Source organism: Anaerosporomusa subterranea (genome assembly GCF_001611555.1).
In the GTDB taxonomy this organism is placed as follows: domain Bacteria; phylum Bacillota; class Negativicutes; order Sporomusales; family Acetonemataceae; genus Anaerosporomusa; species Anaerosporomusa subterranea.
The window spans coordinates 1-115343 of record NZ_LSGP01000028.1; the positions used below are offsets into that span (position 1 = coordinate 1).

Annotated in this window: 100 protein-coding genes, 3 pseudogenes, 1 riboswitch and 1 other annotated feature (1 of these 105 running past the window's edge); of the genes and pseudogenes, 89 read left to right on the plus strand and 14 right to left on the minus strand. The window is 46.9% G+C overall.

Features of this window, described 5'->3' with window-relative positions:
* Positions 1-1203 precede the first annotated feature (1203 nt).
* From AXX12_RS18020 to AXX12_RS18055, 8 genes are all read left to right on the plus strand, one after another.
* Entirely contained in the window at positions 1204-2496 is a 1293-nt protein-coding gene (locus AXX12_RS18020) for a dicarboxylate/amino acid:cation symporter (protein ID WP_066245750.1), read from the plus strand.
* A gap of 296 nt (positions 2497-2792) precedes the next feature.
* A complete protein-coding gene (locus tag AXX12_RS18025; RefSeq protein WP_066245752.1) occupies positions 2793-3665 on the plus strand; it encodes a response regulator in 873 nt (290 codons plus the stop codon).
* A 22-nt stretch (positions 3666-3687) separates the two neighbouring features.
* Positions 3688-4983 (plus strand): sensor histidine kinase, encoded by a 1296-nt coding sequence (locus AXX12_RS18030; protein WP_066245753.1) that lies wholly within the window; start codon positions 3688-3690, stop codon positions 4981-4983.
* Between the two features lie 200 nt (positions 4984-5183).
* Complete coding sequence (locus tag AXX12_RS18035) at positions 5184-6476, plus strand: dicarboxylate/amino acid:cation symporter (protein WP_066245754.1); 1293 nt, start codon at positions 5184-5186, stop codon at positions 6474-6476.
* A 342-nt stretch (positions 6477-6818) separates the two neighbouring features.
* Positions 6819-8159, plus strand: a complete 1341-nt coding sequence (locus AXX12_RS18040) for an MFS transporter (protein ID WP_066245755.1) — start codon at positions 6819-6821, stop codon at positions 8157-8159.
* 20 nt (positions 8160-8179) lie between these two features.
* Positions 8180-8956 carry an XdhC family protein gene (locus tag AXX12_RS18045; RefSeq protein WP_066245757.1) on the plus strand — a complete coding sequence of 259 codons (777 nt, stop codon included), beginning with the start codon at positions 8180-8182 and terminating at the stop codon, positions 8954-8956.
* Positions 8940-9260: an XdhC family protein gene (locus AXX12_RS18050; RefSeq protein ID WP_082816979.1), complete on the plus strand. Its 321-nt coding sequence runs from the start codon at positions 8940-8942 to the stop codon at positions 9258-9260. Before AXX12_RS18045 ends, AXX12_RS18050 begins: the two co-directional genes overlap by 17 nt.
* Before the next feature lie 49 nt (positions 9261-9309).
* Positions 9310-9945, plus strand: a complete 636-nt coding sequence (locus AXX12_RS18055) for an NUDIX hydrolase (RefSeq protein ID WP_082816980.1) — start codon at positions 9310-9312, stop codon at positions 9943-9945.
* A 248-nt stretch (positions 9946-10193) separates the two neighbouring features.
* On the opposite strand, the gene AXX12_RS18060 is transcribed toward AXX12_RS18055, so the two are convergent.
* Positions 10194-10460 (minus strand): hypothetical protein, encoded by a 267-nt coding sequence (locus AXX12_RS18060; protein ID WP_066245760.1) that lies wholly within the window; start codon positions 10458-10460, stop codon positions 10194-10196.
* A gap of 247 nt (positions 10461-10707) precedes the next feature.
* Between AXX12_RS18060 and AXX12_RS18065 the strand changes: the two genes are divergently transcribed.
* The 4 genes from AXX12_RS18065 to AXX12_RS18080 all read left to right on the plus strand — a co-directional run bounded on the left by AXX12_RS18065 (position 10708) and on the right by AXX12_RS18080 (position 14460).
* The gene (locus AXX12_RS18065; RefSeq protein WP_066245763.1) at positions 10708-11784 is read left to right on the plus strand and encodes a glycosyl hydrolase family 18 protein; all 1077 of its coding nucleotides are present in this window, start codon (positions 10708-10710) and stop codon (positions 11782-11784) included.
* A gap of 266 nt (positions 11785-12050) precedes the next feature.
* Positions 12051-12644 carry a type 1 glutamine amidotransferase domain-containing protein gene (locus tag AXX12_RS18070; protein ID WP_082816981.1) on the plus strand — a complete coding sequence of 198 codons (594 nt, stop codon included), beginning with the start codon at positions 12051-12053 and terminating at the stop codon, positions 12642-12644.
* A gap of 21 nt (positions 12645-12665) precedes the next feature.
* Positions 12666-12905, plus strand: coding sequence for a copper ion binding protein (locus AXX12_RS18075; protein WP_066245765.1), 240 nt, complete (start codon positions 12666-12668; stop codon positions 12903-12905).
* Between the two features lie 148 nt (positions 12906-13053).
* Positions 13054-14460, plus strand: a complete 1407-nt coding sequence (locus tag AXX12_RS18080; protein WP_066245768.1) for an LCP family protein — start codon at positions 13054-13056, stop codon at positions 14458-14460.
* Positions 14461-14626: 166 nt separating this feature from the next.
* Here the strand turns inward: AXX12_RS18080 and AXX12_RS18085 are convergent, their stop codons facing one another.
* Together AXX12_RS18085 and AXX12_RS18090 are read right to left on the minus strand one after the other, a co-directional pair.
* Positions 14627-15301, minus strand: a complete 675-nt coding sequence (locus AXX12_RS18085; RefSeq protein WP_066245770.1) for a Crp/Fnr family transcriptional regulator — start codon at positions 15299-15301, stop codon at positions 14627-14629.
* Between the two features lie 17 nt (positions 15302-15318).
* On the minus strand, positions 15319-17442 hold the full coding sequence (locus tag AXX12_RS18090) for a cell division FtsA domain-containing protein (RefSeq protein WP_066245772.1): 2124 nt from the start codon (positions 17440-17442) through the stop codon (positions 15319-15321).
* A 213-nt stretch (positions 17443-17655) separates the two neighbouring features.
* Between AXX12_RS18090 and AXX12_RS18095 the strand changes: the two genes are divergently transcribed.
* From AXX12_RS18095 to AXX12_RS18200, 23 genes are all read left to right on the plus strand, one after another.
* Positions 17656-17868, plus strand: a complete 213-nt coding sequence (locus AXX12_RS18095) for a hypothetical protein (RefSeq protein ID WP_066245774.1) — start codon at positions 17656-17658, stop codon at positions 17866-17868.
* A 172-nt stretch (positions 17869-18040) separates the two neighbouring features.
* Complete coding sequence (locus AXX12_RS18100) at positions 18041-18886, plus strand: DegV family protein (RefSeq protein WP_066245775.1); 846 nt, start codon at positions 18041-18043, stop codon at positions 18884-18886.
* A 162-nt stretch (positions 18887-19048) separates the two neighbouring features.
* Positions 19049-20659: a DAK2 domain-containing protein gene (locus AXX12_RS18105; protein ID WP_231881952.1), complete on the plus strand. Its 1611-nt coding sequence runs from the start codon at positions 19049-19051 to the stop codon at positions 20657-20659.
* A gap of 25 nt (positions 20660-20684) precedes the next feature.
* The gene (locus AXX12_RS18110) at positions 20685-21338 is read left to right on the plus strand and encodes a cyclodeaminase/cyclohydrolase family protein (RefSeq protein WP_066245778.1); all 654 of its coding nucleotides are present in this window, start codon (positions 20685-20687) and stop codon (positions 21336-21338) included.
* Positions 21339-21362: 24 nt separating this feature from the next.
* The gene (locus AXX12_RS18115) at positions 21363-21857 is read left to right on the plus strand and encodes a hypothetical protein (protein WP_066245780.1); all 495 of its coding nucleotides are present in this window, start codon (positions 21363-21365) and stop codon (positions 21855-21857) included.
* A gap of 26 nt (positions 21858-21883) precedes the next feature.
* Positions 21884-23257, plus strand: a complete 1374-nt coding sequence (locus AXX12_RS18120; RefSeq protein ID WP_066245782.1) for a nicotinate phosphoribosyltransferase — start codon at positions 21884-21886, stop codon at positions 23255-23257.
* Between the two features lie 369 nt (positions 23258-23626).
* Positions 23627-25288: a dihydroxy-acid dehydratase gene (gene ilvD / locus AXX12_RS18125; RefSeq protein WP_066245783.1), complete on the plus strand. Its 1662-nt coding sequence runs from the start codon at positions 23627-23629 to the stop codon at positions 25286-25288.
* Positions 25289-25583: 295 nt separating this feature from the next.
* Positions 25584-25817 (plus strand) — a binding site (T-box leader).
* A 189-nt stretch (positions 25818-26006) separates the two neighbouring features.
* Positions 26007-27554 (plus strand): 2-isopropylmalate synthase, encoded by a 1548-nt coding sequence (locus AXX12_RS18130; RefSeq protein WP_066245784.1) that lies wholly within the window; start codon positions 26007-26009, stop codon positions 27552-27554.
* Positions 27555-28817 carry a 3-isopropylmalate dehydratase large subunit gene (gene leuC / locus AXX12_RS18135; protein ID WP_066245786.1) on the plus strand — a complete coding sequence of 421 codons (1263 nt, stop codon included), beginning with the start codon at positions 27555-27557 and terminating at the stop codon, positions 28815-28817.
* Positions 28814-29299, plus strand: a complete 486-nt coding sequence (gene leuD, locus AXX12_RS18140; protein ID WP_066245787.1) for a 3-isopropylmalate dehydratase small subunit — start codon at positions 28814-28816, stop codon at positions 29297-29299. The genes leuC and leuD overlap by 4 nt, the downstream gene beginning before the upstream one ends.
* A complete protein-coding gene (gene leuB / locus AXX12_RS18145) occupies positions 29299-30366 on the plus strand; it encodes a 3-isopropylmalate dehydrogenase (protein WP_066245789.1) in 1068 nt (355 codons plus the stop codon). Before leuD ends, leuB begins: the two co-directional genes overlap by 1 nt.
* A gap of 269 nt (positions 30367-30635) precedes the next feature.
* Complete coding sequence (locus AXX12_RS19510; protein ID WP_156478717.1) at positions 30636-30785, plus strand: hypothetical protein; 150 nt, start codon at positions 30636-30638, stop codon at positions 30783-30785.
* 248 nt (positions 30786-31033) lie between these two features.
* Complete coding sequence (locus AXX12_RS18150; protein ID WP_066245791.1) at positions 31034-32365, plus strand: DNA recombination protein RmuC; 1332 nt, start codon at positions 31034-31036, stop codon at positions 32363-32365.
* A 33-nt stretch (positions 32366-32398) separates the two neighbouring features.
* A complete protein-coding gene (locus AXX12_RS18155) occupies positions 32399-33577 on the plus strand; it encodes a hypothetical protein (RefSeq protein ID WP_156478718.1) in 1179 nt (392 codons plus the stop codon).
* Between the two features lie 234 nt (positions 33578-33811).
* Positions 33812-35509, plus strand: a complete 1698-nt coding sequence (locus AXX12_RS18160; RefSeq protein ID WP_231881953.1) for a DUF885 family protein — start codon at positions 33812-33814, stop codon at positions 35507-35509.
* Positions 35510-36090: 581 nt separating this feature from the next.
* Complete coding sequence (locus tag AXX12_RS18165; RefSeq protein WP_066245796.1) at positions 36091-36918, plus strand: IclR family transcriptional regulator; 828 nt, start codon at positions 36091-36093, stop codon at positions 36916-36918.
* Between the two features lie 308 nt (positions 36919-37226).
* Entirely contained in the window at positions 37227-40751 is a 3525-nt protein-coding gene (nifJ, locus tag AXX12_RS18170) for a pyruvate:ferredoxin (flavodoxin) oxidoreductase (RefSeq protein ID WP_066245798.1), read from the plus strand.
* A gap of 53 nt (positions 40752-40804) precedes the next feature.
* On the plus strand, positions 40805-42205 hold the full coding sequence (locus tag AXX12_RS18175; protein WP_066245800.1) for an FAD-binding oxidoreductase: 1401 nt from the start codon (positions 40805-40807) through the stop codon (positions 42203-42205).
* Between the two features lie 42 nt (positions 42206-42247).
* Positions 42248-43570, plus strand: coding sequence for an MFS transporter (locus AXX12_RS18180; protein ID WP_066245804.1), 1323 nt, complete (start codon positions 42248-42250; stop codon positions 43568-43570).
* Between the two features lie 168 nt (positions 43571-43738).
* Positions 43739-45193 carry a 4-hydroxyphenylacetate 3-hydroxylase family protein gene (locus AXX12_RS18185; RefSeq protein ID WP_066245806.1) on the plus strand — a complete coding sequence of 485 codons (1455 nt, stop codon included), beginning with the start codon at positions 43739-43741 and terminating at the stop codon, positions 45191-45193.
* 113 nt (positions 45194-45306) lie between these two features.
* A complete protein-coding gene (locus AXX12_RS18190; protein ID WP_066245808.1) occupies positions 45307-46446 on the plus strand; it encodes an acyl-CoA dehydrogenase in 1140 nt (379 codons plus the stop codon).
* A gap of 41 nt (positions 46447-46487) precedes the next feature.
* Positions 46488-47273, plus strand: a complete 786-nt coding sequence (locus AXX12_RS18195) for an electron transfer flavoprotein subunit beta/FixA family protein (RefSeq protein WP_066245810.1) — start codon at positions 46488-46490, stop codon at positions 47271-47273.
* A 14-nt stretch (positions 47274-47287) separates the two neighbouring features.
* Positions 47288-48490 carry an electron transfer flavoprotein subunit alpha gene (locus AXX12_RS18200; protein WP_066245812.1) on the plus strand — a complete coding sequence of 401 codons (1203 nt, stop codon included), beginning with the start codon at positions 47288-47290 and terminating at the stop codon, positions 48488-48490.
* Positions 48491-48568: 78 nt separating this feature from the next.
* On the opposite strand, the gene AXX12_RS18205 is transcribed toward AXX12_RS18200, so the two are convergent.
* Both AXX12_RS18205 and AXX12_RS18210 read right to left on the minus strand, forming a co-directional pair.
* Positions 48569-49681 carry an aminopeptidase gene (locus AXX12_RS18205; protein WP_066245814.1) on the minus strand — a complete coding sequence of 371 codons (1113 nt, stop codon included), beginning with the start codon at positions 49679-49681 and terminating at the stop codon, positions 48569-48571.
* A gap of 190 nt (positions 49682-49871) precedes the next feature.
* Positions 49872-52049 carry a Tex family protein gene (locus tag AXX12_RS18210; protein WP_066245817.1) on the minus strand — a complete coding sequence of 726 codons (2178 nt, stop codon included), beginning with the start codon at positions 52047-52049 and terminating at the stop codon, positions 49872-49874.
* A gap of 229 nt (positions 52050-52278) precedes the next feature.
* Between AXX12_RS18210 and AXX12_RS18215 the strand changes: the two genes are divergently transcribed.
* The gene (locus tag AXX12_RS18215; protein ID WP_066245819.1) at positions 52279-53610 is read left to right on the plus strand and encodes an MATE family efflux transporter; all 1332 of its coding nucleotides are present in this window, start codon (positions 52279-52281) and stop codon (positions 53608-53610) included.
* Positions 53611-53811: 201 nt separating this feature from the next.
* Here the strand turns inward: AXX12_RS18215 and AXX12_RS18220 are convergent, their stop codons facing one another.
* Positions 53812-54681 (minus strand): DMT family transporter, encoded by an 870-nt coding sequence (locus tag AXX12_RS18220; protein WP_066245821.1) that lies wholly within the window; start codon positions 54679-54681, stop codon positions 53812-53814.
* Between the two features lie 127 nt (positions 54682-54808).
* The gene (locus AXX12_RS18225) at positions 54809-55822 is read right to left on the minus strand and encodes an HD-GYP domain-containing protein (RefSeq protein ID WP_066245823.1); all 1014 of its coding nucleotides are present in this window, start codon (positions 55820-55822) and stop codon (positions 54809-54811) included.
* A 165-nt stretch (positions 55823-55987) separates the two neighbouring features.
* Between AXX12_RS18225 and AXX12_RS18230 the strand changes: the two genes are divergently transcribed.
* From AXX12_RS18230 to AXX12_RS18960, 14 genes and pseudogenes are all read left to right on the plus strand, one after another.
* Positions 55988-56185, plus strand: coding sequence for a DUF1657 domain-containing protein (locus AXX12_RS18230; protein ID WP_066245825.1), 198 nt, complete (start codon positions 55988-55990; stop codon positions 56183-56185).
* 30 nt (positions 56186-56215) lie between these two features.
* Complete coding sequence (locus AXX12_RS18235; RefSeq protein ID WP_231881958.1) at positions 56216-56533, plus strand: spore coat protein; 318 nt, start codon at positions 56216-56218, stop codon at positions 56531-56533.
* 333 nt (positions 56534-56866) lie between these two features.
* Positions 56867-57292 carry a transcriptional regulator PerR gene (perR, locus tag AXX12_RS18240; RefSeq protein WP_066245831.1) on the plus strand — a complete coding sequence of 142 codons (426 nt, stop codon included), beginning with the start codon at positions 56867-56869 and terminating at the stop codon, positions 57290-57292.
* A 521-nt stretch (positions 57293-57813) separates the two neighbouring features.
* Positions 57814-58461: a deoxyribose-phosphate aldolase gene (gene deoC, locus AXX12_RS18250; RefSeq protein ID WP_066245835.1), complete on the plus strand. Its 648-nt coding sequence runs from the start codon at positions 57814-57816 to the stop codon at positions 58459-58461.
* Positions 58462-58533: 72 nt separating this feature from the next.
* Positions 58534-59394, plus strand: a complete 861-nt coding sequence (locus AXX12_RS18255; RefSeq protein WP_066245837.1) for a peptidase MA family metallohydrolase — start codon at positions 58534-58536, stop codon at positions 59392-59394.
* 101 nt (positions 59395-59495) lie between these two features.
* On the plus strand, positions 59496-60731 hold the full coding sequence (locus AXX12_RS18260; RefSeq protein ID WP_269448418.1) for a hydrogenase small subunit: 1236 nt from the start codon (positions 59496-59498) through the stop codon (positions 60729-60731).
* Entirely contained in the window at positions 60731-62107 is a 1377-nt protein-coding gene (locus AXX12_RS18265) for a nickel-dependent hydrogenase large subunit (RefSeq protein WP_066245841.1), read from the plus strand. The genes AXX12_RS18260 and AXX12_RS18265 overlap by 1 nt, the downstream gene beginning before the upstream one ends.
* Positions 62108-62202: 95 nt before the next feature.
* On the plus strand, positions 62203-62985 hold the full coding sequence (locus AXX12_RS18270) for an MBL fold metallo-hydrolase (RefSeq protein ID WP_066245843.1): 783 nt from the start codon (positions 62203-62205) through the stop codon (positions 62983-62985).
* 14 nt (positions 62986-62999) lie between these two features.
* Complete coding sequence (locus AXX12_RS18275; protein ID WP_066245845.1) at positions 63000-64109, plus strand: S1C family serine protease; 1110 nt, start codon at positions 63000-63002, stop codon at positions 64107-64109.
* Positions 64109-64588, plus strand: coding sequence for a 23S rRNA (pseudouridine(1915)-N(3))-methyltransferase RlmH (gene rlmH, locus AXX12_RS18280; protein ID WP_066245846.1), 480 nt, complete (start codon positions 64109-64111; stop codon positions 64586-64588). The genes AXX12_RS18275 and rlmH overlap by 1 nt, the downstream gene beginning before the upstream one ends.
* Positions 64589-64840: 252 nt before the next feature.
* Complete coding sequence (locus AXX12_RS18285) at positions 64841-65362, plus strand: GNAT family N-acetyltransferase (RefSeq protein WP_197470786.1); 522 nt, start codon at positions 64841-64843, stop codon at positions 65360-65362.
* A 532-nt stretch (positions 65363-65894) separates the two neighbouring features.
* Positions 65895-67385: a PstS family phosphate ABC transporter substrate-binding protein gene (locus AXX12_RS18290; RefSeq protein WP_066245848.1), complete on the plus strand. Its 1491-nt coding sequence runs from the start codon at positions 65895-65897 to the stop codon at positions 67383-67385.
* Between the two features lie 332 nt (positions 67386-67717).
* Positions 67718-67843, plus strand: coding sequence for a transposase (locus AXX12_RS19930; RefSeq protein ID WP_231881959.1), 126 nt, complete (start codon positions 67718-67720; stop codon positions 67841-67843).
* A 259-nt stretch (positions 67844-68102) separates the two neighbouring features.
* Positions 68103-68293: pseudogene (locus tag AXX12_RS18960) on the plus strand (IS3 family transposase); the annotation flags it as partial.
* 182 nt (positions 68294-68475) lie between these two features.
* Here the strand turns inward: AXX12_RS18960 and AXX12_RS18295 are convergent.
* Positions 68476-68859: a RidA family protein gene (locus AXX12_RS18295; RefSeq protein WP_066245850.1), complete on the minus strand. Its 384-nt coding sequence runs from the start codon at positions 68857-68859 to the stop codon at positions 68476-68478.
* 105 nt (positions 68860-68964) lie between these two features.
* Here AXX12_RS18295 and AXX12_RS18300 point away from each other — a divergent pair, with 105 nt between their 5' ends.
* The 4 genes and pseudogenes from AXX12_RS18300 to AXX12_RS18315 all read left to right on the plus strand — a co-directional run bounded on the left by AXX12_RS18300 (position 68965) and on the right by AXX12_RS18315 (position 72307).
* Positions 68965-69303 carry a winged helix-turn-helix transcriptional regulator gene (locus tag AXX12_RS18300; protein ID WP_066245852.1) on the plus strand — a complete coding sequence of 113 codons (339 nt, stop codon included), beginning with the start codon at positions 68965-68967 and terminating at the stop codon, positions 69301-69303.
* Between the two features lie 679 nt (positions 69304-69982).
* Positions 69983-70834: a polysaccharide deacetylase family protein gene (locus AXX12_RS18310; protein ID WP_066245854.1), complete on the plus strand. Its 852-nt coding sequence runs from the start codon at positions 69983-69985 to the stop codon at positions 70832-70834.
* 137 nt (positions 70835-70971) lie between these two features.
* Positions 70972-71154 (plus strand): annotated as a pseudogene (locus AXX12_RS20260) (PH domain-containing protein); the annotation flags it as partial.
* Between the two features lie 481 nt (positions 71155-71635).
* Positions 71636-72307 (plus strand): HAD family hydrolase, encoded by a 672-nt coding sequence (locus AXX12_RS18315; protein WP_066245856.1) that lies wholly within the window; start codon positions 71636-71638, stop codon positions 72305-72307.
* 455 nt (positions 72308-72762) lie between these two features.
* Here AXX12_RS18315 and AXX12_RS18320 read toward each other — a convergent pair whose 3' ends face one another.
* Positions 72763-73401 (minus strand): N-acetylmuramoyl-L-alanine amidase family protein, encoded by a 639-nt coding sequence (locus AXX12_RS18320; protein WP_066245858.1) that lies wholly within the window; start codon positions 73399-73401, stop codon positions 72763-72765.
* A 732-nt stretch (positions 73402-74133) separates the two neighbouring features.
* Here AXX12_RS18320 and AXX12_RS18325 point away from each other — a divergent pair.
* The 11 genes from AXX12_RS18325 to AXX12_RS18375 all read left to right on the plus strand — a co-directional run bounded on the left by AXX12_RS18325 (position 74134) and on the right by AXX12_RS18375 (position 84876).
* Positions 74134-74802 (plus strand): GntR family transcriptional regulator, encoded by a 669-nt coding sequence (locus tag AXX12_RS18325; protein WP_066245859.1) that lies wholly within the window; start codon positions 74134-74136, stop codon positions 74800-74802.
* A gap of 107 nt (positions 74803-74909) precedes the next feature.
* On the plus strand, positions 74910-75950 hold the full coding sequence (locus AXX12_RS18330) for a zinc-binding dehydrogenase (RefSeq protein WP_197470787.1): 1041 nt from the start codon (positions 74910-74912) through the stop codon (positions 75948-75950).
* Between the two features lie 20 nt (positions 75951-75970).
* Positions 75971-76816: a transketolase gene (locus AXX12_RS18335; RefSeq protein ID WP_066245863.1), complete on the plus strand. Its 846-nt coding sequence runs from the start codon at positions 75971-75973 to the stop codon at positions 76814-76816.
* Complete coding sequence (locus tag AXX12_RS18340; protein WP_066245865.1) at positions 76813-77757, plus strand: transketolase family protein; 945 nt, start codon at positions 76813-76815, stop codon at positions 77755-77757. Before AXX12_RS18335 ends, AXX12_RS18340 begins: the two co-directional genes overlap by 4 nt.
* A complete protein-coding gene (gene garR, locus AXX12_RS18345; RefSeq protein WP_066245867.1) occupies positions 77754-78641 on the plus strand; it encodes a 2-hydroxy-3-oxopropionate reductase in 888 nt (295 codons plus the stop codon). The genes AXX12_RS18340 and garR overlap by 4 nt, the downstream gene beginning before the upstream one ends.
* A gap of 236 nt (positions 78642-78877) precedes the next feature.
* Positions 78878-79909, plus strand: coding sequence for a TRAP transporter substrate-binding protein (locus AXX12_RS18350; RefSeq protein WP_066245869.1), 1032 nt, complete (start codon positions 78878-78880; stop codon positions 79907-79909).
* A 140-nt stretch (positions 79910-80049) separates the two neighbouring features.
* Complete coding sequence (locus tag AXX12_RS18355) at positions 80050-80610, plus strand: TRAP transporter small permease (RefSeq protein WP_066245871.1); 561 nt, start codon at positions 80050-80052, stop codon at positions 80608-80610.
* A 2-nt stretch (positions 80611-80612) separates the two neighbouring features.
* Positions 80613-81896, plus strand: a complete 1284-nt coding sequence (locus AXX12_RS18360; protein WP_066245969.1) for a TRAP transporter large permease — start codon at positions 80613-80615, stop codon at positions 81894-81896.
* 299 nt (positions 81897-82195) lie between these two features.
* Positions 82196-84013 carry a thiamine pyrophosphate-dependent enzyme gene (locus AXX12_RS18365; protein WP_066245872.1) on the plus strand — a complete coding sequence of 606 codons (1818 nt, stop codon included), beginning with the start codon at positions 82196-82198 and terminating at the stop codon, positions 84011-84013.
* Entirely contained in the window at positions 84010-84606 is a 597-nt protein-coding gene (locus AXX12_RS18370) for an indolepyruvate oxidoreductase subunit beta (protein WP_066245874.1), read from the plus strand. The genes AXX12_RS18365 and AXX12_RS18370 overlap by 4 nt, the downstream gene beginning before the upstream one ends.
* 36 nt (positions 84607-84642) lie before the next feature.
* Entirely contained in the window at positions 84643-84876 is a 234-nt protein-coding gene (locus tag AXX12_RS18375; protein WP_066245877.1) for an FAD-binding oxidoreductase, read from the plus strand.
* A 222-nt stretch (positions 84877-85098) separates the two neighbouring features.
* Here the strand turns inward: AXX12_RS18375 and AXX12_RS19515 are convergent, their stop codons facing one another.
* The gene (locus AXX12_RS19515) at positions 85099-85305 is read right to left on the minus strand and encodes a hypothetical protein (protein ID WP_156478720.1); all 207 of its coding nucleotides are present in this window, start codon (positions 85303-85305) and stop codon (positions 85099-85101) included.
* Between the two features lie 193 nt (positions 85306-85498).
* Here AXX12_RS19515 and AXX12_RS18380 point away from each other — a divergent pair, with 193 nt between their 5' ends.
* Positions 85499-86623: a radical SAM protein gene (locus AXX12_RS18380; RefSeq protein WP_066245879.1), complete on the plus strand. Its 1125-nt coding sequence runs from the start codon at positions 85499-85501 to the stop codon at positions 86621-86623.
* Positions 86624-87431: 808 nt separating this feature from the next.
* Here the strand turns inward: AXX12_RS18380 and AXX12_RS18385 are convergent.
* Together AXX12_RS18385 and AXX12_RS18390 are read right to left on the minus strand one after the other, a co-directional pair.
* Positions 87432-88142: a flavodoxin family protein gene (locus AXX12_RS18385; RefSeq protein ID WP_066245883.1), complete on the minus strand. Its 711-nt coding sequence runs from the start codon at positions 88140-88142 to the stop codon at positions 87432-87434.
* A 107-nt stretch (positions 88143-88249) separates the two neighbouring features.
* Complete coding sequence (locus AXX12_RS18390) at positions 88250-88834, minus strand: helix-turn-helix domain-containing protein (RefSeq protein ID WP_066245885.1); 585 nt, start codon at positions 88832-88834, stop codon at positions 88250-88252.
* Positions 88835-89102: 268 nt separating this feature from the next.
* Positions 89103-89202: riboswitch (purine riboswitch) on the plus strand.
* Between the two features lie 174 nt (positions 89203-89376).
* Here AXX12_RS18390 and AXX12_RS18395 point away from each other — a divergent pair.
* From AXX12_RS18395 to AXX12_RS18405, 3 genes are all read left to right on the plus strand, one after another.
* Complete coding sequence (locus AXX12_RS18395; RefSeq protein WP_066245887.1) at positions 89377-90456, plus strand: guanine permease; 1080 nt, start codon at positions 89377-89379, stop codon at positions 90454-90456.
* Between the two features lie 11 nt (positions 90457-90467).
* Entirely contained in the window at positions 90468-91016 is a 549-nt protein-coding gene (locus tag AXX12_RS18400) for a phosphoribosyltransferase family protein (protein ID WP_066245889.1), read from the plus strand.
* A gap of 772 nt (positions 91017-91788) precedes the next feature.
* Entirely contained in the window at positions 91789-92550 is a 762-nt protein-coding gene (locus AXX12_RS18405) for a GNAT family N-acetyltransferase (RefSeq protein WP_066245891.1), read from the plus strand.
* 337 nt (positions 92551-92887) lie between these two features.
* Here AXX12_RS18405 and AXX12_RS18410 read toward each other — a convergent pair whose 3' ends face one another.
* Positions 92888-93838, minus strand: coding sequence for a LysR family transcriptional regulator (locus AXX12_RS18410; RefSeq protein ID WP_066245893.1), 951 nt, complete (start codon positions 93836-93838; stop codon positions 92888-92890).
* Between the two features lie 130 nt (positions 93839-93968).
* Between AXX12_RS18410 and cuyB the strand changes: the two genes are divergently transcribed.
* The 16 genes and pseudogenes from cuyB (at position 93969) to AXX12_RS18490 (ending at position 110520) form a co-directional block, all read left to right on the plus strand.
* Positions 93969-94673: a cysteate racemase gene (cuyB, locus tag AXX12_RS18415; RefSeq protein ID WP_066245895.1), complete on the plus strand. Its 705-nt coding sequence runs from the start codon at positions 93969-93971 to the stop codon at positions 94671-94673.
* A gap of 95 nt (positions 94674-94768) precedes the next feature.
* Positions 94769-94960: pseudogene (locus tag AXX12_RS18970) on the plus strand (DapH/DapD/GlmU-related protein); the annotation flags it as partial.
* A 213-nt stretch (positions 94961-95173) separates the two neighbouring features.
* Entirely contained in the window at positions 95174-95677 is a 504-nt protein-coding gene (locus AXX12_RS18420; RefSeq protein ID WP_082816989.1) for a GNAT family N-acetyltransferase, read from the plus strand.
* A gap of 184 nt (positions 95678-95861) precedes the next feature.
* Complete coding sequence (locus AXX12_RS18425) at positions 95862-96713, plus strand: helix-turn-helix domain-containing protein (RefSeq protein ID WP_066245897.1); 852 nt, start codon at positions 95862-95864, stop codon at positions 96711-96713.
* A 554-nt stretch (positions 96714-97267) separates the two neighbouring features.
* Positions 97268-98290: a TRAP transporter substrate-binding protein gene (locus AXX12_RS18430; RefSeq protein WP_082816990.1), complete on the plus strand. Its 1023-nt coding sequence runs from the start codon at positions 97268-97270 to the stop codon at positions 98288-98290.
* A 27-nt stretch (positions 98291-98317) separates the two neighbouring features.
* Entirely contained in the window at positions 98318-99325 is a 1008-nt protein-coding gene (gene dctP, locus AXX12_RS18435) for a TRAP transporter substrate-binding protein DctP (RefSeq protein ID WP_066245899.1), read from the plus strand.
* A 37-nt stretch (positions 99326-99362) separates the two neighbouring features.
* Entirely contained in the window at positions 99363-100859 is a 1497-nt protein-coding gene (locus AXX12_RS18440; protein WP_066245901.1) for a sensor histidine kinase, read from the plus strand.
* 4 nt (positions 100860-100863) lie between these two features.
* The gene (locus AXX12_RS18445) at positions 100864-101649 is read left to right on the plus strand and encodes a response regulator transcription factor (RefSeq protein ID WP_066245903.1); all 786 of its coding nucleotides are present in this window, start codon (positions 100864-100866) and stop codon (positions 101647-101649) included.
* Between the two features lie 239 nt (positions 101650-101888).
* Positions 101889-102902, plus strand: coding sequence for a DctP family TRAP transporter solute-binding subunit (locus AXX12_RS18450; RefSeq protein ID WP_066245905.1), 1014 nt, complete (start codon positions 101889-101891; stop codon positions 102900-102902).
* 155 nt (positions 102903-103057) lie between these two features.
* The gene (locus AXX12_RS18455; protein ID WP_066245907.1) at positions 103058-103573 is read left to right on the plus strand and encodes a TRAP transporter small permease; all 516 of its coding nucleotides are present in this window, start codon (positions 103058-103060) and stop codon (positions 103571-103573) included.
* A 21-nt stretch (positions 103574-103594) separates the two neighbouring features.
* Complete coding sequence (locus AXX12_RS18460; RefSeq protein WP_066245909.1) at positions 103595-104878, plus strand: TRAP transporter large permease; 1284 nt, start codon at positions 103595-103597, stop codon at positions 104876-104878.
* 51 nt (positions 104879-104929) lie between these two features.
* Positions 104930-106693 (plus strand): thiamine pyrophosphate-binding protein, encoded by a 1764-nt coding sequence (locus AXX12_RS18465; RefSeq protein WP_066245912.1) that lies wholly within the window; start codon positions 104930-104932, stop codon positions 106691-106693.
* A gap of 237 nt (positions 106694-106930) precedes the next feature.
* Positions 106931-107770, plus strand: a complete 840-nt coding sequence (locus tag AXX12_RS18470; protein ID WP_066245915.1) for a MetQ/NlpA family ABC transporter substrate-binding protein — start codon at positions 106931-106933, stop codon at positions 107768-107770.
* 270 nt (positions 107771-108040) lie between these two features.
* Positions 108041-109045, plus strand: a complete 1005-nt coding sequence (locus AXX12_RS18480; protein ID WP_066245973.1) for a methionine ABC transporter ATP-binding protein — start codon at positions 108041-108043, stop codon at positions 109043-109045.
* Positions 109045-109716, plus strand: coding sequence for a methionine ABC transporter permease (locus AXX12_RS18485; RefSeq protein ID WP_066245921.1), 672 nt, complete (start codon positions 109045-109047; stop codon positions 109714-109716). The genes AXX12_RS18480 and AXX12_RS18485 overlap by 1 nt, the downstream gene beginning before the upstream one ends.
* A gap of 15 nt (positions 109717-109731) precedes the next feature.
* Positions 109732-110520, plus strand: coding sequence for a DUF169 domain-containing protein (locus AXX12_RS18490; protein WP_197470789.1), 789 nt, complete (start codon positions 109732-109734; stop codon positions 110518-110520).
* 207 nt (positions 110521-110727) lie between these two features.
* Here AXX12_RS18490 and pdxR read toward each other — a convergent pair whose 3' ends face one another.
* Entirely contained in the window at positions 110728-112239 is a 1512-nt protein-coding gene (gene pdxR, locus AXX12_RS18495; RefSeq protein WP_066245924.1) for a MocR-like pyridoxine biosynthesis transcription factor PdxR, read from the minus strand.
* A gap of 143 nt (positions 112240-112382) precedes the next feature.
* On the opposite strand from pdxR, the gene AXX12_RS18500 reads away from it, so the two are divergent.
* The 4 genes from AXX12_RS18500 to AXX12_RS18515 form a co-directional block, all read left to right on the plus strand.
* Positions 112383-113072, plus strand: coding sequence for an AzlC family ABC transporter permease (locus AXX12_RS18500; RefSeq protein ID WP_066245925.1), 690 nt, complete (start codon positions 112383-112385; stop codon positions 113070-113072).
* Positions 113059-113385, plus strand: a complete 327-nt coding sequence (locus AXX12_RS18505; RefSeq protein ID WP_231881954.1) for an AzlD domain-containing protein — start codon at positions 113059-113061, stop codon at positions 113383-113385. The genes AXX12_RS18500 and AXX12_RS18505 overlap by 14 nt, the downstream gene beginning before the upstream one ends.
* Before the next feature lie 635 nt (positions 113386-114020).
* Positions 114021-114848 (plus strand): epoxyqueuosine reductase, encoded by an 828-nt coding sequence (locus AXX12_RS18510; RefSeq protein ID WP_066245927.1) that lies wholly within the window; start codon positions 114021-114023, stop codon positions 114846-114848.
* Between the two features lie 94 nt (positions 114849-114942).
* Positions 114943-115343, plus strand: partial view of a trans-sulfuration enzyme family protein gene (locus AXX12_RS18515; protein ID WP_066245929.1) — the 5' end (the start) only. It continues 721 nt past the right edge of the window; the window shows 401 of its 1122 coding nt (coding positions 1-401); its start codon is at positions 114943-114945; the stop codon falls past the right edge of the window.

The window sequence follows — 115343 nt, forward strand, 5'->3', positions numbered from 1 at the left end:
GGATAGGTAGTCGCAGGTTTAGCAAAAGGACTCACTAAAAAGGGAGTCCTTTTTGTTTTTCTACTTTCTTTTACCACTTAGTTAATTATGGTGGCAGTAGGTTCGTCAGTAGTCCGAACACAGGAGTTCCGAAGGTGCAACCAGTGATTATCGCATTGAAGAGCAGAGGCTTCTTTTTAGAACGCGCCCTTATACGCTGAAAGTACTTGGCTGGTGACGGCCTGGGAGGATAAGTAGTTGCCGGTTACAAAATGACCTACTGATAAAGTAGGTCATTTTACTTTTCGCGTTTCTTTAGAGATAAGCTGAATACGGTGGCAGTAGGCTTTAGCAGCACCCGAACGCGTCGAAGGTGCAATCAGTATTAAGCTAATTGTAGAGCAAGGCTTCTTTTTAGAACGGGTTCCGAAGGTGCAACCAATATTCAGCTATTTGTAGAGCTAAGGCTTCTTTTTAGAACGCGCACACATACGCCGAAAGTATCGAAGGTGCAATCAGCAAGAAGCATATTGTAGAGCAAGAGCTTCTTTTTAGAACGTTTGGCTGGTGACGGCCTGGGAGGATAGGTAGTCGCAGGTTTGTAAAAAAGCACTCGCTGGAAAGCGAGTGCTTTTTGTTTTCTACTTTCTTTACCACTCAGCTCATCATGGTGGCGGTAGGTTCGTCAGCAGTCCGAAAACAGGTGAGCCGAAGCCTTGGGTGGCTATTTGTGGTGGCGGCCCTAGCCAGGCACTAGTCCCGCTTCGACGGTACACCTTAACCTCCGCTAAGGCTAATGCCTGGCCCGGGCCAAGTTTAATCACGCGGGAGTTAAGGATTGCGAATTAAAGGATTCATTTCAGAACAGAGTTCCGAAGGCTTAATCAGTGATTATCGCATTGAAGAGCAGAGGTTTCTTTTTAGAACGGCTAAGGTGCAATCAGTGAAAGATGCAACATATCAAAGGTGTTATGGGGCGAGACAATGGGTTGAAAAAAATAGTATAAATAGCAGATTATCGACAAAAAATATATTTCAGCAATAGTATTCTGTATACAATCGCGCTGAATGCTCTCAGCCAAGTGATTTTATGCTATAATTATTACTCAAATGTATTATTTTTTTATCCGTAACATTTTATGTAAAATTATCAAAGGGTGTGGTAGATAGAGGATTATCTAAGAGTTAACAACACAATTCAAACAAATACTATTGGAGGTTTATATGAAGCAATATCAAAAGCTGTTGTTAGGATTTGTTCTCGGTATCGTTGTCGGTCTAATCGGTTATTATACTTTTCCGGAAAAATCCTATCCGTTCATGAAAACGTTTACTGACTTCTGTACCCTAACGGGTGCAGTATTCCTCCGGATGATCTTTATGGTTGTTGTTCCTTTGCTAGTTTCAGCGTTAATTCTTGGTGTTTTTGAATTGGGCAAAGGGCGTAACTTAGGTAAAGTTGCTACCAAGTCGTTAATGTATACTGTGGTGTTAAGTTTGATTGCCGTTATGCTCGCCGTAACGATGACTAACATCATGCAACCTGGGGTTGGCGTGCAGTTCGACAGAGATGAACTTGCTAAGAACACAGGTGTTCTTACGATTAACAAAAATATGCAGGCAGCGCAAAGCAAACCTTGGACCCAATATATTACCGACCTGATTCCGCAGAACCCCGTTGACTCTGCAGCCAGAGCCTTTGGCGGTGAAATTATTGCTGTCATGGTGTTCGCGTTAATGTTTGGCTACGCGCTCAGCATGGTCGTTAAAGATGAAGACAATGCGTTCATCCAGATGCTGCAAACCGTCTTTGACGCTTCGCTAAAGATCATCGATTGGGCCATGAAACTTGCTCCATATGGCATCTTTGCCATAGTATTCAACACGACCTACCGGATGGGTGCTGGATTCCTAACGAACGTTGCCTACTTCGCCGGAGTTGTCGTACTCAGCCTGCTGATCCAGCAATTTGTTGTTTATGCCTTCTTCCTAAAGGCTTTTGCGAAAACGAACCCGTGGGAATTCTTCAAAAGCTGTAAAGAAGCGTATGTGTACGCATTTTCAACTGCCTCCTCCAATGCTACCCTGCCGATTGCGCTGGAAGTCGCCGAGAAGACACTTAAAGTGCCTCCCAAGATTGCTCGTTTCGTCTTGACTTGCGGCGCTTCCGCCAACCAAAATGGTTCAGGGCTATATGAAGGGACAGTTTTATTGTTCCTGGCTCAGGTTTTCGGAGTCAGCCTCTCCATAGAGCAACAAGTGGTTGTCGTCTTGACGGCAGTGTTGGGCGGTATCGGAACGGCTGGCGTTCCTGGCGGCACGTTGCCAATCATTGCGATCCTGTGCGTAAATGTTGGTGTGCCTGTTGAAGGATTGGGCTTGATCCTCGGCGTCGACCGCTTCCTGGATATGTGTAGAACTGCCCTAAACGTTTCTGGTGATTTGGTTATCGCTAAGCTCGTTAGCGCAAGTGTAGGTGATATCGAGGAAAGTGCTGACGCTAAAAGTATTGCCTAGTAAGCCGAAGAAGACGGTTAGGCATAGCCGTCAGAATTAGCCACGCGGATTTGCGAATACAAAAAGGCACTCAAAAGGAGTGCCTTTTTGTATTTTTGTGAAGATCAATATACCATAAAACAAGATAAGGCAATTGTAGGCTGAAAATAAATATATAGATTAAAATCGCTGTTATTTTAGGCGGTTCTTTCTTTTAGTGACACTTAATGGAAGGAAGATGGCAAGCATTTATCGAATTGTTAAAATAATTATAATAAGTTCTAAAATTGAGTATTTTATATGAACTGGAGGCAACTATGGAACTACGTCTTGCTATTGTGGACGATGATATCAGCATCCGGAAAATGCTCAGGCGGATCATCGAAGATACAGGACTGGGGATAGTCGTAACAGAATGCAGTGATGGGATACTTGCGGAAGAAGTTCTCAGAGTCAGTCTCCCTGATATTGCTCTGATTGATATGCTTCTGCCCGGACAAGACGGTGTTGAACTGATCACACGGTTGTCTACGGAAAGGCTTAATATTTCTTATATTATGATATCACAGGTAAATAGCGAGCCCATGATTACCAGAGCATACGAAAGCGGTATCGAATTTTTCATCCATAAGCCAATCAATGTCTTGGAGGTCAGGTCTGTAATTAACAAGATTAAAGAAAGCCGCAAACTACGTCAGTTCATGTCATATGTCCATCAGACTACATCGCAGTTTACCGGGCAAAATCCGTCAGCTAAAGTTGATGGTGAAAATAAACACAAATCGGCAATCTATCGGACGTTTTCTGATTTGGGAATTATTGGTGAGGCAGGCGTTAAGGATATCTATGCGCTTATTGAATTAATCTGTGCGAACCAGCGCCAGGATAATGAATCTACCTATCAATTAAATGAATTATATGGCCAGTTATCACAAAAACTGAATCAGGATGCAAAGGCTATCGAGCAGCGTATTCGCCGAACGATCACAAAAGCAATGCAAAACCTAGTCAATCTGGGTGTAGAAGATTATTATAATGAGAAATTCCAGAATTATAGTTCGTCCTTATTTGATTTCAAGGAAGTGCGACAGGAAATCAGCTTTGTCAATGGCAAGAGTAACTACCACGGCAAAATCAATGTGAAAAAATTCATTCAAGGCATTATCTTTATTGCCGGTCAGGCTGGATAATTAGTAGTTGAGGGATAACGTAATGAAAAGCTTTCGCATAAATGTAGAGCAGCATAAACTGATCATCCATATAGTCATGCTTGTTACTCTTGCCAGCATGGTGTTCATTACCCCCTTCGATAACCAATTTCGGTTTACTCTGGGTGTCACAGTGTTATCTATGTTGCTGTTCTCTTTTCCCCAGCTTCCTGCATTTCGGGTCGTCTTCATTAGCGGTGTAAGTATTGTGCTTTTCCGAGTAGCTGTTTCCTTTTTTCTTGGACAAAATAGTCTAGAAATCGTATTTATAGGACATATTCCCGCTTTGGCATACTATATAACCTTCGGAACTTTATTTGAGCTATTTGATATTCATAACTTGATTGATAAGTTCACCGTTGCTACCTTGTTACTTAGTGCAACCGATGCTCTGAGTAATATTGTCGAGTTGTTATTTCGGCCTGCATTGCAGGCTGTTGACTATGAACTGGCACTTGCTAGTGTTATTTTTATTGCGATGGCACGATCCGTTATTGCCATATATGGATATGTGCTGCTTAAGAAGTACCATTCGTTTGTGTTGGTACAAGAACAGTTAAGACGCTATACAGAACTGATATTAATGATCGCAAAGCTAAAAGCTGAGCTTTTTTATTTAAAGAAATCATCTCAGGATATTGAAAGTGTAATGGAACGCAGCTATTGGTTATATAATCATTTGAAACAGCGAGAGTGGGATGAAGAATCCTTGGCTCTGAATGCGGGTAAGGCGCTCGAAATTGCACGAGATATTCATGAAGTGAAAAAAGATTATACTCGGGTAATTAGCGGCATTGAAAATGTGTTAAAGCCTACCAGTCTGGATCGATATATGAATTTTTCTGAAGTGTTTTATATCATTGAACAAAATGTTTTGCGCTATATTGAGGCTTCTGGAAAGAATATTACGATAACCTTTCACTATACTGAAGATTTCCTAACCGACCGGTACTATACGATCGTATCATTGCTCGATAATTTAATTATGAATGCCATCGAAGCGTCCGGGCAGTCTGGGAACATTGGCGTCAAACAAACACGTAATGCAGACGAGTATATATTCCAAGTAGAAGATGACGGAATCGGTATTAATGCCGACGAATTATTATTCGTTTTTAAGCCTGGCTACTCAACCAAATTTTCGCTGGAAACCGGGAAAATGTCGACCGGGTTGGGCCTTGCCCATGTGAAAAACCTAACTGAAGATCTTGGCGGGACGGTTAGTGTTTCTTCAGTAACGGGAGGGGGAGCGAAGTTTATTGTAATCATTCCTCGAGCGAAGCTGATATTGCAAGATTGATATCCAGACAGGATTTGTAAATAGTCAGACTGTTCAGAGATTAGAAGTGAGAGTTTCTAATCTTTTTTGTTGTTTCCAGTAGTGTATCAGTTATTGTGATAATGTAGATATAGTATAGTGATGTATAAGGGGGGGATTAGCCGACATACGCTGGGCTTTCAGAGCGAAAGCTGACAAATCAAAACGTAGGGGGATTAGTCGTGAAGCAATATCAAAAACTCTTATTAGGTTTTGTACTTGGCGTTGTTATTGGTCTAATTGGCTATTATACTTTCCCGGAAAAAGCCTATCCCTTCATGAAGACATTCACCGACTTCTGTACGCTAACTGGCGCCATATTCCTTAGAATGATCTTCATGGTTGTTGTGCCCTTGTTAGTTTCCGCATTAATTCTCGGTGTATTTGAGTTGGGCAAAGGCCGTAACCTAGGCAAAGTTGCTACCAAGTCGTTAACGTATACTGTTGTCTTGAGTTTGATTGCCGTTATGCTCGCCGTAACGATGACTAACATCATGCAGCCTGGGGTTGGCGTGCAGTTCGACAGAGCCGAACTTGCTAAGAACACAGGCGTTTTGACGATTAACAAAAATATGCAGGCTGCGCAAAGCAAACCATGGACCCAATATATTACCGATCTGATTCCGCAGAACCCCGTTGACTCTGCAGCCAGAGCTTTTGGCGGTGAAATTATTGCTGTAATGGTGTTCGCTTTAATGTTTGGCTATGCGCTCAGTATAGTCGTTAAAGACGAAAACAATGCGCTCATCCAGATGTTTCAAACTGTCTTTGATGGTTCGCTAAAGATCATCGAGTGGGCCATGAAGCTTGCTCCATATGGCATCTTTGCCATAGTGTTCAACACGACCTACCGGATGGGCGCCGGCTTCCTGACGAACGTTGCCTACTTTGCCGGTATTGTCGTACTCAGCCTGCTGATCCAGCAGTTTGTAGTTTATGCCTTCTTCTTAAAGGTTTTTGCGAAAACAAACCCATGGGAGTTCTTCAAATCTTGTAAAGAAGCATATGTGTATGCTTTTTCAACGGCTTCCTCTAATGCTACTCTGCCGATCGCGCTGGACGTTGCTGAGAACACACTAAAACTGCCCAAAAAAATCGCTCGTTTCGTCTTGACTTGCGGCGCTTCTGCCAACCAAAACGGCTCAGGTCTGTATGAAGGCGTAGTGTTGTTGTTCCTGGCTCAGGTGTTCGGAGTCAGCCTCTCCATTGAGCAACAAGTAGTGGTGGTCTTGACGGCAGTATTGGGCGGTATCGGAACGGCTGGCGTTCCTGGTGGCACGTTGCCAATCATTGCGATCCTGTGCGTAAATGTCGGCGTGCCAGTCGAAGGCCTGGGACTGATCCTTGGTGTTGACCGCTTCCTGGATATGTGCAGAACTACCCTGAACGTTTCTGGCGACTTGGTTATTGCTAAGCTTGTTAGTGCGAGTGTGGATGACGAAACTGTTGCTAAAACCCCAGATATTTCCTGCTAGCAACTGTATATTACCAAGTATTGGCCGCCGGACCTATGGTTCGGCGGTTCCCTTATGAAGCCGCGATTATAAATAAAAGTGACGGGGTTTGCCAGTGCTATTAATAATAAAACTAATATTGAAGGTGAAATAAATACAAAGAAAGGAATCCGGGGCTTTGGCCTCGGACTTTTTAACTTGACAGGCCGGGACGACTATACGAAAATAGGGATAACGCTAGTTGATCTTGTGATATACTAATAAAAAATGTGAGCGACAAGTCGGCGTTTTAGATGGTTTCCATCTGAAACGCTGTTCTGTTTACCGTAATTCCTGTCAGGCAATAAAAGGGGGCTGCAATTAATGTCTAGCATAGCAAATCGCTTAAGTAATTTGCCGATGGGGAAATTCCACTGGCGATTGCTGATTATTACCATGTTAGGATGGACATTTGACTCCATGGATACCGGCATAGTCGCCTTTGTCTTGGCGGAAATGATTGGCTCATGGAATCTGACCACGGCGCAAATTGGCTATATCAGCAGTATCGGCTTGGTAGGTATGGCTAGTGGCGCCTTCTTAGCCGGAACGATGGCTGACTATTTTGGGCGAAAAAAGCTATTTGCAGGCACCTTATTGATTTACAGTATTGCTACCGGGCTATGCGGCATCGCTTGGAATTATGAATCGTTGCTAGTCTTTCGTTTTTTGGTCGGTTTCGGTGTCGGTGGGCAACTGCCGGTTGCCGTGACGCTTGTCAGTGAATATTCGCCAGCTAAGCACAGAGGCAAGATGATTGTGATTCTTGAAAGCGCTTGGGCGCTTGGTTGGCTGGCAGCATCAGTTATTGCTTATCTCGTTATTCCGAAATATGGATGGCAGATAGCCTTTTTCATCGGTGCTGCGCCGGCGCTCATGATCTTCTATCTGTGGCGCCTAGTACCTGAGTCAGCATTGTATCTGGTGAACAAAGGAAAATATGACGAAGCCCATGCGCTGGTGGCGAAAATTGAACAGGAGTTAGGTATCCCCGTGGGACCTGCGCCGACAGCTGCTGAGAGAAGCTTGAAGACGCAGAGCATTTCCTTCATCGAATTATGGTCGGCCCCCTATATTAAGCGTACTATCTGTCTGTGGATTCTCTGGTTTGGCATGGTTTACTCCTACTACGGTATCTTTACCTGGTTGCCTTCTTTACTGGTAAAGAGCGGACACGATTTAATTAGGTCGTTTGAATTTCTATTGTACATGACACTAGCTCAGATCCCGGGTTATTTTGTCGCTGCTTATTTGGTGGATAGACTTGGGCGTAAACCAACTTTATCTGGGTTTTTAGCCGCTTGCGCCGGTTGCGCTTATATGTTTGGCAATGCTGCGACTAGCTCTGACATTCTTTTGTGGGGTTGCTTGTTGTCTTTCTTTAATCTTGGCGCCTGGGGACTATTATATACGTATACTCCAGAGATGTATCCTACTCATGCTCGGGGCACCGGGGTCGGATCAGCAGCTGCATTTGGTCGGGTCGGCGGCATCTTGGCGCCAATCGTGGTTGGCGCGTTATTTACTGGGCCAGATAAATTCGCTACGATTTTTGCTATGTTCACCGCTGTTTTATTAATTATCGCGTTGAATGTGATGGTTCTGGGAGAAGAGACGATGAACCGTTCATTAGAGGAAATCAACCAAGAGACTGCGAACAAGTAATTCTGAGGGCGGTGAGCTAGTTGGATGTATTTTCCGAGCTTCTATTTGATGCACAAGCCGCACGCACTGTGTATATAGTAACATTAACGAAGTCTCCGCCGTCTTTTCAACAGTATCTCGGACAGCGGCTTTTGTTCTATCTGGAGGGCGAATCTAAAGGCTGCATCATCAGCGAATCTTTTACCACAGAGATATTGCAAGAGTTGGCGGGAAAGAGTTGGGAATATCCTAGCTTATTTCGCTTAGATGGCAAACCGGAATTCGAGCTCTTTTGGGATAAACTAATTCAGCAACGGCAAGCGATTATCTTTGGCGGTGGCCATATCAGTCAGCCGCTTGTCGACATCTTATCATTGATCGGTTATACTGTGACTGTTGTTGATGACCGCCCCGACTTCGCCAACTCGGCGAGATTTCCTAAAGCGGCTAGTGTTTTTTGCGGATCATTTGAAAAGGCGTTTTCTGATATCGAAATAGGTAAAGCTGCTGCCGTTATTATCGTAACTCGTGGGCATAAGCATGATTTAGCCTGTTTGCGGCATGCGCTCAATAGCCGCGGATTTTATATCGGCATGATTGGTAGTCGGCGAAAGATTAGTCTTATTTTTGAGACACTGCGCGAAGAGGGAGTATCTGATGCAGCCATTCGCAGCGTTCGGGCACCCATCGGGCTTGATCTACATGGCCAGACTCCTGCCGAGATTGCTTTGAGCATTGCGGCAGAAATCCTGGCAGTGGAAAAGGGTGGAACTGGATTGCCCTTATCGACGATGTGGAGGAGTGAGCGAGTTGACTGAAGCTCTTCTTCTGCATATCCATAGCCGCCAGTTGGCAGGGAAGGCCACGGCGTTAGCAACAATAATCAGTACTAAAGGGTCAACACCGTGCAAAGCAGGTGCAAAGATGCTGGTTTTCCCTGATGGCGGTACGTATGGTACCATCGGTGGTGGCTGCGCGGAGGCCGAAGTGAAAATGAAAGCATTGTCAGTGTTAGATGATGGAGTTGCTTGCACGATTTCTGTGTGGCTGCTTGATGATGATGCAGCCCAGAATGGCATGGTTTGCGGCGGTACTATGAATGTATTTATTCAAGTCGTTTAATAGCGGCTGTCGCTAAATGCTGTAGTTCCCATTCGATAAGGAGTAAGTTATGGATATCGAGAGATTATATCAAAAGCTGCAACAGCGACAGCTTGAACAGCCAATCATTGATAACGCGGGAGAGTTTCTGGAGTCTGCGGTGATTCTCCCATTAGTCGAGGAGAATGGCAAACTATCTGTACTGTTTGAGGTACGGGCGCAGAGCCTTAAACGCCAACCAGGGGAAATCTGTTTTCCCGGCGGCCGGATTGAACCGAGAGAGACGTCTATGGCGGCGGCAATTCGCGAGACTGCCGAGGAATTAACACTGCCAAAGGAATGTATCAGAGTGCTCGGACCCTTGCCGATTGTGGCCAGTCCCATCGGTGTTATGCTTTTCCCCTATGTGGGCGTGTTGTCTAGCTCGTGCACGATCCGTCCTAGTAAGCAAGAGGTGGAGGAGTGCTTTACTGTGCCGCTTTCTTATTTACTGCAGACTAAACCAGTAATTGGTAAGATGGAGCTGGCTACCCGACCACTAGCCGATATTCCACCAGGTTTTATGCCTGACGGATACTCACCGGATTGGAAGCGTAGACACACATACCCGATTTGGTTTTACCGTTATGAAAATCGCGTGATTTGGGGTTTGACTGGACGGGTGCTGGCTACGTTTCTTGATGTTTGCCGATTGGTTTGCAGATAAGAAAAACCGTTTGCGGCGTCTTTGGGGAATATGGGATACCGCTCCACGGAGGGCGCGGAGGATACACGCAGGCCACGGAAGGTAACATTATTTGCCAGATTTGCTGGCCTAAAAAACGGTAATCCTCCGTGCGAGCCCTCCGTGAACTCCGTGTCCTCCGTGGAAAACGTAGCCTCGTTCTCTGCGCGAACTTGTAATTTCTATACGTTTAAAAGAGTAAAGGCCCTCGTGATGAGGGCCTTTAGCGTTTAGTTTGGCAGTAAGCGCCATGCATTGCCATGCACAGCTTGGTTATATAATTCAGTAATGGTTTCGAAGACGGTTGATCGCTTAATGGATCGCTTTTTGGTTAAAAGTGAAAACTTAAACCAACGTCCTTCTTGTGAAAGCTGATATAGCACATTGTTAATTTCGAGCTGAATAATCCGGTTAGGCGACTTGCTGAGTGCATCCTCCAGCGACTTAACTGCAGGACCGTTCAATGGGGCGGAGTGCGTCAAAATTGTTTTGTCCATGTATTCACGCTCCCGTTGTTTTAATATTCAGTTCTTATTCCTAGTATAGCACAAATCAAAATTAAACGCTTTCGGGACAAACCGTCAAAAACTGAGGTTTTTCTACTCAGGATGCTTAATACTAATGGATGCATCAGGTTGCGCAAATATTCGAATTTTAGAATAGTGGCATTATTTGCTAGTAGAATTAAGGATGCCCGTAACGCTCATACTATTTCCGAATGAAACTTTGGAAAGGGATGATGCTATGCGTTACTCAAGAATAATTACAGCAACCGTTTTAGTTTCGTTGCTTGCGGCCGGATTAGTATGGGGGGGAGGCTGTGGCAAGAAGGCTGCACCCAAGCCACTGCCGGGACAGCAGCAAGGAACACAGGCGCCGACGCAATATCCTCGCTTGATTATCGGTTATTATGAGAACCCCTGGCCAGGTACTCCGGATAAAACAGGCTCATTTCCTAGTATGAAAACCTATGCGAAGCATATGACCGCAGTTGCGCCATTTTGGTACCGGGCAAAAAGTGACGGCATGCTGGAGACAAAGGAAAGCCAACTGGTTCACGATACCGCAAAACAGCTTGGGTTAAAGATTTATCCGCTGATAACCAACAAGACTGGTGCGACAGATGAAGTGCTGGGAAATCCGACTGTGCGGACAAAGGTAATTGACAACATCGTTAAAATGGTGCAAGAAAAACAATATGACGGAGTAAATATCGATTTTGAGCTGTTAAAGCCAGCGCATAAGGATAACTTAAACGCTTTTATGGCTGAATTGTATCCTAAGCTAAAACAAATCAATAAAACGGTAATTATCTCCATCTTCCCTAAAGTCGATGTGCATGAAGACGTTTCCGGTGCCTATGACTATCCCCAGTTAGCCAAGAATGCCGATTATTTACAAATTATGACCTACGATAAACACTGGGCGACATCTGAGCCAGGTGCGATTGCGCCAGTTGACTGGTATGAAAAAAATATTCAGTACGCCATTGAAAAATCAGGCGGTCCCCATAAAGTGATTATCGGTGTCAGTGCTTATGGCTATGATTGGCCAAAAGAAGGAGCCGGTGAGACCATCACCTATGTCAATGCGATTGTTCTTGCAGAAAAGCATGGCGCAAAAGTCCAGTATGATGAGGCCTCCCAAGCGCCACATTTTTCCTACAACGGACATGAGGTTTGGTTCGAAAACGATCGCAGTACAGCAGCTAAGCTCGCTATTATCGCCAAGTATAACCCTGCAGGAATTGCAATCTGGCGTTTAGGTCAGGAACAGCCTGAGGCTTGGAACGAGATAGCCAGCAAATTCCCCAAAAAATAGGCCGGGCTCTTCAACGGGCCAATCTGCGACGAACCACGGATGGTTCTAGTGTCGATCATGCCATGGATGGCTTAATGATCGACCGTTGTTAGCCCCGAAAATCCATTGCTTGCGTACCCGTATCGTACGCGGCGCGGCTGGATTTTCGGGGCTGCCTAGTGATGCCGTTATGCTGTGTTACGTCCGGTATATTCTAGTCTCGTAGGCAACAACATCTCGACCTTTCTGAACACCCTACAGAGCTTAATAATTCAGAGGCCGAACTTATGAGAAGATCTTTATATGGCAGGTTTTTTTTGCTAATGTGCGAATATATTGCTCAAAGGGATAATATGAAAGCGAAGGTGAGCGGATTGGCAAAGGTACTGCTGTTTATCGAAAACAACTTTGAAGACATGGAGGCGATGTATCCCTATTATCGTCTGCTTGAGGCGGGGTTTACCGTCGATGTGGCTGGGCCGCAGCAGGAAATAGTATATAAAGGCAAATATGGTTATCCCCTAGCCGCTACGGTAGCGGCAGAGGCGGTAACCCTGTCAGACTACGTTGCGTTGATCATTCCTGGCGGACAGGCGCCTGATAAAATGCGGATGAATGAGGCGATGGTTGACTTGGTGCGGCAGGCAGACAAGCAGGGTTTGGTTATTGGCGCCATCTGTCATGGGCCGCAACTGCTGATCGAGGCCGATATTGTTCGCGGTCGGAATGTCACCTGCTATCGTTCGGTTTTGACTGATATCTTGAATGCCGGCGGCATTTACCACGATCTTGAGGTGATTATGGATGATAACCTAGTAACCTCAAGAACGCCAATTGATCTGCCCGCGTTTATGCAGCAGATACTTAAGCAGCTAATATAGACTATAACGGAGGATTCGACGATGTGCAAAACATGCGGTTGCCATGGGACGCACCTGGAGAAGATAGTACTTAAAGTCCAAGGAATGAGCTGTGCTCACTGCAAGAATGCGGTTGAAAAGGCAGTACGCGGCTTGCCAGGGGTCATGTCAGGTGAAGTAAAGCTAACGGCCAAAATCCTAACTGTCGAGTTTGATTCTACGAAAACAAGGTTAAACGATATTACAGACGCAATTGAGGATGCCGGGTTCTCGGTGGTCTAGATTCTTATGACGGAGATAGTTCGTTGTCAGCATCCTGTCATTGACTAATAAGTCAATCGTTTGCTATACTGATACCAGCCCCCACGCTGTTTAAGGGGGCTTGTTTTTTAGAAATAATGGCTTACGATAGAGAGGATGATCAAGTCTAATGACGCGTACGGAACAAATGAAGCAGAGAAGAGTTCAAGAACGCAAATGGCTGAAATTTGCAATTGTCGCTTTTGGCTTACTGATTGCGGCTACTGCGATTTCATACTATTGGTTCAGTGAATCCTCCATGCCAACTCCCAAACGGAATAAACGAGCAAATACCGGCCAATTTGGAGCTCTTCCTGACATGGGGAAGGTAAATATCCTCGTATTGGGGGTCGATCATCGAAAAGAGGACATTGGCCGCTCTGACACGTTGTTTTTAATTACGTTAGATACCAAGACGAAGGAAACTGCGTTATTATCGATTCCACGAGATACCCGTGTTAAGATACCAGGCTATGGTTTTGACAAAGTTAATCACGCTTACGCTTTAGGCGGGCATCAACTAACCCAAAAGGCAGTCGAGGAACTTCTGGGGACGCCAATAGACTATTATGTCGAAGTTGACTTCTTGGGCTTCAATAAGATTGTTGACGCAGTCGGCGGTGTCGACATTGCCGTAGAAAAGCGAATGTATTACGAGGACCCGTATGATGATTTGATCATCGACTTACAGCCGGGAATGCAGCATATGGGTGGTGATACTGCCATCAAATATGTGCGTTACCGTGATGAAGAAGGCGATATTGGGCGAATTGATCGTCAACAGCATTTTATTCGCGCAATGATGGATGAGGTGACTAGCCCTGCTATTCTTGTCAAATTGCCTGCTATCATCAGCGAAGTGAAAAATGCCATTCGCACAGACTTATCAGTAACAGAACTGATTGGTATGGGTAAGGCGCTTAAAGATGCTAAAGGACAGGGGCTAAAAACCGATATGGCGCCAGGAACACCAATTGATATCGCTGGTATCAGCTATCTTGCCCCAGATATTGTTGCGCTCCGGGAGCATATGGCGAAAGTGCTCGGGATCAAACCTGATGCGCAATATACCTCATCAGCAAATCGATTGGCGGCCGAGTACCAAAATTCTCTACCAGATGAAACGGTGCTATCAGATAAACCTGTATCAACAAAGTCTAGTTTGGCAAAACCCGGCCAACCTAAGTCTGCAACTACGCCGGTAAAACCGGTTGTTCCCCAGAAACCAGCCAGTCAGGTAAGGCCAGCTGAACCTCAGTCTGGCTTGATCCGGGTGGATATTATTAACGCCAGTGGTAATGCATCTGCAGGTGAAAAAATGGCATCACAGCTTAAACAACAAGGATTTTCCGTAACAGAGGTAAGTACTTCGGGCAATGTGAATCGCAATACCATTGTCATCGCCCGTTCTGCCCAAGAATCTATTCTCAACCGGCTGACAGGTTTGCCCTTTAATTATGCACTTCAAGTATCGCCGCAGGCGGGGAGTGCGAATCAGGTGACAGTTGTCGTCGGCAAAGACTATATCGGGCGTTGATAAAGGCCCATCTACGTTGTTGGCCCCGCAAACCCATTGCTAGCGTACCCGTATAGTACGCGTCGCTGTTGGGTTCGCGGGGCCGCCTAGTATCTGGACCTTTCTGAACGCCCTAGGTTTGTTGTTTGAGAGAATAAGAAGAGCCACCCATACTAGGTGGCTCACTTTATTCTGACAGAGACTGCAGCTTTTCTGGCTCGAGGATGATGATCCGGCGACCGTCAAAGTCGATCAAGCGGTCGCGTTTGAGGGAACTGAGGCTGCGAGTGACAGACTCGCGGGTGGTTCCTACCAGGTTGGCTAGCTCTTGACGAGGCATGTCAAGGAGAATGGCGATATGGCCTTTTTCGTTGCGCTGGCCATGATCGCGAGCTAGGCTGACTAGAGTCTCAGCAGTACGTGACATGACGTCATTTAAGGCGAGGTCCTTAATTTTTCTTTGCGCATAGATCAGACGTTGACTGAGAGCTTTAATGAGCTGTAAAGCGAGTTGGCTATTGGTGAGGATTAGCTTTTCCAAATCGCTGTTTTTTATCATGCCAACGCGTGAGTTTTCAGCAGCTACGGCGGTTGCTGGATAGGGAAAGGCTGTGAACAGTAATACTTCGGCGAAGACATCTCCTGGCTGCATAATTTTGATCGTATGCTCGCGTCCGTCGTCAGAGCCTTTGACGATTTTCACTTTGCCACTGATAACAAAGTGAAAGCCTTCGCCAGGGTCTCCCTCTTGGAAGATAAAGGAGCCTTTGCCGTAAGAACGCTCAACGCTATAACGATGAATCTGCCTAAGCTGGTCTTCAGACATTCCGGCGAATAACGGAATCTGATTGAGATACTCCATTTTACCTCCTACTTCTGTTACTTGACGGTTACTTCAATTTGATCACCGTTTTTTACCGGTGCTAAGTATTCGACCGTCCGGCCATTCAATAGTACATTAACTTGACTGCCTAGTGGTAATGAGCGAGGGTCAAAGTCTGCAGCCAATAGTACATCGCTGACAGTGGGCGGTGTCTGGGAAACCGTGTATGTTATATTACCGCCAATCGGCGCTAGTGCATCTGGTGAGATCGGCTGGTTATCACATAGCAGCGATTGACGTCTTGCGGGCAGACGGCAGGGAGTACCGTTGAATTGAACAACTAGTGTTTCTTCCCTGAAAGAATCTAAGCCGAGAACTTCGGTAATGGTGGGCGGCGTAGCATCCTGTATGAGAATGACAGCATTCGCCTCGATCAATGTGTCCGGTCGCGCGGGCTTGCCATTGACGCTTAGATTAGGCATGACTGAAAACTCACGCTCAGTGCCGTTAATTACATAATTGAAGATTGTTGGTTTGGCGGTTATTTCGCAGGTATTGATGACTTCGTCCGCCGTCTTTGGTAAACAGCAGCAGACTTCATCCCGATCATTGAGTTGCGTTTCCATGGTAGCGGCTTGGCCATTGACAGTTATAACCGGTTGAATTATCGTCAGCATCGTGTTGATAGTTACTGTGAAGGAATCCGGTACGTCGACTACATCTGCTACGCACATGCGCGGTGAAGCGCCGCTTTTGCCCTTGGCCACAGTAATCGAGGCCTTATCGACTAGCGAGTCAGTCAGTTTGGCAGGTTCTCCATTGATGGTGATCTGTCCAGGCTGGCCCGACTGTCCTGGGAAAAAGCGGGTTTCGCTATTAACGCGAATCGTCAGGCCCATGCCCGGTCTGCCATGTAGACTGCGCGCGTCAATGCCGGCGCCGAGTATTGCGTCAGCGACAGTCAATTCACTTAAATTGAATAACCGTACCGGGTTGTCGTTAACCCAGACGCTAATGAAATGCAAGGTGTTGCTTGCTGCAATTTTTAAAATGCCAAGCGGCGTGACTCCGTCAGGTTCGGAGAGAACTGCTGGGATACTGTTAAAGCCATCCACTGTTTCCGGCTTGCGGATGGCGACCCTTGCAAGCGGCAGCTCTAATGATTGTGCTACGGCTTGTGGCAGTAACGGTGTTAATGAGCCGCCGCCCACCAGCAGAACCGCTTGCGGGGCTACGCCGTTAAGGGTAAGAATCTGGGCGGCAATATCACGGGCCAACTCTGCAATGTTGGTCTGTATTCGCTCTAAAATTTCGGCTGCGGGGACTTTATGAACAATACCCAGGACATCGGTAAAGGTGATTCTTTTATGTTTTAGTAGCTGGCGTTTGACTGTCTCCGCCACATTAAAGTCGAGGAGATACTGGTGCGAGATCGCCTCAGTAATCTCATCGCCGGCTGATGGAACCATACCATAGGCGATGACAGAGCCGTCACGGGTAATGGCCACATCTGACGTTCCTGCGCCGACATCAACCAGAGCCAAATTCAGGTGACGCATAGTAGTCGGTATCAATACGTTAATGGCGGCAATTGGCTCAAGTGTTAAGGTGGTCAACTCTAAGCCGGCGGCAGTCAAGGCTGACTGCATGGAGTCGATAACCTGACGAGGCAGAAATGTAGCGATAAGCTCAATAACAGCGGTTTTGCCGCGTTGCCCAACTAGGCTGATTAGTTTTGTTCCATCTAATGTAAAACCGGTGACACTGTAGCCTACGCAATAATAGGCAGCTGGGTCAGGCAGTTCTGATGACGCGGCAAGTTGCCGCTGTGCGCATTGTAAAGCGGCTAATTCGAGCGTTCGCTCATCTTGGACGGATAACGCGCCACGGTGTGATGTATCAAGGTCAGCCTGTGCGCGTAAGGTGCAAAGTGAGCGTCCGGCCGCTGCGACAGCCGTCTCGTGAAGCGGACCGCAGCTTTTCTCCAGCTTGGCTTTTATTTGTGTAATTAATTGTGCAACTTCCGGTACATCGTGGATTTGTCCGTCAAGCATAGAACGGGTATGGTGCTCCATACGTTCGGTCGCAATAATATCCAATCCATTCGGTCCAGGACAGCCGATCAGACCGACTACACTGCGCGTTCCGATGTCGAGGGCGAATAACAGCTGTTTTTCCATGAAGGAACTCTCCTATTTAATCGTCAGTCTTCAACGATAATATGGGTATTTGTCGATTCTATTGAGTATTTCTCGTTATTTAGCGAAAATCCTTTTTACAAAATCTTTACCAGTTTGTTGATCTGGCAGGAATATTCAGGCGATTGCGCGAATAAACTATTATCAGGACTTAGAACCTGGTACTAATGACAAGTATAAATGGGGGATTTAGTGATGAATCATTCTGTTTGGTGTGAACATCTTGACAAACGATCAAAATTCACCATTGTTGACTATCGGTGTTCAGATGGTGTAACCCTGTTGAAAATCCAGTCTTGGTATTGTCCTGAATGTGGTGTTCACGGCGCGGCAACTCAGATCATTGAACGTCCCCAGGATTCTGCCGCGGACCAGGCCGATACGCAGCAAATAGCTCAAGTTATGTAACCGTCACCGCCGTGTAAACGGCGGTTTTTCTTAAACTTCCAGAAAGTATAAGTGGAGAGAAGAAACGGGCTTCGCTATATAAGTCTCATAGGTAACGACGGTTTTTCTTACCTAGTATATTTCCGAGTAAAATTTTGGTACAATACTGATAGAAGAGACAAGGAGGAACGACATGCCTAAGGTTCATATCGTGATTGACAGCACCGCTAATGTACCGCAAACGATGCTGGAGGAACATAAAAATCTGCATGTTGTGCCGCTTGCGGTGATGCTGGGGCATCGCCAATGGCGGGAAGACCAGATTGATAATACGGACTTATTTTCCCTTATTCGCGAAACCGGTGAATTCCCGAAAACATCGCAGCCAGCCCCGGGTGAATTTATTCGGATATTTGAGCCGATCATCGGGGCAGGCGACGATATTGTTGTCATTACGCTGTCGAGCGGTTTGAGCGGCACTGTCCAGAGCGCACAAACGGCAGCGCAAAGCATTGACCCGAAGCGAATTAGGGTAGTTGATTCAGGTACAACAGCGATCGGCATGGTTAGAATGGCGCAACAGGCGCTTTTAATGGCAGCGGCTGGTAAATCGGCAGTTGATATCGCCAACCGAATGGAGCGTGTGAGTCAAGCAACCCACACGCTTTTTGTGCCTGCCACACTAGAATATTTGCATAAAGGCGGCCGTATTGGCGGCGCAGCGGCACTTTTAGGCACGATCCTGCAAATTCGCCCGGTGCTTTATCTCAACAGCGGCAAGGTGGCAGTACTTGACAAGGTACGGACCTGGACCAAGGCTATTAACCGCATAGTGGAAGAAGTGAAGCAGCATAATAATCCCGAGTATATAGGAATCGTTCATCTCGACGCGCCGGAAGAAGCGGAGAAGCTTCAACTGAAACTTCAGGAAGTTTATCCGGCTGATCTGATTAGCGTGAGCACAGGCGGAGCGGTTCTTTCGTCACATTTGGGGCCAGGGTTAGTCGGGGTCATCCTTCAGGACTCTACGGGCGCTTAGAAGGGCTCATCTGCGTTGTTACTCCTGCGGTTACTTGCTTGCGTACCCGTATTGTACGCGGCGCGGCGTAATCCTCGTCGTGCCTAGCATCTGAACCCTTCTAAGCGCCCTTAAGTCGGGCGTTGGGGGACGGGACCCATCTGTGCTGAGTGATAGAGGGGGATGTTTGTGCAACCATCAGTTGAAATGATAACTGGCGGCGATTTTCGCCGGATGATTAATGGGGCTTATCGCACGTTTTTACGTGAATATGAGGCAATTAATTGCCTGAATGTTTTTCCTGTGCCGGACGGAGATACTGGCACAAATATGATGCTAACTCTGGGCGCAGTCACACGGGTATTGGCGCAAGCGCCAGAATCTGACATCGGCGCTCTATCAAAGCGAGCAGCTGATGGTGCGATCATGGGCGCCAGAGGGAACTCCGGCGTAATACTTTCACAGATTTTCCGCGGCATAGCTCGTGGCTTGCAGGGTAAAAATGAGGCGACGTCATCGGAATTGGGCAAAGCGTTTCAATACGGTATTCTTTACGCATACCGCGCGGTCGCCCGTCCGGTCGAGGGAACAATTCTGACTGTTGCAAAAGGCATAGCCAAGGGTGCAAGGCGTACTGTGCGGGAAAATCTGCCGTTTCCCGAGATATTGTCAGCAGCGATTGAAGCCGGTAAAGAAGAATTAGCGCGCACGCCTGAGCTCTTGCCAATCCTTAAATCTGCTGGTGTGGTCGATGCAGGCGGTCAGGGACTGATTGCTTTCCTTAGCGGCTGTCTTGACGGAATAAACGGCATTGATTCTGCGCCAGAGGCAAATTTCTCGCAGACGCTTAAAACCACCTCACAGGAAAAGGTCGAAATTTCTCATCCCTATTGTACCGAATTTATTGTAGATCCCTGTAGCCAGACAACCCAGGCAGCAAAGACGGTGCTAGAGCCGCTTGGCGAATCACTGGTTCTGGCAGGCGGCGATGGTTTATTGAAGGTACACATTCATACCGCCCGCCCGGGTACAGTTCTCGAGTCTGCTATTACCTGGGGGACATTACATGATATCAAGATCGATAACATGGCAGATCAACATGAACATCGCTTAGTGCATTCAAATGACGGAATATTGGCTAAAACCGCAGTGATTAGTGTAGCTGCTGGCGATGGCCAGGCTGAGATCATGCACCGATTGGGGGCTGTTGGCATCGTGTCTGGTGGCGATACGATGAATCCGGCGGTCGAGGATTTTTTAGCGGCGGTTCATGCTGGCAAGGCCGAGCATTATATTATTTTGCCAAACAATAAGAATGTGGTGCTAGCTGCGTCCCAAACGCAAAAATTGATTGGAGACAGTGTAACTGTTCTGCCATCAGTGAATATGCCGCAAGCTATTGCAGCGTTGACCGCGTTTGATCCCGATAAGTCGTACGATGCCAATATTGCTGCCATGACGCAACGTATGAATAGTGTGAAGGCGGCAAGCCTGACAATTGCCGTGCGCGATAGCCAGGCAGATGGCCGTTCGGTGAGCGCTGGACGTTTTATTGGACTGTTGGAAGGTAAAATTGTTACCGATGCTGAAGATATTGATACTGCTCTATCAGCTTTGATCTCAGAGGTGATCACTCCTCAAACTGAGGTTGTCAGTCTCTACTATGGTTCAGGCGTTAGTTCCGGCGAAGCGGAGCGATTACAGGCGCTTTTGGCACAGCGGTTTAGTAATGTACAGATCGAACTATATAATGGCGGGCAGCCATACTATCATTTAATTATATCTGCTGAATAAGCAAGAGAGTGGGAAAGGGGATTTTATGCTTACAGAACTGTCAATTTTAGAATTCGCCGATCGCTTATCCTCGGAGCAGCCTGCTCCCGGCGGCGGTAGCGCGGCAGCTCTTAATGGGTTAACAGGAGTTTGCTTGCTGGAGATGGTCATCAACCTTTCTCTGGGGCGCGACGAGTTGGCGCAACACAGCGAGCTTTTGACGGCAAAGCAAAGAGAGTTGGCTCGGCTCCATCATGAACTGCAAATTCTCATTGACCGTGATGCTCAGGCTTTCAGCGGCGTTATGACCGCTTATAAGTTGCCCAAAGCAACAGAAGACGAGAAACAGCAACGTAAGGACGCTGTGCAGAAAGCGTTTAAACAGGCAGCGGAGATCCCGCTCGAGGTAGCCAGGGCTTGTCTGGAAGCTTTGGAAATTGCAAAAGCTCTTTGTGGCAAAGTCAACCCACACGCGGTCAGTGATTTAGCGGTAGGCTCGCTATCAGCTCATGCTGCAGCGATTGGAGCGCTTCTGAATACGGCGATTAATCTGCCATTTATTACTGATAAAGATTTGGCCAACGCACTAGATGGACAAGTATACCTATTACGCTCTTCAGCCGATGAACAACTCGAGGCGATCCGCACCAACATCTATGCCAATCCCATTTTTGCGGCGCTAAGGCCCACATGCTGTTGATGAATACGCGCGGGAGGTATTTCTATGAAACGGTTTATTCTGGGGCTTACATTACTGCTATTATTGCTGGGGGCTCCCAGCGGTGAGGCTGCGGAGATACTGTTCACTGTAAATGCGAACGATAACTCGAACCAGATATTGAAATTCGCCGGTTATGAGTTTCGTTTTCAACATATGGACCATCGGACCTATCTATACAAAGATAAAAACGTCAACAATGGTTTTCAGTGGACAGCCTCGGTTATAACCTGCTGGCTGAAGAAAGAAGCTGATCCTGACACGAGATATGACTTGTGGCAGCAATTCCTTTTTGGCGGACCGATTACTTCCGTAGAGCCAGGGCAAGTGTACACCAAATATACTGATGGTCGGAACGTCCAGATGCTGATTGAAAAGGTAGCCTACTATACTGGTTACCGGGCAACGGCCACTGTTACTGGTAATGGACCAGCGACTGGAACGGGTTGGACTGAAGAAACTCTGCCTAAATATATCACTATCCGAATCATCGTGAATTGAGCGACGGCTTTGCGGGAGGAATCATAATGAGTGTATTTAATGGACAGCGGCTAAATAAAGCGGTATTTAAAATTGATGCCGTGAGGATGAGGGCCGGTTGGTATACTGACGCATACTTTTCCAATATCGCGCAGATTCTGGAGACGTTGTCTCGCGAGAAATATACATTTGCTGGTGAAAGTGATCTCTGTGACATAGACTGTTCTCATATCAAAAATGGCGATATCATTGTTGAAATGCAGTTTTTTACCCGTCGTCGGCCAGTTACGCTGGTTGCTGGGGTAGATGAGGCGCTGGCGCTGCTAGAGGAATGCACCGGCTATTTTCAGGAAGATGGACAATTTGTCAACACGTTTCATCAACTTGAAATTGAGGCTGTTCATGACGGAACTTTTGCTGCATATGCCGGTAATCCGCTGGCTGTTCAACCAGTGCTAAAGGTGCGAGGACGTTACCGTGATTTTGCCCGTTTGGAGACGCCGATCCTTGGTGTCTTGACTGAGGCATCGCGAGTGGCGACTAATGTATACAACGTTCTTGTTGCTGCTAATGGCAAGAATGTGTTATTCTTTCCGGCCCGGTTCGCCCACTATAAATTACAAGCACTGCATGGCTACGCTTATTCGATTGCAGTCCAGGCGTACAACCACACCTTTGGCAAGACGTCAAGCCCTTCTGTCTCCACTGATGATCAAGGTGAATGGTGGGGTGGTAAAGGCGGCGGCACGATCGCCCATGCATCGATCGCTAGCTTTCTCGGCGATACGGCTGAGACAATGATGCAATTTGCCCGCATCATGCCTGTTGATATTCCCCGTATCGTCTTGGTTGACTTCCACAATGACTGTGTCGGCGATACCCTTAAAGTGATGCAGAAAATGTTTGCCGAATTCTGGCGTCTCCAGACATCCGGGCAAATCGAAGAAGCAAATAAGTACCGTCTTTACGGTGTGCGTACTGATACCTCAGGCAATATGAAGGATGCGTCTATTGTTCCGCTAGGTGATGAGAAACTGGATATGGGCGTCAATCCGCGTTTAGTCTGGAACATGCGAAATGCGATTGATTCCGCCTATGTGCATTGGGATGTGCCTGTTGACACAATCGAGGCGGCTCGTACCTGGTGCAAGGATATCAAGATTGTTGTCACCGGAGGATTCGACGTTGAAAAAATCAGACGTTTTGAACGGCATGGGGTGCCTGTCGATATCTATGGAGTGGGTTCTTCGCTGCTGGAGAACTCGGACAAAACAAGCAATGACTTTACGGCAGATATTGTTCGCGTCAATTTGGCTGGCGACAACTGGCGCGGCGAAGCTGGCAGTCGGCAATGGCACGGTATTGCCAAGGTTGGACGGGGCGTTGGCCACAATCCTAACCTGAAGCCTTTAGTTCGTTGATATAGGACACTCGTGAGGGACAACTGTGTTTGGCAAGAAAATGCTTGTTGACAAAACTGTTGGTTATCTGGGATAATGGATAAAAAGTTATAGACTGCAAGCAATGAACGGGACGGACGCGTAGCAATATCGCCACAGAGAGCCGGCACAAAGCTGAGAACCGGCGCGAGGGCTTATGCGTTAAATCACCCGTGAGCTTCTTCTGCGAAGCTAAGGCGTGAGTAGAAGACGCAACCAGGCGTTATCTGGAACCGGACATCGGTAGTGAGGACAAATCAGGGTGGTACCGCGGTTTTTCCGCCCCTGGCAGTTGCAGCAATGCGTGTAACTGTCAGGGGCGCTTATAGTTTAAGAGGGAGGGATTTTTCTATGATTAGCGATGAGGTAAAAAAAGGATCTACACGGGCTGCGCACAGATCTCTGTTTTATGCGATGGGATATTCCCCCGAGGATTTGACTAAACCGTTGATTGGCATAGTCAATGCGCAAAACGAGATTATTCCAGGTCACATGCACCTTGATCAAGTTGCTGAAGCCGTAAAGTATGGTGTCTACGCTGCCGGTGGAACGCCAGCAGAGTTTCCTGCTATCGGTATCTGCGACGGCATCGCCATGGGGCATGAAGGGATGAAATATCCCCTGCCTAGTCGCGAGTTAATTGCTGATAGTATTGAAGCCATGGCCGTAGGCCATAAATTTGATGGTCTGGTGCTCATACCGAACTGTGACAAGATTGTTCCTGGCATGTTGATGGCAGCGGCACGGCTAAACATTCCCGCCATTGTGATGAGTGGCGGTCCGATGATGGCTGGACGCTATCAAGGTCAAGACATCAGTGTCAGTACCATGTTTGAGGCAGCAGGAAAATTTGAATCTGGTCAGATTAGCGGCGAAGAACTGCATGACATGGAGCTATCCGCCTGCCCAGGCTGCGGCTCCTGCGCCGGTATGTTTACTGCGAATACGATGAATTGCATGTCAGAGGTGTTGGGAATGGCTCTTCCGGGTAACGGAACTGTTCCCGCTGTTAATTTTGGCGCTCGCCGCATGCTGGCAAAACAAGCTGGCAAGCGGATTGTTGAGATGGTGAAGGCAGATGTCAAACCCCGCGACATTCTTACTCACAAAGCGTTTGAAAACGCAATCACTGTAGATATGGGCATCGGCGGTTCTACCAATACAGTGCTCCACCTGCCTGCCATCGCCTATGAGGCTGGCGTGGAGCTACCGCTTGACCTGTTTAACGAAATTGCTCAGAAGACCCCCTATATCACGAAGCTGAGTCCGGGCGGAACGCACCATATTCAGGACTTATTCGAGGCTGGCGGTATGCAGGTGGTGATGAAAGAGCTTAGCGCCAAAAATCTGATCCATACTGACATTCCTACGGTTACTGGCAAGACTGTTGGCGAGAACTTCGCAAAAACAAAGAATAGCCGACCTGACGTTGTGCACAGTGTTAACAATCCGTACCGACCGACGGGCGGCCTCGCTATCCTGCGCGGCAACCTCGCTCCAGATGGAGCAGTGGTTAAAGAAAGTGCGGTCGATGAAGCTATGCTTAAACACACTGGCCCGGCTCGCGTCTTCGATTCTGAAGATGAAGGCATAGCCGCCATTGTTGACAAGAAAATCAACAAAGGCGATGTGGTTATCATCCGCTATGAAGGGCCGAAGGGCGGTCCCGGTATGCGTGAAATGCTTAACCCTACATCGGTTATTGTTGGCATGGGTCTAGATAAAGATGTGGCTCTGTTGACTGACGGACGTTTCTCAGGCGCATCGCGTGGCGCAGCGATTGGCCACATCTCGCCTGAGTCGGCAGAGGGCGGTCCGCTTGCCCTGGTAGAAGAAGGGGACATCATTGAGATTGATATCCCAGCCCGCAAACTCAATGTGCGACTGACTGATGAAGAACTGGCATCACGCAGAGCAAAGTGGGTAAGACCGGCGCCTAGGGTGACGACAGGCTATTTGGCGCGCTATGCCAAGCTGGTCACTTCAGCCAGCACCGGCGCAGTTTTGAAATAATTGGTTAACGTGCCCCCATAGCCCTTTAAGTCGCATCGGCGGCTTTTAACTTAACTAAAAGTTTACATTATCTTGATCTAAAACGAAAAAATAACGAAAACTTTACAAAAAAGAACCTGAAATCTATTGACAAAGAACCTGTGTGCTGGGATAATGTATTCAAACCCGAAATTCACTAATCCCCCTATTCTCTCCTCCTTCCCCATATGGCAAGCGGTATTGCGGGGCGAACGCGCCTTGGCAGGAAGATGCGTTCGCCCTGTAATCTGCGAGCAATTAACTGTAACCTAATATTATTAGAGTGATGAACAGGAAAAAGCGTAAGGATTTCCGCTCAGAGAGCCGGTGGTTGCTGCGAACCGGTGCGGGCCCTGTAGCGAACTCACCTGGGAACTGTTTGTGTGAATGTTTGTATGCCTTAAAGTGTATACAGTCCACATAATACAAACCGTCGCCGGTCGTTACCCGGAAGCCGCTTGGCGCAATGAGGCCCAAGTAGGGTGGTACCGCGGATAATCCCGCCCCTATTGATGTTATTAAGCATCAGTAGGGGCGTTTTTTATTTAGAGGCTTCCAGAAAACGTCCATCTGCGTTGTTACTCCTGCGGTTACTTGTTTGCGTACCCGTGTTGTACGCGGCGCGGCGTAATCCTCGTCGTGCCTAGCATCTGAACATTTTCTGACAGCCTCTGACTAAGTATGAAAGGATGGGATGGTCATGACGCAAACGATTAAAATTTTTGACACTACACTGCGTGACGGTGAACAAACCCCTGGCGTCAGTCTGAATGCTAACGAAAAAGTGGAGATCGCGTTGGCGCTTGCCAGACTGAAAGTAGATATCATCGAAGCCGGCTTCCCTATCGCCTCGCCTGGTGACTTCGCCGCAGTCAGCCGCATTGCTGCCGAAGTCAAGGGCCCAGTGATTGCCGCTCTCGCCAGAGCAGAAAAAACGGACATTGAAACAGCCGCCAAGGCCATCGCAGCCGCAGAGAGACCCCGGATTCATACCTTTATTGCCACTAGCGACATTCATCTGGAATATAAATTGCGGATGAGCCGGCAACAAGTGCTGGAGGCGGCGCGTGACGCTGTCCGTTACGCTAAGTCTTTCGTTAATGATGTCGAATTTTCTGCTGAAGACGCCACCCGCTCAGACTGGGATTATCTCTGCCAGGTGTACGGGGCGGCGATCGCGGCAGGCGCCACAGTCATCAATATCCCCGATACTGTCGGTTTTATCATGCCAGATGAATACGGTGCTCTCATTCGCTATATTCGCGAGAATACCCCCGGCGCAGACAAAGTGGATATCAGTGTTCATTGTCATAATGACCTCGGCATGGCAATCGCGAATTCCCTGGCTGCAATAAAGCATGGCGCTACCCAGGTGGAATGTACTGTCAACGGACTGGGCGAGCGCGCTGGCAACGCGGCGGTGGAAGAACTAGCCTTGGCACTCCACACCCGTAGAGACTATTACAAGATTGGCACTAACATTGACCTAAAACAAATCTACCGGACTTCGCGGCTGGTCAGTTCGCTGGCTGGGGTCATCATCCAGCCGAACAAAGCGGTTGTCGGTGATAATGCATTCGCTCACGAATCTGGCATCCATCAGCATGGGGTCATGAACAACGCTTTGACCTATGAGATTATCAACCCGGAGACTGTCGGCATACCTGTCAACCAGATCGTACTCGGCAAGCACTCTGGAAGGCATGCGTTTGAAGAACGGCTGCGGCATTTAGGTCACAATTTAGATAAAGAAACAGTCAGCAGTTTGTTCCGGCAGTTTAAGGAACTGGCTGATCGCAAAAAGGCCGTCTATGACCGCGATATTGAGGCACTAGTTATGGTCAAAGAACCGACCAAGCAGGAAGGGTGGTTCCAGCTAGCCTACCATCATGTAGTCAGTGGCAATCAGACTTTGGCCACCGCATCGGTACGATTAAAAACGAAAGAAGGCATGCTCGAGTGCGCAGCTTGCGGTGATGGACCGGTGGACGCGGTGTTCAAGGCAGTCGAACAAGCGGTTGGCTTTCCTGTCGTGTTGCAGGATTACCAACTGAAGGCTGTCACTGCAGGGCAAGATGCATTAGGCGAGGCCACTGTCCGCATTGAACAAGATAATAAATCGTTTAGTGGACGCGGACTAAGCACAGACGTTATTGAGGCCAGCGCGCGGGCCTATGTAAATGCGATCAATAAAATGCTGGAAACTTGCGGCATGCCGGAAATCAGAGCGGCAGCAGGAGGAATATAAATGGGAATGACACAAACAGAGAAGATCCTGGCCAAACATGCGGGTATGGAATCGGTTCGACCAGGTCAACTGATCCGCTGCAAAATTGATTTGGCGCTGGCAAACGACATAACGGCGCCACCGGCGATTATCGAATTTGAGAAAATTGGCAGACCGGTTTTTGACAAAGCAAAGATAGCACTGGTGCCAGACCACTTTACTCCCAATAAAGATATCAAATCGGCGCAAATGGCTAAAAACATGAAGGAATTTGCCCGCAAGCATGACATTATTCATTATTTTGAAGTGGGTAGAATGGGTATCGAGCATGTGTTACTGCCCGAAGTGGGCTTAGTTGCCCCTGGCGAGCTGATCATTGGCGCCGATTCACATACCTGCACCTACGGTGCGCTCGGCGCTTTTGCGACCGGGGTCGGTTCAACCGATTTGGGTGCAGCCATGGCGACAGGCGATACCTGGTTCAAGGTACCGGAAAGCATCCAAGTCATTCTGAAGAACAAGCCCCGCCATTGGGTATCTGGCAAAGATGTGATCCTGTATTTAATCGGTAAAATTGGTGTAGAAGGCGCCCGCTACCAAGCGTTAGAGTTTTGCGGCGAGGGAGTTGCCGCCCTTAGCATGGCAGATCGTTTCACCATCGCCAATATGGCGATTGAAGCTGGCGGCAAAAATGGCATATTCCCAGTGGATGAGACGGCGCTAGCTTATTTGGCTGGTCGTGTGAGCCGACCGTATCAAGTAATAACTGCTGATGCGGATGCAGTCTACGCTTCGACCATCGAAATTGATTTGGCAGAGTTGGAGCCGGTTGTGGCTCTGCCCCACCTGCCCGAGAATGTCCGACCGGCGCGGGAGCTTGGCGAAATTGCAATCGATCAGGTGGTTATTGGCTCTTGCACCAACGGTCGACTGGAGGATTTAGCGCAGGCGGCAGCGATTCTGCAAAGCCGCTCAGTTCATCCGGCTGTCAGGGCGATTATCATTCCAGGTAGTCAGGACGTCTATTTGACAGCGATGAAGCTCGGTTATATTGAAACCTTTATACAGGCAGGAGCAGTCGTCAGTACACCAACCTGCGGCCCCTGTCTCGGCGGCTATATGGGGATTTTGGCGGCAGGAGAACGCGCTGTTTCTACCACAAACCGCAATTTCCGCGGTCGCATGGGCCATGTCGATAGTGAAGTCTATCTGGCTGGTCCGGCGGTGGCGGCGGCTAGCGCAATTACCGGTCACATCAGCGTCCCAGAGGAGGTCATGGCATGATTCTGACAGGAAAAGTTTGGCGTTATGGCGATAATGTCGATACAGACGTCATTATCCCCGCCCGCTATCTAAACACATCTAACCCCAAAGAGCTCGCCATTCACTGCATGGAAGACATTGATCCCGGTTTTGCCGGTAGGGTTGAGCAAGGTGATATCTTGGCAGCAGGACGCAACTTCGGCTGCGGCTCTTCCCGTGAACACGCCCCGGTCGCACTTCGCGCCAGCGGCATCTCCTGCGTAATCGCCGCCAGTTTTGCTCGAATTTTTTATCGCAATGCGATTAATATTGGCTTGCCGCTGATCGAATTAGCCGAGGCAGATGAGATTCAGGCTGGCGACAGTGTGTCTGTTGACGTGGCCTCTGGCAAGGTGACTAACCTGACCAGTGGCAAGACCTATCAAGCGGAGCCATTGCCTGAGTTCATCCAGGAAATTGCCCGCGCCGGCGGACTGATTAATTTTGTCAAGGGGGAAGCCTGATGCAGCGGCGCATAGTTGTTATTCCTGGCGATGGCATAGGTAAGGAGATCATTGAAGCAACTTTGCCGATACTCACAAAAGCGGCAAAGACCCATGGCCTGAACTTGGGTTATACCACTTGTTTAGCTGGTGGAGCGGCTATCGACGCCTATGGTGAACCGCTGCCGCAGGCTACGCTCGATGCGGCGCGACAGGCAGACGCTGTGCTCTTAGGCGCAGTGGGCGGTCCAAAGTGGGACTCAGTCAGGCCCGAACTTCGGCCGGAAAAAGCCATTCTTGGCTTGCGGAAAGAGCTGGGGCTCTTCGCCAATTTACGTCCGGTAAAGGTATCGCCAATCATCGCCCCCTATTCCAGCTTAAAGCCAGAGGTGGTGACAGGTGTAGATATCTTGATTGTCCGCGAACTAACTGGCGGTGTGTATTTTGGCCAACGCCAGGAAGCCGCTGAAGTCGATGGTATCGTTAGCGCCTGGGACATGGAAGTCTACAGCCAGCCGGAAGTGGAACGGATTGTCAAAGTGGCCTGCCAAGCGGCGCAAGGCCGTAAAGGCAAAGTTACATCTGTCGATAAGGCCAATGTACTGGCTACTTCTCGGCTCTGGCGGAAAACGGCGACAGAAACCGCGGCGGGATTCCCTGAAGTGGCGCTTTCGCACATGTATGTCGATAACTGCGCCATGCAGCTTGTACTGGCCCCTAAGTCCTTTGACGTGATTGTAACCAGCAACTTATTCGGCGACATCTTAACCGATGAGGCTGCCGTACTCACCGGCTCGATCGGCATGCTGCCGTCAGCCAGCCTGGGGCAAGGAACCGGATTGTATGAACCGATACACGGTTCAGCCCCTGATATTGCCGGCCAGGGAATCGCCAATCCGGTAGGAACGATTCTCTCGGCCGCGATGCTGCTGCGGTACTCGCTAGGCGCCGATGCGGCAGCGGAAGCGATAGAAAATGCGGTGCAGGCAGTGCTGGAGGACGGCTATCGCAATGCTGATCTCTACCGACCAGGCATGACTAAAGTATCAACAAGCGAAATGGCCGGACTGATTCTGGCTAAACTATGAGTATGCGGGGAACGTAACCGCAGAGTGCGCGAAGAACCGGGAGAACGAACCGCAGAGTACGCAAAGTGCACAGAGGTGCTCGCAGAGGGTTACGACAAAAATGCGGAGTACTGTCCCGGAGAGCACGGGAAAGTAATTAGAGGCCATCAAAGCTGGCAAAGATAGATTTTTTCCTCAGCCTCTGTGCCCTCTGTGTGCCCTTCTTTCCTCTGTGGAATCGTTCCTCTAACATCTATGATCCCTAGAAAAAACGAAGGAGGATGACTGAAATGGAAACCGGTAAAACCATGGCAACACGTGAACCCCATACAATTGACTATCAGCGGGAAATCAATCATGTCGGCGGGATTAATGAAGAATTGGGCGGCGTCGATCCAAGAGCGGATGAGAATTTAATGCGGTTATCGGGCGGACATTGATGATGAATAAAGCGAGAGCCGGGGAGCAGTCCCGGCTCTCGCTTTATTCATTATCAAGATTATAAATCTTCGCATTGTAGAGGAGCGTGGCCCTGTTTGCTATCCGTACATTGATTTATATCGTAGCCCTCTGCACTCCGCGTACTCTGCGGTTAACGTTCCCGTTTCTCCGGGCGTTTCATATAAGAGGAAACCCAGCCCAAGATGCAGAAACTGTTATATAACAGGTAAACGCTGGGAGGATAATCATGCCAATAGTCATTTACATTTCTGTAGCTCTTTCAATTCTATCGTTCATTCTTCTAATCATCCTGTTTCTACGCAATCCGCAGGCTGGTAATAAGGAAATCGCGACACAATTCGCTGTTATCGAGAGAAACCAGGAGCGGCTCGAACGCAGCTTAAAAGACGAAATCAGCAAGAATCGTGAGGAAATGCTGCTGAGCGCTAAGGCGTTGCGGCAAGAAGTCAGCAGTTCTCTGCTGACGCTCAATGAATCTATGATGCGTAGATTATCGGAGAGTCTACAATCCCAGCTGGGACAGTTAGATTCGTTCTCAAAGCAACTGCAACTGATGACTCAGGCGAATGAAGAGCGGCTCGGTAAACTGAATGAGACGGTTGCCAGCCAATTGAAATCGCTGCAGGATGACAACAATCAAAAACTCGAAAAAATGCGCGAGACGGTCGATGAAAAACTAAATGCCACCCTAGCGACGCGATTGGACAATTCATTTAAACAAGTTGGCGATCAACTGCAACTCCTATATAAGAGTCTGGGAGAAATGCAGGTATTGGCTGGCGGTGTCAGTGACTTGAACCGAGTTCTGACCAATGTTAAAGCCCGCGGTACCTGGGGTGAGGTTCAGTTAGGGAATCTCCTGGAACAAACGATGACTAGCGACCAATACGAAAAGAATGTTGCTACCAAAAAAGGCAGCGACGCTAGGGTTGAGTATGCGGTTAAGCTTCCTGGCAAAGACGACAGCAAAAATTGTGTCTGGCTGCCAATTGACGCCAAATTTGCCCAAGAGGACTATCTGAAAATCCTCGATGCCGCTGAGCGGGCAGACGCTGCTGGTGTGGAAGAAGCGTCAAAAGCCTTGGAAAACCGTGTCAAGCTCGATGCTCGTACCATTCGCGACAAATACATCGCGCCGCCAGCCACGACCGACTTTGCCATCATGTTCTTACCGACGGAGGGGCTTTACGCGGAAGTCCTGCGGCGGCCCGGACTGGCTGACTATTGCCAGACGACTTGCCGCGTCATGATCGCCGGACCAACCACTCTGACCGCTCTCCTGAACAGTTTGCGCATGGGCTTTGCCACCCTGGCGATTGAGAAAAAGTCGAGCGAAGTCTGGAAATTGCTTAGGGCGATCAAATCGCAATATACGACATTTAATGAATTGCTCGATAAGTCGCTAAAGAAGATCGGTGAGGCCCAGACCAGTATGGAGAATGTGAAGAACCGATCTGAACTCATAAACAGGAAGCTGGGCAAGGTAGAAGAGCTGGATATGACAGATGCTGAGAAAGTGCTTGGGTTGGATGAGGGAAGAGCGGCTTCCGAGGAATAGAATGGATGTGAGTTTAGTATGTGTCTAGGAAAAATGCGGATCAGGTGTGCCACTCTGCTGATTGCCTGTTTGGTGTCAGCAACAACCAGCGTTCACGCCGCCTACGATTTTGTGAAAAACAGCGAATTCCAGCAGGGACTAACACATTGGACTGTGAATGAAGGTGGCAAAGACGCAACATTAACTGTAGAGAATGGCGAGGTGCATTACCAAGGCATGTTAGGTTCGGTACAGCATGGCATTCGACAAACGCTGGAATTTGATGCATCAGAATACACTTCGCTTATTCTGCACGCGACTGTTCGAGTGGATGAAGCCAAACTGGCCGGGACTGGGTTGAATGGCTTAGAAGCGCCACTATCGGTTTTCGTGTTGTATACCGATGCCGCTGGAACAGAGCACATTCGCTCGTCTGCCAGCTCTGATGGCAGATTTTGGCGCGGTTTTTACTATGAAGACCCTGCGCCGCCAGCAAGCGGCGCCAACGGTTACAAAGTTAAACGCGGCCTATGGCAGGATTATCAGCTGGATTTGATGACTTTAGAGCCGCGCCCGAAGTGGATCCATGCGATCGGCGCCGAGAGTTCGGGTTGGGCGCGACTCTCGGCAGCGATAAAACGACTATCGTTGATTGCACCAGAGGAGGGCCGCGAGTTTGCCGTTAATCCGGCACTAACTCGCATGGCGGCTGGTTGGCAGTCCTGTGTTGATTTCGAGCCAGCTGCCTATCAGGCAGAGCTTGTGCCGCTGCCGCAAGGCATGCAGATTCAAAGCGCTCTGGGCGATAAACGGGTAGGGCTGCTGCAAAAGATCGAGGCAGATGTCAGCAGTTTTCAATCACTGCTGTTTACCGCTGAAGTCAAAGTGGATAAGCAGCGGTTAGGCGGAACGGGTTGGAACGGACGTGAGGCCCCGCTGGCGATGCTTGTGACCTATACTGATGTGAATGGCGTCAAGCACGACCGATTGCCGCTAAAGGCTGATGATGTGGAACGCAGAATGTTTTGGCGCGGACTGTACACACTGAAACCGCAGCCACCTGCGTCAGATATGAACGGCATCGCGCTAGAGGCGGGAGTCTGGAGCACAGTCAGTTTCGAATTAATGGAACTCGATCCAAAACCTCGCATCATTCATTCCTTTGGCGTGGAAGGATCGGGCCGGGCGCCCCGGGATGCTTCGGTGCGCAGGGTTAGCTTGAAGGGGCGATGAGGCAGGTATAGGAGGCGACGTTAATAGTAGAAGGACGTTAACCGCGGAGTACGCAGAGTACGCGGAGGGATCCGCAGAGGGCGACGGAATTTTAGTTTTTAGTGTTAAGAAAGTCCGCTTAAATACAAATCCGTAACCCTCTGTGTACTCAACGTACCCTCTGCGCACTCTGCGGTTAGAACGTTATCCGCCTGTTTTCGTAAGACTCTATAATACTATAGGAGGCAAGCAATTTTGCAATATAACGAATGCGTAGACCAGTTTCATGAATATTTTACCCAAGACCCTAACGCCTGTGTTGCGCTAGGAGTGGCTAAGCGGCTCAATGATTTGCCAGACCCCTCGGTGGCGGCAGAACAGAAGCGTGTAGAAGAAGGCAAGCGATTGCTTGAACAGTTACAGCAGTGCTCACGTGAAGGGCTGGATTTTGATCAGTCGCTTGATCTTGAATTGGCGATCCAGGCTGTGGAATACGAGCTTTTTGGTCTTACCTATCAGTTCAACGGCAAGACTGAGTCGGCGCAAATGCCTGATGCTGGTGATGACATCAGTGACGGCATCTTCTTACTATTCGCCAACGATCCTCGTCCGGCGGTTGAGCGGCTTGATAATATCACAGCTCGACTGGAAAAAGTACCGCATCATCTTGATGCTGTATTGGCTAGGCTGGATACGCCTGTCAAACGTTGGGTTGATATGGATCTCGAAAAAACGGCTGAACTGCCGGAATTTCTCCATACGCTGCGCGAGTGGGCTGTGGGCGAGGCGTACTCGGATATAGCTCGCCTTGACACGGCTATCGAGGCGGCGGAGCAAGCGCTAGACCAGTATCGCGCACATCTGAAAGCCTTGCCAATGACTGACCAATTTGCTATTGGGCAGGAGCAAGCCCAGCAGTTAGTCAAGCTGCGTGGCATCGACGTTCCGTTTGCTGACCTAAAGGCAATGGCAAGAGACTTTCTCTCCGTCAATGCTGCCGAGGTCGAGGAATTGCGACAAAAGCTATTACGGAAATACAGTCTGCCTGTAGGCTGGACTGCTGAACAACTGCAAAGTTTTCTGAATGAGCGTTACCGGGTTGATCCCAAAGATGCTGCCTATAACGGTATTCTTAAACGATATCAGACAGAACGGGAATCGATCTTGACGTTTATCCGTGAGCAGGATCTCTTCCCCTTGCCGTCTGATCAGGATATGAAGATTATTCGTACCCCTGGTTTCATGACACCTTCGATCCCCGCGGGGGCAATGATGTCACCGCCGCCGTTCCGGGCCGGGGTCAAGCAGAGTATGGTTTATCTGACTCTCAGTGAAGAGTTGCTCGATGAACACACTGAGCTGTCGATTCCGGTCATGCTGATCCACGAAGGCATACCTGGCCATCACTTGCAAATGGCTAGCGCCGCCTGCCACGCTTCAGTCATCAGGCGGCACATGGACGCGATGGATCAAGCGGAAGGCTGGACGACCATGCTTGAAGACTATATGCTTGACCTCGGCTATATGGGTGAGCTGACTGATGAGGCTCGCTTTATCGGCAAACGCGACATTGCCCGACTGGGAGCGCGGGTGGCGATTGATTTGTACTTTATGACTGGCGATGTTTTCTATCTCGATGTTGGTGTGCCACTTGGCAAACTCGGGACCGATCCCTTCCCCAACGCCGCTGCTCTGCTTAGCCCAGTGACCGGCTTTACACCATCACGGCTGCAAGGAGAATTGAACTGGTATTCCCAGTCGCGGGGTTATCCGCTGTCTTATCTAACCGGTAATCGCTTAGTCTGGAAATTGAAGCAGGATGTAGCAACAGCGCAACAGGGCAAGCTGGAGGGCTTGGCCTTAGACCGGGCCTTTCACCGAGCCTATCTGGAAGCAGGCGGCATGCCGCTGACGTTTTTGCGCAAGGTGTTTGTACACCAGGGATTGCTATAAAAGCCAAGCAGGGGAACATAACCGCAGAGTGTGTGGATTACATAGTGGGCTGCGGAGGGTACGGTTTCACGAAGTCACGGAGGACACACGGAGGGAGAAACTAGCGCGAATCGCGCAAAGATCGCAAGCGGCGCTATATTTTGCGCACATTGTGCGCGACGTGTTTGCGCAGGCGCGTAGAGCCGTTCGCTCGAACGGAAAGCAGGGTGAGAAGAAGATTGCCGTGTCACTTTGTTCCTCGCAATGACAACCCGTTACGTGTCATCGCGAGCGCAGCACGGCGATCTTCCGGGCTTGCGGTACTTACAGTGCGGGGAGAAGACTGCTTCGTTTCAGCACGGGCGCAATTGCCATCCATGGCACGCCCGGGACTAGGCCTATCCGGTGGAGTTGTTCATAGTGACGCTTGTGTCGCTCGTGGCGCTAGTGCTATCGTACCCCCTACTTTCTCGACATAGCGAACACCGACTCATCGAGGAAGACCACGCATGGTTTTTCTTAATTCAGCTTTAGCTGGACGAGTGTTATTTGATGATGGTAATATAAGAGCAAATGCATGTATAAACGGAGGAGAGCGATCTTTGCATACATTTGACAGCAGTCAGGAAAAAGAAATACAACAAATTGCCGGCGACAAGTCGCAAAAGGATCAGCCCCTGTTTGTTAAATCAGTTGCCCGGGCACTTGCGATAATTAATTATGTGGTCAAGTCTCCTAAACCTCCTACGTTTACAATGATTCAGGAAATTTTAAACGTACCCAAAAGTTCGTTATCCTATCTATTGCAGGAACTGGTTCAACAACAGTATTTGCAGTTTGACAGTGAAATCAAAGTTTATTATCCGGGTTTGCAACTAATTAGAATTGGCGCGACTTGTATTAATAACAGCAATTTCTCTGATGAACTTTGGCGCGGAATTAAACAACTCAGTGAGGAATTGGGAGAGACCACGCACGCGGTCATGCTGGAGGACCGGTTTGTTATTTTTATTGCCAAAAACCGGGGAGCAAAAGAAGTTAGTGCAGTTTCCAATATAGGCTTTAAATTGGCTGCTCATGCGACGGCGGGTGGAAAGATGCTGCTTTCTTCCTTAGACGAGACCGAACTGGATAGACGTCTGGCAACAGTCGAACTGGAGAAATACACTGATTTTACGATTACTTCTTATGCTGAGTTAAAAAGCGAACTAACTGAAGTTAGAAAAAACGGCTATGCTACTGACAATCAGGCTAATGTTCCCGGTGGATTTTGCGTAGCCGCGCCGGTTTACGATAAAACGGAAAAAATGATTGCAGCGATTAGTATCAGTGTATTGGCAGGGAAAATAACTAACGAATACTTGCAGGTATTGATTCAAAAGGTTAAAGCTGCTGCTCAGAACATTTCTACAAGATTGGGGAAAGTGTAGTTCAGAACAATCAGGAAGAATACAAAATATCTAAAAATTCGCAATTGACATTGAATCAATAAACTGCTAAGCTAATAATGAAATTTGCAATTATGCGAACTTGGTTCATCATACGGAACAAATACTTGAATAGCTGCATTAACTAATGTATTGTTTTTACACTCTAACTTGGCAAAAGCCAAGTTTTTCTCAGGGAAAATTGATGAACACTGTTCTGTATAATGAACAACAAAAAACATTATTTTTTTGTTCCGTATATAGAACTAAGTTCGTGAAAATTACAATTAAAAAGGGAGGAAATCATACTCATGTCAAAACGTATGCAGAAAACAATGGATGGAAATACCGCGGCTGCTCATGTTTCTTACGCATTTACCGAGGTAGCTGCTATTTATCCAATCACACCTTCGTCGCAGATGGCCGAATTAGTAGATGAGTGGTCCACTCAAGGGAGAAAAAACATTTTCGGCGAGCGTGTGCGAGTTGTGCAATTACAATCCGAAGGCGGCGCAGCCGGTACGCTGCATGGCGCCTTGCAGGCAGGGGCTTTGACAACAACCTATACGGCATCGCAAGGCCTGCTGTTGATGATTCCTAATATGTATAAAATTGCCGGCGAGTTGCTGCCGGGTGTTTTTCATGTCAGCGCACGGGCTCTGGCAGCCAACGCACTGAGCATTTTTGGCGACCATCAAGACGTCATGGCTACCCGGCAAACAGGCTTTGCTATTTTAGCCTCCAGCAGTGTGCAGGAAGCGATGGATTTGGGTGCGGTAGCTCATTTGGCGGCGATTAAAGGCAGAATTCCGTTCCTGCATTTCTTTGATGGCTTCCGGACATCTCACGAGATTCAAAAGATCGACGTTCTTGACTATGACGATCTGGCAAAACTGATCGACCAGGCTGCACTTGGCGAATTTAGAAGCCGGGCGCTGAATCCTGATCATCCTGTTGCCCGCGGCACAACCCAAAATCCGGATATCTACTTTCAGACCCGTGAAGCAGTCAATACGTTTTATAACGAATTGCCTGCTATTATTGATCAATATTTACAGGAAATCAACAAATTGACTGGCCGGAATTATCAGTTTTTTACATATTTAGGTGCGCCGGATGCTGACCAGATTATCGTTGCTATGGGGTCAAGCTGCGATGCGATTGAGGAAACGGTGAATTACCTGAATGCACAGGGTGAAAAGGTGGGCTTGGTCAAGGTTCATGTGTATCGTCCATTTTTGGTCGACCGGTTCTTGGCAAGTGTTCCGGCCGGTGTGAAAAAAATTGCGGTTCTGGATCGTACCAAAGAACCGGGCGCTGCCGGTGACCCGCTGTATCTTGATGTCCGGAATGCGTTCTTTGACAGCAAGGCTGCTCCGGTCATTGTCGGCGGCCGCTACGGCTTAGGGTCGAAAGACTTTACGCCTGCTCATATTGCGGCAGTATTTGAAAATCTCAAACACGATACACCGAAAAATCAGTTTACCGTCAGTATTACCGATGATGTAACCTTTACCTCGTTGCCCGAGTATCCCGCTGAGATTGATCCTACGCCGGCGAATACCAAAGCCTGTAAATTCTGGGGACTGGGCGCCGATGGAACCGTAGGCGCCAACAAGAGCGCGATCAAGATTATCGGCGACCATACTGACCTGTATGCCCAAGGCTATTTTGCCTATGATTCGAAAAAGTCCGGCGGAGTTACCGTCTCCCATCTGCGTTTTGGCAGGCAGCCGATTCAGTCCTCCTACCTGATCGCCAAAGCGGATTTCATTGCCTGTCATAATCAGGCCTATGTCCATCAATATGATTTGCTGGCTGGTTTAAAACCAGGCGGTATCTTTTTGCTGAACTGTCTCTGGACGCAGGCCGAACTGGATGAACATTTGCCAGCCGCCATGAAACAATATCTGGCGAACCACAATATTCGCTTCTATATCATAAACGCGGTCAAAATCGCTGCCGATCTGGGACTCGGCGGACGGATCAACATGGTCATGCAGGCCGCGTTTTTCAAACTATCCCAAGTCATTCCGCTCGCGGACGCCGCAGCCTACCTGCGGGATTTTGTTGACGAGGCCTATGGCAAACAAGGTAATGCTGTGGTTGAAATGAACTATGCGGCAATTGAAAAAGGCTTTGAATCCATTATCCGGGTGGAAGTGCCTGCGGTCTGGTCTGATGCCGCCCAGACAGAAAAAGCTGCGGCAGTGGAAATGCCTGCATTTATCAAGAACATGTTGATTCCGATGAACCGTCAGCAAGGAGATATGATTCCTGTCAGTACTTTAAGAGGCAGTGAGGATGGCAGTTTTCCGCTTGGCACTACCGCCTGGGAGAAGCGCGGCATCGCGATTCAGGTGCCGGAGTGGCAAGCTGATTTGTGTATCCAGTGCAACCATTGTTCTTTTGTCTGCCCGCATGCTGTCATCCGCCCGGTATTGGCAACAGAAGCGGAGCTAAGCCATGCGCCGGTCGGACTGATGAGTAAACCGGCGATTGGCATGGCAGGACTCCAGTTCCATTTGGCAGTGTCCGCGCAAGACTGCACCGGCTGCGGAAACTGTGTGGATGTCTGTCCGGCAAAAGCAAAAGCGCTGGTCATGAAACCATTCGAGGCGCAACGCTCCCAGGCTGAAGCAAATTGGAACTTCACGAGAACTCTGCCGCAAAAAGCATTACCGGAAAATCAAAAGCTCACAGTCAAGGGCAGTCAGTTCGCACAGCCATTGAATGAATTCTCCGGCGCCTGCGCCGGTTGTGGCGAGACTCCTTATGCCAAGCTGGTTACGCAGCTGTTTGGCGACCGGATGATGATTGCCAATGCGGCAGGCTGCTCAACCGTTTGGGGGGCAAGCGCTCCGGCGGTTTCCTATACCGTAAACTCGCGCGGTCATGGTCCTGCCTGGGGCTTCTCGCTATTTGAAGATAACGCCGAATATGGCTTTGGCATGTACCTGGGGACTGAGCAAATCCGGCAGACCTTAACCAGTTCAATAGAAAGCGCCTTGCGGGAAAACATCAGCAATGAATTAAGGAATTGTCTGCAGCAGTGGCTGGAACACAAAGACGAGGGCGGCGGGACCCGGGACCGGGCGGATCGCTTGATTGCCGCTTTAGAGACGGAAAAGAGCGCCGATCCGCTATTGAATGAGATCTATCGGCACCGGGATTTCCTGGTTAAGCGTTCGCACTGGGTGTTTGGCGGCGATGGCTGGGCTTATGATATCGGCTTTGGCGGCCTGGATCATGTGCTGGCTGCTGGCGAAGATGTCAATGTACTGGTATTTGACACCGAAGTGTATTCAAACACCGGCGGGCAGTCGTCGAAAGCGACGCCCACCGCGTCCATCGCTCAGTTCGCCGCCGGCGGCAAAAAGATGCGGAAAAAGGACCTTGGGCTAATGGCGATGTCCTATGGCTATGTCTATGTGGCGCAAATTGCCATGGGCGCTGATAAAAATCAGACTCTCAAGGCCATTGCCGAGGCAGAAGCCTATCCCGGCCCATCACTCATCATTGCCTATGCGCCGTGTGTAAATCACGGAATCAGCGCCGGAATGGGGAAAAGCCAGACGCAGGCGAAACGGGCCGTGGAAGCCGGATACTGGTCACTGTATCGCTACAATCCTCAGTTAAAGGCTCAAGGCAAAAATCCATTCCAGTTGGACTCGAAAGAGCCGACAGCCAGTTTCCAGGAATTTGTCAAGAGTGAAGTCCGTTACTCGGCGCTGCTGCGGCAATTTCCCGATACCGCGAACTCTCAACTCGAACAGGCGGAGCATGATGCGGCAGAGCGACTGGCTGTGTATAAACAACTGGCAAAGATGAATTAAATTTCCTGCTGATTTATTTAAACGCAATAATGAAAACAAGGGAGGAATTTGTCATGAACCATTTCAATCCTGTGACCCCTGCGTTGGTAGCAGATCTAAAAAATGTATTGGGAGAACGTTTTGTATCACTTGATCCTGACAAGCTGGAAGCGTACAAAACCGATGAAGAAGCAAATCCGAAGTATCACCATTTGCCTGACGTTGTGGTTTTTCCGGAAACTACCGAGCAGGTTGCGGCAATTGTCCGGCTGGCCAATCAATATGTCGTACCGGTGACGCCGCGCGGCGCGGGCACCGGTTTGGCGGGTGGCGCGATTCCCGTCTTCGGCGGTATTGTTCTCGTCCTGGATCGGATGGACAAAATTCTCGAATTCAATGAAGATTCTTTGTATGTAGTCACACAAGCTGGCGTGCGGACTCACGAGATTCAACAGAAAGCAAAAAGCCGGGGACTCCTGTATGCCGGAGATCCCTGCAGCAGTGATAGCTGTCAAATCGGCGGCAATGTCGTCACCAACGCCGGCGGCAACCGGGCTGTAAAATATGGCACGACCCGGGATCAGGTATATTCGATGGAAGTAGTGACACCGGAGGGGGAGATCGTAACTGTCGGCAGTCGCCTGGCCAAAAAAAGCACCGGCTATGCCCTTGAGCAATTAATCGCCGGTTCAGAAGGCACGTTGGGAATCGTGACCCAGGTGACACTCAAGCTCAAGCCGCTACCGCCGCATACCATGGATATGCTGGCCATCTTTACAAATATGGAGCAAGCGCTCAGCCTGCCGAACCAGATCGTTAAAGCCGGTCTCAGCCCGATGTCGATGGAGTTTATGGATAATAAAGCTCTGCGCAGCTGTGCCCGTTATATCAAGGTGGATTTGCCGTATGCCACAAAGGATGGCCTTTATGTAATCATCACTGTCGATGGCCTTACTGAAGATGAAATTGACCGCAAAGCGGAAATGCTGGACGAAATCTGTACAGCAGGCGGTGCTGTTGAATTGTTAATGGCTGATGAAGACCGGATTTGGAAAGCGAGAAGAAACTTCGCCGAAGCGGCGCGGGCCGACAGTCTGGTCTATTACGCCGAAGATATTGTCGTACCTGTCGATAAAATCGCTGAGCTCATGCAGAAGCTGCCTGAACTGGAATCAAAATTCGGCATAGCGACAACAACAGCAGCCCATATCGGAGACGGCAATATCCACGTCAACGCCTTGAAAGGCGATATTCCTGATGCAGTCTGGAATGCCAAGCTCGATGAATTTCACCAAGAACTGTATGGATTTGTCTATCAATTAGGAGGGAGGTTATCAGGAGAGCACGGCATTGGATCAAAAAAGGTGAAGGAAATGGAGATGTTTACCCACCCGGTGGAGCTAAAGCTGATGCGGGCGATAAAGAAAGCGATTGACCCCATGGGCATCCTGAATCCTGGTAAGATTTTTAACTAATACCGGTACCGGCAATATGCGAAATGGATGGAGGGCAAAAAAATGACTGATCAAATGAAAGAACAGATTATTATGCGCAAAGTCTCGTGGCGCCTGATTCCAGTCTTAATTGCAGCCTATATCTTATGCTATTTGGACCGTGTCAATCTAAGCTATGCCGCATTGCAAATGAATCAGGAGCTGGCGCTGACGGCAACTGCCTTCGGCTGGGGAGCAGGCATATTTTTTCTCGGTTACTTCCTTTTCGAAGTGCCAAGCAACTTGGCTCTTCAAAAGTATGGCGCGCGTTTTTGGATCGCCCGGATTATGGTTAGCTGGGGTTTATTATCAGCAATGATGGCTTTTATTGGCAGCAGTACCAGTTTTATTATCGTAAGGTTTTTGCTTGGCGCTGCCGAAGCAGGCTTTTTCCCTGGCGTCATTCTCTACCTGACCTATTGGTTTCCCGAGCGTTACCGGGCTATTATTACCTCCCGGTTTATGTTTGGCGTGCCTGGCGCTCTCTTAATCGGCTCGCCGATCTCTAGCTGGATTTTAGGAATGGATGGTATTGGCGGAGTCGCCGGCTGGCGCTGGCTGTTTATTCTGGAAGGGATTCCGACCGTGTTGATGGGCTTTTTCGTCTATTATTATCTGACAGACATTCCAGCCCATGCAAAGTGGCTGGAGCCTGACGAACGCAACTGGCTGCAGGGAGAAATTGACCGTGAGCGGGCAAAAGTCGAATCCAAGAAAAAGCTCTCGCTAAAAGATGCGCTGTTGAATCCGCACGTGCTGGCGCTGGGGTTTGTCTATTTTACCGTTCAGGTTGGTATTTATGGCGTGAATATGTGGCTGCCACAAATCATGAAAACATTCACCTTTTTAAGCACGATACAAATCGGATTTATTGCCGCTATTCCATTTGCCGCTGCCGCCATCGGCATGCTGATCCTGGGAAAAAGCTCTGATCGCCGTCAGGAACGGAAATGGCACTTGATCTTTACTCTCGTGTTAGGGGCGGTAGGCCTGATCGGCAGCGCGTATTTTGGCGCCAATGCGGTATTGACGATCCTGCTGCTGTCGATATCAAGTATCGGCCTGTATTCATCGATGCCGATATTCTGGACGATTCCCCCGACTTTCCTGACCGGCTCTGCGGCGGCGGGCGGTATCGCGCTGATTAACTCACTCGGCAACATTGGCGGCTTTGCCGGCCCATTCACCGTCGGCTGGATTAAAGACTCGACCGGTAATTTTATGTATGGCTTAATCGCTCTTGGCGTTTGGGTGTTTATCGGCTGTATCTGCGCCTATATCACTTATCGTAATGTTCAGCAGGTAAAAGAGGCTCCTGTTGCTACTGTAGTCAGCGGACATGTTTGATTAGGCGGACTAAAACCCAGTTCTGACCGAGCCGCTCTACGACTTTATTTCTGCAAGTGGGTTTTAGAGTGGCAGGTTGCCTGGCTGAGTACGCGCAGCCAGGCAGCAAGATCAGATAAAGAGTATTACCAGGTATCAGAGATAAGTAGATTTCAGGAGGATTGAATCATGTCAATGAAAACCGCTCAACAATACGAAGACAGTCTGCGGGAACTTCATTTCAAGGTCTATTTGCAGGGTGAACTCATCACGAATCCCGTAGACCACCCCATCATTCGGCCATCAATGAATTCCGTCAAAATGACCTATGCGTTAGCCGAAGAACCGGAATACCAAGACCTCATGACAGCAACGTCACATCTCAGCGGCAAAAAAATCAACCGCTTCTGTCACCTCCATCAAAGCGCCGATGACCTCGTCAAAAAAGTAAAAATGCAAAGGCTGCTGGGTCAGAAAACAGCCGCTTGCTTCCAACGCTGCGTCGGCATGGACGCCATCAACGCGGTGGACAGCACAACCTTTGAAATCGATAAAAAACTGGGCACTACCTATCATGAGCGCTTTACCAGATTCCTGCTGAACATGCAGGAGCAAGACTGGACAGTGGACGGAGCGATGACCGATCCGAAAGGCGACCGCAGTTTATCGCCCAGCAAGCAGGCCGACCCTGATCTTTTTGTCCATGTTGTGGAAAAGAGAGCGGATGGTATCGTGGTCAGCGGCGCCAAAGCCCACCAGACCGGCGCCCTTAACTCGCATATGATCCTGGTCATGCCGACCATTGCAATGGGCAGGGAAGATACTGACTACGCGGTTTCCTTCGCCGCGCCGGCAGACGCCGAAGGTATATTTTACATCTATGGCCGTCAGTCGTGCGATACCCGCAAACTCGAAGGCGGCGACATTGACGTGGGGAATAAGCAGTTCGGCGGCCATGAAACGCTGATGGTATTTGACAATGTTTTCATTCCCTGGGATCATGTTTTCATGTGCGGCGAAACTGAATTCAGCGGCATGCTGGTCGAACGCTTCGCCGGCTATCACCGGCAAAGCTACGGCGGCTGCAAGGTCGGGGTCGGCGATGTGCTGATCGGCGCCACGGCGCTGGCCGCAGACTATAATGGAGCCGCTAAGGCGACGCATATAAAGGATAAACTCATCGAAATGACACATTTGAACGAAACACTCTATGCCTGCGGTATCGCCTGTTCGGCTGAAGGCTGTAAAACCGCTTCCGGCACATACCTGATCGACCTGCTGCTGGCTAATGTCTGCAAACAAAACGTTACCCGCTTTCCCTATGAAATCGCCCGCCTGGCAGAAGATATCGCCGGCGGCCTGATGGTCACCATGCCTTCCGAACATGATTTGCGTCACCCTGAAATTGGTAAAGTGGTCGAAAAGTACTTTAAGGGTGTAGCGAATATTCCAACCGAACAACGGCTGCGGATTTTGCGGCTAATTGAAAACATTACCCTGGGGACCGCTGCGGTAGGCTACCGGACAGAGTCCATGCACGGCGCGGGCTCGCCGCAGGCACAGCGGGTCATGATCGCGCGGCAGGGAAATCTGGAGAAGAAAAAAGAGCTGGCTAAGGCAATTGCCGGCATCAGCCCAGAGTAGCCAAGATGACCGAGCAGCAAATAGCGCAGGTAATCGAAGCGAAGATTCAGCCGCTATTGAAAACACATCAAGGGTAGATCGTCAAGGGTAGGAATGGTTAGGAGGATTAGGTAATGCAATTTCAATTAACCGAAGACCAAAAAATGTTGCAAAAGATGGTGCGTGAATTCGCCGAAAAGCGGGTAGCGCCAGAAGTTGCCAAGCGGGATGAAGAGTGCCTGTTTGACCGTTCTATCATTGATGAAATGGGCGAACTTGGTCTCAATGGTCTGTGCTTTCCTGAGAAGTACGGCGGCGCGGACAGCGACTATTTGAGCTATATCCTGGCTGTCGAAGAACTATCCAAAGTCGACGACGGCGTGGGCATTACCTTGTCGGCCAGTGTTTCACTCTGCGCATGGCCTATCTATGCCTACGGCACGGAAGAACAGAAAGAAAAATATCTGCGCCCAATCCTGGAAGGGGAACATATGGGCGGTTTCGGACTCACCGAACCCAATGCCGGCACTGATGCGGCAGGCCAGCAATCCGTAGCCATAGCTGATGGCAATCACTACCTGCTCAACGGCAGTAAGATCTTTATCACTAACGCCGGCGAAGCCGAGACCTATGTCGTATTCGCCATGACTGATAAAGCCAAAGGACTGAAAGGCATTTCGGCGTTTATTCTGGAAAAAGGCATGCCTGGCTTTAGCTTTGGCAAGAAAGAGCATAAGATGGGTATCCATTCCTCCATCACCATGGAACTCATTTTCCAAGATGTAAAAGTGCCTAAAGCCAATCTGCTGGGTAAAGAAGGAGACGGGTTCAAAATTGCCATGACCACACTTGATGGCGGACGAATCGGCGTTGCCGCCCAGGCTCTTGGCATTGCCCAAGCGGCCCTTGACCATGCCGTTAAATACGCCAAAGAGCGCATCCAATTTGGCAAGCCCATTTGCACCAACCAGGCCATTGCCTTTATGCTGGCTGATATGAACACCAGAATTGACGCGGCCCGTCTGCTGGTTTACCGTGCCGCCTGGCATAAGGACCAAGGGTTACCCTATTCGAAAGAAGCGGCTATGGCTAAACTGTATGCGTCAGATGCTGCCATGGAAGTCGCCACCGATGCGGTGCAGATCTTCGGCGGTTATGGCTACTCTGCTGAATATCCGGTGGAACGCCTGATGCGGAACGCCAAAATCACCCAAATCTATGAGGGGACCAACCAGGTTCAGCGCATGGTGATTTCCGGCGCGCTGCTCAGATAGTCCGGATGTATACTCACTAGCGGGATAGGAGGCATAGTAGGATGGATTTGTTGGTATGTGTCAAGCAGGTGCCTGACACCACCGAAGTGAAAATTGACCCTCAGACCAATACGCTTATTCGGCAAGGTGTGCCAAGCATCGTCAACCCCTTTGACAGAAATGCTGTTGAAGCCGCACTCCAACTCAAAGAAAAACATGGTGGCAAAGTGACCGTCATTTCCATGGGACCGCCCCAGGCCAAAGATGCCCTGAAGGAATGTCTGGCGATGGGCGCTGACGATGCCTATCTGGTCAGTGACCGCGCATTTGGCGGTGCAGACACACTGGCAACCAGTTATACTTTAGCGGCCGCCATCCGCAAACTGGGCAAGTTTGATATGATCCTTTGCGGCAAGCAAGCCATTGATGGCGACACGGCTCAAGTCGGCCCGGAAATCGCCGAGTATCTGGATATTGCGCAGGTGACCTATGTGGCCAAAGTGGCAGTCCATGGCGATAGCGTCAGGGTAGAACGCGAGCATGAAGAAGGCTACGAAATTATTGAGACCAAGCTGCCTGTCCTGTTGACTGTAGTCAGATCGATCAATGAACCGCGCTTCCCTACCGTTAAAGGTACGATGAAAGCCAACCGCAAGGAAATTCCGGTGATTGCCGTTGGCGATGTAGACGTTGATTCAGATCGCCTTGGTCTTAACGGATCGCCTACGCAAGTGCGCAGAATCTTTACCCCTCAGCAGCGGACCCAAGGCGAAATCATCCAGGCTGATAGCATCCGCGAAGCCGTTCAGGCGCTGTTTTCAAAGCTTTCGGATGCAAAGATTCTCTAGAAGGGGAGTTGGCAATGACAATTAGAATAATTCAAGATAACTGTATTGGCTGTGGCGCCTGCGTTATTGCTTGTCCGTTCGGAGCTATTATGCAAGCCGATGCAAAGGCATTCATCAGCGAAGCCTGTACCATGTGCGGAGCTTGCCTGAAGTCGTGTCCGGTCAATACCATTGTCCGGGAAACAGCAGAAAAGAAAGTGTCCATGGACAAAGCGAAAGCGGACTATGCCGGCGTATGGGTCTACATCGAACAAACGGCAGGCCGTATTCGCGGCGTATCACATGAACTATTGGGCGAAGGCCGCAAATTGGCGGACGCTATGAAGCAAGAATTGGCCGCTGTGCTGATTGGCGACAATGTGGCGGCACTGGCCAAAGATATCTTTGCCAGCGGGGCCGACAAGATTTATCTGGTGGAAGGAGCGGAATACAGCCACTACACTACCGATGCCTTTACCGCCGCCCTCCATGACTTAATCACTACATATCGGCCTAATGTCCTGCTGCTTGGCGCTACCAACGACGGGCGGGACTTAGCCCCTAGACTGGCCTGCCGTGTTGGTACCGGTCTGACGGCAGACTGCACCGGCCTGGACATCGATGCCGGGACAGGCTTAGTTGCCTGGACCCGTCCCGCCTTTGGCGGCAATATTATGGCTACTATTTTGTGCCCCGATCACCGTCCGCAAATGGGAACTGTCCGTCCGAAAGTATTTAAGCAGCCCGTTCCTGATTACACCAGGACCGGCGAAATCGTCAACATAGCGAGCAAAGTTAATACTGAAAACATCCGTACCCGGTTTATCGAATTATTGCAAGTCTGCACAACCTCCTGTAACTTAGAAGAGGCCGAAATTATTGTTTCCGGCGGCAGAGGAATGTGCAGTGCGGAAAACTTCCAACTTATCGAAGACCTGGCCGAAGCTCTCGGCGGTACCGTAGCTGCTTCCCGCGCGGCTGTTGACGCAGGCTGGAAACCGGCTCTGCATCAGGTTGGCCAGACCGGGAAAACAGTAGGGCCGAAGATATACATCGCATGCGGTATTTCCGGCGCCATACAGCATCTGGCCGGGATGTCCGCGTCAGACATCGTGATTGCCATTAATAAAGATCCAGATGCCCCGATATTTAAAATGGCTGACTATGGTATTGTCGCCGACGCAATGGAAGTATTGCCGATTATGCTTGAAGAACTCAGAAACACTAAAGCCGGCTAAAGGCTTGGTTGGCCCTATTAAATATCAACCCCGAATCGCATTTACTAAACAGTAATGAGATTCGGGGTTTTGTATTTGTTACTCAAAGTTTTCCGGATTCAATCCCTGCAGTTCAGGCAGTACAAACCGTCCGTCTTTGCGGATTAACACATCATCAAACCAGATCTCACCGCCGCCATACACAGGTGTTTGAATACAGACCAGATCCCAGTGAATGGCTGATGTGTTGCCATTGAAGGCGGTTTTATAGGCATTGCCAGGGGTAAAGTGGAAACTGCCGCCGATTTTCTCATCAAATAGAGTATCCTTCATCGGCTGCTTGATATACGGATTGACGCCAAGGGCAAATTCGCCGATATAACGCGAACCTTCATCAGTGTCTAGAACTTTGTTTAGTTTTTCGCTATGATTGGCAGTCGCCTTGATGATTTTTCCGTTGGCGAATTCAAATTGGACATTTTCATACGTAACTCCCTGGTAGACAGCAGGAGTATTGTAGGCAAGCGTTCCATTGACCGATTCACGCACCGGGGCGGTGAAGACTTCCCCATCGGGAATGTTGCGCAGACCGTAAGATTGTATGGTAGGGATATCTTTTATGGAAAAGTAAAGATCTGTACCCGGCCCGACAATACGCACTTTATCTGTGCGGTTAAACAGATCGACTAAGGGCTTTTCCGCTGCGCCGAGTTTGGCATAATCCAGACCACAGACTTGAAAGTAGAAATCCTCAAACGCCTCGGTGCTCATGTTGGCGAGTTGCGCCATGGCGGGAGTCGGATAGCGGAGTACACACCATTTTGTATTTGCTACTCGGAGATCGCTATGCACTTGCTTTGACCAGAGACGCTGGTATAAGCTCATCTTTTCTTCCGGCACGTCAGACATTTCGCTGATGTTATCACTGGCGCGGATGCCGATATAGGCATGCATCTGGCGCATCAGTTCCGCTTCCCAAGCGCCAAGAATCTGCATTTGCTCTTCGCTAGTCTGACGCAATAGAGCCCGCTGCAAGGAACTGTCTTTTACAATGACAAAGGGCTTGCCGCCGGCAGCATAGGCTTCATCCATTACTGCCTTCGCCAAATCGATGCCACCGTCAAAAACCTCGATCAGGAGATTCTCGCCTGCTTGCAAGCGAGTGGAGTGCTGAATCAGCGTTTTCGCCAGAGTGAGTTTACGTGGGTCCATAAAAACACCTCGCTTTTCAGACATAATAGACTATGAGTAAGCAATGGATTTTTTTAACCGCAGAGTACGCAGAGTGCGCTGAGGGTTCGCAGAGGATAGCGTATTTTTATAATTATAATACTCTCCGTAACCCTCTGTGATCCTCTGCTAACTCTGCGCACTCTGTGGTTTCCGTACGAAGTTCCGCCTGCTAGGCGTTCTTTTTCGCTTGTTTCAAGCTCAAACCGATGCGGCCGCGGGCTTCATCAACACTGAGCACAACACATTCGATAATATCGCCGACTGATACGACGTCCAGCGGGTGGCGGATCGGTTTGTCGCTAAGTTCCGAACGGTGAATCAGTCCGTTAATTTTGATGCCGATGTCGACAAACACACCAAAGTCAATGACATTATGCACAGTACCTTTGACCAGCGTACCAGGCAGAATATCAGATAACTTGACAACATTTTTGCGAGTCATCGGCTGGGGCAGGTCTTCACGCGGGTCACGTCCCGGTTTGGCCAAGGCTGACAGGATGTCGCGCACTGTTGGCTCGCCAGCGGCTAGCTCGGCAGCAAGCTTTGCAGAATCGACGGTCGGCAGCTTTTGCTGCAGTACCTGCAGCTTTTCCTTATCTTGCAAATCAGCCAAGGCAAAGCCGAACATCTTCAGTATGGCCTCAGCCAGTGAGTATGATTCAGGATGAACTGGCGTATTATCCAATGGATTCTCGCTTTTTTGCAAACGCAGGAAACCGGCGCACTGCGTGAAGGCGGCAGGGCCAAGACGCGGCACTTTCAAAAGCTCGCGGCGGCTACGGAATCTGCCAGCTGCATCGCGATAAGTTACAATGTTCTTGGCCACGCTGGCACTAACGCCGGCGACATAGGTCAAAAGAGCAGCTGAGGCGGTATTGAGTTCAACGCCGACATGGTTAACTGCTGATTCGACAACTTGGGTGAGTGTGCCACTGAGTTCCTTTTGATCAACGTCATGCTGATACTGACCGACGCCAATCGACTTCGGATCGATTTTGACCAATTCAGCCAGCGGGTCCTGCACGCGGCGGGCGATTGAGGCCGCACTGCGCAGGGTGAGATCTAAATCGGGTAATTCATCCTTGGCAAGCTTGGAGGCGGAATAGATGGAAGCACCAGCTTCGTTGGTGATCAGGTAGTGAACTGGCAAGTTATTTTCGTTGATCAGGGAAGCGATAAATTCCTCTGTTTCAAACGAGGCAGTGCCATTACCGATCGAGATGAGCGTCACACCGTGGCGGCGAATTGCGGCGAGAACAGTCTCGGCGGCACGTTGCCTTTGCCCTTCGCTGTGAGTGATATAGATGACTGATGTGTCGAGAATGGCGCCGGTTGGGCTGATGATTGCCAGTTTGCAGCCGGTGCGAAAGCCGGGATCAAGTCCCATGATCGTGTGGCCGGCCAGCGGCGGCTGCAGGAGCAGCTGCTTCAGATTCAGGCCGAATACCCGGATGGCTTGTTTCTCGGCATTTTCGGTCAATAATGAACGAAGTTCCCTTTCCAGTGATGGAAACAGCAACCGCTTGTAGCCGTCGGCAATGGCAGATAGAAGGAGATCTTTAAAAATCGACGGCTTGGTGATGATCTGACGAACAATGGTGTCGATATGTAATTCGTGTGGTGTAACCACCCGGACTTTTAACAGCTCTTTCTTTTCACCGCGGTTAACGGCTAGGATGCGATGCGAGGGCATGCGACTGACTGGTTCACGGTATTCTTTATATGTCAGAACTTCTTTGCCCGCTTCCTCGGAGACTGCCAGCTCGGTTTCAATTTCGGCTTTGTTCCAGAGCTGTTTGCGCAGTTGAGCGCGGAAATCGGCGCGTTCACTGATCGCTTCGGCAATGATGTCCATAGCGCCAGCCAGAGCGGCTTCGGCAGTTTCGACTTCTTTCTCCGGATTCACGAATTCTAGCGCAATCTCGATGGGGTCGCCAACGGTAATTTCCTGCGCCAGCAGAATGTCTGCCAATGGTTCGAGACCGCGTTCACGGGCAATTTGCGCTCGTGTCCGCTTCTTCGGCCGATAAGGCAGGTAGAGATCCTCAAGCTCCTGCAGTTTAACGGTGGACAGAATGGCTGCTTCCAGCTCAGGAGTGAGTTTGCCTTGTTCGCCAATGCTGGCGACGATTTCTTCTTGCCGTTTAACCAGGTTGCGCAGATACAGTAACCGCTCTTCGATTAAACGAATTTTTTCTTCATCAAGCTCGCCGGTGACTTCCTTACGATAACGGGAGATAAAAGGAACGGTATTTCCTTCATCAAGCAGCCGTATGGCAGCCTCCGCCTGTTGTGGGCGAATGCTAAGTTCGTGAGCAATATGGGAGTGAATATCTGTCAACAGCATGGGATCACCATCTCTTCCATTATTCTTGTCTATTCGTGTCAACTATTACTATACCACAAATATAATAAAGGATAACAGAGGCGAGTCGACGAAGAAAAGAAAAGCCCTATTGGCTCAAAAAATATTCTCGTAGCTCTCTGCACACCCTCAGCGTACTCTGCTCACTCTGCGGTTAACGTAGCTAAAGACAGCCGTGGGTGTTTTTCTTATGCGAATTTGGAGGTTGTTTATGCTTCCCGTTAATCAATATATGCGAACTCGAATCTGGGCGCTTGCTTGGCCGGTTGTTCTCGAGATGTCAGGACAAATGCTAGCCGGAACGTTGGTGACTGCGATGGTGGGGCACTTGGGTGCAATCAGTCTGGCTGCCGTCAGTCTGGCCATTATGGTACAGATGGCGGCAACTATGGCATTTGCCGCCGCTGGCACCGGAGCGGCAGCTATCATATCTCGCGAAGCGGGAGCCGGTAACTATCAGGCGGTTCGGAGTATATCCGGTCAGGCGGTTATGCTGGCAGGCGCACTGGGGACGATTCTTGCTGCTCTCGGCTATGTATCATCATCGGTCATCTTCTCGGTATTGGATGCAGATGCGGCGGTCGCCGAACTGTCAAGCTCTCTCCTGCGCATGATGTTTTTATTTACGCCATTATATCTGATTATGGCTGTCAGTAATTATATTTTGCGGGCAGTGGGGCGAACCATTGATTCTTTCTGGGTCAGTGTGCTCAATAATGGGACAAATATCGTTGTCAGCTATCTGTTGATATACGGAATTGGTCTGCCGCGCCTGGATGCACTCGGCGCAGCTTGGGGAACTGTTTTGGGGCAGACGTTAGGCGGAACGCTGGCTGTCATCATGCTGATACGTAGTCCGCTGATTGGTCTGCGATTCTCTGACGTGTTTGCATACCGGCGGAACGAAGTTGAGCGAGTACTGCGAGTCAGCATTCCAGCTGCACTCGAACAGGCAGCCATGCAAGGCGGTCGGATTGCCTTTACCTTTCTGTTGGTTGGAGTGGGCACTGTCCAATTTGCTGCTCACCAAATTGCCATGCAGGTCGAGTCTATTTCGTTTTTACCGGGCTTTGGTTTTTCGGTTGCTGCCATGACGCTGGTCGGTTTTTCGCTCGGTCAAGGCGTATCGCACCGGGCGGCCCGTTATGTTCGGCTAACTCGCTCGATTGGATTCTGGTTGATGAGCGTCATGGGAGCAGTATTTTTCTTTTTTGCTGAGGAACTGACTGCACTGTTTATTAAAGACCCAGAAGTTCTCTATTGGGGTTCATTGTGTGTGAAAATAGCGGCAGTAGAGCAACCGACCATCGCACTCAACTATGTCATGGGTGGCGCGCTGCGTGGTGCGGGCGATACCAAGTGGCCAATGTATGTGACGACTATTGGAATCTGGCTAGTTCGGTTGCCGCTGATCTATTTGTTTATCACCGTTTGGAAGCATCCCATTACCACCGCCTGGTGGATCACTGCAGCCGATTTTCTCTTCAGGAGTGGGATATTGTGGTGGCGGTTTGAGACTGGCAAATGGAACAAATCCATATAGAGCAGGGCGTTGATATACCCCATCTACGTTGTTAGCCCCGCTCACCCCTTGCTTGCGTACCCGTATCGTACGCGGCGCGGCGGGGTGAGCGGGGCTGCCTAGTGATGCTACTCAGCTATTCTGCATCAGATAATTGAGAGCCTCATAGGTAACAAAACCTGGGGTATCTGAACGCCCTGCGGGGAAGTCTTCAGGGCTGCACTAAAGAGAATTAGTACTTTCATGCTGGTTGCTGTTGCCCCTCCGGATGATTAGTACGCTGGCAACCAGGATCAGTCCGCCGCCGGCGAGGGTGTAGGGGCCGGGGATTTCGGCGAAGAACAGGTAGGCGTAGAGCAGGGCGCTGACAGGATCAATATAGGAAAGAATGCTGGCATGTTGAACTTTGATTTTTGCCAGTCCGGTAAAGTAGAGACCGAGTGCGAACGCAGAGTGAATCACTCCCATTGTCAGCATGGACATTAGGCCGACAGTGGAGAAGGTTGGCGGCGACAGCAGCACGGTTGGCAGGAAAACGAGTGAGGACACGCCCATCTGCACTAGCACCAAGGTCAGCGGGGGTACATCTGTCAGGTATTTAGCTAAGACAACCACTAGTGAGTAAAACAGCGCGCCGGTTAAGCCAAAAAGAATGCCGAGAAAGTCGCTGCTGGTAAAGGAAAGCTCGTAACTGGAAAGCATCAGCGCTAGACCGCATGCGGCAAGACCCAGTGCGTAAAAAGCCCGCCTTTCTAAATGCTCCCCCAGGAACAATCTAGCCCAGATGATGGAGAACACTGGCGCGAGGTAATACGTGAACACTGCGTTGCCAATGGTCGTCGCCTGAATCGCCTTGAAGAAGAACAGCCAGTTCAGCGACAGCACCAGACCTGCTGCCACCGTCCAGCGCCAGCGCAAAAATCGAAACGGCTGCTTGGCTAACAGCATATACAGCCCCAGTGCGACAAATGCGGAAAACACTCGGACGAACACGATCACATCAGCCGGCTGATCAGCATAACGTACAAACACGCCAACGCTGCCCCAAATCAGCATGGATATGATTACTTGAAAATAGCCTGATGACAGCATAGTACAACTCCAATCTAGTTATATACCCCGTCCAATTCGACTAATGTCACAATGACTCCTGCGAGTAAGCGGCAGTGAAGCTGTGCCAATTAAGAATAAGAGCAACGGCGCATATGCGCCGTTGCTCTTATTCTTCGATTAATTGTTCAATCGTAATATTCGGCTGCAATACCAAATCAATCTCCAAACGGGAGGCGTCTGCCAGTTCTACGCAGGGCCGCAGCGGCATGCGCACTTTATTTCTCAACACATAGGCAAGCTTGCCACTGTTAAGTTTCACTAAACTGCCAACCGGATACACAGCAATTGTCTGGAAAAAGGCACGGAGCGTGGTCAGATCAAAAGCAGCATTTCCGTTAACCAACATGTTTTCTACAATTTCCTGACGCGACAGCTGTGTTTCTTTTTCGCAGGCGATTGCTCGGTCGTAATAATTGGCGATGGCTACAATCCGTGAAAGGGGATGAATATCTTTAGCGAGTAGGCCGAGAGGATTACCTGTGCCATCTGGTCGTTCATGGTGTTCGGCGGCTATACGCGCCACAGTCGGACTGAACTTATTTGCAAGCAGCAGATCCTTGCCGTAGATTGTGTGTATATAGGCATTTTCTGGAGATACATCCTCAGTCAACGCCGTTTTGCCGATATCATGAAGCAGAGCGCCAATAGCGATTTCAGACAGAACCGAAGCGGGCAACTTGAGATATAGGGCAGTGACAATCGACAGCAAGCAGACATTGACAGAATGGCTGATTTCATCTTCAGTTGGCTGACGAACTGACAGGTTGATGATGTCTGGTATTTGGGTTTCTAGATGGGCAATGACTTCCTTCACCATTGAATTAATACGTTGAAGATATAAAAAGCGAAGTTTTAAGTTTTGTGATTGTTTCCATCGCAGGTTCGTCAGGGCCTGAAAACAAAGAGCCAACTCTTGACGCAACTCTTCAGGAATTATCGGTGGTGGTTTTAGTGACGCGGCATATGGATCAAAGATGCGGAGTTGGCGAAACCCCAACTGCCTTAATCGTATCAGATATGTATTAGTCAGAATCGATCCATTTTCTAATAATAAATTACCACGGTCGTCAAAGACATCTTGAGTAAGTACCATTCCAGCACGGATGTAATCAAATAACACAATTGCGCACCTTTCTATGATGGGTTGTATGTCAATTATACCTGCTGATAACAGGAAATCCTAGGCAAATACTTACAGTAAGGTAGGACCTTGGTCTTATTTCTAAGCATAAGGATTCCTTTGTATGCGCATCCTATCTATGGAAGTCAGAAAGGAGGGATCACCATGCTTACGGCCAAAGAATTAATGCATCTCGAAGATGTCCTGACTATGGAAGAAAGTTGCGCGAAAGCCTGTAACCATTTTGCCAGTATGACACAAGATAATCAGGCAAAACAGGTGTTGCAACAAATGGCTCAAAAAGATCAGCAGCATCTCCAGACTCTCAAAAAGCATTTAAGCGCAGGGCAAACCCTACAATAAAGGAAGTTGAGGTGAATCAGATTGGCACAAATGGGACAACAAGGGCAACAAGGCCAACAGGGTCAAATGAGCGGCCAGGGCATGCAATTCACTGACCGAGACATCTTGCAGGTCTGCCTGAACGAATGTAAACATATTGCTACTTCCATGAATACCTATATTCTTGAAGCGAATAACGAACAGCTTCGCCGCGACTATATGAATGTGCTAGGTGACGTCTACAGCCATCAGAAACAAGTGTATGATCTGATGCAACAGAAAGGTTATTACCAGACGAAAAACGCCAACCCTCAAGACATCGCACAAGCACAGTCTAAATTCAGCTCACAGCAAGGCCAAATGTCATAAGATGTTAAAAAAGCTCCGGATAAATCCGGGGTTTTTTTTATAGGGTACTGATTTATAAATTTTCTGAAGCTGTAAAGCCTTGTGACGTAAGGCTTGGTCGCTATTTCGCGGCGGTCTTCTTTCTATAAAAATGTTAGTCGTCCATAGTGGCGCTAGTGCTGCTTGTGGCGTTTGTGCTATCGTACTTTATCCTTTCCCAAGACCGCATCAGCAGTTTTTCTTATGAGGAAAAAATTCCTTGACAGATGAGCGTAACTCACGTATTATGACTATGAGTATAGCGAATAATTATTGTTTGTTGGCTATTATTATTGGGAAGTAGGTGTTGCTTCGATGGAAGGCCAAATTACTGCGATGCTACGGGAAAGGGGCTTTAAAGTCACTCCGCAACGGCTCGCAATTTATGAAACTCTGCGCCAGACCAAATCCCATCCTAGCGCAGAAATGATTTTTCATGAGTTACAGCCGCTCTATCCGACGATGAGCTTGGCTACTGTATACAAGACGATTGAAATACTCAAAGAAATTGGCTTGATACAGGTTCTTAACGCTGGCGAAGACAGCTTCCGTTATGATGCTGATGTCAGTAATCATCCGCATGTCCGCTGTATGAAATGCGGCAGAGTGGATGATATTATGGGCATTGAATCTGAAGATTTTATTGATTTAATTTCACAGAATACCTCATATAAGTTGACTGGACAGCAGTTTTACTTTTATGGGATATGCCCGAAGTGCCAAATCACCACCCCCCACTAGGCTGGCCGCCGATATGCCCCCATCTGCGTTGTTAGACCCGCCAACCCATTGCTAGCGTACCCCGCGTACGCGTCGCTGCTGGGCCGGCGGGTCTGCCTAGCATCTGGAGGCATCTCGACGGCCAGCGAGGCAGAGCACCGATATACCCTCAGCTGCGACGCGCACGGATGCGCTAGTGCCGAATGCGCCATGGACGGCATAGGATTCGGCAGTTGTTGGACCAGCCACCCCATTGCTTGCGTACCGCTGAACGTACGCGGCGCTGCTGGGTTGGCTGGTCCGCCTAGCATCTAAGGGCATCTCGACGCTCTGCCAGCCATTGCATCGAAAGTCCTCTAAGAAGATCGCTGCGCCTCGCTCGCGATGATACGTAATGTGTTGTCATCGCGAGGGCTTTAGCCCGCGGCGATCTTCTTCCGATTTTTCTACACCCAGCTTGATGTGCAATCGGCTGGGTCCTTTTTTGTTTGCAGGAAACATGGCGTGAGAGACGAACTATCTTCGTATAGGAAAGAGGAGGGATAGCGGTGGATTTGGCCAAATACATTGATCACACGATCCTAAAACCGGAGGCATCAATTGAGCAGATTCGCGTGCTGTGTCAGGAAGCGGCAGAGCATGGTTTTGCTGCGGTTTGCGTGAACCCGGTATTTGTAGACCTTGCTGCCCATTTGTTACGCGGCTCTGGCGTTAAGGTTGCAACCGTGGTGGGCTTTCCGTTGGGCGCTACGTTGACTGAAATAAAGGCAGCAGAGACCAAGGCGGCTACTGAGCGGCGTGCTGATGAGATCGACATGGTAATTAACCTCGGAGCAGTCAAGTCTGGTGCCTGGGATGCGGTTGAAAGTGACATTCGCGCGGTCGTAGAGGCTGCCGAGGGGCGAACCGTGAAGGTTATCATTGAAACCTGCTTGTTGACAAATGAGGAGAAACGTCGGGCCTGTGAGGCGGCGCTTGCGGCGGGAGCTCATTTTGTCAAGACTTCGACCGGGTTCAGTTCTAGCGGCGCGACCGTGGAAGATATATTGTTAATGAAAGAAGTTGTCGGCGACAAGGCGCTTATCAAAGCCTCCGGCGGCGTTAGGAACCGCGAACAGGCTCTAGCCATGATCGCCGCCGGTGCCAGCCGTATTGGCACAAGCGCTGGAGTGACGATTGTCACTATCTAGTATACATAATATACCTGTAGTATAGGTGTTTGAAGGCATGATATACTGGTACCGCGTGAGAGGAGGGGTACCATGCAGAAACTTGGACCCATGAGCCTTGTGCCGGTAGCCGTTATTGTTGCGGCGGCCATTTTTTTTCTAACACCGCTGCGTATTTCTATGGCGTTTTATCCCCTGGTCCGTCAAGCGGCCCAGGCGAAAATGGAATATGAGACTCGGAATTTTACCGTTGTCGAAACACCACATTTTGCTGTTCGCTACAGTGATGGTGATAATGAGATGGCGCAACTGGTAGCCCAAGCTGCCGAACAGGCTTATCAGCCGGTCACGACTATGCTTGGCCGTGAACCTAACAGTAAGACACTAATTGTTATGTACCCTGACCGCAGTGAGCTGCGCAAAGCCTTCGGCTGGTCTGGTGATGAGAGTGCCATGGGTGTATATTGGGGCGGCGTGATTCAGGTACTGTCGCCACGTGATTGGATGAAGTCAGGTGTGTCGGCTAATGAGTTTAGTCGTTCCGGTCCGATGGTTCATGAGTTTACTCACCTAGTGTTTGATCACCTGACTCAAGGCAACTACCCCCGCTGGTTCACAGAAGGCTTGGCTCAATATGCTGAGTATACGATTAACGACTATGAGTGGCTGACCGCGACGAATTCACTGTCTGGCCACCTGCATACGATGGCTGAACTCGATGCCAGTTTTGATGATCTGCCGAATCAGTCCTTAGCCTATCGGGAATCGTTTGCTGCTGTGCGCTACATTGCAGAGGTTCATGGCGACGATGCATTGCGTCAAGTGATTGACCAATTGCGCGCGGGGCGTAAGATGAACCAAGCAATTCAGTCAGTACTAGCGATGAACTACTCTGAGTATGAACAAAGCTGGCAACAGTGGGCTGCCATGAACATGAAGCATAACCAAAAATAGAAGCGACGAGAGCGTGCGAAGCAGCTCCTGTCGCTTCTTTCCTATTCTGGGGATAAAGTTACTTAAACTGGGGAAACAATAGATGATTCGAGTATTCTTCTGTGAGGCTTACCATGATAACACGACGTGAATTCATCTCTCTCTGTATGTCAGCGACTGCTGCAGTCAGCTTAGCTGACTTGATCGCACCGGTGGTGCGCGAGGCGTTGGCTGCAGGGCAGGTAAACAGGCCGCCGGTGATCTGGCTGGAGCTAGGTTCCTGCACCGGCAATTCGATTTCACTTGATAATGCGGTAAATCCCTCGTTGCATCAACTGCTGCGCGAGGTGATTGACTTGCGCTATCATTGGACTTTTCAGGTGGCGCAGGGAGATGACGCCACTCGCGCTATCTTCGACACAGTCGAACAGGATGCCGGACGCTATTGGCTGATTATTGAAGGCGCGCCAATGACAGCCGAAGGCGGGCGCTACAATTATGTCTTTTTCAAAGACGGGCAATTGGTTACCGGCCTAGATGCGCTGAAAATGCTTGCAGCCCAGGCCAAGCATGTCATTGCTGTGGGCGGTTGCGCCTGTTTCGGTGGTCCGGCCGCCGCTCACCCTAACCCTGGCGGCGCCAAGGGGGTATGGGATATCATCAAGAGCCCGCCAGTCATTAATATTCCCGGATGCCCGGCCCACCCTGACTGGATAACCGGTACGTTGAGCCACTTGGCGATGTATGGTTTACCTGAGCTTGACGCTTATCACCGACCGGTCGTGTTTTTTGGCAAAACCATTCATGATCTCTGTCAGCGCCGTCAACAATTTGAAGATGGGATATTTGCCCAGTTTCCTGGCGACCCCGGCTGTTTATTAAAGGTGGGTTGCAAAGGGCCAGTTACGCATGCCGATTGCCCGCTGCGACAATGGAATCATTATGTAAATTGGCCAGTAAAGGCCGGCGCCGGTTGCATCGGCTGCGCCAGCCCAGACTTTCCGGATCTGATGATGCCCTTTTATGAACACCTGCCTAATGTCTATACTGGCTCAGTAAAGACTAATGTGAAACGGTTGGGCAAATTCGTCACGTTGGCTGGGATCGGGGCGGTTGCTGCGCATCTGGCTGTAGGCGTTGCGACTGGACGCATTAAACGGCATTGGCTTGATGGAACTAAACCACTCCCGGCCGCACCGCCCGAAAATGAGACGCAACGTCGCCGAGATCAAGAAGAACAGGAGAAGAAGTGTATCGCTAAGGCCAAAACCCAAAACCGGAAATTAACTAAACCAAAGGAAACCTGGGTCGGGCGCTTGGTGCGTGTGGTTCGCTCTGGTGGAAAGGATGAAGACTAATGGCGGTAAAGACGATCTTTCCCGTAACGCGAGTACATGAGCCTTTGCGGGTTGATGTCGATATCCGGGATGGTAAGGTAGTTGACGCCTGGATCAGCGGGCTATTATTTCGTGGCTTTGAGGCAATGCTTCGCGGGCGTGATCCGCGTGATGCTGCGTTGTTTACCCAGCGTATTTGCGGTATTTGCTCAAGTGCACACGCTGTAGCCGCCTCAATGGCTCAGCAACAGGCGTTTGGTGTCAAGCCGACGCCTGCCGGGCAGCAACTGACTAATTTGATCTTTGCCGCTGATTTGATTCAAAATCATCTGCGGCATTACTACATACTAGTACTTTATGATTATGTCAAAGCTCCGGATATGCCGCCATATTCGCCTAAAACTGCCGGGGATTATCGTCTGCCAACTGCAATAAACAGTAAAATGCTGGAACACGCTAAGCAAGGCATTGAGATGTCAGTGCGCGCCCATGAGATGATGGCTATTTTTGGCGCCAAAGCACCGCATCAGCAGACGATTCTGCCGACCGGAGTCACAGAAACCGCCACAGCTGAGCAGATAACCTCTTATCGCGGTGTCTTGCGAGATATTCGTAATTTTGTGGAGACAATTCATATGGAGGATGTACTGACTATAGCAAAGTACTATCCAGAGTACTATACGATTGGCGCAGGCTATGGGAACTTTTTTTCCTATGGAGCCTTTCCAGACGCTATCACCGGTCAGCGTGTTTATCAGCCGGGGCTCATTCGCAGCGGCGGCGGGGTAGAATCGTTAGATATTGCGCACATTAATCAAGAAATACAGTATAGCTGGTACCTGGTGGAAAACGATGAGATGAAGGCGTTGCCTGCGCCAAATAGTGAAAAGCCAGATGCCTATTCTTGGATCAAAGCGCCGCGCTATCAAGGCATGCCGCTCGAATGCGGCCCTTTGGCCCGTGGTTTCATCAGCGGGGAATATACAAGAGGAATATCCGTGCTGGACCGGATCATCGCCAGGGCAGCTGAGCTGATCACTCTCTGCCGGCTCGCAGACCGCTGGTTGGATGAACTGATTCCGAACACACCGACAAAGGCAGGCTACTCTGTGCCCAAATCCGGCTCCGGTATCGGCTTAACTGATGCGATGCGAGGCGCGCTTGGTCATTGGTTTACCATTGAGGATGGCCGAGTGAAACATTACCGGATTATTACCCCGACTAGTTGGAACTTTTCGCCTCGCGGTGACAACGGAGAACGGGGTCCGGTCGAAGAAGCGCTAATTGGCGTTCCGGTTGCAAATGTTGATGATCTGGTAGAGGTTGGACGGGTAATTCGGTCATTTGATCCATGTTTAACGTGCGCTATTCATATGCTGGAAAAGAAGAACTGCTAAGCCGGATTGGTGCCTGGAACATGCAGAAAAAGAGGACTTTAGCGAGTTTAGGGCGAATAAAAATGATATAACCTGCTCAAAAAAAGGAGTCTTCAATGAAATTGCATGTCCTCGCAAGTGGTTCGTCAGGCAATTCCACTTGTATTCAATTTGGTGACACAAACATCTTGGTGGACGCGGGCATTAGTGCCAGACGTGTTAAGACTGGACTTGACGCAATCGGCGTCGCGGTCGAGGACGTATCAGCCGTATTTGTGACTCATGAACATACAGACCATATTAGTGGTCTTGCTATGCTCACTAAAAAATATCACCTGCCAGTGTACGCTAAGCCGGCGACCCTTGCAGCCATGTCCTGCCGTGATTTGTTGCCCCCTGCCTGCTGCCGCGAATTGCCGGACAGCTTGGATATCGGTAATCTGCGGATCGAGCCGTTTTCTATTTCCCATGACGCGGCTGACCCAGTTGGTTTTAACTTCTTTTCCGGTCAGACGAAGTGCAGCTTTGCCACAGATATTGGTTTTGTTACCGACAGTGTCAGAAAACGCCTGGAGAATTCTGATGTTCTGGTGTTTGAGTCGAATCATGACGTGGACATGTTACAGACAGGCTCCTATCCCTGGTATTTGAAAAAACGCATACTCGGCAATCGCGGTCATTTATCCAACAACGATTGTGGTTGGGCGCTGGCGCGAATGGCGAAAAAACAGCATACTGATGTTTTTCTCGCTCACATCAGCAAGGAAAACAATAGGCCTGATGTGGCGGAATCAACAGTCAGTCGCATACTAGAAGAGGCAGGACTCAATTTGGGTGAAGACATTACTTTGCACGTTACCTATCCCGACCGTATGGTCAGCCTAGAAAACCAAGAATAAGGAGAGGATTACCCATGAGACAATGGTATCGGAGATTTGCTCCATACTTTCTTGTGGCCGTCATCGGCGCCCTTATCGGCGGCAGCCTGGTGGTCGGCTGCGCAGGCCCGGCTCCGGCTAACCCCAATGCAAAAAACGGCTTGCTAAAACCGAATACCGCCGAGGCTAGCATATCTGACGCCCGCAATACGCCGATCGTTCGTGCTGCCCAGAAAATCAGCCCTACCGTCGTCGGCATTACCAATAAAGCCTATGCTCGAGACTTCTTCAACCGTAAAGTGCTAGTTGATCAAGGCCAAGGCTCTGGCGTTATTTTTGACAGCCAAGGCTATATCGCCACGAATAATCATGTTGTTGAAAATGCGCAAGAGATAATTGTTACTCTGCTGGATGGACGCACTTTCCCAGGGAAAGTTTTGGGTGCTGATCCGGCCACAGATTTAGCTGTGGTTAAAATTGATGGCGCTTCAGATTTACCGGTAGCCGAATTTGGCGACTCAGACCAACTGTTGGTCGGCGAGCCTGCCATTGCCATTGGCAACCCGCTTGGTGTTGAGTTCAAAGGCAGCGTTAGCGCAGGTATCATCAGCGCCCTGAACCGGTCAATTGATATCGGCGAACGCCGCTTCAAATTGATACAGACTGACGCTGCCATCAATCCCGGCAATTCCGGCGGCGCGCTTGTCAACGCTGACGGTGTAGTTGTTGGCATAAACAGTGCTAAAATTTCGGTCACCGGCGTTGAAGGGCTAGGCTTCGCTATCCCTATCAACACGGCGCGTCCTATCCTACAGACGCTAATTGAAAAAGGCAAAGTTGTCCGCCCCTACCTTGGCGTTAGCATCGTTGATGCAAAGACAGCCCGTCAATACGGTTACACCGACGCTGAAAAGGGTCTGTTTGTAGCTAAGATATTCGAAGGAACACCTGCCGCTAAAGCCGGTATGAAACTCGGTGATATCATCCTGAAAGTCGCTGGCGTTGACATCAACTCCATCGCTGATCTGCGATCAGTCCTTGACAGCAAAGCTCTTGGCTCGAGAGTTGATGTAATCATCATTCGCGACAACGCGCAGCGGACCGTCTCTGTCGTGCTGGAAGAAATGCCGAGTGAAGAAAAGTAATGCGTATTAGTATCGCCTGTGTCGGCAAGATTAAAGAAAAGTACCTGACTCAAGGTATCGCCGAATACGTCAAACGCCTCACTCCCTTCTGCCGCCTCGACATCGTCGAGGTCGACGAAGAACGTATGCCAGATAATCCATCCGAAGCACAAAAACAGCAGGCGCTCGCCCGTGAGGGCGACCGCCTGCTAAAAACCATTCGCGCCACGAGCTACCTCGTGGCGCTTGATGTTCAGGGAAAACAGTGGTCGTCAGAAGAACTGGCAGCTAAGTTTGAGGCACTAGCCGTGAACGGAAAGAGTGATATTACGTTTGTGATTGGTGGCGCGTTCGGGATTGCGCCCCAGGTGTTAGCGGCGGCGCAGGAGAGACTGTCGTTTTCAAGGATGACGTTTACGCATCAGATGATTCGGCTGCTGTTAGTGGAGCAGGTTTATCGGGGGTTTAAGATATGGCGGGGAGAACCGTATCACTGGTAAACGTGGCCGTTGATAACCGCCCATCTTCGTTGTTCCCTCCGGGAGCGCGCTTGCCGTACGTACCTGTACTGTCTGCGCGCGCTTCCTCGGTCGGCCTAGAATATGGACGATTCTGAACGGCCTCGGGGGGGGATTTCAATCCTTTGAGGGGAAAAGAGGCATTAGTTTACTTGAACCGCGCTAGAAATCATATTGATGTGGATAATGTTGAGGATACAAAAAACGTCCTTCTGCATCCGCGGGAGGTAGATTATGGAGCACAATATGATCCTTGAAACACCTAGGTTAATCCTTAGAAAAATTTCTACTGGCGATTATCAAGGTATATCCCGAATTTTACAAGACGCTGAAGTCATGTATGCTTGGGGACATGCCTTCTCAGATCAGGAAGTTACCGCTTGGATCAATGAAAACATTATGAGGTATGAAAGAGATGGTTATAGTTATTGGGCCGTGATTGAAAAGAGCAGTGGACAATTGATAGGTGTCTGTGGAATAATTGCAGAAAGCGCAGATAATGAAGATTATGTTGGCATTGGTTATATTTTCAACAAAGCATTTTGGCATCAAGGCTTAGCGTTTGAGAGTGCAAATGCCTGCAAAAGCTATGCTTTACACACTTTGAAAATTCCTGAATTAACTGCTCAGATCATACCTGAAAACTTTAGTTCCAGAAATTTAGCTGAGAAACTCGATATGTCCGTCATGAAGCAGTTTAATCGTTTGTATAGGGGTAAACTGGTACCTCATATTTTATATGGATGCTCAAAATAACGACACAGAGAAGCTCAAGAGAAGCTCAGGGACGGTTCCGATGCTTCCATTGAAGAAAAAAATTTGCTGTTTGACCCGATACGGAGAACCGTATCATTGGTAACGGCGATGCGAGGCCGTTGATAACCGCCCATCTGCGTTGCACCCGTAAAGGGTAGGCCGCCAACTCTAAGGCGCAAAGCGCCAAGAGTTGCGCACTCCGCCCTGCGGGAGCGCGCTTGCCGTACGTTTCCTGTACTGTCTGCGCGCGCTTCCTCGGTCGGCCTAGCATCTGGACGATTCTGAACGGCCTCGGGAAAGAGATACGATTATCCGAGTAATAGAGTAGAGAATCCTGTAAGTTTTGGATGAAACTTGCAGGATTCTTGTGTTTTAGAGGGAAAAGGTATTCTAAATAAGGTATATAGCGGTTGAAAGAAAACAGCCTTGGGATTGAGATTTGTGACTTGATTGTGTCTATTTAGGAAATATATGACTTGAGGGAGACAATTGGGGACGTTCCTTTTTTGTCATATTGTAGGGGGGGAATCTTTTGAATCTAAAAAAATATTGGAAAAAAACGACCGTATTGGCGTTGATAGGGTCACCAATAATTGTCAGCATTGGCTTGATTGGCTCACTTGTTTCTCTTCAGATAATTGCCACTGTCAATATTACTGGCGAGCATAGCAGTTTGCTTAATTTTCTTCTACTTGTTTTCCCTCCGCTTATTTTGCTTGCCGTTGTATGGTTTTTCTATGCAAAGCGAACTTCTCTACCAGATAGTGCTTTCCAGGTGTTCTTACCAATTATAGTCGTTTTCAGTTACTATATGTTAGTATGGATACTTGTGTTTGGTCTATCAGATTACCATTTTAACGGCTGGTTATTTTCATCTGTATATGGAATAGCCACCATGCCATATTTAGCCATGAATTTCTTATTTGCTTTTGGAGGAGATTATAATCCATTTCCACTTTTGCAAGTTGCAATTACACTAATAACTGTCATTGCGATTCTGATTTCATGTGTTGTCAATAAAAAGCATATTAAGTTTGAAAAAAATGTTTTTGCGTATGTTGTGTTATTTGTGCTTCTTTCATCGATTGCTGCATTTCAATATTTTGACCGTACATCTAAAGTTCTAACTGGTGATCATAAAATTGAGCGGGTTTCGGATGAAGTAAACCTGAATGATTATCGTCCATTTCGCGAAAAGAATAAACTGGTTAAATTGACTGACGTGCCAACGGTTTCAATTGGGGATAGCTATCCTAAACTTGATGGAGCAACTGCTGCTTATCCTGTTTATGGAGCTATGGCGCAGGCGTTATATAAAGGGCTTGATAGTAAGACAATAGGGAACTATGTCCAATGCTCGAAAACCAATGAGGCGTATGAGCGATTAATAAATAGCGAAATTGATGTTTTTTTCGGCGCTCAGCCTTCAAAACAACAACTGGAGATGGCAAAATCAAAAGGAGTGGAGTTTGTATTAACTCCTATTGCCAGGGAGGCATTCGTTTTCTTCGTAAACAAAGATAATCCTGTCAGTTCGTTAACCATAGAGCAGATTCAAAATATATACCAAAAGAAGATTACGAACTGGAATGAACTCGGTGGAAAAAATGAAAAAATCATGCCGTTTCAGCGCCCAGAAAATTCCGGAAGTCAAACCATAATGTTAGCAAAAGTAATGAGTGGAAATGAGCTGCCACCGCCGCTATGGGAAGAGTATGCTGCTGGAATGGGCGGTGTTATCAGCAAGGTGGCAACTTATCGAAATTACTCATCAGCGATTGGCTACTCTTTTCGTTTCTTTGCAACAGGAATGAAATCAAATGAAAATATTAAATTGCTGGCGATTAACGGAACAGCCCCGACTATTGAAAATATCCAGAATGATAGTTACTTATTTACAATTGATGTTTATGCCGTAACTACTCAGTTTTCAACTGGCAACACAAAGAAACTCATTGACTGGATTTTATCAGACCAAGGGCAGAATTTTATTGCGGAATGTGGGTACGTCAGGCAAAAGTAACCGCCTGCTTTTTGGTAGGCCATGACCGGCACGATGACAGGAAAAAAGAAGGCTCTCTGTTTGCACGATGTTATGCTGGCAGGGGGCCTTCCCTGGGACAGAGACAATTAGGGACATTCCTTTTTTGTCATAATCATATTATGTCATAGATAGAGGTGAAGGGCTATGGGAAGGCAAGCGAGGCAATTAAGCAGTACAGGTTTCTATCATGTAATACTTCGTGGTATTAATCGTCAACATATTTTCGAGGAAGTCTGTGATTATAATTATTTTTTGCAGACCTGCGAGACTTGAAAGTTGACCTTGCTTTTGAACTGCATGCTTATTGTTTGATGAATAACCATGTCCATCTTTTGTTCCGGGAAAAGCAGCTGGGTGATATATCGTTGATCATGAAGCGTTTATTGACCCAATATGCCATGTGCTTTAATCGTAAATACCAGCGCGCGGAGCGCTGATAGCCAGTCGATATAAGAGTGCCAGTTGAGGTGGATTAATACTTTATCCCGTTACAACGTTATATTCACCAAAATCCGCTCAAAGCCGGACTGGTGACAAAGCTGGAGGAGTATCCTTTCAGCAGCTATAGCGAATATCTTTTTGGCAGAGAATTAGTTGATACGCGTTTTCGTTAGGGATGGTAGGGCGCTATGAATGGATACACTCTGACATCAGGTGATTACCATGAGGCTTTTGAGATTTCAAGGCAGATCAGCTTACGATAATGCCTTAATGGAATCATTTTATAGAACAATAAAAGGGAGCTTATTCAGGATGCTCAATTCGAAACACCCGAACAAGCTCAGCAAGAAATCTTTAAATATGTTGAACTTTATTACAACATAAAGAGGATGCATTCCTCTCTTGGGTATCTTTCCCCTGCCCAATTTGAGAAGTTAAATTCATAAAAATAACTTAACTTTGTGTCTAGTTTTTCTTGACACTTCCAGTCCACTTTTCCTAAAAGTGTCCACTATTCGGGGTTCAGTTCAATCAAGTTGATTCCCCTTTTTAATTTTCCTGCTTACATCAATAATCACCTAAAGAATTGAGCTTGACATGATTACTTTGATTTTAAAATGTAGTTTACTTAGTCGGTGTGTGCGACGGCGCTGATTTCGATCAGTTGCTCAGGGGACGCCAAGTAAGTCACGCCGATGAGGCTGCCGGCCGGCCGATGTTGTCCCACGTATTCCTTGAACAGCCGGAGGACTGGCTCGAAATGCTCTTGCGCATTTGTTAGATAGATCTCCATATAAGCGAGGTTGGACTTCGTGACACCAAATCCCTCCAGTACGCGATCGAGATTTTCAAGGGTCTGTCGGGTCTGTGCTTCGATATCGCCCTCGCCAATGAACGCACCCTCCATATCGTGGGAAAATTGCCCCGAAATGTAGATAGTGCCGTTGACGCTGTAACCTTGGGTAATACCGTGATCCCAAAGACCGTGATCGTAGGTTTTAACATTAGTCATTTTTTTCTCTCCTTTACTTCAAAGTAAAGTCAGTATAAAATAAACGCAAACAAAAAAATAGTACGCACTTTTTTGATAGGTACTACCAGAAAGGATAGTGTAAATATGAGTATGGCTGACTATAAAGAAAAGGGTAATATTCAAGAGACACCTTTTGGTTATACATTGTCAGTGATTGGTGGTAAATGGAAAATGCTTATTGTTTACCTCCTGGCAGAAAACCAACCAGTTCGATTTAATGATCTGAAGAGAAAAATAGGAGCTATTACCTTTAAAACATTGAGTTCACAACTTAAAGAATTGGAAGCAGATGGGATGGTTAGACGGAAAGAGTATCCTCAAATTCCCCCTAAAGTTGAGTACAGTCTCACACATAAAGCAGAAACTCTATTACCTGTTTTGGAACAGTTATGTGAGTGGGGAGTAAAAAACCGCAATAATTAAGTTCCTTCTGTATAGCTAATGAAATTAATAGCAGTGAGACCGTGGGAACGTTCCTAATTCGTCAACTTTTGGCATTGTATGTTAGCAGATGGCCGCTCTCATCGTGTAATGGAAAAATCGTTAGAATCGGAAGAGTAACCGGCGTTTCGCGGGGAGTTATGATAAAAAGTTGACGGAAAAGGAACGTCTCCTATTGTCCCCTGGAAGAAGTGATGTTCCACCAATCTTCCCCCGGCATCGAAAGCGAAAAAGGCGTCACGGTCCAGCTTCCGTTTAGAGCGTTTTATGACAGCGGCGCTGGCGGCAGCATTATTGTGGAATCTCTCTTGGTTCTCAGGTTTGAGGTCTCCATCGGGGAGAAGCATAGAATCACCTCGCGATTTTCACATTTCGACAAAAAGCAACAACACGGCTCACTGCATAGTGGGCCGTGTTATGTAGTACGGAAGTAAATCGATATGCTCCCGCGAATCACGTTAAACACCTCAACTTCTTTCTTCGGCAATTTTTGTAAAATACCCTCATTTTATGAAAGGATATGAATATTTGTCCAAGAAATATAATAGATAGGCTTAATATTTGGTTAATTATTGTGGTAGTTAGAATGGAATCAAACTACCACAATAATTACTGCAGTAATAAATACACTAGTCAAATGCCGCAATAATTGGAGGACTACATGAATGCCGGTGACATCAAAAATAAAGTAGATAAAATTTGGGGGAAATTATGGACTTGTGGCGTAACTGAGTCTCGCGACAATAGGGTGATTAAGATAATAAAACGTAGGTTGGCCATTGGGTCACTATGTATACTCTTCTTTTTAATGGCATCTTCCATACCTTTAGAGCGAACAATAGCAAAGTCAGCCGAGTCTAAAATACTAGTGCTTGCTTATCATCGGATAGGTGATACAGCGGATATGTTGACACGTACTCGAGAACAGTTCCAAAACGACCTAGTGGAACTTCGCAACAACGGATACAGTACGATTTCTCTGCAACAGGCCGAAGATTTTTTTGCGGGGAAGGATAATTACTTACCGCCTAAAATGGTGCTACTGACATTTGACGACGGCTATGCTGACAATTACGAAAACGCCTTTCCCATACTCAAACAGCATGGTGATGTTGGCACTTTTTTTCTGATAACTAACTTAGTCGATACGCCTAATCGTTTGTCTTCTATGCAAATAAGGGAAATGCATGCAGAAGGAATGAGCTTTGGTTCACATACCGCTACACACCCTTCAATGGGAGAACTTACTGATAGCCAAATTGAGGAAGAGTTATATCAGTCTAAGCAATTTCTTAAATATACATTTGGTCAACCTGCTAATGCAATTGCTTATCCGAAGGGCGGTTATTCCTCTAATGTCATTAAGATAGCGAAAAAGATGAATTATACTTTAGGATTTACGATTAAGCCGGGAGTATGTACTTCCGGGAAGGATTTATTAGAATTAAATCGTATTCCTGTATTTAGATACACTCGGAATATAGTGAAAACGATTAATAATAGTCAAAAGTAACGTTGGTTAATGCTACAGCTTCCAGCTAAGCAACTACTGCTAGTACATATGAACATTTTTGTAATGTGGTCCTATAACTCTATACTAAAGAGTAGAACATGGAGAATCATAGGTTTTGCTTGCCAACACCTCAATACCTTACTTATAGAAGCATAACTCACTTTTCTATTGAGACAGCCGGACATTTTGATCTTGATGCTGAATTAAAGAAATGGGTATCAGGATCTCCTACTCCTATTGAAAGAAAGTTTAATAAGAGCTTGAACATCTATCGTAAGCGTCTAATAAGACGGTGGATAGAATCTGGGTACAAACCGTGAGATAATTGCTCTAAATCAAAATATAGAGTTTTTCGACCAACTTGAAAAACGCCAATGGAGGTTTAGAACGCAGACAGTGGGGACGTTCCTAATTCGTCAACTTTTGGCGTTGTAAGGGACAAGGGGACAGGTTCATTGTCCCTCCTTAATAGGAGAATCGTACATTGGAAATGGCGAAAAAAAGATCCTGATAAATTTTGTATCAATTTACAGGATCTTTTTGCTTTGTATGGAACCTTTATCAATTGTAATGGGTGACAGTGGGGACGTTCCTTATTTGTCATTCTTTTGTATGCTATCGTTAGAGGTGATGATGAATGGGAAGGCAAGCGAGACAATTAAGCAGTAGCGGTTTTCAGTATTACTTTACCAATAACTATGGCAGGAAAACTATCACAACTTGTTAAAGTACTAACTATTTGGTTAACCTGCACATATCCGGTTTCTGGCAGGGATGATCGTTTAGGGAGGCTGTATTGAAATGTATAAGACTGTCATTTTTGATATCGATGGCACACTCATTGATACTGAACACGCCGTTCTTTCATCTCTTCAGAAAATGCTTAATGATGATTATGGCAAGTATTATACATTCGAGGAGCTACATTTTGTACTTGGGATACCAGGGGCACAGTCTTTGCCCCAATTGGGTATTTCGGATATTGCAAGCGCGAATGAACGATGGAATGTTTATATGAAAGGTTTCTTTTGGTCTGTTAAAGTCTTTGATGGAGTAGCTGAGGTATTGGCAAGCCTGGCTGATCATAAGGTATGCACTGGGATTGTGACTTCAAAGACAAGAGAGGAATTAAGAAGCGATTTTATTCCTTTTGGTCTCATGAAGTATTTGTCCTTTATCGTTTGCGCCGATGATACTGATGAGCATAAGCCCAATCCAAAACCGATACTAAAATTCCTGGAAATAGCAAATGCAGAGCCGAAAACCTCAGTGTATATAGGCGATACTGATTACGACTTCCAGTGCGCCCGCAGCGCGGGAATTGATTTTGGATTAGCCTTGTGGGGAAGTAAAACACCAGACGTTATGGCTCAACATAAACTGGCAAAGCCTGCCGATATTATACAGTTGATTCTAAAAGAGAGGTGGGGATCTTCCCACAGCGAGTGGTTTATGAACAGAAACGATATATGAGATGATAAAAGAACTAATGAATGGATTTATTGAGAGTTGGCAACCTTGGACGGAAGCAAACTCATCGATGGATGTAAATTACACAGAACTGCTTTGGTGTGCAGACACTGCGAGACTTAAAAGTTGACTTGCTTTTGAGCTGCATGCTTATTGTTTGATGAGTAACCTTCCTCAAGTACCTGTTTAACTACTTGGATCTTAAACTCTTTGTTAAACTGAGTTCTTGCCATATAAAAACCCCCTTAGTAACAAGTTGTACGTTTTAATCATACTTCCTGTCTACTAAAGGGGTGGCATACCATACAGGGTTTTTCTCCTTTGTCTACTTTAAGGGGTGATGTTCATAGTGCGCGGGTTTTTTGTGTTATAGAACAGGTTGGTGGAGGTAGCCTCCATCGTATAATGACAGATTGCTAGTGAGGGGAAAGATCAACAGACTGTGCGTCAAAATAAGATTATTGGCAAAGGAAGTAGTTGACGATGCCGTTTAGAATGCCTTCCGCTATCAGGCTTTGATAGCAGTCATCCATAAGACATATTGCTTCAGCAAGATTGGACAGATAACCCATTTCAATCAATGCCGCGGGCATGTCATTATGAACAAGTACATAAAAATCGGCCGGGCTGACACCATTGTCGACCGCACAGGTTTCATTCACCAGAAAAGTTTGGATAGTGCAGGCGAGGCCGGAAGAACGCCCTTCCGGGAAGTAACTGGCAACACCGGTAAGATTGATATTGGGTACATCGTCAACGTGTAGGCTTACGAAGATATCCCCGGCGGACTTTTTAGCAATGTCCACTCTGGCCTGGAGATCGGCTTCAAGAGTCGAGCCGGCCGGAGCCACGCTCACGTCACGCGTTCGCGTCATAACAACTTTAGCACCCAACCGCGTCAGCTTTTTGCGTAGCTTAAGAGCGACCGCAAGATTAATATCAGATTCCCGGAACCCGTAGTGTACGCCTCCCGAAAAAGTACCTCCATGACCAGGGTCGAGGACAACGATTTTATTCAATAATGGCTGTGACACTTCCCCGCAGCCACAGTCGCACCCGCTGACATCTTGTTGATGACAGACATCACAGTGCCACATTCTCATTCCCCCAACATGCTTCTTGCTTTATATTATGTTAAGAGGTATAAGAAGGTTCTGCAGCCGAGTCACTAAAGATCCAAAAGAGCGGAAGAAAGCCCGGCACTAAGCCGGGCTCTGCAGGGGTCAGCACATAACGTCCAGTACCGTGGGTGGCGGGTGCCAGGACTGACGGTTTACGGGTTATAGTTCTAAGCCGTTCATGCAATGCAGGGTTATTTTATATCATGAATAACCAGTTCGGAAGTTTGTCTTTGCTTTGGGCCGCCTCGCCTCCAGCATAATTTGGAAATTATGAAGCTCACATTGCCGCATGGCAGACGTGAGCTTCATTTTTGTGACATCTTCTCGCTTGTTTTGAAATCTTGCAGCCCCTGCAATGCACCGCCACAGCCAAGACAATAACCGACGGTATTTATATAACAAAGGATGTAAATCCGGATTTTTCCCACAAGGGAGACTAAACCCTTTTTGCCAGACACGGCAAAGAGGGTTTTTGTATTCGGGGAAGAGCATATACATAAGTAATCGTACGGCATGGCCCTTTTTTTCGATGCGTATTACAGAATTAAGCTGAAAAGGTCGGATTTGATGTCGAAAAAGAAATAATTAGATAATTTAAAATATATTAAATTGTGCAAAAAACTCTATTGACGCCGAGTTTGGTGATTATATATAATCAAATTAGTTCTATATAATGTACTTTATTATATATAAGACAGGAGCGGAACTATGAATCGGACTTACAGAAGCGAAAATTCACTAAACCCCCTAAAAGATGCTGTAAAACAAGCGGTACGCAACAAAATTATCGAAAATGTGTTTAAACCGGGGCAGAGAATTGTTGAAACGGAGATTGCCCGAGACATGCAGGTCAGTCAGATCCCTGTACGCGAAGCCTTATGTGGTCTGGAGGAAGAAGGTTTAATTAAGTCTGTTAAATATACCGGATCCTTCGTAACTGAAATTAATTTCAAGGAAATGTATCACATCTATCTTCTAAGGTCTTCCATCGAGGCGAATGTCATTGAAATGACTTTGCCGAAGGTGACGAAAGCTCAGTTTGGCACACTGCACGACATTATAGACTCAATGGAGGACAACCAGAGGAAGCACGTCGATTACAGCTGTACATCGGCGCTGGATATCGAATTCCACCGAATAATAGTGAACTGGGGTGATATCGAAACATATAACCGCATTTGGACGATGCTGAATGGGCATATCCGGCGGTTTATTCATTTTGCCCACCCGCAGATTGCTAACAAACAGGACCGGGTATACGAAGATCATAAGAATTTGCTTAGGGTACTGGAAACCAGGGATGTGGAAGAGGCGAAACGGGTCTTTAAGGCACATATCATGGATGCCTTCAATAGCGGATTGTTTAAGGTTGAATAATCTGCAGGGGATCTTAGGCGTATTGTTCAGGCAAGGTAAAGCAGCGATAGTCGGTCTGCCTAAAGGCCCGGCAGACTAAAATAAGCTAAAGGGAAGTGGTTATGTTGATGAAAGCGGTAGTAAAGTATGACAATGTCGCTGGCGCCACTGAAGTTCGGGAGGTCCCAGTTCCCCAGATCGGACCGGATGACGTATTGGTAAAGGTCGCCTTTATAGGCGTTTGCGGTAGTGATCCACACATGCATCACAACCGGGTGTCCTACAAGGTAAACGTCCCGTTGATTCTGGGCCACGAGTTCTCGGGCACCATTGAACAGGTCGGCATAAATGTGAAGGGGTATTCTGTGGGTGACACGGTCACCTGTGAGACGCACGCGGATTATTGCGGCAAGTGTGAGCTTTGCCGCACCAACAATTACCACGTCTGCAGGCAGAGAAAGGGTTTTGGTTTTCAGGCTGACGGCGCCTTTGCCAAGTATGTCAAGGTTCCAAGCCGTATACTGCATAAGCTGCCGACAGGGGTTGGGATGCGGGAAGCAGCTCTGACCGAGCCGTTGTGCGTGGCCTATAGTGCCCTGGTGAAACATTCGCATATTAAACCGGGCGATACGGTGGTCGTCATCGGACCGGGGCCTATCGGCATTCTTTGCACAAAGATGGCCAGCATACTTGGGGCTTCAAATATTGTGGTCATTGGCACTGACGGCGACGAGGGCCGTTTGGAACTAGCCAAGGAATTCGGAGCCACGATGACGGTCAATAGTTCGGTGCAGGATCCGTTACCCCTGATCATGGGGCTCGGTGACGGTTACGGTGCCGACACGGTTATAGACACGGCAGGGTTTTCGCCCACGCTAAAACTGTCCATTGATGTGGTCCGGCCTTGCGGTCAGATTACTAAAATCGGCTGGGGTCCACAGCCGGTAGGATTCTCGCTGGATCCGATCATCGCGAAGGCGGTGACTTTGCAGGGAACATTCAGCCACAATTGGGATGTCTGGGAAAAGTGCCTGGTATTGATGAGCAAAAAAACAGTGGACTTAAACCGGCTGATAACTCATGAGCTGCCGCTCGACCAGTGGGAGAAGAGTTTCGCGCTGATGGAATCCAAGCAGGGCCTGAAAATTGTTTTGACACCCATCGACTGAAGCTAAAAGGGGTTGATAAAATGGTAGCTCAAAATGTTATCGATCAGTTAAATGAAAGGGCATTGAGAATCAGAGAGCACATTGTTTATGACCTGATCGGAGTAGGTAAAGTGGGACATTTAGGAGGCTCCTGCTCTAGCGCCGAAATTGTTGCCGCCTTATATTTTCATAAGATGAAGCATGACCCAGCCAATCCGGGTATGCGCGATCGGGACCGATTCCTCCTGAGCAAAGGCCATGCGGCGCTGGTCCAATACGCTGCCTTGGCTGAAGCAGGCTATTTTCCCAAGGAGGAACTTAAAAAGGTTAAAAGCCTTGGCGCGATGCTGCAGGGTCATCCCGATATGACCAGGACGCCAGGCATCGAAGCCAATACCGGCTCACTCGGACAGGGACTGTCAATTGCCGGCGGCATGGCGTTGGGCCTCAGGATAGATGGGATAGCAAGCAAGGTATATGTGCTCATCGGTGATGGAGAACTGGCAGAAGGGCAAATTTGGGAAGCCGCCATGTCAGCTGCATATTACAAGCTGGATAATTTGGTAGCCATTGTGGACCGCAATAATCTGCAGGCTACCGGTCCGATCTGCGAACGCTTTGATACGAATCCTGTGTCGCCAAAATGGGCGGCTTTCGGCTGGGAGGTAATCGAGATCGACGGCCACGATATTGGCGCTATTTTGTCAGCCCTCGAGCAGGCGGATAAAATCAAAGGCAAACCGACGGTCGTCATTGCCCAGACGGTAAAAGGAAAATGTATTTCCTTCGCCGAGCATAATCCGGCCTTCCACAACGGCTCGATGACTCCGGAACAATTGGAAATAGCGAAGGCTGATCTTCTAAGATTGCGGAGGGAGACAGTATGACGAAAAATTTACGTCAGGCGTATGGTGAGGCCTTGGTGGAACTTGGCCGGGACAATCCGTCTATCGTGGTGCTGGAAGCTGATCTTGGCAAATCTACCATGTCCATCTTGTTCCAGAATGCGTATCCTGAGCGCTACTTTGAGATGGGAATCGCCGAGCAGAACATGGCTTCGACCGCCGCAGGACTTGCCCTGACAGGCAAGATTCCATTCATCAACTCTTTTGCCGTCTTTTCCACTGGACGGTGTTATGATCAGATCCGTCAGACGATATCCATTGCCAGTCTTAACGTGAATATTTGCGGCTCTAGTGCGGGTCTCTCAGATTTCGGCGATGGTTCTACCCACCAGTCTGTGGAAGACGTGGCTCTGATGCGGGCTATTCCCCATATGACGGTTCTGGTACCGGTGGACGCGAATGAGACACGCCAGATGGTTCGGGCAATGGCCAGCATTCCCGGGCCAAGCTATATCAGGATTAACCGGGCCGACCTGCCACTACTGACGGATGAAGGAGAAGAATTCCGCTTGGGTGCTCCGAGGGTGATGCGGCAAGGCAGCGATGCAGTAGTCTTCGCTAACGGAGTCATGGTATCCAAGGCCCTTGAAGCTGCTGATAGTCTAAAGTATGACGGCATTTCAGTCAAGGTGGTAAACGTAAGCACGGTCAAGCCCCTGAATAGAGAGGCAATTATTCAGCTGATCCAGGGCTGCACAGTTGCGGTGGTAGCCGAAGAGCACAGCCTGATTGGCGGTCTTGGCAGCGCCATCAGCGAAGCACTTGCTGGAATGCGGAACGTGGCTTTGGGTTTCGTGGGGATCGATGACCTTTTCGGCACATCCGCGAGCAACTATGAGGAACTGTTAGTATATTACGGCCTGACTGCCGAGGCGATTAAGGATAGGGTTCACAAAATGGTAAATCAGGAGGCGAAAGCGTGAAGATAGGATTTATCGGCTTAGGGATCATGGGTAAGCCCATGGCCAAGAATTTATTAAAAGCGGGATATGAACTGGTGGTTTATGATATTATCCAGGCTGCGGTGGAGGAAGTCGTTGCGGCCGGAGCAACGGCAGTCGGCTCGCCCAAGGAAGTGGCAAGCCAGGTCTCGATGGTTATTACCATGCTGCCTAACTCACCCCAAGTCAAGGAAGTGGTGCTGGGCGCTGGCGGCGTGCTGGAAGGCGCCAAACAAGGCGATATCATCATTGACATGAGCTCGATCGCGCCGCTGGCGGCCAAAGAAGTAGCTGCCGCTGCAGCCGTGAAGGGTGTCGAAATGCTCGACGCGCCGGTAAGCGGGGGCGAACCCAAAGCAATTGATGGCTCGCTCTCCATCATGGTTGGCGGAAAGCAAGCCATCTTCGACCAATGCAAGGACATTCTCCTGAAAATGGGCAAATCGGTGACACTCTGCGGTGACATCGGCGCAGGCAACACCACCAAGCTCGCCAACCAGGTCATCGTGGCCCTCAACATCGCCGCCATGTCCGAAGCCCTGGTGCTCGGTGCCAAGGCCGGTGTCGACCCTGAAGTAATCTACCAGGCCATCCGCGGCGGGCTGGCAGGCAGTACCGTACTTGATGCCAAGGCTCCGATGGTGCTGAACGGCAATTTTAAACCGGGTTTTAAAATCGACCTTCATATCAAGGACCTCAACAACGCTCTGGAAACCGCGAAGGAAGTCGGCGTGCCGCTGATGCTCACTAGTCAGGTCATGGAAATGATGCAGGCGCTCAAAGTCGACGGCAAGGGCCAAAGCGATCACAGCGCGATTGTGCAGTTTTACGAAAAACTGGCAAATTTCGAGGCGCGCAAGAAGTAAGAGTATCGTGAAAATATATACTTTTATAATAGACTTGTTTGAAAATTTATTGCACCATTTGTGTTAAAATTTGGAAACTTTGCAGGATAAGGCGAAGAGTTTTAAGAATATTACAAATTAACTGACTATGACTGGTGCGGTGTGCCAGTCAGGATGTTCTTAGGGTGGTGCGAAATGCTGGGGAGGGTAGAAGGACCTGGCATTTTGTATAAAAAAATTGAGAGGTAGGAGAAATAATGGCAAAGTTGTCGAGAATCGTTGTTGCCCTATTAGTCATCGCTATGGCAGTGTCTCTGCTAGCCGGCTGCGGCGGCAGCCAACCGGCCCAGGAAAAGAAAGCAGAGAAAAAAGTTATCAAAATCTCTATCGGCCTGAATGATGCCAGTCCGGAATACAAAGGCCTGGCGAAGTGGAAGGAGCTTGTTGATAAGGAATCCAAAGGGCGCCTTGAGATTCAAATCTTCCCCAGTGCTCAGCTCGGCGACGACATCAAAACCATGACCGCCCTGCGCGCAGGCACGCTGGAAATGTCCGGCCCCTCGAGCTCTCCGATTTCCACCATCGACAAGAAGTGGATGGTTTTCGACCTGCCATTCCTGTTTGCCAGCGAGAAGATAGTCGATTCGGTTCTTGACGGTCCCTTTGGCCAGAAAATGCTCGACTCGCTTTCCGCCAATGGTCTGGTGGGCATTATGTACATGGAAAACGGCTACCGCCAGTTGACCAATAGCAAGCACGCAGTAAAGACCCCCGATGATATCAAAGGACTGAAGATCAGGACGATGGAAAACCCCGTTCACCTCGCAGCCTGGCGTAAACTAGGCGCCAACCCGACCCCGATGCCGTTCAGTGAAGTCTTCAACGCCATGCAGCAGAAGACCATCGACGGCCAAGAAAACCCGAACACCACTAACTTCCTGCAGAAATTCCACGAAGTACAAAAGTACACCACTGTAAGTAATCATGTCTACACTCCGTTTGTCATCATGTACAGCAAGAAGCTGTGGGACGCACTGCCGAAGGAAGACCAGGAACTCCTGAAGAAAACCGGCAAGGAAGCCAGCAAGTGGCAGCGCGAGCACAACCGCAAGGTTGACGCCGAAGCCCTCGAAGGTCTGAGCAAAGCTGGCATGACGGTCACCAAGCTGACCCCGGAACAAACGAAAGCCTTCCAGGACACCACCAAGGACATTGCCGCCCAGTTCGAAAATGATATCGGTAAAGATATCCTCGCAGAAGTAAAAGCGGAAATCGCCAAGGTTAAGTAAGTATTGTGTGATGTAGGGGCGGGGACTAGCAAAGCGCCTGATTTCCGTAGTCCTGCCCCTATTTTCCATTTTACCGCAATAATTTGTCGCGTATTAATCTGAAAGTGGGGATGTAGATTCCCCCGAAAGGAAGCCGGGAGATGGGCAACTTGAGCAAACAGATAAACCGCCTGCTTCATGCAGCGATTGCGATCTGCCTGACTTGCATGGCCACATTTGTTTTTGCCAACGTTATACTACGCTACTTTTTCAACTATGGACTCACCTGGGCTGAAGAAGCCTCCCGTTATCTCTTCATCTGGCTGATATTCCTCGGTGCCATCGTCGCCTACCAGGAGAACGTCCACCTCGGTGTTGACACGCTGGTGAATAAGCTATCGGTTAAAGGCAAACGTCTTCTCTTTATCTGCAACAACATTATCCTCGCGATCACTATGGGTTTGTGCGCCGACGGGGCTTGGAAGATGACTGCTCTCACCAGCACCCAGGTTTCGCCGTCAATGCAGTTGCCGATGTCGATGGTGTATATCTCCGGGTTCATCTGCAGCGCCGCGATGGTGGGCATATCTCTGTATAACCTTTACCGGCTGTTCACTAACAAGGTAGCTGAGAGTGAACTGGTGATGATGACCGACACCGAGGATAAGACATTGATTGACCAGGCAATCAGCGAAGCGGAGGAAGGAGCCAAAAAATCATGACAATGACGATAACCGTATTTCTCGGCTCGCTCCTCGCCGCCATGGCCTTGGGGATACCTATTGCACACTCACTCATCATTAGCGGCATTTTCCTGCTCTTCCAACTCAACATGTTTGACACCCAGATTCTCGCCGCCACCCTTGTCGATGGCGCCGACAACTTCCCCCTTATGGCAATCGCCTTCTTTATCCTTGCCGGCGAACTCATGAACGCCGGCGGCGTCTCCAAGCGGATCATTGCTTTCGCCATGGCACTCGTGGGCCATGTTCGCGGCGGCCTCGGCTACGTCGCCATTCTTGCCAGTCTTATCTTCGCCGGTCTGTCCGGTTCGGCGGTGGCCGATACGGCCGCCCTCAGCGCTATTCTCATCCCGATCATGGTCGAGGCCGGCTACGACCGGGGCATGTCGGCAGCGCTCATTGCCTCCGCGGCCATCATTCCGCCTATCATGCCGCTCAGCGTGCCAATGATTATTTTCGGTGTCACAGGCAATGTATCCATTCCCAAACTGTTCATGTCAGGCATCGTGCCCGGCCTGTTGCTGTGCATCTTTCTCGCCGTCACATGGGCTTGGTTGGCCCGCAAAAAGCAGTTCATACTGCAGCCGAAGCAACCGCTATCTGTGGTTCTAAAAACGGCTCGTGACGCCATTTGGGCGTTTATTCTGCCCGGCATCATCATCGTTGGTCTGCGCGGCGGCGTCTTCACGCCGACCGAAGCCGCCTCGATCGCTGTCTTTTATGCCCTGTTCATCGGGCTGTTCGTTTACCGGGAACTCAAATTCAGCAATATCTGCGATGTTCTTGTTGCGGCTGCGAAGATAACCAGTATCGTCATGTTCCTGTGCGCGGCGGCCATGATCTCGTCTTGGCTGATCGCCGTGGCCAATATCCCGGCGTGGATCGCCGAGATGCTTGCACCGGTCATGAACGACAAGATTATCCTCATGTTCTTCATTAACCTATTAGTCCTGCTTGTCGGCACAGCCATGGACGCCACGCCGACCATCCTCATCCTCACACCCGTCCTCATGCCGATTATCGAAAAGGCCGGCATCAACCCGATCTACTTCGGTTTCATGTTCGTGTTCAACAACATGATCGGCGTTCTCACGCCGCCAGTTGGCACGGTGCTTAACGTAGCGGCCGGCGTCGGCAAAGTCTCGATGGAAGAGATAATCAACAAAATAATGCCGTATCTGTGGATCGAGATCGTTCTCCTGTTGCTGCTCACTCTATTCCCGGACCTCGTTCTCGTGCCGATGAGCTGGTTCATACCTAAATAGCCGCGATATACGCTCGGAACGGCTGCTAATTACCCAAAACAAGCTACGTTTGCAGCTGCATAATGGAAAACAAGTCATGCGGCTTGTGAATTGCTCCCCGAGCGTTGGATAGAAAAGTAAAAGCCTATCGTAGAATATGGTAAAATTAATCAGACTGGCACCGTTTTTCATATGGTGTCGGTCTTGTTATGAACTGAATTCGTTCGTCGTTATAGAAATTAACGTACCGTTCAATCAGCTGGACGGTCTCATAAATGAGCCGATTTTTTGCGATGTTGAGATATGTGGGGGGGAATAACATGCAAGCCAAGTTTATGTTTGGCAATGAAGCAATTGCTCGGGGCGCATTCGAAGCAGGGGTAAAGGTTGTGGCAGGATATCCAGGAACGCCTGCAACAGAAATAGTCGATCATTGCGCGAGTTTTCCCGGTATCTATGCAGAATGGTCCTCTAATGAAAAACACGCTTTTGAAGTGGCAGGCGGAGCGTGCTTGACAAACCAGCGTGCAATGGCGGTGATGAAACATAACGGAACAAATGCTGCGGCTGACTATTTAATGCACATCAATTTCACCGGTGTTAAAGCCGGATTAGTGCTGATTTCGGCAGACGACCCGGGCGGGTTATCCTCGCAATGTGAGGAAGACACCAGAATACTGATTCATACATACGCACATCTGCCAATGTTCGATCCTGCCAATGTGCAGGAAGCCTATCAAATGACCAAACTAGCCTTTGATCTATCTGAAAAAACCGAACTTGTCTTTGCCATCCGTCCGGTTATGCGGATTAATCACGCCGGAGGAATGGTCGAATGCCAAGGAAGTATTACTGCAGGCAAGCCTCCCGAGTTTGTGCCTGATCGCAGCCGCTTTGTTATGTCAGCTGTTGTTGAAAAAGAGTATGGCGGGGAGCTTCGCCCCAAAATGCGGCATCGCTGGCTAAATAATAAACAGGCTGAGCTGAAAGCGATCATGGAGGAATCGCCTTTTAACTGGATTGATTCTTCCGAAGGCGATATTGGGTTTGTCGGCTGCGGTATCGGTTATGCATTTCTTAAGGAAGCGGAAAAGATCTATGGGCAATCATTGCCGATCATGAAGCTGGGAACACTGCCGATTCCTGAAAAAAAGACGCTGGAGTTTCTCAAAGGATTAAAAAAGGTAGTCATTTTTGAAGAAATTGAACCTGTTGTCGAAAGGTTAGTTAAACAATTGTGTTTTGAAAATAAGATATCTCTGGACATTCTTGGCCGCGAATCCTTTTTGCCGAAGGAAGGAGAGTTGTCGACGAACCTGGTGCTGACAGCGGTTCAGGCGGTGTTTGCCGGCAAAGATTACCCCGCCCCAGCTCAAGGAAAATACATACCTGCGCGCACCCGGACCCAATGTGGGGGATGCAGCCATAGAGGATTGTTATTCGCGATGAAAGAAGTTGTGAGAAAGAATGGCGGGGTGGTAACCGGAGACATCGGCTGCCATGACGCAGGAACATTTGAGCCAATGAAGCTGCAGGCAACCATTTATTGCATGGGCTCGTCCATTCCGATGGCTTACGGCATACAAAAGGCAGGCTTCGATAAGCCTGTATACGCACTGATTGGTGATTCGACGTTCTTCCACAATGGCTTGACCGGACTTGCCAGCGCAATTTTTAATAAAGCGAATATCACAGTGGTCATTGGCTACAATTCAACAACTGCAATGACTGGATTCCAGCCTCATGCCGCAAGTACCAATAATCTCATGAGTAAAGACGTTAAACCGATTAACCCAGGTGAATTAGCTGCTGCCATGGGGGCAAAGGTTTTTTGGTGCAACCCCTATAATGTAGAGGACACCATCCGCGTCATTACAGAGGCAACGCAAGAAGAGGGAGTCAAAGTCGTGGTTGCGGAGGCGTTGTGTTACTTGAAGTTTGGCCGAGAGGGCAAGATTTCTTATCAACCGGTTCCGGTAGCGGTGGACATAGATGTTTGTAATGGCTGCGGGATTTGTATCCGCACCTTTGGCTGTCCGGCTATCACCCTAGTTGCTGACAAGGCTAGGATCGATGAAAGCGCTTGTAACAAGTGTGGCGTATGTATACATGTGTGTAAGCGGGGGGCGATAAAATGAAGTTCGACTTGGTTATTGCCGGTGTAGGCGGACAAGGTAATATTCTGGCAACACAAGTAATTGCTCAATGTGCTATAGATGCTGGATTGAATGTTGCCAATACGGAGACTAAAGGGGCTGCGCAGCGAGGTGGATCAGTCACATCGCATCTACGGATATCTGACGAAACAATCTTTTCTCCGCTGGTGCCTCATGGACAAGCCGATATATTATTAGGGTTGGAGCCGCTGGAAGCATTCCGTCACATTGCACTGCTAAGCTCAAACGGAAAATACATCATTAATACGGCTCCGGTTCCGACCATTCTTTCCAATATTAAGATCGATACGTATCCTTCGCAGGAACAGCTGCTTGCCGATATACAGCAAAGAAATCTTACCGGGTATTTCATCAATGCGACCCAGGAAGCCAAAAATATCGGCGATGCATTGCTCGTAAATGTCGTTATGCTAGGGGCTTTTTCAAAAGTAAGCAATATTGTGGGAGATAACGTATTATTAGCAAAATTGCTGTCACTAGTGGATGAGAGATATCATCAAGCCGATAAGTTAGCATTTGAATGCGGACGGAGACTCATACGGCTGGAGGGGTGAAACTCCATATACATGGGTCTACAGGGAGGTAAACAGATGGCACATTATAATCCGGTTACTTTAAGAATTGCAGAAATTCAACAGAATGTCTTTGACTATGCGTACAAGGTTGGCGGTAAGCTTTCGGGAGAGCATGGGATTGGCTATAAAAAGAAAGCACTGATGGAGCAGTACACGAGCGAAGTGGAATTGGATGTAATGCGAAGCATCAAGAAGGCTATGGATCCAAATCACATTCTGAATCCAGGCAAAATATTTGATGTTGTGTAGAATGATGGTGATTGGTACCGTCAAGATTTCGCAAACTAGTTTGCAGTTCATTAGAAAAACAACGTCCCCACGTGTATCACAGAAAAGAAAATTAGAAGTAAGTGACCTGAGGAGTATCAACGGTGTTGGGGATAAAACAGTAGCTAAGGCTAAGGATTTGCTATCTTTTGAAGCAGTATAGCTGAAAGTGAATTTAACTCCGCGTGGGTAGGGAAGTGTACTTTAGATAATCATGCTGGCGCATCCTAATGGCGGACGTCCGATAGTGCCGTTATGTAACAGGTGATGGACGGCTGCGATCTTTAGCAGGCCATGACCAGCACGATGACAGATAAAAAAACGATCCTTTGCAGATGGTTTTACTGCATAGGGTCGTTTTCTCGTTGAATGCATCTTTGGGAAGGTATTATTGGCCTCGTGTTTTACCATTGCCGACAATCCCGTCCCTATCGACATTCCCGTCGACATTGAAAACTGATGTGTAAACCAGTATAATTTAAATACTATGGCTTGATTACTTATTATAAGGAATAAGTATTCAAGCTCAACTACAGATTTTTTAATGGTATTCACACTTGGAAGATAATGTGAAGTATTAGATTAAGTAGATAGGCGGTACGTTATGAAAATTTCAAAGAATGATGCGTTGATATGGTTTGATTTTTTCTCACAATTGCCTGAGGAAGAGGAAATTAGTATAAAACATGAAGAAATCATTTACTCTACCTTTGCGCAAATTGAGGCAGCAATTGATCATAGAAATGATACGTTAATGTCGGATATTAGAGGTTTGAAAACTTTAGAGAATAGAACTTTTTTTGTAGGAAATGAAAGTAAATTCCCCAAAGGATGTCGTTCTTGTCTGATGGGTACTGGTTTGAGTGCAATTAGGAAAACGAACAAATGTAATTTAGAGTGTAAGTTCTGTTATAATTATAGCGAACTAGAAGATATTCATCCAGTTGGCGAAGGTATGTGGGAAATTGGAGGCACAAAATTTTACGAGAAGGATATTGATTTGCTTCTTTCCATTCACCAAAAACCCACTGGCATTTCCTACGTTTATTTAGAACCATTCATGGAAATTGAAGAATACTATTCGGTTATAAGGAAATTTAGTGATGCTCAAATTCATCAACATTTATACACAAATGGCACTTTAGCTACAGAAGAGACATTGAAAGCATTAGGTGAAGCCGGTCTTAATGAGATACGTTTCAACCTAGGTGCTTCTAAGTGTTCGGACAAAGTAATTGAAAATATTGGATTAGCGAAAAAATATATCAAAAGTGTAGGTATTGAAACTCCAATGACTCCTGAGTTTTTCGAAGCATTTTTTAAGAAAAAGCAAGCAATCTTCGAGACAAAACTCGATTTTATCAATTGTGCGGAATTACATTTAAATGAGAATAACATAAACAATTATTATGGGGAAAATATGTATATTTCCAGACATGGCTATATATCTCCAATTTGGAGTAGGGAATTAACTTTGAAATTCATGAAAATAGCTGATGAAGAAAACTGGGATTTAGCAGTTCATGATTGCTCAAACTACACAAAGTTTGCAAGAGGCTTAAATTTGAGTAGCAAAGCGGGTATGTGGTTCGGAGCCAGTAATTATGCCTGTGAGTTTTCTATGATTCCATACGATATATTTATACCAATACTGAATGATGACAATTTCCAATTTTTAAATGAAGAAGAATTGCCTGACGACTATAAACCAGAAATTATAGATTTTTAGAATGGTGTGTCATTTTGTTTTTTCTTAAAGAGCCATTTACACCTCGATAAATGCTTAAACAAGTAAAAAAACAAAGGGATAGGTGCCTTGCTTTTAACGGTTGTTAGGGACTTGGTGATGCAGTGTAACAAGGGTAACACTGTCAAAGGGATGGTTCTAGTGACATGTGGGAAAGTTGGGGGACGTACCTATTTTGTCACAACTGACAAAATAGGTACATCCCCACCGTCACCTCAAAGCTGGTGAGAGATTGTTTTCGACAAACCCGTCTCCGCGACACGCAAATTGTATAGCTAAAAGGAGAGAGAAAATGGCAGTTGTAAAATGCACAAAATGTGGAAAAGTGTTTAATACACAGGGAGCAATACTGAAATCGATAGGCGATGGTGGATATTTAGAATGTTGTCCCAAATGCGGGAGCACGAGTGTATATTGTGTGGACGACTTCCAAAACGACGAGGATAGATTATGGGAGGGGTATTAAGAAAGGAGAACAGTCAACCTGACCCGGCTACAAATGAAGTTGCTGAGTTGGGAAAAACAGTACAATAGGGGACGTACCTTTTTTGTCACAAAAATGATGTCTACTAAGGAAATACTAAAGTGGGAAGATACGCGAGGCAATTGACCGGAACGTGGATGCCATGGCAATATGTTGACAAATTAGGAACGTCCCTTGCTGTCTCTTCAAAGAGAGATGACAGGCAAGTGAAAAAACAGGCCTGGTTTCAACAACTAAAAATAATAAATCCTGCAGATTTATAACGAATCTGCAGGATTTATTATTTTACGGGTAATTTAATAACAATCATTTGTTGCCCAGCAGGCTATCGAAGTATTGATTGGCGTTTTGAATATATATATCGTCCGGTAGGAAAGACTGTTCCAGCGCTTGTTTCGTTTCGGTTGACAACGCCTGACCCGATGCAATTTCGCCACCGGCGTTTTTGACCCATTGCAGATACAGTTTGACTTGCGGCAGTTCCATTGACAGAAGTCCGCCCTGTGCCGCATAGATTTCGCCCAGCAGTTCTGTCTGCATATTCTGTGCCACACGCTGCACCCAGTGTGATATCGCCTGAAAATGCGACCGCTCAGGGAAACCACAATTCGACATCATCAGCAATTTGGGTGTTTTCTCGCCTGGCTTTTTCCAGTGGCGTGACTCACCAGTGGCCGTCTTGCTGAAATGCGGATCGCCTTTGACGATCATCCGATCCATGAACACTTTCAGCAGGCCAGAAATCGTATCGAAATACAGCGGACTGGCCAAAACCAGCACATCAGCTCCATCTGCCTCAGCCAGAATTTGCTTCATGTCGTCGGCGATGACACAGCGTCCCGGTGTCTTTAGCCAACAGGAAAAGCAGCCGTGACAGTACCGTATCTCCTTCTCCGCTAAAAAAACGTTTAACGTGTTTGCGCCCGCCTCTTGGGCTCCTTGCAAAAAAGATTCGGCCATGATTTGCGTATTGCTACTTCTGCCTCTGGGGCTTCCGTTGATCAAGACAATTTTCATATCCACATTCTCCTTTTTACTCGCACCGTTTCTCTGTTGTGCGCTGCCCTGTCATTTGGATACAGGTAGTCTGTGCTCTCTTTCAAAGCAATGTAACGAAAAGGTACTCAAATGAGTTGATAAAATAACCCGTGATTCGTGCAATGGAAATATAGTTTGCCATGCCCTAACTTATGAAATCGAAATTGCATATTCCACTCGGGATATTGCTTCACAATAAGAACTCTATCTCCTGTAACATACGCAACAAAAGATATATAATGATCTTTTTTCATTTCGTGGGAAGAGGCAACATATAGTTCATTTTCTACAGGCTCTATATTTAGTAGATGGTTATCTTCCGCTTTTGCTGCAACTAATGCCTCTAACCTCTTTCCGCAGCATGAAATATGAGCATCTCCTGTTGCTGTCATGAGATTATTACATTGTGGGCAGACATAAAAATTAAGTTTTTTCATATTACCTCCAATAGTTTCATTTAGTTCAATTTTACCTGAGAGGATTTCCTCAATATTAACTCCAAGTATCTGTGATAGCTCTGGGAGCAAGGATACATCAGGGCATCCAAGGCCGCGCTCCCATTTACTTATTGCTTTGTCACTGATGTTCATTAAATCAGCTAACTGCTTTTGTGTCATGGCTTTTTCTTTTCGCAGATTATAGATTAAGTTACCGATTTTATCGCAATCCATTAGCGTCACCTCCGAAATTTAGTTTAGAGTATTTTACAGATACTTGCAATAAACGAACCGTAGATATTTAGAGTCAAAGGAGCAAAATTTAATAGTATATGCTAGATAGTATAATCAATCTTCGCCGTTTGACCCGATATGGAGATCCGTATCACTGGTAACCCAGCACACCTTCATATGGCCTGCGCTGACCTCGAAATCGTCCGCTATCGTTGCAGCCAGACTGATATATAACTTGACATATCGACAAATTTCTGCTAAATTCTACACATAAAATATACATATTTCTCATATATCCTCGGGAATTGGCCCGAGAGTCTCTACCCGGTGACCGTAATCACTGGACTATGAGCTGAAAGTGAATCTAGGGTTCCGCGGAGTTTTCCGGTCTGGTCCGAGCGATTCGCATGGTTTTTGTTTACCCTAAACCATGACACCGTAGGGAGAAAAGCCCAGACGGATAGGTTTCACTCATTTAAGCGAGTGGACCCTATCGGTCTAGGCTTTTTTGTTTTTAAATTAATTAATTAGGGGGAAAAGAAATGAGCATTGAAGACATTTTGGCAGCCTTGGGTGTTATCGTCAATGGGTTGCCGCAAGGGTTATTGGCATTGACCTTTGGCTTCGCCTCGGTGCCCACTGCGGCAGGGTTCATCGTCGGCGCTGTTGGTTGCGGCGTACTCGGGGTTGTAGCGCCAATTTCATTCCAGGCAGAAACAATCACGATAGTTGGCACGATGGGCCGTACGATTCAGGAAAGGCTGTCCATGATATTCTGGGAAGGCGCATTGCTGCTGGCTATTGGCCTATTAGGTGTATTCGGTAAGATCGTGAATTTTATTGGTCCTGTAATAACCAACGCGATGATGGCAGGTGTAGGTATACTCCTGGCGCGAGTGGCTGTCGATATGACTCGCCGCAACCCTGCAATAGGTATCGTGTCGATTGCGGTTGCCCTGTTGACATACTACATAACTCCTAATCCAGCAAATAAGCTGGTTTTCACTATTGTTGCCTCGGTACTAGCCTCAACGGTCGCCTGCGTAGTTCTCAAACAAAAATGCGATCTGTTATTTGATGAATCGCGCGAGAAATTTATCTTTCAAAAGCCCATTCTTAACGTTAACGTCATCCGCGGAACACTGGGTATCGTTACCCTGAATATTGGCGCGAATATCGCGTTCGGCAACATCACTGCGCAGACAATCGCCAAGACAGATGTGAACCTGGATCATCTTACCATTATCAGCAGCCTGGCTGATATGGCGTCTTCCTTATTCGGCGGCGGACCGGTTCAAGCAATCATTTCCGCAACTGGTGCCGCGCCCCATCCAATAGTGGCGGGTGTTCTAATGATGAGTCTAATGGCAGTTATCCTGCTGTCGAAACTCTTGCCCCGTATCGGCAAATATGTGCCAAACGAATCTATTGCTGGCTTCTTGCTGGTGCTTGGCGTGATCGTTACCGTGCCGATCAACGCCAGCCTCGCCTTGCAAAGCGGCATCGGTACGCCCGAATCCATCATCGGCGGCGTCACAATGGCTGTCACCGCCATCACTGATCCGTTTCTCGGCATGGTGGCAGGCCTTTTGGTAAAACTACTAATTGGCACTTTTAGTTAATGGAGGTAAAGATGAATATTCCAACGTCCTACATACTTACAGTCTGCGGCCTTGAGCGGACTCTGCCCGTCCTGCAGGTTGCGCCTGATCTTAGCATTGCCAGTTTCGTTATTCTCGGCGATACGGAACTTGTTTGTCGAACAGCGCCTGAGTTGGTCAAAAAGCTGCCTCCTATTGACGTACTTATCACAGCAGAGGCGAAGGGAATTCCTCTCGTGTTTGAGGTTTCCCGACTGCTCGGCATGAATTACATTATCGCTCGTAAAAGCGTCAAGCCTTACATGCAGGACCCACTAACCATAGAGGTCCACTCCATCACCACGCAGAAAAAGCAGACTCTCTGTCTTGACGGTAAGGACGCTGCCGTTATCAGAGGCAAACGTGTAGCTATTATTGACGATGTCATAAGTACAGGTGAGTCGGTTGCTGCAGTGGAACGACTTGTTTGCCAGGCGGGTGGAGTGGTGGTCGCGAGAGCGGCTATCCTGGCCGAAGGCGATGCCGCCAATCGTGATGATATCTTGTTCCTCGCGCCACTGCCGCTCTTTCCGCACAAGTAGATGATAAACTTGGCGTAAACCAAGTTTTCCGGCTGAGATAATAAACCCTATCTGCTAGAGAAGACAACGCTTAAGTTTGACAAGTCATGCCCTGCTGAGTTCAGCAGGGCTTTTCGTATTTCTGGATAACCTGCGCCAAATGGTTGATTCCCTCGGCCGTAATTCCTTTCGTGCTGATCTGCCAGGGTCTACGTTTGGCTAGCGGAGGTGCGGCGGTCATCCTGACGGGGGGGATGCCTGTGAGTGGACTGATCTGCTCTTTGTGAGGAGTTGTGGCAAAATGTTGACAAAAAAGGAACATCCCCGCTTGTCCGCGCGTATTAAAATTTACAGCACAGATGGGTAGGTATTATAGTAATTTCAAATCGGAAGATTTTACGATTAAATAGTATATTTATTTAAATCGTTGAATTGCGATATTGCGCTAACTAATAAGAACTTGGCATAATCCGTATAATTGTAAAAAATGAAGAAACCTCAATCTTTGCGTTATGCGGGGTTGAGGCTTTTTGTTAAGAAGGATTCTAATTGTAGTCAGAGTATTATTCTTACAAGGTGGAATTATTACATTGAACGGATATGGTTTTCTAGCTTTGGCAATCGTCGTAGAGTATTGGTGTGGTATGATGAAAACATTACTGTGTATGAAACGTAGAGGGAAGGGCTTTTGAAAATTTTGTGAGTTCGAATAATATCGAAAAGGTAATAATGCTAGTATTATCGCATTGCTATTCAAGAAGTTCTAATTAGCCCTATGAGCGGAGGTTATTTAATGAAATTATTAACATTAACTGAAGAAAACTTAGAACGAGAGCATATTTGCTGTGCCATTGCTGACCAGAAAACCGCACCAGGAGTATCGCTGAAGAAAGCGTGGTTGAGAAATCGTTTTCAAGATGGACTGGTTTTCAGGAAAGCAGACGTTCGGGGGAAAGTGTTTATTGAATATTTGCCCGCCGAAAACGCCTGGTGCCCCATTGATGCCGACGGCTATATGTTCATCAACTGTTTTTGGGTGGCTGGTCGTTATCAGAACCAGGGGTATGGTGCTGAACTATTGCATTCGTGCTTGCATGAAGCGACAGGTAAAAACGGAGTTGTCATAGTTTCGAGCCTAAAAAAAAGACCTTATCTTTCTGATAAAGCCTATCTATTGAAAAAGGGTTTTGAAGTCGCCGATACAGCACCACCCTACTTTGAGTTGCTGGTTAAACGGCTGCAAGGTGACGCTGCAATGCCCAAGTTTAGAGATACCGTAAAAACACCGCCCCTTTCTTTTAGTCGGGGGCTGACTGTGCTGTATACCGATCAATGTCCTTTTGTTGAATACCATGTACAAAAGGAGCTGGATATCATCAGTGAAGAGTTTGATATCCCCATAAACCGCATCAAACTGGAAAGCAGGGAACAGGCTCGCCAATCCCCAGCTGTATTTACAACCTATACTGCTTTTTATCAAGGTGAGTTTTTGACCCACGAAATTCTTACCAAAGCAAAGTTCAGTAAGCTGTGGGAGAAAATTAAGGACGCCTAATTTTTCTCTTCAATAGATATGAGATACTGCATATAATCTTTATTTGCCATTAAAAGTGATAGTTCGTTATTTATGATACGGAGAGCGTAACCGTCGTAATGATAAATGTGTATTTAACAGGAATTGGTATCGAATTGGATAGTGCGCTGTTAAAGCCACCACATAAGTGAATCCATCAATAGCGAATAATTCGCCGTTACCAATGATACGGATAACCATATCATTGGTAACGGCGACAAGCACCTTCAACCCTGATAAAAACGGGCTGAGGGTGCTTGTCTTATGCGAATTGGGCAGGGGGCGGAGCGCTTCGTCACCAGTGAAATCAATGTAATGGTTATTGCTTGCTATCTGTTTTCTGTGCTATCTTTATAAATTCTTCCATAGTTCTGGTGATATATTTATTTTGTTTATTATAAAAGAATACATTGCGGAATGTGTAGGGACTGTTTATTTTGTAATATAGCATGTCTGAGCCATAGCCTGCTTTTTGGGCTAAGGTATCGCTAATGATTGTAATTCCCATGCCGTAGCAGGCTACGTTATATGCTGTAGCTAACTGATCTAATTCTAAAATAATTTTAGGCGTCAAGCCGTATTCTTGAAAAATTCTATCTGCGCGCATTCGCGTGTCGTTTCCATCCCTCAAAAAAATGCATGGATCATGGGCAAATAATGACAAAGGTACGGGCTTTGTCGCTGGATTTAAATGCATTCCGTTGCGGATATCGTCAATAGATAATTGGTATTCTTGGGCCAGACTATTTGAAGCAAATTTCTTGGGAACGGTAAGAATAAGACACTCTCTGCAGAATAAGTGTTTTTCATAGATTGCTTCATTCAAGGGGTAATTATCGATGACAAAATCGAGTGTGCCTGAAAAGAGCTGATCTTCTAAATGGGCACTATTGGCTTCAACGAGATTTACTTTGATGGAGGGGTATTTTATAGTGAATTCGGTAATTATTGCCGGAAGAATAAATGAAGCAAAAACATTACTTGCGCCAATAGAAAGTCGTCCTGTTTTTAGCTGATTTAAATTGCTAAGATAGTTTTCAAATCGATTTTCAATATCCATAATCTTTTCTATGGATTTTACATACTCGGTACCGCCTTCTGTCAACTGGACAGGATTACTGCTTCGGTCAAATATACAGCAGCCAATGCGTTTTTCAATTTTCTTAATTGCAGCGCTTAAAGCAGGTTGGCTGATATAGAGATTCTGTGCTGCTTTTGAAAAGCTTTTTTCTTTGTAGACTTCATAAATATATTCTTTCCCCTTAAACATAAGACCTCCGCGGTATAATCAAATAGTTATATTATTTATATAGATATATGTATTTGATTCTATTGTACTCGGATTTTATAATGAAATCAAATAAGGAGTAAGCCGTTGTTGTAAACAGGGGGAAGGTAAAATGCAAAAGTCAATTGGGATTATTGGAGGTATGGGAGCTTTAGCTACTTGTGATTTATTTAAAAAGATTATAGACATGACAGATGCCAAGTCTGATCAAGAACATATCCATATTTATGTAGATTGTAATACCAATATTCCAGACCGGACAAAGGCCATATTGCAAGGCGGAAAGGATCCTGTGCCTGAAATGGTGAGAAGCGGCGTGCGATTGCAATCGATGGGAGCGGATGTGTTGGTTATGCCATGTAATACGGCGCACTATTTTTATGATAAGATTACGCCTTTTTTTGATATTCCGCTTTTAAATATGTTGAAAGAAACGGCGAAGGAAATTAAAAAAAGGAAAATAAGAAAAATTGGGTTGTTGGCAACTGATGGGACGATTCAGTCAGGGGTATATCATAAAGCTTTAACGGATATAGGGATAGATTTAGTTATTCCTTCGCCCATGCAACAGACGAGTGTAATGGATATTATTTATAATGGGGTAAAGGCGTCAAACAGAAATATCAATATTAATGAGTTTTATGGGGCAATCGATAAGCTTTTTGAGAAAGGGGCAGAAGTGTTGATATTGGGGTGCACAGAGCTTCCGGTTGCATTTAAAATGTTTCATATTGACAGGCCTGCAATTGACCCGACCTCAGTATTGGCGGCAGCAGCAATTCGATTTGTTGATATGCCGTTATTAAATAGGCTATAGGATGTGAAAAAATCCAGTCGAAGGTTTTTTGGCGGAGAATTAGTTGATATCGTGTTTTCGTTAGTGATGGTAGGGCGCGATGAATATCCCATCACCTAGGTAACAATGTATGGATTGGTGCACAGGTAGTAGTTCTGCCAGGCGTGACGATCGGTGATGAAGTTGTAATTGGAGCTGGCAGTGTAGTGAATAAAGATATTCCTTCTGGTGTAATTGCAGCGGGAAATCCCTGCAAGGTAATTCGTAAAATAACTGAAAATGATAAGGGAAAATACTTGAAAGAATAGTGACATGAATGATGAACTTCAAAAAAGGAAATGTATAAAACGGCGAATTTTGGCCTCAACTCTTTAAATCAGGGGTTGAGGTTTTATTTGAAGGAGTTTGTCGATACTTAAGTAAGTATGTTAATAAGGCAACTGTTATGCCAATAAAAAGCTTTTTAGCGTTCACATTTTTTATGGAAAGATTGAAGATGGAATTGTAATGGAGATAAATTTATGGAAAATACCAGCGATAGCGTTTTCAATAAAAGTAATAACATAGTTCTTGAATCCGTTGATAAACATATTGACCAACTTGTTTGGTTTCTTAATCATGATGATTGTTTGGCTGATGCTTTAGGTTCGAATAACTCTGTTAAGATATCCAAACAGAATTTTATGGAAACCAATAAAAAATGGGCCACTGAGAGATGTGCAGATTTATTTGCGATCGTTCATGAGAAAAAAGCGATAGGGATGATATCGCTAAGTCATCAGGAGATAGTCAACCATACTACCCGAATTGGTTATTGGCTAGGGAGTAGATATTGGAATAAGGGATATGCCAGTAAAGCTTTTCAGCTTATACTTGAGTTAGCCAAAAGAAAAGGATTGAAGCATGTATCTTCTGCAGTTAGAGAAGACAATATGGTATCTAGAAAAATCTGGGAGAAATATGGGGCTCAAAGTGTGCTGGAAGATGATAAATATTCTTTTGTGATTGATATTGAAAAAATGTAAGCAGAGAATGTGCGGATTGCGGATGAGACTGAATGCAATAGACGAAGCTTAAATATAAGCGATAAAAAACAACTGCCGGTTGAACTTTTTTTGATATTTGCAACCAAAGTTCGCTAGACTTAGAAATCTGGTTAACTTACAATGAGATTGTCAGTACTGAACATCTCAAAGAGGAAGAGATACCATGTGCAATACCTATAATGAATTTGGGCGGCGAATTGCTTCGCTGAGGAAAGAAAAGGGCTATACACAAGAGAAAATTAGCTCCATGCTGAATGTCACACCGCAAGCCATTTCCAAGTGGGAGCAGGGAAATGCACTGCCGGATACCCTGCTGCTGCCACTGTTGTCCAAACTGCTCAACGTATCCATTGATTACTTGCTGACAGGGGAAAGTTCTGTGGGCAAGGCAGGTCCGTATGATGGAGAGTATCAGAAAGAAGCATTCTACTGGGGAATACAGCCTTCAGAACTTGCCGAACAAATTGTAGATATTCTACAGGGCGATACAGCGAATAAGCGTTTATTAGACGTTGGCAGCGGCGAAGGCCGGGATGCCATCTATTTTGCCAAATGCGGTTTTCAAGTGGACGCATTGGAAATTTCAACTCCAGGCATTGAGAAAATCAAACAATATAGTCAGTTGTCGGGTTATTCGGTTAATATTCTTCATGCCGATATGATTGGATACGAGATGTCTGAGGATTATGATGTTCTTTACTCTCACGGATCGCTCCAATTTTTACCGCTGGAGCAAAGACGGAAGCATTTTGACAAATACAAACAGCGGACGAAACTTGGAGGGTTGAACGCGCATCTTATTTTTGTTGAAAAACCATTCGTTAAGATGGCGCCAGATTGGGAGAAAAACGAATTTTTTTATCAGTCGGGTGATCTGGCTAGGTATTATCATGACTGGGAGATTTTGCGTTGTGAGGAAAGCATCATTGACTGCAATTCGGCGGGAGTGCCACACCGCCATGCAGTGAATCGCATCATTGCCAGGAAAATAAATGCGACAAGGGACGGTTTTTAATGTCGCAATTTTTTGTTACAAATTTTCGCCGTTTGACCTGATATGGAGAACCGTATCACTGGTAACGGCGAAAATCGAATAAATTGAACTGGTGCCAACCGATGAACTCTAAAAAGAACATGAAAGCAGAACCTCAACCGTGGAGGTTCTTTTTTTTTCGAGGGCGTTGAGGAAGGAATTCTTCCCTGAATGCCCTCGAATAGTTGATAATGAAGAGTTTAGTGTATGTTTACTTAAATAGATAATTGTTGATATAATATACAAAATGGAAAAAAGTCATACTAATCAGAAATACCTGCAATGGGGACTTGAAATAGTATTGTTAGCAAAATTGCTATGCTGGATATGAACAGTTATATTATTATCACTCATTGCTGTTCAGGCTTGCTTTAAACTAAATAGAAAAGCGCAGGTCCATAGGCTGTTTTTAGCATTAATATTCTTAACGATATTAATAGATTTGCCAGAGAGAATAGATGCTGATGCTCATCTCCTGAGGCAAATAGGATAGCATAAAGAAAAGTTGAGACGAGAGTTTTTCGAGGGGGTATATTGTGCAAATTAAATGGAAATGGATTAGCATTTTAATACTTCTGATAATTTTATTCGCCATTGCTGGCTGTAGGGGAGAACAGGAGAAAAACATCACAATTAGTGAACAGAAAATAATAATGAAAATTGGCCATACTCAGCCGATAAACCACCCGCGACACCAGTCTTTGCTGAAATTCAAGCAAACAGTTGAGACTAAAACAAACAATATGGTAGAAGTGCAAGTTTATCCGGCTGCACAGTTGGGCAGCGATTTAGAACAGATGCAGATGGTGAAGGATGGCAGGCTGCAGGCAATGAGAGGCAATCAGATTGAAGTCGCGGCACCGGAACTGCTTATTTATACTATGCCCTTTTTATTCGACAAACTGGAAGAAGCTCACCAAATCACCAGAGGACCAATTGGTGAGAAGATTGCTAGATTTACCCAAAAAGATAATATTGTCATTTTGGCGACAGGTGATGTTGGCGACTTGCGAGATATAACGAATAATGTCAGGCCGATTGTTGCGCCTAAAGACATGCAAGGTTTGAGGATGAGGACAACACCGATCGAGAGTACTGTTAAAACGCTGGAAGCCCTTGGTGCCTGTGTAATACCTGTTGATTATGATAATCTGTATAATGCGCTTAAAACAGGAGTAGTGGATGGACAGGAAAATCCACTTATTAATATAAGAACCCTTAAGTTGGAGCAGGTTCAGAGGTATTTGACAATAATAAAGTACCAGTATTATCCTGACCCGTTTTTTGTAAACCTAGCATGGTATGATTCTCTTGAGCCGGCAATTAAAGTGATACTAAAAGAAGCTTCTGTGGAAATGATGTTGATCAGTGATGAACTGATCGAACAAGCGAGTAATAATAACCTCGCTGATTTGGAAAAGAGTATGATTGTTAATACCCTGACGCACGAGCAACGGAAACGGTTTGTTGAACAGACAAAGCCTGTGTATGATTATTATATTGGCAAAGGTTTGTTTACTGTACAGGATCTGGAGGAGATAAGGAATGCTGTCAAATAGGCAAGTATAAGTAAGTGGGGTAATACTATGCAGAAGTCGAAACTATTTAATAAATTATTGTTACTGCTGCTAGTTTTATTATTTATTTCCGGCTGTGGCAATAAGGCTGAAGACTATCGTATAACGAATCAAAACAAAATTATTTTGCGGCTGGCCGAAACCCGATCGCCTAATTATCCTTCCAGTCAGGGGGCAAAAGAATTTGCCAAGTTGGTCGAACAAAAATCGGCAGGAAGAATAAAGGTTATGGTTTATGATTCCGGCAGACTTGGCGATGAGATAAGTGTAATAGAACAGGTTCAGTTTGGCGGAATTGATTTAGCGAGAGTAAGTGTGGCCTCATTAGTCAGATATTCACCTAAAGCAAAAATTATGACCCTGCCTTACGTATTCAAAAACTCAGTGCACATGTGGCAGGTGCTGAGTGGTCCGGTAGGGAATGACCTTATCGAAAGCTTGCTTAAGGAAAAAATCACCTGCCTAACCTGGTATGAAGCAGGTACCCAAGGGTTCTACAATTCAAAACGGCCAATTAACAGTATTGATGATATAAAAGGGTTAAAAATAAACGCTCAACAATCGCAAGTAAGCATAGATTGGTATTTGTATCTAGGGGCATCGCTAGTTTCAACTAAAGCAAGTGATCTATACAGTGCACTCCAGGTACGCAGTATAGATGGGGTAGAGGATAATATTATTGCCTATTATCTTTCTAGACATTATGAGGTGGCGCCATTTTTTACTTATGATGAACATGCAAGAATACCCGATATGATTATTGCCAGCAGGGGAACTATGCTGCATCTGTCACAAAACGATCGCGCCATTATTGAGCAGGCCGCAAAAGAATCGGCCATTAAACAAAAGCAAGCATGGTATGAAATGGAAAAAGAGGTATTGAAACATTTACATGATTTAGGTGTAAACATTGTTTATACAAATTACCAAAGTAGTGAAAGTTTCTTATCGGCAGTCGAACCCATTTACAACAGCTTTAAAAAAGAGGATCTAGCGACAATTGTTAATTTAAACTAACAGTAGGTCTGATACCAGAAGGAAAGGTTCTACTATTATGTTGATCAATTTAAAAAAATATTGGTATAACGCTTCGATAAGAAAAAAGCTTCTATTATTTCTCGGGGCGGTAATTTTATGCATAAGCACTTTCAGTATTCAATTACTGATTATTACCTACAGTTATATAAATAATTTTGGTGGAAGTATTAATGAGTATTTTAAAATAAACATGCTGCAACAGAATAATGTCAGAAATGAGCAATTTATCACAAAGTATTTTGATGATTTGCAGATGGATAATCTTGCCGCGTTTAATCAAAGCGTGGATTCTTTTTATGTGACCTTGCAGGAGATAAACAACAATTCACATAGCCTTGAAGCTTATCTTCTCATTCGTTCAATTCAGAATTCCTTTGATTCCTATTCGGAGGAAAGCAGTGCCGCAATTAGAATGCAACGGGATGGCAATAAGGATTTTACTACTCATTACTATAAAGCATACCGTATCAACCATTATATTGACTCTTATCTGTCACAGTTATTGGAGTTAAGTCTGCGGGAAGGTAATACAGTATACGACCATATGGTTAGGGATGCCAAAGTTATTATACTCGTATATGCACTGTTTATTCTGCTATTCTTATTACTTTGCTTAGTATTAATCTTTGCCTTATCTAATTACTTGACCAAGCCAATTGAACATCTTGCTAAGCTTTCGCTGCAAATGTCTGAAGGTAAATTAAATATTGAAACAATGGCAGTTCCTTCGCATGACGAGGTCGGCACACTGACGCAAGCCTTTAACGTAATGAGCAGCAGTATTAGAAAGCTTGTAAGTGACTTGCAGGCAAAGTCAGTTATTGAAGCAAGGCTTCACAGGGAGGAAATAAAAAATGTTAAGAACAGGGAACTGCTAAAGGAGGCCAGGTTTTTGGCTCTCCAGTCACAAATCAATCCGCATTTTTTATTCAATACCTTAAATACCGTGTCTAGGGTAGTAACCCTCGATCGCTCGGCAGACGCTATCAAGCTTATCAATTCACTGGCAGGCATTTTACGATATACTATGGGTGACAATAAAGCCCATGCTACCCTGCAGGAAGAACTTGAGATAATTGAGCAGTATGTCCAAATACAGCAATATCGTTTTGGCGACAGGTTGAAGGTAGACATAGATTGTAAGGGGATAGAAACAGGGATGGTAACAATTCCCCGGTTTACGCTGCAGCCTATTGTTGAAAATTCCATCATTCATGGTCTTGAGCCAAAGGTGGAAGGAGGGCATTTGCGGATTAAGGCTTATATCGATAAGGATAATTTAATGATTAAAATTATTGATAATGGTGTTGGCATTCATAAGGGGAAAATAAAATTTATTCTACAGAGGAAAAGCAAGGAGAAAGCAGGAGGCATCAAATCGATTGGTTTATCAAATGTCATCAATAGGTTGATCAGCTTCTGCGGCCATAAGGACTGTTATACTATAAAAAGCAAGCAGGGTTTAGGAACAATTGTTATCATAAAGGTGCCAATTAAGCCAATAAAGAGGTAGATTTATGTATAAATTGCTTGTTGTTGATGATGAAGCTATTGAAAGGGAAGCAATACAATATTTTATCCAGCAGGCCGGTTTAAAATTTGAGGCTGTGGAAGAGGCGACTAATGGCATTGAGGCAGTTTCTAAGGCGGCGGCATTAGAGCCGCAAATAATCATTATGGATATCAGAATGCCTGGCAAGGATGGACTGGAAGCGGCCAAGGAAATACGGCAATTTAACTCTGACTGTAAGATTATATTTTTGACAGCCTTTAGCGAATTTGAATATGCGCAAAAGGCCATAAAGGTTAAGGCCGAGGATTTCATTATTAAACCTGCTGACAGCGAAACGTTCTTGAGGGTTTTGAATAACGTCATAACAGACTTAGACCGGGGCAAAGCTGCTGTAGAGGCTGTTGCCTTAGAGCTACCCGAGAATTTTCACGATGGGACAGGAACGGAAGTCATGGTAAATGGACCAAACGGGTTGTTGGTTGATAGAGTATGTAAATATATTGATCAAAACTATAGCAAGTGTATAAAACTTGATGAATTGTGCGATATGGTGGGCTTTAGTAAGTACTATTTAAGTAGAATTTTTAAGCAATATAAAAACATGAACTTAGTAGACTATATTGCTTTTCGACGTATTGAAAAAACTAAGGAAATACTGAAAGATCCCAGGGTCAGCATCAAGGAAATCAGTTCCTTAGTCGGTTACAATGACCCTAACTATCTTACAAATGTTTTTAAAAAATGGGAGGGTATTTCTCCTACTGAATATAGAAATAAACTATGCCGTTAGATAACTCTAACGGCATTACTATTTCGACTGGCGTTTCCCGTAAATAGTCAAGCTGTTATGATAGAAAATCATTGGACAATATATTGTAGGATAAAACAATATTGCATAGAGAAATTGCGAAAATTATGAATTAGAATATAAATGAATGGTTTTCGGATTATTGAAAAAGGGAGGACAAATTTACCATTGAACCACTATTAATCGTTGTGCAAGAAAAAGTAGAAAAGGGGTAGATTTGATTGAAAAAAATACTATCTTTAGCTCTTGTTGTATGTATGGTTTCGGTGTTTATGGTTGGTTGTTCCAAAGAGAAAGGTGCTAGTTCTCAGAGCGGCAAAGCAAAAGTAATGAAAGTAACATCAGTTAATCAAAAAGACAGGGCGCTTTCGATAGGACTCGAGAAATTTGCCGAAATTGTTAATAAAGAGGCAGGCGGATCATTGAAGGTAGAAGTTTATCACGATTCTGTACTGGGCGGCGAACGTCAAATTCTTGAAGGCATCCAGATGGGTACAATTCAAGGCGGTTTAGTATCTACGGCGATTACCGGGACAATAATCCCTCACATGTCTGCTTTTGAATTGCCTTTCTTGTTTAAAGATAAAGCAACTGCATTTAAGGTGTTAGATGGTCCTATTGGTCAAGACATATTGAAAGAATTGCCTGCCAAAAAAATTATTGGTTTTGGCTATTGGGATAGCGGTTTTAGACACCTGAGTAACAGTACGAGAGAAGTAAAAACCCTGGAAGCTATGTCTGGTTTAAAGGTTAGAACAATGGAAAGCAAAGTTCATGTTTCAACATGGAAAACTCTCGGGGTTAATCCGACCCCGATGGCCTTTAATCAGTTGTATTCAGCTTTAGAGCAAAAGGTTGTTGATGGACAGGAAAATCCCGCTGTAATCATTAAAACCAACAAGATCAATGAAGTGCAAAAATACCTGACCACAACCGGACATGTGTACAGTTCCAGCCCATTCATGGTTAGCAAAAGTTTCTGGGATAGCCTGACAGATAAAGAAAAAGATATTATCACTAAAGCAGAAAAAGAAGTTAGAGCGTTTGAGAGAGATTTAAATGACAAACAAGATGCTCAATGTTTAGTCGATCTTGCTAAGAGTGGCATGAATGTAACAGATTTGAATCCTGGCGAAAAAGAAAAAATTGTTGCCAAATTACAACCAGTTTATAAAGAGTTTGCCGCATCTATTGGTGAAGATTTCGTTAATCAGTTATTGGCGGCTGTGAAATAAGCTAATAAGCAAAAGGCTTAAAGGGACCTTGTGTTTTAACAAAAGTTCTTAAGAGGGGACCATAACCCTTCTTAAGAATTTTTATCTCCATGAATTCTTGAATTAAATTATTTTTAAATAAATGTAAAATCTTAGTGAGAGGGAACTTGAACAATATGAAGAAAATGGAAAAAATTGAGTCGCTTTTTGGCAACATGATGGCGGCATGTCTATCGCTGATGGGTATTCTAGTCTTTGCCAATGTTGTAATGCGGTATTTTTTTAATTCAGGGATTCCCTGGGGCGAGGAACTTGCCCGGTTCCTATTTGTCTGGGTTATTTTTTTGGGATCTATCAACGCTTTGCGTAAGAATAATCATCTAGGCTTTAGTTCACTTGTACAGGTAATGCCAACAATAATTAAAAAGATTTGTTATCTTGCTAGCTGTATTTTAATGATTGTTTGTTTATGGCAACTCTTTGAGGGAAGTATCGAGATGACTCTTATGACTGTAGATAGTTTGGCGCCAGCAACTGGAATTCCCATGGCCTTTATGTACGGCGTTGGTATCATAACCAGTGTTAGTATGTCCATTATCGTTTGTTACAACCTTTATCGTGCCTTGTTTGTCAAAGGTGCTATTGACCAGCTGGTAGTGATGAAGGAATCTGAAGACGAAGTAAAACTGTAAACAGTTAAAGGAGAACATATAATGACAGTAGCAATATTTATCGGCTCATTGTGTGGCGCCATGGCTCTTGGTATGCCGATCGCTTTTGCCCTGCTGGTATGCGGTATGGCTTTAATGTTGCATCTTGGCCTATTTGACCCTCGTATATTGACACAAAATTTGATCATTGGTGCTGATAATTTTGCGCTAATGGCCATTCCTTTCTTTATTCTTGTCGGCGAGCTGATGAATGCCGGTGGAATTTCTAAACGAATTATTAACTTTGGCATAGCGCTTGTTGGTCATATTCGCGGTGGCTTGGGATTTGTAGCCATTTTAACGGCCTTTATCTTCGCCGGTTTGTCCGGTTCGGCTATTGCTGATACGGCAGCGCTTGCCGCTATTATGGTACCGATGATGGCTGATGCCGGTTACACAAAAAGCGGTTCAGCAGCCTTGATTGGTGCAGGCTCGATTGTTGCGCCCATTTTGCCGCCAAGTATTCAGTTTATTATCTTTGGTTCAATCAGTGGCGTGTCTGTTATGAAACTGTTTATGGCTGGTATTGTACCAGGTGTAGTTATCGCGGTGAGTCTGGCGATTGCCTGGGGGTATATGGCTCGCAAGCGAGACGTAAAAGTATTTCCCCGCAAATCGTTTAAAGAAATTCTTATTGCGGTTAAAGATGCTAGCTGGGCATTGTTTTTACCGATTTTGATCATTGTCTGTATCAAGGGCGGTGTGGTTACACCTACAGAAGCAGCTGTCGGTGCTGTTGCGTACACCTTGTTTCTTTGCTTTGTTGTCTATCGCACTGTTACGGTAAAACAATTATGGAGTGCTATTATATCGACATGTGAAACCACCAGTGTTATCCTGTTTCTTATCGCTGCGGCGATGGTGTCATCCTGGCTGATTGCGGCTGCTAATATTCCGCAAATGGTTACTGAGATGCTTTCAGGATATACGGAAAACCAATTGATGCTCATGGTAGTTATTAATATTTTAGTGTTTGTTGTAGGTACCGCTATGGACATAACGCCTACTGTGCTGATTTTAACACCAGTATTAATGCCGCTGATTATTAAGGCAGGAATTGATCCGGTTTATTTTGGTGTGGTATTTATTTTGAACAATGCTATCGGTCTGATAACGCCGCCTGTAGGTACGGTGCTTAATGCCGCCTGCGGTGCCGGTAAGGTGTCGATGGATGATTTGATGAAAGACATTATGCCATATTTACTGGTTGAGGTAGTAGTGCTTATTCTGCTTATACTCTTCCCGCAAATCGTTCTCGTTCCGATGAAATACCTGATCGGCGGCTGATTTTGATTATGAGGAGTGCTTAAAAGCTAAACTAAAACAGGAGGCGTAAGCATGAAAGATATAGTAGCCAATCAACTGATTAAGTACCTGGAAAACAGGGGTATCAAACATATCTTTGGCTTGTGCGGACACACCAACATTGCTTTTCTAGCTGCACTATCCAAAAGTGAAAAAATCAGATTCATTAATGTCAGGCATGAACAAATTGCCTCACATGCCGCAGACGGCTATGCCCGTGTCACCAAAAAGGCCTCAGTCGTACTGAGCCATTTAGGACCAGGACTGACCAATGCGGCCACTGGGGTAGCTAACGCAGCTCTTGACTCCATTCCGATGGTAGTTATCGCCGGTGATGTGCCGAGCCACTACTACGGCAAACACCCTCATCAGGAAGTTAATCTCCATGCAGATGGCGACCAGTGGGAAATCTACCGTCCCTTTGTAAAACGTGCCTGGCGGGTAGACAATGCAGAACTGCTGCCAGAAATCATGGAAAAGGCCTTCGCCCTGGCGGAATCAGGCCGGCCGGGACCTGTGCTTGTCGATGTGCCAATGGATATGTTCTCAAAAGAAATCGATTCCGCCATATTTGAAAAACTGAATCAGAATGCCAAAACTATGTATAAACCATCGATTGATGATGAATTAGCCGAAAAAATTGTGAAAACCTTAGCAGAAGCCAAAAATCCGGTCATTCATGTTGGCGGCGGCGTGATACTAGCCGATGCAACCAAAGAATTGCAGGAATTTGTTGTCCATATGGGTATACCTGTCAGCCATTCCCTGATGGGTAAGGGCACATTGCCGGATGATCATCCGCTGGTGCTTGGCATGACCGGCTTCTGGGGTACCCAATTTATCAATGATAAATGCAAAGCAGCCGATTATATTTTAGGACTTGGCACCAGCTTCAAAGAGGCCGACTGCAGTTCCTGGTATCCTGAATATACTTTCAATTTCCCGCCAACCAAATTAATTCATATTGATATCGATCCGAGTGAACTGGGGCGTAACTATCCGGTAGAAATCGGAGCAGTGGCAGACCTTAAGAATGCCTTAAGGGTATTAAACCGTGTTGCTAAGCGATTGTATCCCCAGGCTAGACAGAACCAGGCCTTAAAAGATGAGATCGCCGCCAATAGAAAGGCCTTCAAGGCCAGCAATAAAGAAGTGGAAGAAAGCAATCAATTTCCCATGAGCCCGCAGCGCATCTTGGCTGATTTGCGTGACGTATTACCGCGCAATGCCATCATCACCACCGACGTGGGCTGGAACAAAAACGGTGTAGGCCAGCAGTTCCCGATTTACGAACCGGGCTCCATTTTGACGCCGGGCGGATTTGCCACTATGGGCTTTGGTTCACCGGCAGCCTTAGGGGCAAAAGTTGCTGCGCCTGACAGAGTAGTAGTATCCCTCATCGGTGACGGCGGATTCGGTCAAAACCCTGCCGTATTAGCAACCGCCGCTATAGAAAATATTCCGGCAATCTTTGTCATCATGAACAACCATGCTTTTGGTACCATTGCTGGTTTGGAAAAAGCGCATTTTGATACCACCTTTGGTACCATATTTGAAAAGGACGGCAAAACCTATTCGCCTGACTTTGCAGCCATTGCCAGAGCTTACGGCGTAGAAGGCATCACCATCAACAAGGCGGAAGAATTCAAACCGGCCATGGAAAAGGCTATCGCTATGAACAAACCTGTCGTGATCGATGCCTGGATGGTTAATAATCCTGTACCTACAGCGGGGCACTGGAACATCATGGACATTTACTCTCCTGGAAAAAAGGTACATCATGTAAGTACTAACTGAGCTTTGATCTAAAAACATGGCGCAACGCCTCAGCTTTTGCTTTACGCAGAAGCTGGGGCTTCCTTTTTTCTCCACACTGATTAGTTCAGCTGCAGTTTTCCATATTTATTGGTATTGATATAATCGATATTAGCTATAAAATTTAGTTATGACATCTAAAATAATTTTGGTATAATTAATTTTAGTAATTCAAACAAAAAAACGTTATCATGTTCAGTCAAAAGAGGGGGATTTTCTTTGTTGAAAAAGTTTACTAAGGTATTATCATTGTTTATAATTCTTGGTTTGGTCTTCACGCTTGTTGGTTGTTTTGGAACGAAGCAAACGAGCCAATCCAATCCGCCGTCTGCGCCAACCAATTCAAAATCCATTAAGTTGGGTACCCTGATTACCTTACAGCCTTTTATGGTTGTTCTGAAGGATGAGCTTGCTAAAAAGGGGTACAATGTGGAACTCGTTCTGTTTGATGCCAACAATATGCCGGCTACTGCAACAAAAGACGGGAATCTCGATGGTTTCGTCCATAATCATCTTCCTTGGATTAAAGCCTTTAACCAACAAAATAATTCAAAACTTGAAATGATCCAGCCTTACCTGTTCTATTATCGCACCGCGATGTATTCTTCAAAGTATAAAAGTATCGAGGAGTTTCCAAAAGGTGTTCAAATCGCCATCCCAAACGATCCCAGCAATATTGAAACCAGCTTGTTGATGCTTCAGCAACTGAATTTGATTACCTTAGGGGAGAAAAAAGAAAAGTTTTACACGATTCTCGATATTAAGGATAATCCGAAGCAAATCAAATTCCTAGAGACTGAGATTTCAACAACGGCAAGAAGCATCAAGGATGCAGGAGCAGTGATTTGTCCTGCAATCCGCATCAAGCAAGCAGGAATTGACCCGAATTCTTTCCTTGCCGAAGATAAAACGACGGTAAACTTCCCGGTAGGATTAACAATTGATGCGAAAAATGCCCAAGCACCCTGGGTCAAGGATGCCATGGACATCCTGAAATCCGACAGTATGAAAGCAAAATTTAACGAGCTTTACAATGGAGCTCTGGTTCTGTTCAAATAATCCTGAGGCAATCTTAATACGTGTTCTGAGAAAAGTAAAAAGCAGCAAGTATTTGTTGCTCCGGCTGTTGAGAAACCTCGTTCCCAGAGCGTTCAGAAATGTCCAGATGCTAGGAAGGCCCGCCGCCCCAGCAGTGACGCGTACTAGAGGGTACGCTAGCAATGGGGAGGCGGGCCTAACGACGCAGATGGGCGTTTATCAACGCTCTGAACAGCAAGTATTTGTTGCTTTTGCTTTTTTCTGTGAGAAGCAAAGAAAAGGATGATCAAATTGATCTCGATTACGCACTTGAAAAAAAGCTTTGCTAAACAGATTGTGCTTAATGATATTAATCTTCAGATTGGCAAAGGAAAAATCTACGGATTGGTCGGGCGCAGCGGAGCGGGGAAATCTACACTGCTCCGTTGTATCAACGGCTTGGAAAGCTATGACGAAGGATCGCTGACAGTCGATGGAATTGAAGTCAGCTCGTTATCGGCAAAGGCAGCGCGAGAATTCAAAAGGGATATCGGTATGATCTTTCAACAGTTCTCTCTTCTAAGCCGCATGAATGTGTACGAGAATATCGCTTTACCCATGAAATGCTGGAAATACAATAAGGCTCACATTGATAGAAAAGTCAAAGAGCTTGTGGAATTAGTGGGTATTCCAGATAAAATCAACGCCTTTCCTGCAGAACTGTCCGGGGGACAGAAGCAGCGGGTTGCCATTGCACGTGCCCTTTCAATGAATCCGAGAATATTGCTGTGCGATGAAGCCACCTCCGCACTGGATCCGCAAACAGCCAACTCCATTATTGCGCTGCTTGATGCAATTAATAAACAGTTGGGAATTACTATTGTCGTTGTTACTCATCAAATGTCTGTACTCAGGCGTTCTTGTGAAGAAATTTCGATCCTGGAAAACGGCGAAATTGCCGAAAGCGGAAGCGTGGAAGAAATTTTTTTGCGACAGCCTAAGGCACTGATCAATCTGATCGGTAGGAAAGATCAGATATTACCTCATAAAGGGGTAAATATAAAAATTACCCTATCTCAGGAGGTCGCCCAGAAACCCCTTATTACAGAGATGGCCCGGAATTTGCAAACCGACTTTCTGATCATGGGATGGGAAATGGAGCGTTTTCGTGACGGTATGCTTGGTTCGATAACCATCAATGTAACGGATGCAGACTGCACAAGGGTCACCGAGTTTTTGAACGCCCATCAGGTACCCTGGAAATTATTATTACCCCTTGAATATGCAGATCAAGCCTTGCCTGAGGAGGAAGATTGATGTTCGATAGTGCATTTTGGACAAATCTTTGGCGCTATTTTGATGGAATCATTGGTCCTTCCATATTTTCAACGCTGCGCATGCTCATAGCTACGATGATCCTAGCCTTCGTTTTTGGGTTTATATTGGCTGTTGCGCTATACCTCACTCATCGGGATGGACTGAAACCGAACAAAACAATCTATCGTGTTCTCGATTTTTTCGTCAATGCCATTCGTTCTTTTCCTATCATTATCCTCATTGTCGCCATATCCCCAATTACCCGCGCAGTTGTCGGGACAACGATTGGCGAACAGGCGGCTATTCTGCCATTAACCCTCGCCGCGACTCCGTTTTTGGCGCGGATATTGGAAAATGCCTTCCTACAAGTGGACCGGCAACTGATTGAGGCGGCCCGTTCCTTCGGTGCTTCAGATAGCCAAATCATTTTCAGAGTTATTGTGAAGGAAGCGGTTCCTTCAATCGTTTCTGGTACTACACTCGCAACGGTTACTTATCTTTCAGCGACAACAATGGCCGGGGCAGTCGGAGCCGGTGGTTTAGGCGCCGTAGCGCTGAATTACGGTTATCAAAGCTTTAATGATATGGTGCTCTATACAGCGGTCATCATCCTTTTAATTTTAGTCTATATCATTCAGATTACCGGCGACTATTTGTACAGAAGAATATGATTTTTGAGAGCTGAGGTGAGTATCTTGAATAGGGAAGCGTTTAGAGAACGCATCATCAGGCTGAACTGCGCTTTGGATTTAGAGAGAAAGGCTGTTGGGATTAAGTTTCTCCATACGAAGGAGGATTATCATTTCGCCGATGCGAAGCCAGTGACGGTTCCGATCAATTATTGCGTCATGGTTCGCTTGGCGACGCAAGGCAAGGCATTGAAAGCGGACGGGAATAATCTTGCTTGTCTGGCCGGAGCCAGGGCCTTGGGGCTAAAAGAGATTGATGCTTACCATAGATCAGGTCAAAACGGAAAAAAACTTGGGCTGTATCACGACATGCCCACCGCGAAGCGGGCTCGAGATGGAATGAGTTACTGTGACCATCAAGCCTTCGGCATCATGGTCAAGCCATTGGAAGATTATGATAGCGAGCCAGATGTTGTGATTATAGTTTCCCACCCCTATAACATCATGAGAATTGTACAGGGATATTCTTATTACAGCGGAATACAGTCGGCGTTTAAAATGACTGGCAACCAAGCGATCTGCTCTGAGTCGACGGCTTATCCCTATTTAAGCAATGATATTAATGTTTCCTTGCTTTGTATTGGTACACGGCATAAAGCCGGATGGAGTGATCAGGAGCTTGCTGTTGGTTTTCCTATTAGCCTCTTCCGTAAAATCGTTGACGGTGTTATGAATACGGTCAATATTATGGATAACAATCAAAAAAAAGAGATCATTGAAAGGAAACTTCTCGAAAACGAAATTGATGATCTCGAAATTAAATATGATTATAATTATTATCGCTAGGGAGAAGCATATCTAGAAGAAATAATAAGACGGTTCTTTTGTTACCTGCGCAGAAACACAGGGATAGGGTTTATGTTTTAGGCTTTTGCTAAAACAACGCCCCTGTCCCTGTGTTTCTTAATGTAGTTTTTTTCATACGGGTAATTATAAAAAAGTTATAGGATTATTACAAATAGTTAATTTAACAAGGCAAAGGAAAACGCATCACTAAATGAGGGGGCGGCCAGCTGTTCCTGAGGGAAATGTAGCGTTAGCAGTACCTGACTTGAAAATTTTTGCTAGTCGTCGAATACCTTCGTTTAAGCGATCCTCGCCGAGTGTCGCAAAGCAGAGTCGGATATGGTGACTTTCGGTATTGTTAAGATAGAATGCTTCGCCAGGTACAAAAGTGACGCCTGCAGCAGCGGAACGGCGAAGGAGTTCAACTGGAGATGCGGGGGGACGAACGTTGCACCAAAGATAGAAGCCGCCTTCTGGCAATTCAAAATCCAAATGGGTGCTACAGTATTGCCGGATAGCTCCCGCAAGTGTATCGCGACGTTTTTTATATTCTCTTCGGACAAACGATAGATGATCTGCTAGGTAATGATCCGCTAGGCAAGTATGAAGAATTATTTGGGAAAGGTTATTGCTGTGGAGATCAACATACTGTTTTTCCTGAGCCAATCGATTAATGACTTGAGGCGCGGCAGTTACCCAGCCGGTTCGCAGCCCGGGGAAAAGGATTTTGGAGAATGTCCCCAGATAAATTACTCCGCCATAGGTGTCAAGACTCTTGAGCGAAGGTGGAGGCTGTTGTCCGTAATATAGCTGACTATATGGGTCATCTTCCACAATGGCGAGGCGGTAGCGAGCGGCAAGGCGGATTAACTCCTGACGATGGTGAAGAGGCATGACCTGCCCTGTGGGATTTTGGAAGGTGGGGATCGTATAAAAGAGCTTAGGACGATAGCGTATTAGATAGTCCTCAAGCGCTCCTAAATCAAGGCTGCTAGACTGGGGCAGGCATAAAACGCGGGCTCCGGCGGCTTCTAGCACCTGAATGGCTCCAAGATATGTAGGTGACTCCACGATAACATAATCTCTCGGCTCTACGAAGGCCTTAACAATGAGATAGAGTCCTTGCTGTGAGCCGGACACAATAAGAATATTATCAGGGGCGGCGTGAATTCCTTGGGAGTTTTGCCAGGTTGCCAAGGAGCGTCTGAACGGTGGATATCCTTCGATCGGTATGTAGCCGAAGTCCGCTGCATCTAAGCCGTGGTTGCCATCAACAAGGGCTTTTTCAATAATTTTAAGGTCATAAAGGGCTGGGTCTGGCATGCCTGCGGCAAAAGAAATCGTTTCATCAGCCGTTGGGGTAGCGACCAACGAGCGAAGTAAAGAAGATAATGGCGATTTATAGTGGGGGCTAAACAACTGTTCCCATGGCATATCGTTGGCTTGCTGATCAGTGACGTTCAAATTTGCCACATAGGTTCCGCTACCGATCCGTGTTGATACTAACCCGCGTTCTTCCAATAACCGATAGGCATTGATTATCGTTGTGCGACTTACCTCAAGCAGGCTGGCGAGTTCGCGTTCCGGCAGTAATTTGGTGCCAACTGGAAGTGTACACTCTTTAATTTTGGCTGCTAAGCTATTAGCGATTTGCAAATAGATGGGTGCTGACGCTTTTGGGTCAATCCGAACACCACTTAGCATTTTGGTAATATCCATTTATCTTATTCTCCTTAGAAAAGAGCAATTGGTATTCTTTTATTGATATATTGGATATTTACAATTGTATTCCTGCCGACTATGATAATGAAAACACGATAAATTTATCCATACTTAAAGCAAGCTGGACGGAGGGAAAATCAATGAAAACAAAAGAATTCTTCGAAGGAATTAAAGACACCCTTCCCATCATGGTGGGGGTGTTTCCGTTTGGGCTTGCTTATGGCATCGTAGCTCAATCCATCGGACTTACTCCCGGAGAGACGCTATTAATGTCGCTGTTGGTCTTTGCTGGGGCAGCCCAGTTTATCAGCCTACCCATGTTTGCGGAAGGGGCTGGGATGGCAATGATTGCTCTAACCGCTTTGCTGATCAATCTTCGTCATCTGTTAATGGGGATGTCTCTTGCTCCCTATATGAATGGGTTATCATTGCCTCAGAAAGCTCTCCTCACATTTGGTATGGCTGACGAAACCTATGCGGTAACGATTAGCCGTGCACAAGCAATTGGCTATAGTGCCGCCTACCAGCTGGGAAGTAATGTGACTGGCTATGTTACTTGGGCATTGTCAACAGCTGGCGGAATACTTCTCGGTAGCCGCATCAGTGATCCACTCTCGTGGGGGCTTGATTTTGCCATGCCGGCAACCTTTTTGGCCTTATTAATTCCGCGTCTTACTGACAAACTTAACATACTGGTATGTCTGGTTGCAGCCGGGGTTAGCATAATCGCGGCGGTTGCTATCCCTGGAAAGTGGTATATCATTATTGCCTGCTTGAGCGCGGCTGTGGCTGGCGGGATTTTGGAGGGGTCTGAAAATGATGAGAACTGAAGTTGTTATCACTATTGTTGCTATGGCTGTTGCTACTTTCTTTACGCGTTTTACTAGCCCTGCGATTTTGGGAGGTGCAGGCATCTCCCCCCGTCTTAAACGATTTTTGAAGCATGTACCAACGGCGATACTTACTGCTCTAATTGCTCCGACACTCTTCGCGCCACACGGTTACATTGAATTTTCAACAGGTAATAGCTATCTTATTGCCGGCACAATAGCAGCGCTTTTGGCCTATTTTCGTCAACCTCCCCTGGTGACCATGGGGGGCGGTATGGCCACCATGCTAGCAATACGCAGCTTTGGGATTTGATCTGTCCGAACTTAAAAATTCGCCGTTTGACCCGATACGGAGAACCGTATCATTGGTCACGGTGCAAACTGGCCTCAACTCTTGTGTAATGCGGGAGTTGAGGCCTTTCTTTTTTGTGTGCTCCAGGGCTTAGGAGGTAGCTGCCCTGCTTCACAACACGATATTGCCGATGATGGAAATGGGATGGATATATATATAACCTACATCGGTTTTTTGACTTGAAAAACTCACAAAGCAAAAAAACTAATAGGGGAAAAGGGTTTAGGAGCGAAGACTTACTTTAGCAGCGATCATTACAGTGATAACTCAAGCTGCGAGCGGAAAACAATATCGCGCTGTAGTGGAAGAACCGTGGAAAAAACCATCTCACAACATACAGCCTCAGTTAAAAAGTCGTTGACGATCATTTAGATGATATGCTAAACTACATTTAATTTTATAAGTACCTTATAGAAAGAGTAATTACTCTTTCTATGAAAAGAATATATATTTACTAGTCGATCAGAAGACTGAAGGCTAGGGTAGAGCAACATTCTACCCTAGCCTTTTTTATTGTTTGGGAGATGAAGCACATCTCTTCTTAGGCTATGATCCGTATACTGGGATTCAAAATAGGAAGGTAAGGAGATTTTAACATGGAGATTACAAAAACACAGATCGTAGAATATGCACGAGGACTGGGTGCTACCTTGGTAGGGATTACCCCAGCATCGCGTTGGGACGAATATGACGAGGTGGAGGACCCTTATCGTCCGGCATCCATTTGGCCGGAAACCAAATCAGTTATCGTTTTAGGGGTACCTGTTCTGCTGCCGATCTTAGAGTCAACGCCATCAATCAACTATGTGGAACTGTATGATACAAGCAATGTTCTTCTTGACCAGATAGCCTATCGGCTTGCAGTTTATTTAACGGAAAACGGTCATGGGTCCATCTTTCTGCCGCGAGATGCTTACGGTGATATTGAAATTCTAGTACGAAAGCCTTTTGCGGCATTTAGTCATGTTTTTGCAGGAAAGTATGCTGGTCTCGGTACTATTGGCTACAGCCATGTATTGCTTAACAAGAAGTATGGGCCTCGTGTTCGATATGTCTCTGTTTTTACGAATTTAGAGCTGGAACCTGATCTGGTTATAAAAAAAGAATTGTGCATAAAGTGCTGTGTGTGTCAAAAATTGTGTCCCTCCCAGGCATTTATAACACGCGACGATCAAATTATTGCCAAAATGAATAAAAAGGCTTGTGCTAAGCATCATGCCCAATTACGAAAAGAGCACCGCTATCCATGCGGTATCTGTATCAAGGTATGCCCGGTTGGTGAAGATCGTGAAATATTTAATTCCAAAGACATCAAAGTCTATTTGGAAGAAAAGGAGGCTATTTGCCGAAATCCGGATGATCCCCGGTACAAACGATGGGTGCACCTTCGTAAACATGGCTCTAATGGAGACAGACTATTCTAAAGATCTTATATCGATATAAGCTACGTGTTAAGCCGTTGACCCCCTGACCTTAATAGGGCGGTGTCTGATTGCTAACGAGATAAGGAGATTGATTATGAAAATTGAAACACGAGCCATTCATCTAGGGCACGAGATTGATCCCGGTACAGGAGCCATCGCTCCACCCATTTATCTGACAACTACTTACGAGCGAGATGCTGATGGTACATATCCTCGAGGCCATGTTTACAGCCGGTTAAGCAACCCCAATCGACAAAGCTTGGAGAAAGCCATTGCCGGGCTAGAGGGTGGCACTGTGGCAGCGACCTTTTCTTCCGGACTTGCCGCGATCATGTCGCTGTTTCAGTCATTGTCGGCCGGAGATCATGTTATCGCATCGCAGGACCTCTATCATGGCACCACCAAAATATTAAAAGAAATTTTCGGTCCCTGGAATCTAGAGGCATCTTTCGTGGATACAACAGTGGAGTCAGAAGTCGCTCAAGCTGTCAGGGG

Excerpts from the sequence above, each read along its gene's own strand:
- AXX12_RS18020 (WP_066245750.1), top strand. The coding sequence starts at position 1,204 with ATGAAGCAATATCAAAAGCTGTTGTTAGGATTTGTTCTCGGTATCGTT.
- AXX12_RS18025 (WP_066245752.1), top strand. The coding sequence starts at position 2,793 with ATGGAACTACGTCTTGCTATTGTGGACGATGATATCAGCATCCGGAAA.
- AXX12_RS18030 (WP_066245753.1), top strand. The coding sequence starts at position 3,688 with ATGAAAAGCTTTCGCATAAATGTAGAGCAGCATAAACTGATCATCCAT.
- AXX12_RS18040 (WP_066245755.1), top strand. The coding sequence starts at position 6,819 with ATGTCTAGCATAGCAAATCGCTTAAGTAATTTGCCGATGGGGAAATTC.
- AXX12_RS18055 (WP_082816980.1), top strand. The coding sequence starts at position 9,310 with ATGGATATCGAGAGATTATATCAAAAGCTGCAACAGCGACAGCTTGAA.
- AXX12_RS18060 (WP_066245760.1), bottom strand. The coding sequence starts at position 10,460 with ATGGACAAAACAATTTTGACGCACTCCGCCCCATTGAACGGTCCTGCA.
- AXX12_RS18065 (WP_066245763.1), top strand. The coding sequence starts at position 10,708 with ATGCGTTACTCAAGAATAATTACAGCAACCGTTTTAGTTTCGTTGCTT.
- AXX12_RS18070 (WP_082816981.1), top strand. The coding sequence starts at position 12,051 with ATGAGAAGATCTTTATATGGCAGGTTTTTTTTGCTAATGTGCGAATAT.
- AXX12_RS18075 (WP_066245765.1), top strand. The coding sequence starts at position 12,666 with ATGTGCAAAACATGCGGTTGCCATGGGACGCACCTGGAGAAGATAGTA.
- AXX12_RS18080 (WP_066245768.1), top strand. The coding sequence starts at position 13,054 with ATGACGCGTACGGAACAAATGAAGCAGAGAAGAGTTCAAGAACGCAAA.
- AXX12_RS18085 (WP_066245770.1), bottom strand. The coding sequence starts at position 15,301 with ATGGAGTATCTCAATCAGATTCCGTTATTCGCCGGAATGTCTGAAGAC.
- AXX12_RS18090 (WP_066245772.1), bottom strand. The coding sequence starts at position 17,442 with ATGGAAAAACAGCTGTTATTCGCCCTCGACATCGGAACGCGCAGTGTA.
- AXX12_RS18095 (WP_066245774.1), top strand. The coding sequence starts at position 17,656 with ATGAATCATTCTGTTTGGTGTGAACATCTTGACAAACGATCAAAATTC.
- AXX12_RS18100 (WP_066245775.1), top strand. The coding sequence starts at position 18,041 with ATGCCTAAGGTTCATATCGTGATTGACAGCACCGCTAATGTACCGCAA.
- AXX12_RS18105 (WP_231881952.1), top strand. The coding sequence starts at position 19,049 with ATGTTTGTGCAACCATCAGTTGAAATGATAACTGGCGGCGATTTTCGC.
- AXX12_RS18110 (WP_066245778.1), top strand. The coding sequence starts at position 20,685 with ATGCTTACAGAACTGTCAATTTTAGAATTCGCCGATCGCTTATCCTCG.
- AXX12_RS18115 (WP_066245780.1), top strand. The coding sequence starts at position 21,363 with ATGAAACGGTTTATTCTGGGGCTTACATTACTGCTATTATTGCTGGGG.
- AXX12_RS18120 (WP_066245782.1), top strand. The coding sequence starts at position 21,884 with ATGAGTGTATTTAATGGACAGCGGCTAAATAAAGCGGTATTTAAAATT.
- ilvD (WP_066245783.1), top strand. The coding sequence starts at position 23,627 with ATGATTAGCGATGAGGTAAAAAAAGGATCTACACGGGCTGCGCACAGA.
- AXX12_RS18130 (WP_066245784.1), top strand. The coding sequence starts at position 26,007 with ATGACGCAAACGATTAAAATTTTTGACACTACACTGCGTGACGGTGAA.
- leuC (WP_066245786.1), top strand. The coding sequence starts at position 27,555 with ATGGGAATGACACAAACAGAGAAGATCCTGGCCAAACATGCGGGTATG.
- leuD (WP_066245787.1), top strand. The coding sequence starts at position 28,814 with ATGATTCTGACAGGAAAAGTTTGGCGTTATGGCGATAATGTCGATACA.
- leuB (WP_066245789.1), top strand. The coding sequence starts at position 29,299 with ATGCAGCGGCGCATAGTTGTTATTCCTGGCGATGGCATAGGTAAGGAG.
- AXX12_RS19510 (WP_156478717.1), top strand. The coding sequence starts at position 30,636 with ATGGAAACCGGTAAAACCATGGCAACACGTGAACCCCATACAATTGAC.
- AXX12_RS18150 (WP_066245791.1), top strand. The coding sequence starts at position 31,034 with ATGCCAATAGTCATTTACATTTCTGTAGCTCTTTCAATTCTATCGTTC.
- AXX12_RS18155 (WP_156478718.1), top strand. The coding sequence starts at position 32,399 with ATGCGGATCAGGTGTGCCACTCTGCTGATTGCCTGTTTGGTGTCAGCA.
- nifJ (WP_066245798.1), top strand. The coding sequence starts at position 37,227 with ATGTCAAAACGTATGCAGAAAACAATGGATGGAAATACCGCGGCTGCT.
- AXX12_RS18175 (WP_066245800.1), top strand. The coding sequence starts at position 40,805 with ATGAACCATTTCAATCCTGTGACCCCTGCGTTGGTAGCAGATCTAAAA.
- AXX12_RS18180 (WP_066245804.1), top strand. The coding sequence starts at position 42,248 with ATGACTGATCAAATGAAAGAACAGATTATTATGCGCAAAGTCTCGTGG.
- AXX12_RS18185 (WP_066245806.1), top strand. The coding sequence starts at position 43,739 with ATGTCAATGAAAACCGCTCAACAATACGAAGACAGTCTGCGGGAACTT.
- AXX12_RS18190 (WP_066245808.1), top strand. The coding sequence starts at position 45,307 with ATGCAATTTCAATTAACCGAAGACCAAAAAATGTTGCAAAAGATGGTG.
- AXX12_RS18195 (WP_066245810.1), top strand. The coding sequence starts at position 46,488 with ATGGATTTGTTGGTATGTGTCAAGCAGGTGCCTGACACCACCGAAGTG.
- AXX12_RS18200 (WP_066245812.1), top strand. The coding sequence starts at position 47,288 with ATGACAATTAGAATAATTCAAGATAACTGTATTGGCTGTGGCGCCTGC.
- AXX12_RS18205 (WP_066245814.1), bottom strand. The coding sequence starts at position 49,681 with ATGGACCCACGTAAACTCACTCTGGCGAAAACGCTGATTCAGCACTCC.
- AXX12_RS18210 (WP_066245817.1), bottom strand. The coding sequence starts at position 52,049 with ATGCTGTTGACAGATATTCACTCCCATATTGCTCACGAACTTAGCATT.
- AXX12_RS18215 (WP_066245819.1), top strand. The coding sequence starts at position 52,279 with ATGCTTCCCGTTAATCAATATATGCGAACTCGAATCTGGGCGCTTGCT.
- AXX12_RS18220 (WP_066245821.1), bottom strand. The coding sequence starts at position 54,681 with ATGCTGTCATCAGGCTATTTTCAAGTAATCATATCCATGCTGATTTGG.
- AXX12_RS18230 (WP_066245825.1), top strand. The coding sequence starts at position 55,988 with ATGCTTACGGCCAAAGAATTAATGCATCTCGAAGATGTCCTGACTATG.
- AXX12_RS18235 (WP_231881958.1), top strand. The coding sequence starts at position 56,216 with ATGGGACAACAAGGGCAACAAGGCCAACAGGGTCAAATGAGCGGCCAG.
- perR (WP_066245831.1), top strand. The coding sequence starts at position 56,867 with ATGGAAGGCCAAATTACTGCGATGCTACGGGAAAGGGGCTTTAAAGTC.
- AXX12_RS18255 (WP_066245837.1), top strand. The coding sequence starts at position 58,534 with ATGCAGAAACTTGGACCCATGAGCCTTGTGCCGGTAGCCGTTATTGTT.
- AXX12_RS18265 (WP_066245841.1), top strand. The coding sequence starts at position 60,731 with ATGGCGGTAAAGACGATCTTTCCCGTAACGCGAGTACATGAGCCTTTG.
- AXX12_RS18270 (WP_066245843.1), top strand. The coding sequence starts at position 62,203 with ATGAAATTGCATGTCCTCGCAAGTGGTTCGTCAGGCAATTCCACTTGT.
- AXX12_RS18275 (WP_066245845.1), top strand. The coding sequence starts at position 63,000 with ATGAGACAATGGTATCGGAGATTTGCTCCATACTTTCTTGTGGCCGTC.
- rlmH (WP_066245846.1), top strand. The coding sequence starts at position 64,109 with ATGCGTATTAGTATCGCCTGTGTCGGCAAGATTAAAGAAAAGTACCTG.
- AXX12_RS18285 (WP_197470786.1), top strand. The coding sequence starts at position 64,841 with ATGGAGCACAATATGATCCTTGAAACACCTAGGTTAATCCTTAGAAAA.
- AXX12_RS19930 (WP_231881959.1), top strand. The coding sequence starts at position 67,718 with ATGAATAACCATGTCCATCTTTTGTTCCGGGAAAAGCAGCTGGGTGAT.
- AXX12_RS18295 (WP_066245850.1), bottom strand. The coding sequence starts at position 68,859 with ATGACTAATGTTAAAACCTACGATCACGGTCTTTGGGATCACGGTATT.
- AXX12_RS18300 (WP_066245852.1), top strand. The coding sequence starts at position 68,965 with ATGAGTATGGCTGACTATAAAGAAAAGGGTAATATTCAAGAGACACCT.
- AXX12_RS18310 (WP_066245854.1), top strand. The coding sequence starts at position 69,983 with ATGAATGCCGGTGACATCAAAAATAAAGTAGATAAAATTTGGGGGAAA.
- AXX12_RS18315 (WP_066245856.1), top strand. The coding sequence starts at position 71,636 with ATGTATAAGACTGTCATTTTTGATATCGATGGCACACTCATTGATACT.
- AXX12_RS18320 (WP_066245858.1), bottom strand. The coding sequence starts at position 73,401 with ATGTGGCACTGTGATGTCTGTCATCAACAAGATGTCAGCGGGTGCGAC.
- AXX12_RS18325 (WP_066245859.1), top strand. The coding sequence starts at position 74,134 with ATGAATCGGACTTACAGAAGCGAAAATTCACTAAACCCCCTAAAAGAT.
- AXX12_RS18330 (WP_197470787.1), top strand. The coding sequence starts at position 74,910 with ATGAAAGCGGTAGTAAAGTATGACAATGTCGCTGGCGCCACTGAAGTT.
- AXX12_RS18335 (WP_066245863.1), top strand. The coding sequence starts at position 75,971 with ATGGTAGCTCAAAATGTTATCGATCAGTTAAATGAAAGGGCATTGAGA.
- AXX12_RS18340 (WP_066245865.1), top strand. The coding sequence starts at position 76,813 with ATGACGAAAAATTTACGTCAGGCGTATGGTGAGGCCTTGGTGGAACTT.
- AXX12_RS18350 (WP_066245869.1), top strand. The coding sequence starts at position 78,878 with ATGGCAAAGTTGTCGAGAATCGTTGTTGCCCTATTAGTCATCGCTATG.
- AXX12_RS18355 (WP_066245871.1), top strand. The coding sequence starts at position 80,050 with ATGGGCAACTTGAGCAAACAGATAAACCGCCTGCTTCATGCAGCGATT.
- AXX12_RS18360 (WP_066245969.1), top strand. The coding sequence starts at position 80,613 with ATGACGATAACCGTATTTCTCGGCTCGCTCCTCGCCGCCATGGCCTTG.
- AXX12_RS18365 (WP_066245872.1), top strand. The coding sequence starts at position 82,196 with ATGCAAGCCAAGTTTATGTTTGGCAATGAAGCAATTGCTCGGGGCGCA.
- AXX12_RS18370 (WP_066245874.1), top strand. The coding sequence starts at position 84,010 with ATGAAGTTCGACTTGGTTATTGCCGGTGTAGGCGGACAAGGTAATATT.
- AXX12_RS18375 (WP_066245877.1), top strand. The coding sequence starts at position 84,643 with ATGGCACATTATAATCCGGTTACTTTAAGAATTGCAGAAATTCAACAG.
- AXX12_RS19515 (WP_156478720.1), bottom strand. The coding sequence starts at position 85,305 with ATGGTAAAACACGAGGCCAATAATACCTTCCCAAAGATGCATTCAACG.
- AXX12_RS18380 (WP_066245879.1), top strand. The coding sequence starts at position 85,499 with ATGAAAATTTCAAAGAATGATGCGTTGATATGGTTTGATTTTTTCTCA.
- AXX12_RS18385 (WP_066245883.1), bottom strand. The coding sequence starts at position 88,142 with ATGAAAATTGTCTTGATCAACGGAAGCCCCAGAGGCAGAAGTAGCAAT.
- AXX12_RS18390 (WP_066245885.1), bottom strand. The coding sequence starts at position 88,834 with ATGGATTGCGATAAAATCGGTAACTTAATCTATAATCTGCGAAAAGAA.
- AXX12_RS18395 (WP_066245887.1), top strand. The coding sequence starts at position 89,377 with ATGAGCATTGAAGACATTTTGGCAGCCTTGGGTGTTATCGTCAATGGG.
- AXX12_RS18400 (WP_066245889.1), top strand. The coding sequence starts at position 90,468 with ATGAATATTCCAACGTCCTACATACTTACAGTCTGCGGCCTTGAGCGG.
- AXX12_RS18405 (WP_066245891.1), top strand. The coding sequence starts at position 91,789 with ATGAAATTATTAACATTAACTGAAGAAAACTTAGAACGAGAGCATATT.
- AXX12_RS18410 (WP_066245893.1), bottom strand. The coding sequence starts at position 93,838 with ATGTTTAAGGGGAAAGAATATATTTATGAAGTCTACAAAGAAAAAAGC.
- cuyB (WP_066245895.1), top strand. The coding sequence starts at position 93,969 with ATGCAAAAGTCAATTGGGATTATTGGAGGTATGGGAGCTTTAGCTACT.
- AXX12_RS18420 (WP_082816989.1), top strand. The coding sequence starts at position 95,174 with ATGGAAAATACCAGCGATAGCGTTTTCAATAAAAGTAATAACATAGTT.
- AXX12_RS18425 (WP_066245897.1), top strand. The coding sequence starts at position 95,862 with ATGTGCAATACCTATAATGAATTTGGGCGGCGAATTGCTTCGCTGAGG.
- dctP (WP_066245899.1), top strand. The coding sequence starts at position 98,318 with ATGCAGAAGTCGAAACTATTTAATAAATTATTGTTACTGCTGCTAGTT.
- AXX12_RS18440 (WP_066245901.1), top strand. The coding sequence starts at position 99,363 with ATGTTGATCAATTTAAAAAAATATTGGTATAACGCTTCGATAAGAAAA.
- AXX12_RS18445 (WP_066245903.1), top strand. The coding sequence starts at position 100,864 with ATGTATAAATTGCTTGTTGTTGATGATGAAGCTATTGAAAGGGAAGCA.
- AXX12_RS18455 (WP_066245907.1), top strand. The coding sequence starts at position 103,058 with ATGAAGAAAATGGAAAAAATTGAGTCGCTTTTTGGCAACATGATGGCG.
- AXX12_RS18460 (WP_066245909.1), top strand. The coding sequence starts at position 103,595 with ATGACAGTAGCAATATTTATCGGCTCATTGTGTGGCGCCATGGCTCTT.
- AXX12_RS18465 (WP_066245912.1), top strand. The coding sequence starts at position 104,930 with ATGAAAGATATAGTAGCCAATCAACTGATTAAGTACCTGGAAAACAGG.
- AXX12_RS18485 (WP_066245921.1), top strand. The coding sequence starts at position 109,045 with ATGTTCGATAGTGCATTTTGGACAAATCTTTGGCGCTATTTTGATGGA.
- pdxR (WP_066245924.1), bottom strand. The coding sequence starts at position 112,239 with ATGGATATTACCAAAATGCTAAGTGGTGTTCGGATTGACCCAAAAGCG.
- AXX12_RS18500 (WP_066245925.1), top strand. The coding sequence starts at position 112,383 with ATGAAAACAAAAGAATTCTTCGAAGGAATTAAAGACACCCTTCCCATC.
- AXX12_RS18505 (WP_231881954.1), top strand. The coding sequence starts at position 113,059 with ATGATGAGAACTGAAGTTGTTATCACTATTGTTGCTATGGCTGTTGCT.
- AXX12_RS18510 (WP_066245927.1), top strand. The coding sequence starts at position 114,021 with ATGGAGATTACAAAAACACAGATCGTAGAATATGCACGAGGACTGGGT.